Source organism: Rhodovulum euryhalinum (genome assembly GCF_004342445.1).
GTDB classification, from domain to species: domain Bacteria; phylum Pseudomonadota; class Alphaproteobacteria; order Rhodobacterales; family Rhodobacteraceae; genus Rhodovulum; species Rhodovulum euryhalinum.
In genome coordinates, this window is the sequence record NZ_SLWW01000007.1 from 57,384 (window position 1) to 168,141 (window position 110,758).

A 110,758-nucleotide genomic window follows, 5' to 3' on the forward strand; every position below is an offset into this window, starting at 1 on the left:
GCCATGGCTGGACCCGCCAGCGCCAGGATCAGCGCAGCCGCAAGCCGACTCATTTTCCGTTCATCAGCGCGGCGACGATGGCCCTGGCGCTGTCGCTGTCCCATTCGGCATCGCCTTGCATCCGGGCGATTTCCTGGCCCTCGGGGTTCAGGATCACCGTCACCGGCAGCCCCATCACCCCCATCTGCCGGGCCAGCCCCGAGTCGGGGTCGCGCCATTTCGGCAGGGTCTCGATTTCCAGTTCCGCGAACAGACGGTCGATTCCCTGGGGCGAGTTGCGCCCGGTCGCCACCGTGACCACGGCGAAATCCGGTCCGCCGAACCTGGCCTGCAACCGGTCGAGCGAGGGCATCTCGTGGCGGCAGGGCGGGCACCAGGTGGCCCAGAAGTTCAGGATGACCCACTGGCCGCGATGGTCCGACAGCCCCCTGTCCTGGCCCTTGTCGTCCACCAGCACGATGTCGGGAACGGGTTTCGGTTCGGCGTGGAAGTTCAGCTTTTTCATGCCGCCGTCGCGCAGCGCCTCGAGTGTCGCGGTATCGGCCGCGGCGGCGTTTGCACCGAGCGCGAGGGCCGTGTAGAGGACGAGCGATCTGACGAACGACATGTTTCCCTCCGAAGGGGCCTAGCCATGACCCAGGACCAGTCCAACGCGATGTGGGGCGGGCGCTTCGCCGCCGGGCCGGACGCGATCATGGAGGCGATAAACGCCTCGATCTCGTTCGACAAGCGGCTTGCCGCCCAGGACATCGCCGGTTCGCGTGCCCATGCCGCCATGCTGGCGGCGACGGGCATCCTAAGCGATACGGATTCCCGGGCGATCCGGGAAGGGCTGCTCACGGTCTTGTCAGAGATCGAGGGGGGGCGCTTCGCGTTTTCCACCGCGCTGGAAGACATCCACATGAATGTCGAGGCGCGGCTGAAGGAGGTGATCGGCGAACCGGCGGGCCGCCTGCACACGGCGCGGTCGCGCAACGACCAGGTGGCGACCGATTTTCGGCTCTGGGTGCGCGACCAGATCGACGCCGCGGTGGCGGGGCTCCGGGCGCTGATCGCCGCACTTCTGGCGCAGGCCGAGGCCGGCGCCGACTGGGTGATGCCGGGCTTCACCCATCTGCAGACCGCGCAGCCGGTGACCTGGGGCCATCACATGATGGCCTATGTCGAGATGTTCGCCCGCGACATGGGCCGGTTTGCCGACGCGCGCGTGCGGATGAACGAATGTCCCCTGGGTGCCGCGGCGCTGGCCGGCACCTCCTTTCCCATCGACCGGCACATGACCGCCGAGGCGCTGGGCTTCGACCGGCCGATGGCCAACAGCCTTGACGCCGTGTCCGACCGGGATTTCGCGCTGGAATTCCTGGGCGCGGCCTCGATCTGCGCGATGCACCTGTCGCGTTTCGCCGAGGAGCTGGTGATCTGGTCCTCGGCGCAGTTCCGGTTCGTCACGCTTTCCGACCGGTTCTCGACCGGCTCCTCGATCATGCCGCAGAAGAAGAACCCCGACGCGGCAGAACTGATCCGGGCCAAGATCGGGCGGATCATGGGGGCGAACGTCGCGCTGATGATGGTGATGAAGGGCCTGCCGCTCGCCTATTCCAAGGACATGCAGGAGGACAAGGAACAGGTTTTCGATGCCGCCGACAACCTGATGCTGGCGCTTGCCGCTATGGAGGGGATGGTGCGTGACATGACCGCGAACCGCCCGGCGCTGGCGGCGGCGGCGGCCAGCGGGTTTTCCACCGCGACCGATCTGGCCGACTGGCTGGTGCGGGCGCTGGGCCTGCCCTTCCGCGAGGCGCATCATGTCACCGGCACGCTGGTCGCGCTGGCCGAGCGCAAGGGCTGCGACCTGCCCGACCTGACGCTGGCCGACATGCGATCTGTGCATCCGGGCATCCGCGACGAGGTGTTCGGCGTGTTGGGGGTGCACAATTCGGTTGCCAGCCGTGTAAGCTATGGCGGAACCGCGCCTGACCAGGTGCGGGCGCAGGTCGCGCGCTGGAAGGAGAGGCTGGGATGAGACGGGCCGCCGCCCTGCTGCTGATGGCGCTCGCGGGCTGCGCCGCGCCCTCTGGGCAGGTGGCCGTCACGCCCGATGGAGAGGCGACTGGCGCGCTCAGCACGGGCCCCGTCACGGTCGCGGGCGGGCCGGGGGGCGCGGCGGCCTCGGTCAGGGTGGTGGACACCGCCCATACCGATCTGATTGTCGGCACGGATGGCGCGGCCGTCGCCGTGCGCCCCGGCGGGTTGCCGGTGCGGCTGGGTTTGGGCACTGGAGGGATCAGCCTTGGGTTCTAGACTGACATTGGCCGGGGCATGCGCCGCGGCGCTGATGCTGGCGGGCTGCGGCGTCGATGGCCCGCCCGAACGGCCGGCAAGCGGTGTGACGGTCAGCGGCACCGCTGAATTCGGTGTGACGGGAGGAAGCCGATGACGCCCCTGAGGATGATCTTTCTGGCGCTCGCGATCTGGGGCGCCATCCACCCGATGTATCATTTCCTGAGCTGGTATTTCGCCAACGACATGGATTTCATGGGCATGATCGACGCCTGGTACGTCAATGACAGCACCACGGGCCTGGTCTGGGATCTGACGATCACCGCCATCGCGCTGACGGTCTGGATCCTGGCCGACAGTTTCAAGCGCCGCGACTGGCTGGGCCCTGTGGCGATCCTGGCGATCGGCATCGGCGTGTCCTGCGCGCTGCCGCTCTACCTTTTCCTGCGCTCGCGCCCCGGCAAGGCCGGGCCCGCCTGATCCACCCGGAGCCCCGATGGACCATTTCCTCTACCGCGACGGCGTCCTGCACGCCGAGGACGTCCCCCTGCCCGAGATCGCGGCGCAGGTGGGCACGCCGTTCTATTGTTATTCCGTCGCCACGCTGACCCGCCACTACCGCCTGTTCGACGAGGCGCTGGCTGGCACCGATCACCTGATCTGCTACGCGATGAAGGCCAATTCCAACCTCGCGGTCGTCAAGCTGATGGGCGATCTGGGCGCCGGCGTCGATGTCGTGTCGGGCGGCGAATACCTCAAGGCGCGCGCCGCCGGCATCCCGGGCGAGTGGATCGTGTTCTCGGGCGTCGGCAAGACGCGGGACGAGATGCGGCTGGCGCTCGCAGGCGGCATCCGCCAGTTCAACGTCGAATCCGAACCCGAGATGGCGGCGCTGAACGAGGTGGCGCTGGCGATGGGCGTCGTCGCGCCGATCACCGTGCGGGTGAACCCGGACGTGGACGCCCAGACCCACGAGAAGATCGCCACCGGCAAGTCCGAGAACAAGTTCGGCATCCCGATTGCCAAGGCCCGCGCGGTCTATGCCCATGCCGCCACCCTGCCGGGGCTGCGCGTCGTCGGCATCGACGTGCATATCGGCAGCCAGCTGACCTCGCTGGAACCGTTCGAGGCGGCCTATACCAAGGTGGCGGACCTGACCCGCGCCCTGCGGGCCGACGGGCACCGGATCGACCGGCTCGACCTCGGCGGCGGGCTCGGCATCCCCTATGAACGCTCGAACGCGGCACCGCCGCTGCCGCTGGAATACGGGCAGATGATCAGGCGGGTGCTGGGCGATCTCGGTTGCGAGATCGAGATCGAGCCGGGCCGCCTGATCGCGGGCAATGCCGGCATCCTCGTCTCGCGCGTGATCTACCTCAAGGAGGGCGAGGGGCGGAATTTCCTGATCCTGGATGCCGCGATGAACGACCTTGTGCGCCCCGCGATGTATGCCGCGCATCACGACATCGTGCCCCTGATCGAGCCCGCGCCGGGTGTGGAACAAGCGCCCTTCGACGTCGTGGGCCCCGTTTGCGAAAGCGGCGACACCTTCGCGAAAAGCCGGATGCTGCCCCCGCTGGCCGAGGGCGATCTGGTCGCCTTCCGCTCGGCCGGGGCCTATGGTGCGGTGATGGCGTCGGAATACAACACCCGCCCCCTTGTGCCCGAGGTTCTGGTCAAGGGCGATCACGTCGCCGTCATTCGCGCCCGGCCATCCTTTGACGAGATGATAAACCGCGATACCATCCCTTTGTGGCTCTGACCGGCATGTCCGCCGGTCCGCCACGGGATGGGAGCATGACCGACCGGACCGAGAGCCCGAAGGCAGCCCTTCACGCATTGCGCTGGCCCCTGCGTCTGACGCGGGCGGGCATGCTGGCCGAGCGGCTGACCCGGGCTTTCTGGCCGCTTGCAAGCGTGCTGCTGATCGTGGCCGCGCTGCTGGCCTTCGGCGTTCACGAGATGGCGCCGCGGGGCTGGGTGCTGGGCGGGCTCGGCCTGTCCGCGGCCGCCGCGCTGGTTGCACTGGTGCTTGGTATCCGCGCGTTCCGCTGGCCCCGTGCCACCGAGGCGCTGGACCGGCTCGATCGCACCCTGCCGGGCAGGCCGATCGCAGCACTTGGGGACATCCAGGCGATCGGCGCAGGCGATGCCGCGTCAGAGGCTGTCTGGCGCGTCCATGTCGCTCGCATGGCCGACCGCGCCCGGGCGGCGAAGGCCGTGAAACCCGATCTGCGGGTCGCCGCGCGCGACCCCTACGCGCTGCGCTACGTGGCGCTGACGGCCTTTACCCTGGCCTTGATCTTCGGCTCGGTCTGGCGCGCGGCGACGGTGGGGGACGTGACCGCCAGCGGCGGATCGGCGCTTGCGGCGGGGCCCGCATGGGAGGGCTGGGTCGAGCCCCCCGCCTATACGGCCAAGCCCAGCCTCTACCTGAACGACATCGACGCAGGCCCCCTGACCGTACCCCATGGCAGCCGCCTGACGCTGCGCCTGTATGGCGAGGTCGGCGCGCTTGAGTTGCGCGAGACGGTTTCGGGCCGGCCGATTGCGGACACTGCCCCCGCAGGCGCCGATGCCATGGCGCAAAGCTTCGAGGTGGTCCGCCCCGGCGAACTTGCCATCGAGGGGCCGGGCGGTCGCAACTGGCAGATCGTGCTGACGCCGGACAGCCCCCCCGAGATCGCGCCTGACGGCCCGCTTGCGGTCGAGGCGAACGGGCAGATGAGCCAGCCATTTTCGGCCGAGGACGATTATGGCGTTGTCGGGGGCCGGGCGACCATCACGCTGGACGCCGGGGCGGTCGAACGGCGCCACGGCCTGGCCCCCGAGCCCGACCCGCGCGAGGCCCTGGTGCTCGACCTGCCGATGTCGATCACCGGCGACCGGCGTGCGTTCTCGGAAACGCTGATCGAGAACCTTTCGCAGCACCCATGGGCCGGGCTGCCGGTCCGGATGGTGCTGACCGCCGAGGATGCGCTGGGCCAGCAGGGCGAAAGCGCGCCCGAGGCGATGATCCTGCCCGGCCGGCGTTTTTTCGATCCGCTGGCGCGGGCGGTGATCGAACAGCGGCGTGACCTGCTGTGGGCCCGCGAGAACGGCGCCCGGGTGGCGCGGCTGCTGCGTGCGGTCAGCTTCCGCCCCGACGAGGTCTTCCGCGACGAGGGCGCCTATCTGCAACTGCGCGTCGCGATCCGCAGGCTCGAGGCCGGAGTCGAGGCCGGGCTGACGTCCGAAGCCCAGAACGAGGTCGCCGAGGCGCTGTGGAACATCGCCGTCCTGATCGAGGAGGGAGACCTGTCGGATGCCGCCGAACGGCTGCGCCGCGCGCAGGAGCGGCTGGCCGAGGCGATGAAGAACGGCGCCACCAACGAGGAAATCGCCGAGTTGATGCAGGAACTGCGCGAGGCGATGCAGGATTACATGCGCCAGCTTGCCCAGCAGCAGGGCGAGCAGGGCCAGGAACAGGCGCAGAACCAGCAGGACATGCAGGAGATCACCGGCGACCAGCTTCAGCAGATGCTCGACCGTCTGCAGCAGTTGATGGAAGAGGGCCGCATGGAAGAGGCGCAGCAACTGCTCGAAATGCTGCGCCAGATGATGGAGAACATGCAGATCACCCAAGGCCAGGGTGGCCAGCAATCGCCCGGCCAGCAGGCGATGGAAGGCCTCGCCGAGACGCTGCGCGAGCAGCAGGGCCTGAGCGACGATGCGTTCCGCGACCTTCAGGAGCAGTTCAACCCCGGCCAACAGGGCCAACAGGGCCAGCAAGGTCAACAGGGCCAGCAGCAAGGTCAGGGCCAAGGCCAGGGCCAGGGTCAAGGCGAGGGCCAGCAGCCCGGCGCCGGGGGCCGCGAGGGCGACCTGGGACAGGACCTCGCCGACCGCCAGCGCGCGCTCCGCCGTGAGCTTGACCGCCAGCAGCAGGGGCTACCGGGGCTTGGCAATTCGCCCGAGGGCGAGGCGGCGCGCGAGGCGCTGGACCGGGCCGGCCGCGCCATGGGCGAGGCCGAGCAGGCGCTGCGGGGCGACGACCTTGCCGGTGCGCTGGACAGCCAGGCCGAGGCCATGGAAGCCCTCAGGGAAGGCATGCGCAATCTCGGAAAGGCGCTGGCCCAGAACCAGCAGCAGCCGGGACAGCAGGGCGAGGGCATGGGTCAGGCCCAGGCCGGCGGCGACAGGCGTGATCCGCTGGGCCGCGACCAGGGCGCGATGGGCCGGGTCGGCACCGATGACGAGATGCTGCGGGGCGAAGACGTCTACGGGCGGGCCCGCGAATTGCTGGACGAGATACGCCGCCGGTCGGGCGAACAGGAACGGCCCGAGATCGAACTGGACTACCTGCGGCGGTTGCTCGACCGGTTCTGATCGGGCCTAGCCGTCGCCTTGCAGCGCCCGCGCCACGCCGTCGACCGCCTGCGAAACGGCCGTATTGATCCACACCCGCGCCGCGTCGATCGCGCCCACATAGGCGGTCATCGGGCCGTCAAGGGCCGGATCGAGCCCGGCGATGGTGGGGGCAAGCAGGTAGGCCGCCAGCGCGAGCACCGCGGCCAGAACCACAAGGCCGAACCCCTTGCGAAAGGCGCTGCGCTCTTCGGCCTTCTGGTCCTCGGCGGTCACGATGCTGTCGGCACCGCGGTCGGAACTGGCCTTCAGGGTAGAGTTGATCTCTTCGATATCGGGCAGCAGGTCGCGGCGCGGCTCTGCGGATGGGGCAGGCGCGGCCACGGGCCTTGCGGGGCCGGGCTCGGGCGTGGGGGCAGGGCGCTCGGCCGGGGCGTTGTCGAGGCCAAGGTCGGGCTGGCTGGAAAAGGTCTCGATCGCGGCCTCTTCCTGGCGTGCGCGCTGCTCGCGTTCGGCCTCCTCCTTCAGGATGCTCAGGACCGATGCATCCAGCGTGCGGCGCGGACCGGCGGCGGAGGCCGCCTCAGGCGCTGGCGCTTCGTCCTCCTCCGGCTCGGCCTTCGTGTCGCTGCCCGGCGCGGCGGCGGTTTCCTCGTGCCAGCCGACATCCTCGGGCTCGATGGCCGGGGCGTCCGCACCGGCCGCCTCCGTCCCGGTCGCCGCCGGTGCGCCTGAACCCGCCGGCAACTGGAACCAGGTCTGTCCGCAGTTCGAGCACTGGACGTCGCGCCCCTCGTCGGGGATGACTGCATCGTCCACCTCGTACTGGGCCTCGCAGTTCGGGCAAATCAATCGCATTCCGCATCCTGCCTCGACCCGTTTCCGGGCACGGGCCCTGCTTGTCATTTTGCGGCATGTTGTATCAGCCCCGGCGAAAATTCAAAGGCTTTGACAGCGCATGCGATTGAAACCGGGGCGGGCCTCGGGCAGAAGGAAAGCCGGTTGACCTGTGGAGCGGCCCTGTGATCGAGCTGGAAGACGTGTCCCACAGCTATGGCGGAGCCGAGCTTCTGTCCGGTATCTCCTTGCGCCTGCAACCGGGCTCATTCCACTTCCTGACCGGGCCCTCGGGCGCGGGCAAGACCACGCTGCTCAAGCTGTGCTATGCCGAACTCAGGCCCAGCCGCGGCCGGGTGCGCCTTTTTGGCGCAGAGCTTGGCCGGATGGACCGCGATGCGGTGGCCCGCACACGGCGGCGGATCGGCGTGGTGCATCAGGATTGCCAGTTCCTGGATCATCTGCCCCTGGCCGAGAATGTCAGCCTGCCCTTGCTGGCCGCCGGGCGGGATGTCGCGGCTGAGTCCGAGAACCTGCGCGAGTTGCTGGCCTGGGTCGGGCTCGAGGCGCAGACTGCCTCGCTGCCGCCGCAACTGTCGGGGGGCGAACGCCAGCGCGCGGCGCTTGCCCGGGCGGTCATCATGTCGCCCGACGTGATCCTGGCCGACGAGCCCACCGGAAACGTCGACTGGGAGATGTCGCTCCGCATCCTGCAACTGCTGATCGAACTGAACCGCATGGGCAAGGCGATCCTGGTGGCGACGCACGACCTGAACCTGATCCGCACGGCCAAGGCCCATGTCGCGGCGCGGGTGCTGCGGATCAAGGCGCGACAGGTGCTTCTGGCGGGGGCGGATCTGTGAGGCGGCTTGCCCTCCTGGCCGCGGTGCTGGCGGGTGATCCGCGCGCCGGCCGGGTGGTGCCGCCCTCGGGCTTCACCGCGCGGCTGACGCAGTTCAGCGCGGCGGCGATGGCGTTTCTTGCGGTTTTCGCGCTGGCGCTGTCGCTGGCGGCCGGGCGTCTTGCCGATCACTGGGGCGAGGCGCTGGCGCGGACCGCGACGGTGCGGATCTCGGCGCCCGAAGGCCAGATGGCCGCCCAGACCGATGCGGTGCTCGAAGTGCTGCGCACAACGCCCGGCGTGGCCACCGCCAGGACGATCCCCGAGGACGAACAGCGCGCCCTGCTGGAGCCCTGGTTCGGCCCGGGCCTGCCCCTGGATACCCTGCCGCTGCCCCGACTTGTCGAGGTCACCGAAACCGTCGAGGGCATGGATGCCGAGGCGCTGCGCCTGCGCCTGCAGGGCGAGGCGCCGGGCGCGGTGCTGGACGACCACACGCGCTGGCGCCGCCCGCTGGTCGAGGCGGCCGGGCGGCTGCGCCTGCTGGGCTGGCTGTCGATCGGGCTGATCGGGGCGGCGATGGCGGCGATGATCGCGCTGTCGGCCAGTTCCGCGCTTGCCGCCAATGCAAGGGTGATCGAGGTGCTGCGCCTTGTCGGTGCCCGCGACGCCTTCATCGCGCGCGCCTTCGTGCGCCGGTTCACCCGCCGCGCGCTGGAGGGGGCCATTCTCGGCACCGCGCTGGGGATCGCCGCGGTTGCGCTGTTGCCGCGGTCGGGCGCCGGGTCGGGCATCCTCGCCGGGCTTGGTTTCCGCGGGCTCGACTGGCTCTTGCCGCTTTGCCTTCCGCCCATCGCCGCCGCCGTGGCCTTCGCCGCCACGCGCCTGACGGCGATGCGCGTCCTCAGGGGAATCACGTAGGATGCGAAACGCCGTCCAATACCTGCGCTCGCTGGTTTTCGTCGGGCAGATGTACCTGGCGATGCCGGTCATCGGCCTGCTCTACATGGCGCCTGCCCTGGTTTCGCGCGCCTGGGCATTCCGCGCCGTGAACCACTACTGCCGCTGGGTCCGCTGGACCGCGGGCTGGATGGTGGGGCTCCGCTCCGAGGTGCGCGGTGTGCCGCCCACGGGCGAGGTGCTGATCGCCGCCAAGCACCAGTCCTTCTTCGATATCATCCTTCTGGTCAGCGCGGTGCCGCGGCCGCGCTTCATCATGAAGAAGTCGCTGAGAAGGGCGCCGATCCTCGGCTGGTATGCGATGCGGATCGGCTGCGTGCCGGTGGACCGGGGCAAGCGCGGGCAGGCCATCGCGGCGATGGTCGACGGCGTGGCGAATGGACGGAAAGAGCCCGGCCAGCTCATCATCTATCCCCAGGGGACGCGCGTCGCGCCGGGGGTCAAGCGGCCCTTCAAGGTGGGGGCGGGGATCCTCTACGAACAGTTCGCCCACGACTGCATTCCCGCCGCGACCAATGTGGGCGTGTTCTGGCCGCGCACCGGCATCTATCGCAAGCCGGGCCTTGCCGTGGTCGAATTCCTGCCCAGGATCGCGGCGGGCAAGCCCGTGCCGGCCTTCATGCAGGAACTGGAGCGGGTCGTCGAGGACGCCTCGAACCGGCTGATGCAAGAGGCGGGATTCCGGCCCGAGGGCTGAGAGGAACCCCGGCGGCGCGGATCCGGCGGGCGGCGCGCCTTGCCGCCCGCAGGGTCACTCTGCGGCGGTCGCGTGGGCCGGCATCGCGTGCAGGGTCGGCCGCAGCTTGCGCACCGTGCGCGGCGTGTCGGCGGTGCTGACCCGGCGCGGTTGGACCGTGATCTCCAGCGCATCTTCGTAAAGCGGCGCGGCGCGTTCGGCCGCGGCCATCCGGTCAAGCCGGCTTTCCCGGGCGCGGCGGAACACCAGCACGCGCCGATCCGCCAGCCGCGCAAAGGGCCAGCGCCCGACCCGGCAGGGCAGGGTCTCGGCCCCGGCGAAATCCCAGCCCGCGGCCCCCATCTCGTTCATGATGTCGGTCAGCGCCGAGGAAAATACCTCGTCCTTGCGCCCCTGTCCGACCCGGCGGACAGCGGTCGGCGCCGGAAGAACCGTGAACTCGTAATGCAGCATCTTTGAAAACCCCCAATACCCGGCGCCATAAGGGCCTGAAAGGGGCACGCTCGGCAAGGCGCCATGTGGCGCCTTGCGGGCAAAACTGTGTCCACAAAATGGCAACGCCCGGAGCGGCGGGGCGGGCCCGGCTCAGGCGGCCAGCCCGCGGGATCCCATGTCGAGGAATTTCCGCCGCCGCTCGGTGATCAGCGCCGCGCGGTCCTTGCCCGTCGTTTCCTTCAGCATGACGCGAAGGTTCCGGCCGACCGCCTCGATGGTCTGGTCACGGCCGCGCTGGGCGCCGCCCATCGGTTCGGCGATGATCCGGTCGATCACGCCCAGCTTCAGCAGGTCCTGCGCGGTCAGCCGCAGCGCCTCGGCCGCCTCGCGCATCTTCTCGGCATCTTTCCACAGGATCGAGGCGCAGCCCTCGGGCGAGATCACCGAATAGACCGAATGTTCCAGCATCGCGACCCGGTTCGCCGTTGCGAACGCCACCGCCCCGCCCGAACCGCCCTCGCCGATGATGACGGACAGCAGCGGCACACCGATCTGGAGGCATTTCTCGGTCGCCCGCGCGATCGCCTCGGCCTGTCCGCGTTCCTCGGCGCCCTTGCCGGGATAGGCGCCGGGGGTGTCGACCAGCGTGATGACCGGCAGGCCGAAGCGGTCGGCCATGTCCATCAGCCGCACCGCCTTGCGATAGCCCTCGGGGCGGGCCATGCCGAAATTGCGTTCCAGCCGCGTCTTGGTGTCGAACCCCTTTTCGTGGCCGATCACCACCACCGGCTGATCGTCGAGGCGCGCCAGCCCGCCCATCACGGCATTGTCCTCGGCAAAGTTCCGGTCGCCCGCCAGCGGCGTGTATTCCGTGAACAGCGCCTCGATATAGTCCTTGCAGTGGGGCCGGTCCGGGTGCCGGGCGACCTGGCATTTCCGCCAGGGCGTCAGGCTCTTGTAAAGCTCCTGCAGCATCGTCGCGGCCTTGCGGTCGAGCGCGGTGGCCTCCTGTTCGATATCCATCTCGGGATTGGCCCGGGCCATTGCCCGAAGTTCCTCGGCCTTGCCCTCGATCTCGGCCAGCGGCTTTTCGAATTCGAGATAGTTCATCCCCGGCTCCTTGCTGCTGGGCGCGTATATGACGCCCGGCTGCGCGATTTGCAACGGCGCCGGGAGGGGGCAGGCCTGTCTCCGCCGCCGCAGGCCCCGGCGCATTGGCCGGGGCGCATCGGGCGCGGCGCGGGGCTACGCCTGGCCCAGCCGGTAGCCCGGGGTCGAGGCCGAGATCGCGCGTTCGTCTTCGTCCATGTCCTCGGGCACGTTCTCGAAGAGCGGCGTCGAGAGATAGCGTTCCCCCGTGTCGGGCAGCATGCACAGGATCACCGCGCCGGGGGCGGCCTTCTCGGCGACCTGCACGGCCACCGCAAAGCTCGACCCGCCAGAGATGCCGGTCAGGATGCCTTCATTGCGCGCAAGCTCCTGTGCCCACCTTATGCCGTCCGGCCCGGCCACGGGGATCAGTTCGTCGTAGAACCCCTTGTCCAGCGCTTCCTGCAGCACCAGCGGGATGAAATCCGGCGTCCAGCCCTGGATCGGGTGCGGCTCGAAGGCCGGATGGCTTTCGTCGGGTTCGCCGTCTGCGTTGCGCTTCTGCGCGTGCCCCGAGGCGACGAGCCGGGCGTTGGCGGGCTCGCTCAGGATGATCTTCGTTTCGGGCCGCTCCTTGCGCAGCACCCGCCCGATCCCCGTGACCGTGCCCCCGGTGCCATAGCCGGTGACCACGTAATCCAGCCGCTGCCCCGCGAAATCGCCAAGAATTTCCCGGGCGGTCGTCGATTCATGGATGTCGGCATTCGCCCCTGTCTCGAACTGGTGGGCCAGGAACCAGCCATTCGCCGCGGCCAGTTCCTGGGCCTTCTTCACCATCCCCATCGCCTTGTCGGCACGCGGCGTCAGCACCACCCGGGCGCCCAGCATCCGCATCAGCTTGCGCCGTTCCACCGAAAAGCTTTCGGCCATGGTGATGACCAGCGGATAGCCCTTGGCCGCGCAGACCATGGCCAGCCCGATCCCGGTATTGCCCGAGGTCGCCTCGACCACCGTCTGGCCGGGTTTCAGCGCGCCCGAGCGTTCCGCCGCCTCGATGATGTTGACCGCGAGGCGGTCCTTGACCGAGGCAGCCGGGTTGAAGGCCTCGGCCTTGACGTAGATCGTCACATGATCGGGCCCCAGATTGTTGATCCGGATCGCCGGCGTGTCCCCGATCGTGTCGAGCACGCTGTCGAACAGGCGCCCGCGGCCTGCGGTCGTGCGGATGCTGCCCTGATCGGCCATGATCGTCTCCCTTTCCCTGTCGGGCCGCTGCGGCCCCCTCGCATATCGCGCGCGACCATAGCAGATCGGGCGGCGAGCGCACGGGGGCGGCGGTCATCGCCCGCGACTTAGGGACGGTATCCGGCCCGGGTTCGGTCCTGGCGAAAGAACGTCCCCGGGCAAGGGGCGGAACGAAAACGGGGCCCGCAGGGGCCCCGTTGCGAAGATCGTCGGTTTCCCCGCCGGTTACTGCGCGGCGATCATCTCGGCCTGCTTCACGATCACCTCGGCCTGCTTGATCGAGGCGATGTCGACCAGCCGGCCCTTGTAGACCGTCGCGCCCTGGCCCTCGGCCTTGGCTTTTTCCATGGCGGCCAGGATCTCGCGCGCCTCGGTCACCGCGGCCTCGGACGGCGTGAACACCTCGTTGGCCAGCGCCACCTGTTTCGGGTGGATCGCCCATTTGCCCACCATGCCCAGAGTGGCCGAGCGCCGCGCCTGCGCATAGAACCCCTCGTCATCCGAGAAGTCGCCGAACGGCCCGTCGACGGGCAGCACGCCATGGGTGCGGCAGGCGGCGACGATCGCGGCCTGCGCCCAGTGCCACGGGTCCGCCCAGTATTTCTGCCCCTCGCGGTGCATGTAGTAGTTTTCCTGCGTCCCCCCGATACCGGTGGTCTGCATCCCCATCGAGGCGGCGAAATCGGCAGCCCCCAGGGACATTGCCTGAAGCCGGGGCGAGGCGGCGGCGATCTCCTCGACATGGGAAATCCCGGCGGCCGATTCGATGATGACCTCGAACCCGATGGGTTTCGTGCGCCCCATCGCACGCTCGACCGAGGTCACCAGCGCGTCGACCGCGTAGATGTCGGCGGCGCAGCCCACCTTGGGGATCATGATCAGGTCCAGCCGCTCGGACCCGTGCTCCAGCAGGTCCACCACGTCGCGGTACCAGTAGCCCGAATCAAGCCCGTTGATCCGCACGCTGAGGGTCTTCTTGCCCCAGTCCACGCTGCCGATCGCCTCGATCACGTTCTTGCGCGCCTGCGGTTTGTCGTCGGGCGCCACGGAATCCTCGAGGTCGAGGTTGATCACATCCGCCGCGCTTGCAGCCATCTTCTCGAAGATCTGCGGGCGCGAGCCCGGGCCGAAGAGCTGGCAGCGGTTGGGGCGGGCGACAGGCGTGGGCTGGATGCGAAAGCTCATGGGTCGGGTCTCCCTGAAAGGATGTGTCCGTTGGATCACGTCCGGGGATAGAATCTTGCGCCGTGCTGGGCAAGCGATTTCGCCGCAGCGCAGCAAGGGAAATCACGACTCTCCGGTCTGCGGGCCATTCGCGCCGGATATGTCGTGCATATGGCCCTGAGGGCGTGGAATCTTCGATCATTTCGAGATTTCCTCGAATTATCTTCACACGCGGCCGGCCTTCGATGGCCGGAACGGCAGGACATCCCCGCGGCCGATGCTAGGCTCTGCCCAGCCAAAGACCGGAGTCCCGCGATGATCGAAACCCCCTACCTTCTTTTCCTCGGCGATGCGCCCGACCCCCTTGCCGCCAAGGTCGCCCAGGGCATCAAGGACTGGCGCCCCGAGAACGCCCTTGCCCAGTTCCGCATGGAGGGCTGCAAGGCCGACCTGCGCCTGCCCGACATGACGCTGGAAGAGGCGAAGGCGGCGGGCGCCAGGACGCTGGTGATCGGGGTGGCCAACCGGGGCGGCGTCATCAGCCCCGCGTGGAAGAAGGTGCTGGTGGCGGCGCTGGAAGAGGGCTTCGACCTCGCCTCGGGCCTGCACAACCTGCTGCGCGACGAGCCCGACCTGGTGGCCGTCGCCGAGGCCTGCGGGCGGGCCCTGCACGACGTGCGGGTTCCGGAAGTCGACTATCCCATCGCGGATGGCAGGCGCCGCACCGGCAAGCGCTGCCTCGCGGTCGGCACCGATTGTTCCGTCGGCAAGATGTATACCGCGCTGGCGATGGACCGCGAGATGCAGGCGCGCGGGCTCAAGGCCACCTTCCGCGCCACCGGCCAGACCGGGATCCTGATCACCGGCGACGGCGTGCCGCTGGACGCGGTGGTGGCCGATTTCATGGCCGGCGCGGTCGAATGGCTGACGCCGGACAACGACCCCGACCACTGGGATCTGATCGAGGGGCAGGGCAGCCTGTTCCATGTCTCGTTTTCCGGCGTGACCATGGCGCTGATCCATGGTGGCCAGCCCGACGCGCTGATCCTCAGCCACGAACCGACCCGGCCCCATATGCGCGGGCTGCCCGATTACGGCTTGCCCACGCTGGAGGAGTTGCGCGATCTGTCGCTGACGGTGGCGCGCATCGCGAACCCCGATGTGCAGGTGGTCGGCATCTCGATCAACACCGCCGCGATGGGCGAGGACGAGGCGATGGCCTGCCTCGCCGGGATCGAGGCGCGGATGGGCCTGCCCACCGTCGATCCATTCCGGCAGGGCGCGGGGCGTCTGGTGGATGCGCTGGCGGCGCTGTAGGCTGGCCCCATGCAGATCGTCGTCACCCAGGATACATTCCCGCTCGCCGAACCCTTCACCATCTCGCGCGGCTCGAAGACCGAGGCGCGGGTGCTGACCGTGCGCCTTGCCGCGAACGGTGCGATGGTGTGGGGCGAATGTGTGCCCTATGCCCGCTATGGCGAATCGCCGGACAGCGTGACTGCCCGGATCGAGGCCCTGCCCGAGACCTTCACCCGCGCCGAGTTGCAGGAGTTGCTGCCCGCGGGCGCCGCGCGCAACGCGGTCGACTGCGCGCTATGGGACCTCGCGGCCAAGCGCGCGGACAAGCGGGTTTGGCAACTGGCGGGCCTGCCCACACCGAAACCCGTCATCACGGCCTACACGCTCTCGCTCGACACGCCGGAAAACATGCGCGCGGCGGCGGCGAAACACGCCCGCCGCCCGCTGTTGAAGATCAAGCTGGGCACCCCCGACGACATGCCCCGGATCGAGGCCGTGCGCGACGGCGCCCCGAACGCCCGGATCATCGTCGACGCCAACGAGGGCTGGACTGCCGATATCTACGCCGATCTGGCCCCCCATCTGGTGCGCCTCGGCGTCGAACTGGTGGAACAGCCGCTGCCCGCTGACGCCGACGACATGCTGGCCGAGATTGCCCGCCCCCTGCCGGTCTGCGCGGATGAATCCTGCCATGACCGCGCCTCGCTGCCCGGGCTGAAGGGCAAGTATGATCTCGTCAACATCAAGCTCGACAAGACCGGCGGGCTGACCGAGGCGCTGGCGCTGAAGAAGGCGGCGCACGCGCAGGGCTTCGGCATCATGGTCGGCTGCATGGTGGGCACCAGCCTTGCGATGGGGCCCGCGGTGGTGCTGGCGCAGGGCGCGGCGGTGACGGATCTTGACGGGCCGCTGCTTCTGGCAGAAGACCGGCCCCATGCGCTGGTCTACGATGCCAAGGGCGTGCACCCGCCCTCGGCCTTCCTGTGGGGCTGACGCAGGAACCGCGAGAAGGAAAGGACCGCCGCGATGAGCCGGATCGTCTATGTGAATGGCGAGTATCTCCCCGAGGATCAGGCCAGGGTCTCGATCTTCGATCGCGGCTTCCTGTTCGCCGATGGCGTGTATGAGGTCACCAGCGTCCTGGATGGCAAGCTCATTGATTTCCAAGGCCACGCCGCGCGGCTGGAACGCTCGCTGGGCGAACTTGACATGGCCGCGCCGGTCACGATGGACGAACTGCTGGCGATCCACCGCGACCTGGTGAAGCTGAACAATGTCGAAGAGGGGATGGTCTATCTGCAGATCACCCGCGGCGCCGCGGCCGACCGCGACTTCGTCTTCCCCGACCCGGCGGCAACCCCCTCGACACTGGTGATGTTCACCCAGTCCAAGGGCCTGATCGACAGCGCCGCGGCAAAGACCGGCATCAAGGTGATCTCGATCGACGATATCCGCTGGGGCCGGCGCGACATCAAGACGGTGCAACTGCTCTACCCGTCGATGGGCAAGATGATGGCCAAGAAGGCCGGGGTCGACGACGCCTGGATGGTCGAGGACGGTGTCGTGACCGAGGGCACCTCGAACAACGCCTATATCGTCAAGGGCGGCAAGATCATCACCCGGCACCTGGGCACCGAGATCCTGCACGGCATCACCCGGGCGGCGGTGCTGAAGATGGCGCGCGAGTCGCAGATGGAGGTGGAAGAGCGCCCCTTCACCATCGAGGAGGCCAAGGCCGCCGACGAGGCCTTCGTCACCTCGGCCTCGACCTTTGTGACGCCCGTCGTGGCGATCGACGGGGTGGCGCTGGGGGATGGAACCCCCGGCCCGGTGGCCCGGCGCCTGCGCGAAATCTACATCGACGAAAGCCGCAAGGCGGCGCTCTAGGGGCGCGGGCCTCAGTCGTCGCGCCCCTCGTTCTCCTTGCCGGGCGGACGGGGGCGGCGTGTCGGCGGGTCGGTCTGCGGCTGCCCGGACCAGACCACGGGATATTCCAGCCAGCGCTGGATGAAGTTCCACGACTGGTTATAGCCGTCATGGGGCAGGGTGCAGGCCGAGCAGTCCTTGCGCGTCAGACCGTTCGCGTCGGTGAACACCTCGTAGGGACCGGGACATTCGTAGGCGATCAGCGGGCAATAGCAGAACAGGCAGTTGAACTCGCGCTTGATGCCCTTGTGGCAGGGCAGGAAGGGGCAGGTCGTGTTCGTGAAGCCCTTGAAGCCCTCGTTGGTGGTGGTGTCCTTCGGTTGCATCGGCCGACTTCCTTTCGCCACTTGGATGCCCGCGCCGTCCCGCGCCGCTGCACCCCTGATGCCCGGCCTCCGCGCGACAGGGCGGCGGCGCCGGATGCAGAACCCCGGGACGGAAAACAGCGGAGGGATGCGCGCCGGGCAACACCGGACCGGCCGCGTCCCGCCTCCGGGCCCGCCGCCCGAGGTCGGTTCATCGTTCCGGCAGGTCTCCTGGCTTGCGGGTCGTCACCCTGCCGCCCGCCTTCCCGGCACCGGCCGGTGGCTTTCGGGCGGGGGCTCGCCGCTTACAGTTGCGGGGGCAGCGCCGGGTTCGCACCGGCTTCCCTTTTCACTCCCGGGGGAGCACCTGAACGTCGTCCACACCTGACCTCGCCGGCGCCGTCTGTCAAGCGGGGCTGCGTTCATAACATGCATGACAGACGCCGGTGGCGCCCCGGCATCACGCCACCCGAACCGCGCCAGGGCAGCGCCTCAGGCGAAGCGCACGGATTTGGCCAGCGGCAGCTCGCGCACCCGCTGGCCGGTCGCGGCGAAGATCGCGTTGGCCAGCGCCGGGGCGGCGGGGGGCACCGGGGGCTCGCCGATGCCGCGGATGGTGTCGGTGGTTTCCAGCCCGCGAACCACGATCTCGGGGCAGGCGGGCAGCCGCATCGCCGGGTAGGTGTCGAAATTCTCCTGCTCGGGGCGGCCGTCTGCATAGGTCAGTTCCGACCAGATCGCGTGGGACAGGCCCCAGACCACGCCGCCCTGGACCTGGTTCTCGAAATTCACCGGGTCGAGCACGCGCCCCACCTCGGCCGCGACGAAGACCCGGTCGATGCGGATACCCCTGTCGGTCGCGGTCACCTCGACCACCTCTGCGCAGGGCACGCCGAAGGACAGGGTAAAGGCCAGCCCCCGGCCCCGGCCCGGCCCTAGCGCGCCGCCCCAGCCCGACATCTCGCCCACTGCCTCCAGCACCCGGGCGGAGGGCGCATGGCTGCACAGCCGCAGCCGTTCGGCCAGCGGATCGGCGCCGGCTTCGTGGATCAGCTCGTCCAGCAGGGATTCGTGGAAGAACCCGTTGGCCGATGCCCCCACCGACCGCCAGGAACTGACCGGCACGGTTTCGGCCGCGCGATAGCCGGTGACGCGATAGGCGGGAATCGCGAAGGGCTGGTCCCAGGCGCCCGCAACGATGGCGGTATCGGCCCCCAGCGCGTTGAACCCCAGCCGCCCCATCTGCGATTCCGAGACGGACGGCGCCGCGATCGACAGGTCCAGCGCCGCGACGCGACCCTCTGCCACCCGGCCGCGGCCCCGCGCGATGGCGGCGGGGCGGGGGAAATCGTGGGTCATGTCCTCTTCGCGCGACCAGGTCAGTTTCACCGGACGGCCCTCGGCCGCCCAGGCCAGCCGCACCGCCTGGTCGATGAAATCATCCTCCAGCCGCCGCCCGAAACTGCCGCCCATCGGCAGCGCCCGCAGCAGCACGCCGTCGCGTGACAGCCCCGACAGCCGCCGCGCGGTCTTGGCCGCAAAGCCCGGGATCTGGGTGCCCGCGCGCACCTCAAGCTGGCCGTTGCGGAACCAGGCCAGCGCGGTCATCGGCTCCAGCGGCGCATGCGCCAGGAAGGGCACGCGGTAGTCCGCCTCGACATCGGCGCCATCCGCCAGCGCCGCCTCGATATCGCCCTCGTCCTTCAGACGGCTGTCGCGCGCGTCCTCGTCAAGGGCGGCCGCGATCGACTCGAACAGCGCCCCGGTGGTCGCCGGATAGGGCGCGGGCCCCCAGTCGAAGCGGATCGCGCGCACCGCCTCGAAGGCCCGCCACGTGCTGTCGGCCAGCACGCCCGCGCCGCCGGGCAGCGGCACGACCCGGACCACGCCCTTCATCGCCTCGGCCGCGCTGGCGTCCATGGCCACGACCCCGCCGCCCCGCCGCGGGTTGGTGCGCACCGCGGCGAAAAGCATCCCCGGCAGTGCCTGGTCGATGCCATAGCGTTGCAGGCCGGTCGATTTCGCCACGATGTCGATCCGGCGCATCGGCCTGCCCAGCAGGCGCCACTCGGCCGGATCCTTCAGCCGGACCTCGCGGGGTTCCAGCAGGCGGCCCGCGGCGGGGGCAAGCTCGACATAGCTCAGCCGGGTGCCGTCGGGCGCGATCACCGCGCCGTCCCCGGTGGTCAGCGTGTCCTCGGCCACGCCCAGCCGCCGCGCCGCGGCGGTAACCAGTATCGCGCGGGCCGCCGCCCCGGCATGGCGCAGCCGGTCATAGGCATCGGGCACCGTCGACGACCCGCCGGTGATCTGCAAGGCCATCAGCTTGCTCGCCCATCCGCCGGCCTCGCGCGCGGCCTCGGCCATCCAGCCCTCGTCGGTCGCCGCGAAGGGCAGGCCCTCGGCCACGATCCGGGCGTTGTAATAGGCCGGGGCGGGCGGGCCCGGATCGGTGCGCACGGCGTCCAGCGCCACGTCCAGTTCCTCGGCGATCAGCGCCGCCTGAATCGAGGTGGCGCCCTGGCCCATGTCGGCGCGCGGCGTGATCAGCGTGATGCCGCCCCGGTCGATCAGCACATGGGGCGTCAGCGCCGCCATGCCGGGCGGCAGATCGTCGGCCAGCGGGCTGACATAGGGCTGGCGCAGAGAATAGATGCCGATCGCAAACCCGCCCGCCACCGTCGCCGCCCCGACCAGGAACCCCCGCCGCGCGATCTTGCCCAGACCTGCCATCGCTCAGCCCTCCCTCAGCTTGTCGGCCGCCAGCCGTACCGCCGCGCGGATCCGCGGATAGGTGCCACAGCGGCAGAGATTGCCCGCCAGCGCATCGTCGATCTGGTTCTGGCTCGGCGCGGGCACCTCGGCCAGCAGTGCGGCGGCGGCCATGATCTGGCCCGACTGGCAATAGCCGCATTGCGCGACCTGCGTCTCGATCCAGGCGGCCTGCACGGGATGCGGCGCCGCGGGCGTGCCCAGCCCCTCGATCGTGGTCACCGGCGCGTCCACATCGCCTGCCGCGACCTGGCAGGACTGCACCGCGCGGCCCCCCAGATGCACCGTGCAGGCGCCGCACTGGCCGATGCCGCAGCCGTATTTCGTGCCCGTCAGCCCGAGGATGTCGCGCAGCACCCACAAGAGCGGCATCTCGGGGTCGACATCGAGATCGTGTTCGGTTCCGTTCACGGTCAGCTTCATCTGCGCTGGGCCTCCTGCACGGCGAATCCCCTGGGGCGAACGCGGTTCGCGTGGCGCACCAATCGCCCGGTTTGGCCCCCTTTGGCAACGCCCCGGCGGACGTGTGCCCGTGAAACCCCGGCCCCGCGGGGCGCGCTTGTGGCGGACGCCCGCATCGCTATGCTGGGCAGCGCCCGCGCGCCGGGCCCACGAATTGCGGGACAGATAGCATGCAGCGACGGACCATCCAGACCCACCCGATCGAGGGGCAGAAGCCAGGCACCTCGGGGTTGCGCAAGAAGACGCGGGTCTTCATGGGGCCGCATTACCTGGAAAATTTCGTCCAGGCGATCTGGCTTGCGATCGGCGGCGTCCGCGGCAAGACGCTGGTTCTGGGCGGCGACGGGCGCTATTTCAACGACCGCGCCGCGCAGGTGATCCTGCGGATGGCGGCGGCGGGCGGCGCGGCCAAGGTGATCGTCGGGCAGAACGCGCTGCTGTCCACGCCCGCGGCCTCGAACCTGATCCGCCAGCGCCGGACCGACGGCGGAATCATCCTGTCGGCCAGCCACAATCCCGGCGGCCCGGACGAGGATTTCGGGATCAAGTTCAACTGCGCCAATGGCGGCCCCGCGCCCGAGGACCTGACCGGCCGCATGTACGAAGAGACGCGGCGGATGACCTCCTACGACATCGTCGAGGCGCAGGATGTCGACCTGTCGCGGCTGGGGGCGCTGCGGCTGGGCGACACGGTGATCGAGATCGTCGACCCCGTGGCCGACTACGCCTCGCTGATGGCGCGGCTGTTCGATTTCGAGGCGATCCGCGCGCTGTTCGCGGGGGGCTTCACGCTCCGCTTCGACGCGATGCACGCGGTCACCGGCCCCTATGCCCGGGCGATCCTCGAGGACATGCTGGGCGCGCCTTCGGGCAGCGTGGTGAACGCCGAGCCGAAACCGGATTTCGGCGGTGGCCATCCCGACCCGAACCCGATCTGGGCGAAATACCTGGTCGATCTGGTGATGGGGCCGGACGCGCCCGATTTCGCCGCCGCCTCGGACGGGGATGGCGACCGCAACATGATCCTGGGGCGCGGCATCGTGGTGACGCCGTCCGACAGCCTTGCTGTGCTGGCCGCCAACGCGCATCTGGCGCCCGGCTACGCGCGCGGGCTGACGGGGGTGGCGCGCTCGATGCCCACCTCGCGCGCGGTCGACCGGGTGGCCGCGGCGCGCGGGTTGGACCTGTATGAAACGCCGACGGGCTGGAAGTTCTTCGGCACCCTGCTGGACGCGGGCCGCGTGACGCTCTGCGGCGAGGAAAGCGCGGGCACGGGGTCCGACCATGTGCGCGAGAAGGACGGGCTCTGGGCGGTGCTGCTGTGGCTGAACATCCTTGCGGTGACGGGGCGGTCGGTGGCCGATACCATGCGCGCCCACTCGCGGGACTTCGGGCGCAACTACTACACCCGCCATGATTACGAAGGGCTGGAGTCGGACGCCGCCGCCGCGATGATGGCCGCGCTGCGCGCCCGCCTGCCGGACCTGCCGGGCCAGGATTTCGCCGGGCGGCGCGTCGAGACGGCGGACGAGTTCGCCTATGACGATCCGGTGGACGGTGCGCACAGCGCGGGGCAGGGGATCCGGGTGCATTTTGCGGGCGGGGCGCGGATTGTCTTCCGGCTGTCGGGCACCGGCACCGAGGGCGCGACGCTGCGGGTCTATCTGGAGGATTACATCTCCGACCCCGCCCGGCTGGAACTGCCGGTCGAGGAGGTGCTGGCCGACATGATCGCCGCCGCCGACGCGATCGCGGAAATCCATGCGCGCACCGGCCGCACCGCGCCCGACGTCAGGACGTAGCCCTCCCGCTCCCGGCCCGCGCGGGGCATGCGCCCCGCTTGTCCGGCGTTGGGCCGGGCGCGCCCGCTGTGCGGGCGCGTGCCTCCGGCGGGAGTATTTTGGCCAAGAAGAAGACCCGGGGCGCGCCGTTCAGGCCCCGGCGAAGGGATCGCGTCCATAGCCCACGGCGGCGAGGTAGAGCCCGTGCGGCGGGCAGACCGGCCCGCAGGCGGCGCGGTCGCGGGCGTCAAGCGCGGCGCGGACCTGTCCGGGCGACCAGGCGCCCGCGCCGACCCGTTCCAGCGTGCCGACGATGCTGCGCACCTGGTTGTGCAGGAAGCTGCGGGCGCGGAGGCGGAAGCGGAATTCCTGCCCGCCGGGAAAGCCGGTCTCCTCGATCTCCAGCGCGTCGATCGTCTTGACCGGCGATTTCGCCTGGCAGATCGAGGCCCGGAAGGTGGTGAAGTCGTGCCGGCCGACCAGATGTGCCGCGGCCGCGCGCATCGGCGCGAGGTCGAGCGGGTGGGGCACCTGCCAGACCCGGCCCAGTTCCAGCGTCATCGGCGCGCGGCGGGCGACGAGGCGGAAGAGATAGCGCCGCTCGATCGCCGAGAACCGGGCGTGGAAGTCGTCCTCCACCCGGGCGCAGTCGATCACCGCCACGGGCGCGGGTTTCAGGTGGTAGTTCAGCGCCTGCGTCAGCCGGAACGGTTCCCAGTCCTTGCGCAGCTCGCAATGCGCCACCTGGCCCAGCGCATGTACCCCCGCATCGGTCCGCCCCGCCGCCGCAATCGACGGCACGTCGGCCTCCAGCCGCGCCAGCGCCGCCTCGATGGCGCCCTGCACCGAGGGGCGGTGGGACTGGCGCTGCCAGCCGGAAAACGGCGTGCCGTCATATTCGATCTTCAGCGCATAGCGGGGCATGGGCGGGGGTTACCGCGACAATCGTTCCTTGGCAATCGCGCATGCCGGGGCTGGCGCGGGCGGCCGTGCGTGCTTAACTAGTTCCCAGCCTTGAAAGGAGCGATCTTGCGTATCGGAGATCTTGCCGACGGGGTGACGCGCGGGGTGGAGGGGTTGGCCGCCTCGGTGTCCGAGACCTTTCTCGAGCCGGTGATCCGGCTGGGCGTGACGGGGTTGTCGCGGGCCGGAAAGACCGTCTTCATCACCTCGCTGGTGGCCAACCTGATCGAGCGCGGGCGAATGCCGCAGTTGCGGGCCGCCGCCTCGGGCGCGATCTCTGCCGCCTATCTGCAACCCCAGCCCGACAACACCGTGCCGCGGTTTGACTATGAAACGCATCTGGATGCGCTGACGGGGACCAATCCGCACTGGCCCGATTCGACGCGCGCGGTGTCGGAACTGCGGCTGTCGCTCAAGGTGCGGCCGGGGGGCTTTGGCGGGCTGCTGGGGGCGGTGACGGGCCCGCGGACCATCCATCTCGACATCGTCGACTATCCGGGCGAGTGGCTTCTGGATCTGGCGCTGCTCGACAAGGGCTATGCCGACTGGTCGCGCGAGACGCTGGACCGGCTTGACCAGCGCCCCGGCGCCGGCACGTTCCGCGCGGCGCTGGCCACCGCCGATCCGGCGGCGAAACTGGACGAGCCGACGGCGCAGGCGCTGGCCGCGGCCTTCACCGCGTCGCTGCACGCCGCCCGCGAGGCCGGGTTTTCCGATTGCACGCCGGGCCGCTTCCTGTTGCCCGGCGAGATGGCCGGATCGCCGGTGCTGACCTTCGCGCCGCTGCCGGCCCCCGCAAGGGCCACCCCCCGCGGCAGTCTCTGGCGCGAGATGGAGCGGCGTTTCGAGGCCTACAAGGCCGAGGTGGTCAAGCCCTTCTTCCGCGAGCATTTCTCGCGGATCGACCGGCAGGTGGTGCTGGTCGACGCGCTGGGCGCGATCCATGCCGGCCCCCGCGCGGTCGAGGATCTGCGCCGCGCGATGACCGAGATCCTGGGGGCGTTCCGGCCGGGGCGCAATGCCTGGCTGGCCTCGCTGCTGCTGGGACGGCGGGTCGAGAAGATCCTGTTCGCCGCGACCAAGGCCGACCATCTGCACCACACCCAGCATGGCCGGCTGACCGCGATCATGCAGGCGCTGATGCGCGACGCCCGCAGGCGGGCCGATTTCGCCGGGGCCGAGACCGCGGCGATGTCGATTGCCGCCTTGCGCGCCACGGTGGAGGAAACCCGCAGCCAGGGTGGCGAGAGTTTTGACTGCGTGCGCGGCAGGCTGCTGGACACCGGGCGCGAGGCCGCGCTTTACCCTGGCGAACTGCCCGAGGATCCGGCGGTGCTGCTCGACCCCGCGCGCGAGGGCGCCGAGGACTGGCTGGACGCCGAATACGACATCATGCGATTCGCGCCCGCGCGGCTGACGCTGAAACCGGGTGACGGCCCGCCGCATATCCGGCTGGACAAGGCGGCGGATTTCCTGTTCGGGGACCGTCTCGGATGACCCGGCGGCCGGTCCTGTTCGACCTTGGCGGCGACGGCGAAACGCCCCGCAAGGACGAGTCCGGTCCCGGGCGCAGCGACCAGGAGCGGGAACAGGCCGAGCAGGCCCGGCAGGCGCGGGAACAGGCAGCGCGCGAGGCGGTCGAACGGGCGCAGGCCGAACGCGAAGAGGCCGCGCGCGAGATGGCCGAACGTGCACGGGCTGAGCGGGAGCAGGCCGAACGGGACCGGCGGGCGCGCGAGGTGGCCGAACGGGAAAAGGCCGAACGGGAACGACTGGCGCGCGAGGCGGCCGAACAGGAAAAGGCCGAGCGGGAACGGGCGGCCCGGGACGCCGCTGCCCGGGATCGGGCCGAACGGGAACGGATCGAGCGCGAGCGGGCCGAGGCGGCGCGCAGGGCACAGGAAACGGAAAAGCGGGAACGGATGGAGATGGAAAAGGCAAGGCGGGACAACGCCGAACGCCGCGCGGCAGAGCGCGCCCAGCCCGAGCGTCCGCCCGCGGATCCCCGTCCGAAACCCGCCCGTGCCCCCCGGCTGTTCGACACCGAAGCGCCCGCGCGGGCGGCCCCCCCGTCCCCCGCCGACGCCCCCCCGGTGCCCGAACCCGACACCGTCCTGCCCCCCGAGGGGCGGGCGATGCAGACGATGGCGATGCTTGCCGCCCGCCCGCCCTCGCGGCTGGCGCGGTTCTTCTGGTCCGCGCTTGCCGCGCTGATCGGTTTCGCGGTGTCGCTGGCAGCCTGGGATTTCGTCACCGGCCTGCTGGACCGCAACCCCGTGCTCGGCGGCATCGCTTTGGTGCTGCTCGGGCTTGTGCTGGCCGCGCTTTCACTGATCGCGCTGCGCGAGATGGCGGCCTTTGCGCGGCTGCGCCGTCTTGACACGCTGCACGCCGAGTCCGACGCGGCGCTGGCCGCCCATGACCTGACCGCCGCCCGCGCGGTTCTGGACCGGCTGTTCGCGCTTTACGCCCGCCGCGAGGATACAAGCTGGGGGCGCCAGCGGCTGGCCGAGCGGCGCGATGACATCCTCGATGCCGATGGCCTGCTGGGTCTGGCCGAGCGGGAACTGCTTGCCCCCCTCGATGCCGCCGCCATGCGCGAGATCGAGGCCGCCGCCCGCACCGTGGCCACGGTCACCGCGATCGTGCCGCTGGCGCTGGCCGATGTGGTGGCGGCGACGGTGGCCAACCTGCGCATGATCCGGCGGATTGCGGAAATCTATGGCGGGCGCGGCGGGTTCCTGGGCAGCGTCCGGCTGGCCCGCGCGGTGATGACCCACCTTGTCGCCACCGGCGCGGTGGCGGTGGGCGATGACATGCTGGGCTCGATCGCGGGCGGGGGCATGCTGTCCCGGCTGTCGCGCCGCTTTGGCGAGGGCATCGTGAACGGCGCGCTGACCGCGCGCGTCGGCGTTGCCGCGATGGAGGTCTGCCGCCCGCTGCCCTTCCGCGCGCTGAAGCGCCCCTCGGTCGGCGCGCTGGTCAAGCGCGCGCTTGCGGGTCTGTTTTCCAGGCCCGACACCTGATCCCGCGGCGCGCCGTCCCTTTACGCCCCCGCCCGTGCGGCCTATAAGCCCGGCCATGACGCACGGCCTTGCGATCATCCTTCGAATTACCGGCCCGGCGCTCTGATCCCAGAGCCGCCGGGACAAGGCGCTTGATCCCCCGCGCCGCCGCTTTCAGGACATCGCAAGACCCGTATTCCGAGGACTGCCCCCATGTGCGCCGACATGCCCGACTACAAAGACACGATCTTCCTGCCCGAGACCGATTTCCCGATGCGCGCGGGCCTGCCCGCCCGCGAGCCCGCCTGGCTGGACCGCTGGGCGCGGATCGGGGTCTATGACCGGCTGCGGGACAAGACGGGGCGGCCGCCCTTCATCCTGCATGACGGCCCGCCCTACGCCAACGGCCACCTGCATATCGGCCACGCGCTGAACAAGATCCTCAAGGATTTCATCGTGCGCAGCCAGCAGATGATGGGCAAGGACGCGCGCTATGTGCCCGGCTGGGACTGCCACGGCCTGCCGATCGAATGGAAGATCGAGGAACAATACCGCGCCAAGGGGCTGGACAAGGACGAGGTGCCGGTGGTGGCCTTCCGCCAGGAATGTCGCCGCTTTGCCGAGGGCTGGATCGGGGTGCAGCGCGAGGAGTTCAAGCGCCTCGGCATCACCGGCAACTGGGCCGATCCGTACCTGACGATGGATTTCCACGCCGAGGCCGTGATCGCGCAGGAATTCATGAAATTCCTGATGAACGGGGCGCTCTACCAGGGCTCGAAGCCGGTGATGTGGTCGCCGGTGGAAAAGACCGCGCTGGCCGAGGCCGAGGTCGAATACCACGACCACCAGAGCCACACGATCTGGGTGAAGTTCCCGGTGGTCGACTGGGAGCTTTATCAATTCAATCCTGATCTGGACCCAAATGGAGATTGGGCCCGAGAAGAACATGAGCGCGCCGGCGTAACGATACCCTACGACAGCCTAAAAACAGAGCTATCGAAGGCAGCCGTTGTGATTTGGACGACTACGCCTTGGACCCTCCCTCAGAACAGGGCGGTCGCTTTCAACTATGAAATCTCATACTCGCTCTACGAAGTTCTTGAGACCGGTGAGAACTCTCAGTCAGCACCTGGCGATCTTGTGATTTTGGCGGATACACGTGCGGCACCTACCTTCGAGCAAGCAAGGGTGACACGGTATTGCAAGGTGTCACCGTTGACAGATTGGATTGTCAACGGCCTGACCCTTGCCCACCCCTTCCGCGGCATCGAGGGCGGCAATGGCGAATGGGATTTCGACGTGCCGATGCTGCCGGGCGAGCATGTCACCGATGACGCGGGCACGGGCTTCGTCCATACCGCGCCCAGCCATGGCGATGACGACTACCAGATCGGCCTGAAATACGACCTGCCGATGACCTACAACGTGCTGGAAGACGGCTCGTTCCGGCCTGACCTGCCGCTCTTCGGCGGGCAGGCGATCCTGACGCCCGAGGGCAAGGAAGGCCCGGCGAATGTCTCGGTCATCAAGCAACTGGCCTATGCCGGGGCGCTGCTGGCCAAGGGCAAGCTGAAGCACAGCTATCCCCATAGCTGGCGCTCCAAGGCGCCGCTGATCTACCGCAACACGCCGCAATGGTTCGCCGCCATCGACCACAAGCTGGACGACGGGATGGGCACCTATGGCGACACGATCCGCCAGCGGGCGCTGACCTCCATCGACCAACTGGTGAAATGGACCCCGCAAACGGGCCGCAACCGCCTCTATTCCATGATCGAGGCCCGCCCCGACTGGGTGCTGTCGCGCCAGCGCGCCTGGGGCGTGCCGCTGACCTGTTTCGTCAAGCGCGGCGCGAAACCCACCGATCCCGATTTCCTGCTGCGCGACCGGGCGGTGAACGCGCGCATCGTGGCGGCGTTCGAGGCCGAAGGGGCGGATGCATGGTATGCCGAGGGCGCCAAGGAACGGTTCCTTGGCAACGACCACGACCCCGAGGCCTATGACCAGGTGATGGACGTGCTGGATGTGTGGTTCGATTCCGGCTCCACCCATGCCTTCGTGCTGCGCGACCGGGCGGACGGGGCGGCGGACGGCATCGCGGATCTGTATCTCGAAGGCACCGACCAGCACCGCGGCTGGTTCCATTCCTCGATGCTTCAGGCCTGCGGCACCATCGGCCGGGCGCCTTATCGCGGCGTGCTGACCCATGGCTTCACGCTCGACGAGAAGGGCAACAAGATGTCCAAATCGCTGGGCAACACCGTCGCCCCCGAGGAAGTGGTCAAGCAATACGGCGCCGACATCCTGCGGCTGTGGGTGGCGCAGTCGGATTACACCGTCGACCTGCGCATCGGGCCGGAAATCCTGAAAGGCGTGGCCGACAGCTATCGGCGCTTGCGCAACACCATGCGGTTCCTGCTGGGCAACCTCGCGGGCTTCTCGGAGGCCGAACGCGTCGACCCCGCCGACATGCCCGAACTGGAACGCTGGGTGCTGCACCGCCTCGCCGAACTGGACGACACCGTGCGGCAGGGCTTCGACGCCTACGACTTCCAGGGGGTGTTCCAGGCGCTGTTCAACTTCGCCACGGTGGACCTTTCGTCCTACTATTTCGACATCCGCAAGGACGTGCTTTACTGCGATGCGCCCGACAGCCCGCGCCGCCGCGCCGCGCGCACGGTGCTGGACATCCTGTTCCACCGCCTGACCACCTGGCTTGCCCCGATCCTGGTCTTCACGATGGAGGAGGTCTGGCTCGAACGCTTCCCCGGCGAGGACAGTTCCGTCCACCTGCACGACATCCCCGACACGCCCGCCGGCTGGCGCGATGACGTGCTGGCGGCGAAATGGGCGGGCGTGCGCCGGGTGCGCCGCGTGGTGACGGCGGCGCTGGAAATCCAGCGCCAGGACAAGGTGATCGGCGCCAGCCTCGAGGCCGCGCCGGTGGTGCATGTCGAGGATACCGACGTGCTGGCCGCGCTCCGGACCATCGACTTCGCCGATATCTGCATCACCTCGGCCATCGTGACGACCGCCGATCCCTCCCCGAACGAGGCGTTCCGCCTGCCCGAGGTGCCGGGCGTGGGCGTGGTGTTCGAAAAGGCCGACGGCGGGAAATGCCAGCGCTGCTGGAAGATCCTGCCCGATGTCGGCACCCATGCCCATCCGGGCACCTGCGCGCGCTGCAATGCGGCGCTGGGCGGATAGAACAGCGCCTCGCCGGGCTGGCCCCGCAGGGTCGGCCCGGCCTCAGGCCGCGCCGCGCGGCGGCACCAGTTGCTGAACGATCCCCGCGCCCAGCAGGTAAATGCTGGTCACCATCAGCACCGTGTCGATCCAGCCCGCGGCGGCGAAATCGTGCCAGGCGGCCCAGCCCCCCGCCAGCGTCCAGGCCAGCGCCACCGGCAGCGACAGCCAGCGCCAGCGCGCGGTGCGCACGGGGTGGATGAACTTCAGCGGCAGGAACATCGCCACCGCCAGCACCGCCACCACGGCCAGGATCAACCAGAACCCGGGCGCCAGCGCGAACAGCACCAGCACCACCATGTTCCAGCAGCCCGGAAAGCCGCAGAACGACTTGTCCGCGGTCTTCATCCGCGTGTCGGCGAAGTAGAGAACACTGGTGAAGGTGATGATGATGATCGCGATCCACCCGGTCCAGCCCGGCAGCAGGTCCGAATGGAACAGCGCAAAGGCCGGCACAAAGACATAGGTCAGGTAGTCGACGATCAGGTCCATCAACTCGCCGTCGATGATCGCGGCGTTGGTCTTGACGTCATAGCGGCGCGCAAAGGGGCCATCCAGCCCGTCGACGGCAAAGGCCACGATCAGCCACAGGAACATCACGTCCCAGGCCCCGTTCACCGCGGCCAGCAGCGCCAGCATGGCAAAGACGGCCCCCGTGGCGGTGAAGAAATGCACGAGATAGGCGCGAAAGGCGGGTGTCATGAAACCGTCATCAGGGATTCGCGTCCGCCGTGCAATCGCGAATACGGGACTCAGGCCTTGGGATGCGCCGCCTCGTAGACCGCCATCAGCCGCGCGGTGTCGACCGCCGTATAGGCCTGCGTGGTCGACAGCGAGGCATGGCCCAGCAATTCCTGGATCGCCCGCAGATCGCCGCCTGCTTCCAGCAGATGCGTGGCAAAGCTGTGGCGCAGCGCATGCGGCGTGGCGGTGGCGGGCAGGCCCAGCAGCGCGCGCACCCGTTCCATCGACCGGGCTACCAGCCGCGGGTTCAGCGCCCCGCCGCGGGCGCCCCGGAACAGCGGTCCGTCGGGGGCCAGATCAAAGGGACAGACCGCCAGATAGGCGTCGACCGCATCGCGCGCGGCGGGCAGCACCGGCACGACCCGCTCCTTGCCGCCCTTGCCGCGGATCACCAGCGTCGCGGGCAGCGGCGCATCGCGGCCCGTCAGCCCCAGCGCCTCGGAAATCCGTAGTCCGCAACCGTAAAGCAGCGTCACCACCGCCGTGTCGCGCGCCGCGATCCAGGGCTCCCGCGCGCTCTCGCCCACCATGTCCAGCACCGCGCGCGCGGCGTCCTCGGCCAGCGGGCGGGGCAGCTTGCGGCGGAATTTCGGTGCGCGGACCGACAGCACCGCGGTCGGCTCGAACCCCTCGCGGCGGCCATACCAGCGAAAGAACCCCTTGACCGCCGACAGTGCCCGGGCCAGCGACCGCGCCCCCAGCCCGCGCCCGCGTTCATGCGCCATCCAGGCCCGCATGTCGCGCAATTCCAGCCCCGCAAGGCGTGCGGGGCCGGCGGGCGCGCCGTCATAGGTGGCCAGAAAGGCCAGGAACCCGGTCACGTCCGCCGCATAGGCCGACAGCGTGTTGGCCGCCGCCGCGTTCAGCGCGCGTTCCTCGGCCAGCCAGTCCGCCAGCGCCGCGCGCGTGGACGGGGCCAGCGCCAGGCTCATTCCAGGAAGCGGCGCATCGCCCGTTCGAACACGCCCGCAAGGAAGGTCAGCAGGTCGGTGCCCTGGTTCGGCGCGAATTGCTGCGGATCCTCGGACCCCATCGCCAGCATCCCCGGCAGCCGTCCGGTCCCGAAATCCAGCCGCAGCAGCGCCTCGGACCGGATCGCCCCGGCCTTGTGGCCATACAGTGCGGAACTTCCCGGCACCTGCTGGCGCAGCGTCACCGTGCGCGCGGTGCGCCCGTGCACGCCACCCGCATAGGCATCGACGAATCCCGCGGGCACGACCTGCACCACCTCGCCCAGCGCGGCCAGCCCCGCGTCATCGTCCCGGTGCGATTCCAGCACCAGCCGCAGGCAGTCGATCCGCAGGATCGCCGCCACCTCGCCCGAAAGCGTCGCGACGAACCCGGCGAAATCCTCGGGTTCCAGCAACAGCAGCGCCGCGCGGTGAATCTGGTTCGTCCCCGCCAGGTTCTCGTAGGCGGCCGCGATCACCGAGCGGTGGGTTTCCTCCAGCCGGTCCAGCCGGGCTTCCAGCCGCTCCATCGCGATGCCGCGCAGATCGACGATGTTGCCGCCCATCATGCGTTCGTTGGCCGCGACCAGCGCGCGCATCACGTCGGGGTCGTCAAGGATCGTGTCGGGATGGGCAATGATCTTCGCGCGAAGATCATCCGCGACGGCGGGGGAGCTGCTCATGTCTGCCTCGTGTTTATGGTCGTTTTGCGCGACCTTACACCAAGCCTACAGAATTTTCTGCCCCGTTTTTTCCCAATCCGCCAGAAACGCGGCCAGCCCCTTCTCGGTCAGCGGGTGGGCTGCCATCTTCTTGAGCACATCGGGCGGCGCGGTCGCCACATCGGCGCCGATCTTCGCCGCCTCGGTCATGTGGTTGACCGAGCGGATCGAGGCGGCCAGTATCTCGGTTCCAAAGCCGTAGTTGTCGTAGATCGTCCTTATGTCGGCGATCAGGTCCATGCCGTCGAGATTGATGTCGTCCAGCCGCCCGACGAAGGGCGAGATGAAACTCGCCCCCGCCTTGGCGGCCAACAGCGCCTGCGCGGCCGAGAAACAGAGCGTGACATTGACCATGTGCCCCTCGCCCGTCAGCACCTTGCAAGCCTTCAGCCCGTCCCAGGTCAGCGGCACCTTGACCGCGATGTTGGGCGCGATCTGCGCCAGCTTGCGCCCCTCCTCGATCATCGCCGCCGCCTCGGTCGCCACCACTTCCGCCGAGACCGGGCCCGCGACGATGCCGCAGATTTCCTTCGTCACCTCAAGGATATCGCGCCCCGATTTCAGGATCAGCGAGGGGTTGGTGGTCACGCCATCCACCATGCCAAGCTCGTTGAGTTCGCGGATCGCATCCACATCGGCGGTATCGACGAAGAATTTCATGGGGCTGCCTTGCGTCCTGGTTCAATTTGTCGCGTCAGTGATACCGGATGGCTGGCGGCTTCGAAAGCCCGTCTTTGGACGGATCACCCATGGTTGAGGACTTTGCCGCAGGGGCCCGCGTCGGCGTGCTGACCGCCGAGCCGCTTGACCGGGTGCTCGACTACCTCGCGCCCGAGGGCGGCTGCGGCATCGGCGATTTCGTCGAGGTGCCGTTGGGGCCGCGCCGCGTCCTGGGCGTGGTCTGGGGGGCGGGCGCGGGCGATTTCGACGCCGCCCGGCTGCGCCCCGTCGCCCGCGTTCTCGACGCCGCCCCCATGAAGGCCGAGATGCGCGGCTTTCTCGAACGCGCCGCCGATTACACGCTGACGCCGCTGTCCGCGATGCTGCGGCTGGCGACCCGTGCGCCGTGGCTGGGCGACGCCCCCTCGATGCAAAGGGTCTATCGCCGCGGCCCGGGCCTGCCCGACCGGATGACCGACCCGCGCGCCCGCGTCCTCGACACGCTTGACGCCTATGGCGGGCTCTGCTTCACGCTTGGGGAACTGGCCGCCGAGGCGGGGGTCTCGACCACGGTGGTCAAGGGCCTGATCCCCTCGGGCGCGGTGCTGGAGGAGGACACGCCCCGCGACCGGCCCTATCCCCGGCTTGACCCCGCCCGCCCCGGCATGGCGCTGGCCCCCGACCAGCAACAGGCCGCCGCCCGGCTGTGTTCCGCCGTCGCCTCGGGCGGCTACGGCACCACGCTGCTCAAGGGGGTCACCGGCTCGGGCAAGACCGAGGTCTACCTGGCCGCCGTTGCCGAATGTCTGGGGCAGGGCCGGCAGGCGCTGGTCCTGCTGCCGGAAATCGCCCTGACCGCCGAGTTCCTGTCCCGGGTCGAGGCCCGCTTCGGCGCGCGGCCCGCCGAATGGCATTCCGGCGTCACCATGGTCGAACGCCGCCGGCTGTGGCGGATGGTGGGGCAGGGCGACGCGCAGCTTGTCGTCGGCGCGCGCTCGGCGCTGTTCCTGCCGTTCCGCGACCTCGGCCTGATCGTCGTCGACGAGGAACATGACAGTTCCTACAAGCAGGAGGAGGGCGCGCTCTACAACGCCCGCGACATGGCGGTGCTGCGTGCGTCGCTCTGTTCCGCACAGGTGGTGCTGGCCTCGGCCACGCCCTCGCTGGAAAGCTGGGCCAATGCCGAGGCGGGCAAATACGCGCGCCTCGACCTGACCTCGCGCTTCGGCGAGGCGGAATTGCCCGAGATGGCCACGATCGACCTGCGCGCCGAGGATCTGCCGCCGGGGCGCTGGATCTCGCCCACGCTGGCCGGTGCAGTGGCCGCGCGGCTGGCCGCCGGGCAACAGGCGCTGCTGTTTCTCAACCGCCGCGGCTATGCGCCGGTCACGGTCTGCCGGGCCTGCGGGCACATGATCGCCTGCGACCACTGCGACGCGCGGATGGTGGAACACCGCTTTCTCAAACGTCTCGTCTGCCACCAGTGCGGCGAAACCCGGCCGATCCCCGAGACCTGCCCCTCTTGCGGGGCGGCGGGCAAGCTGGCGCCGGTGGGGCCCGGCGTCGAACGGCTGGCCGAGGAAACCGCCGAGCTTTTCCCCGGGGCGCGGGTCGCGGTGCTGTCCTCCGACCTGTTCACCACGGCCCGCGCGCTCAAGACGCAGATCAAGGCGATCGCGGGTGGCGAGGCCGACATCATCATCGGCACGCAACTGGTGGCCAAGGGGCACAACTTTCCGCTGCTGACGCTGGTGGGCGTGATCGACGCCGATCTGGGGTTGCAAGGCTCGGACATGCGCGCGGCGGAACGCACCTTTCAACTGATGCGGCAGGTCGCGGGCCGGGCGGGCCGGGGCGCGGCCCGGGGCGTGGCGCTGTTGCAGACCTTCCAGCCCGACCACCCGGTGATCCGCGCGATCCTGACCGGCGACGAGGAAGGCTTCTGGCGCGCAGAGGCCGCCGAGCGGCGGGCGGCCGGCATGCCGCCCTATGGCCGGCTGGCGGGCATCATCCTGTCGGCGCCCGAGGCCAAGGCGGCCTTCGACCTCGGCACCCATCTGGCCCGCAACGACGCGGCCCTGCGCCGGATCGGCGCGCAGGTCTACGGCCCGGCCCCCGCGCCCATCGCGCGGATCCGCGGCCGGCACCGGGTGCGCCTGCTGGTCAAGGCCGCCAAGGGCGCGCCGTTGCAGGCCGCGATCCGCGACTGGCTGGCCCCCGTCAAGCTGCCCGCGCAGGTTCGCCTCGCCGTCGACATCGACCCGCAAAGCTTTCTCTGAGCGGGCAGGCCCCGCGCCCGCAGCCAGAGGCCCCGGCGCGGCGGCGGGGGCAGGGGGCGCCCGGCTGCCGTGCGGCCCGGAAAAAAAGTCCGATGGAATTCCGATTTCGGAAACGGCGCCTCAGGCCGCCTTTGCCGCGCCCCTGGGCTGGTCGATCAGGTAGTCGGTCACCATTCCGCCCACCCACATCGCGACCAGCGCAACCCACATCGTGCCAACGAAAATCGACCCGCCGGTAACGCCTGCACCGATCGAACACCCGCCCGCCAGCATGCCGCCGAACCCCATCAGCGCCGCCCCGATCATCGCCTTGCGCATGTTCACCTCGGACTCGAACCCCTGGAACTTCAGGTCGCCACAGATCCAGGCCGCCAGGAAGGATCCCAGGAACACGCCGGGCACCAGGCCGATGTCGAATTCCAGGATCGCCGGGCGTTCCAGGAAGAACATCAAGGTGTTGGCGGATGGGCCGGTGAAAGTCAGGCTTTCGATCTGCATCGGTTCGAAGCTGACCTGTGCCAGCCCGAAGGTCAGCACCCAGCCCACCGCCACGGCGAATCCGACCCCCGCCCCGAAGAACAGCGTGCGGAACGAGATGCGGTTTCGCTTGGCCATCCACAGCGCCAGCACCGCAAAGCCGAAGCCCAGCACAAGGCCCGAGATCTCGGGCAGCCGGAACGCCTCGATCAGGTTCACGTTGCGCCCCCCCGGCGTCACCCAAAGCGCCGCCAGCTTGTCGCGGAGCGGCGAAAGCCAGCCATGCAGGCTCATCTGCGCCAGAACCGCAAAGATCAGCCCCGAGATCACCGAGCGCAGGTTTCCAGTGGCCGCCAGCACCAGCAAACGGCCGGGACAGCCGCGCGCCAGCACCATGCCCGCGCCGAAGATCAGCCCGCCGATGATCGCCCCCGACCAGGATCCGGTCACCGCCATCATCCGCGCCTCGTCCGCCCGCATCAGCCCGGCGAGTTCCGCGCCCTGCACCCAGACCAGCGCCGTCGAAAAGCACAACAGCCACACCGCCACCCGTGGTCCCATCTGGCCGCGGGCGAACTCGATCGTCGCGGCCCGCAGGCAGAAGGCCGAGCGTTGCGCCGCCACGCCGAAGACCATGCCGGTGATCAGCCCGAACAGCGCCGCCGCCGGCGCCTCGCCGATACCTTCCACGACCGCCAGAATGTCCATGACGCGCGTCTCCCGTGCTCCCTCCGATGGATCTGCCCCGGATCACCCCACCCCGCCTTGATCTGGATCACCGGCGGCCCGGCGCGGCCGGGGCGCGATTCCCGCTCGCCAAGCGTGCCGCGCGGGGCTATGGGAAGGCGATGACGCTCCTGTTCCGCCTTTCGCCGATGCCGCTCGCCGACGCGGCCGCGCTGCCCTTGTGGCGGCGGCCCGTGGCGCTGTTGTTCGTCATGGCCTTTGCCATGCCGGTGGCGTTCGCCACGTGGTCGGCGCTTCTGAACAATTTCGTCATCGAGGCGGCGGGCTTTACCGGCGTCGAGATCGGCTGGCTGCACACGGTGCGGGAAATCCCCGGGTTCCTTGCGGTGGGGGTGATCGCGCTGATCATCTTCATCCGCGAACAGGTGCTGGGCATCGTGTCGCTGATCATGCTGGGGGTGGCGACCGCGGTGACCGCGTGGTTTCCGTCGCTCGGCGGGCTGCTGGCAGTGACGCTGATCAGTTCGATCGGGTTTCACTATTTCGAGACGGTGAACCAGTCGCTGCAACTGCAATGGATCGCCAAGGACCGCGCCCCGCAGACGCTGGGCTGGCTGGTCGCCGCCGGGTCGGCCGCCTCGCTCATCGCCTACGGACTGCTGGTGGTGACGTGGAAGGCGTTCGATCTGTCGTACAACCTCGTCTACCTCGCGGCGGGGGGCTTCACGGCCGCCGTGGCGCTGTTCTGCCTGCTGGCCTATCCGCAATTCGAGGCGCCGAACCCGCAGGTCAAGCGTCTGGTGCTGCGCCGCCGCTACTGGCTCTACTACGCGCTGCAGTTCATGGCCGGGGCGCGGCGGCAGATCTTCGTGGTCTTCGCGGCCTTCATGATGGTCGAGAGGTTCGGCTTTGAAGTCCATGAAGTCACGGCGCTTTTCCTGATAAACTTCCTGGCCAACATGGCCTTCGCGCCGCTGATGGGGCGGGCGGTGGCGAAATGGGGGGAACGGCGCGCGCTGGCCTTCGAATATGTCGGGCTGATCGGCGTGTTCCTCGCCTATGGCGGCATCTACTGGTTCGGCTGGGGCGTCGTGCTGGCCGCCGCGCTTTACGTCATCGACCACCTGTTCTTCGCGCTGGCCTTCGCGCTGAAGACCTATTTCCAGAAGATCGCGGACCCGGGCGACATCGCCCCCACCGCCGCGGTGGCCTTCACCATCAACCACATCGCCGCCGTGTTCCTGCCCGCGGCGCTGGGCTATCTGTGGGTCACCTCGCCGGGGGGCGTGTTCGTGCTGGCGGCCACGATGGCGGGGGTGTCACTGATGCTGGCGCTGATGATCCCGCGCCACCCCGAGCCGGGCAACGAGACGATCTTTTCGGGCCTGGTCGCCACGCCCGCCGAGTAGCGGCTATTCGCCCCGCCGACGCAGCCAGTCCATCACCGCGGGGCGGACCGATTGCGCGCCGCTGGCCCGCGCCGCGTCGATCACCGCGCGGGCCTCGGCCAGATCGCTTTTCCGCAGCATGTGCTTGACCGGACCGATGGAGGCAGGGCGCATCGACAGCGCGCGGAACCCGATCGCGGTCAGGCACAGCGCCTCGACCGGGCGGCCCGCATCCTCGCCGCAGAACGACAGCGGCGTGCCGGTATCCTCGCACCGCTTCACGATCTGTTCGAGGAAGGTCAGGAAGCTGACGTTCAGCGTGTCGTAGCGGCGGCGCACGCGTTCGTTCTCGCGGTCGGCGGCGAAGAAGAACTGTTTCAGGTCGTTGCCGCCGATCGAGATGAAATCGGCCAGTTCGTAGAACTGCCGCGGCGCGAACGCCATGCTGGGGGTCTCGACCATCGCGCCGATCTCGACCTTTTCGGGAAGGACGCGGCCCAGCCGTTCCTCGCGGTCGAGCTCGTTCAGCAGATGCTCGCGGGCGGCGCGGAACTCGTCGAGCTGGGCGATCAGCGGGAACATCACCGTCAGTGGCCGCCCGTTCGCCGCCCGGATCAGCGCCTGCAACTGCATCCGCATCATGCCGGGCCGGTCCAGCCCCACCCGGATCGCCCGCCAGCCGAGCGCGGGGTTCGGTTCCTCCTGCGGCTTCATGTAGGACAGAACCTTGTCGGACCCGATATCGAGCGTGCGGAAGGCCACGCGCCTGCCCTTGGCGGCGTCGATCACGCGGGCATAAAGCGCGGCCAGTTTGCTGCGGCGGGGCACCTTTGAGCGGACGAGGAACTGCAACTCGGTGCGGAAAAGCCCCACCCCCTCGGCGCCCGAGCTTTCCAGCGAGGGCAGGTCGGCCATCAGGCCCGCATTCATGGTCAGCGTGATCCGCTGGCCGCACAGCGTCACCGCGGGTTCCTTGCGGATCGCGGCATAGCGCTTCTGCGCCTTGGCCTGCATCGCGATCTTGTCTTCGAAGGCGGCGCGCACGGTCTCTTCGGGGCGCAGGTGGACGATGCCCTGCTCGCCATCCAGAAGGATCAGGTTGCCGTTCAGCGCCTCGGTGGTGACGCGGCCCGCCTGGATCACCAGGGGGATCGCCAGGGCGCGCGCCACGATCGCCGCGTGGCTGCCGACCGACCCCTCTTCCAGCACGATGCCGCGCAAGCTGCGGCCATAGTCCAGCAACTCGCCCGGCCCGATATTGCGCGCGATCAGGATCGGGTCGGCCGGGCGTTCGGCGCCGGTGCGCTCGCCCTGACCGGTCAGGATGCGCAGCAGGCGGTTCGACAGGTCGTCCAGATCGTGCAGGCGTTCCCGCAGATAGGGGTCGGGCACGGTCTGCATCCGGGCGCGGGCGGCGGACTGTTCCTTTTCCACCGCCGCCTCGGCCGACAGGCCGCGGGCGATGTCCTCTTCCATCCGCCGCTTCCAGCCGCGGGAATTGGCGAACATCCGATAGGCTTCCAGAACCTGCAACTGGTCCTTGTCGCCCGTGGTTGCCGAGTTCAGCATCTCGTCGACGGTGACGCGCAGCCGGTCCACGGCCTCTTTCAGCCGCTTCAGTTCGGTCTCGGGGTCGTCGGCGATCGGGTTCGTCACCACCACCCGCGGCTCGTGCAACCAGGCATGGCCCACCGCCACGCCCTCTTGCGCGACGGTGCCGCGGATCATCACGGGGCGCTGGTGCAACGCCGCCAGCGCCTCGCCCTCGCCGACGAAGGCGCCAAGCTCGGTCATCTCGGCCAGCACCATGGCGACGACTTCCAGGGCATAGACCTCGTCGTCGGAATATTGCCGGGCATGTTTCGACTGGACGACGACCACGCCCAGCCGTTCGCCCAGCCGCTGGATCGGCACGCCCAGGAACGACGAGAAGATCTCCTCGCCGGTCTCGGGCATGTAGCGGAAACCGCGTTCCTGCGGCGCGTTGCCGGTGTTGATCGGCCGTGCGGTCTTGGCCACCCGGCCCACCAGGCCCTCGCCCACCCGCAGCCGTGTCTGGTGCACCGACTCGGGTTTCAGCCCCTCGGTCGCGCACAATTCCAGCGTGTCGGCGTCGCGAAACAGGTAGATCGAGCACACGTCGGTGCCCATCTGCTCGGCGATGATCGTGGTGATGCGGTCAAGCCGCTCCTGACCGGCGCCGGGCTCGGCAAGGGTGTCGCGCAGGCGGCGAAGCAGCCTGCGGCTTGCGCTTTCGGTCTGTTCGGGCATCTGCCCCCGCGTCAGGCTGCTTTGTCGAGTCCGAACGCATCATGGAGAGCTTGCACCGCAAGTTCCATATATTTCCGGTCGATCAGCACGGAAATCTTGATCTCAGAGGTTGTGATGACCTTGATGTTTATTCCTTCGGCGGCAAGCGCGTCGAACATGCGCGCGGCGACGCCGGCATGGCTGCGCATGCCGATTCCGACGACCGACACCTTGGCCACGTCGGTATCGGCGACAAGCCCGTGGAAATTGATCTCTCCGGCCGCCTTGGCCTTCTCCATCGCGTCCGCGGCCCGGGCCACCTGGTTGACCGGGCAGGAAAAGGTCATGTCGGTGCGCCCTTCCTCGGAGATGTTCTGCACGATCATGTCCACGTTCACGCCCGCCCGCGACAATGGTCCGAAGATCGCGGCGGCGATGCCGGGGCGGTCGGCCACCGAGATCAGGGTCATCTTGGCTTCGTCGCGGGAATAGGCGACGCCGGAAACCACGTTCTGTTCCACAATATCCTCCTCGGCGCAGACGAGCGTGCCGGAATTGTCGTCGGTATCCTCGAAGCTGGACAGCACCCTCAGCTTGACCTTGTAGCGCATCGCCAGTTCGACCGAGCGGGTCTGCAGCACCTTGGCGCCCAGGCTTGCCAGTTCAAGCATTTCCTCGAAGGCGATGCGGTCCAGCTTGCGGGCCTTGTCCTCGATCCGCGGGTCGGTGGTATAGACCCCGTCCACGTCGGTATAGATGTCGCAGCGCACCGCGTCGAAGGCGGCGGCAAAGGCCACCGCGGTCGTGTCCGACCCACCCCGTCCCAGCGTGGTGATCCGCCCCTCGGGACTGATCCCCTGGAACCCCGCGACCACGGCCACGCGCATGCCTTCGGCGAACTTCTGGTCGATATTGGCGCGCGGGATCTCCTCGATACGCGCGGCGGAATGGGCGCTGGTCGTCTTCAGCGGCACCTGCCAGCCCTGCCAACTGCGGGCGGGCACGTCCATTTCCTGAAGCGTAAGCGCCATCAGCCCGGCGGTCACGTTCTCGCCCGAGCTGACCACCGCGTCGTATTCGCGGGCGTCGAACAGCGGCGAGGTCTGCTCGACCCAGCCGACCAGTTCGTTCGTCTTGCCCGACATGGCCGAGACCACGACGATCACGTCGTGGCCGCGTTCGACCTCGCGTCTGACCTTCTCGGCGGCGTTCCGGATGCGGTCGAGATCGCCGACCGACGTGCCCCCGAATTTCATCACCAAAACCGGCATGTGGCGCCCTTCGCCCCGCGGATATCCGCGCGTTTCATAAGGGCGCTTCCTGCAAAGGGCAAGCGGCCTCGAAGTGATGCGCGCCGCCGCCCGGAACCGGGGCGCCGGGCAGCGCCGGTCCCGGTCGTCAGAGCGGGTAGGGGCGGCCGTCCCAGGTTTCGAAACAGCCGGTGGTGTCGAGGGTCAGTGCGGCGAAGCGGGTGCGCAGCCCCGCGCTCGCCTCCTCGACGTCGATATGGGCGCCCTCGCCGCCCATGTCGGTGCGCACCCAGCCCGGATGATAGATGCCGACCGCAATCCCCATCGGCCGCAGGTCGACCGCAAGGTTCCGCCCCAGATTGATCGCCGCCGCCTTGGAGGCGCGATAGATGTAGGACCCGCCCGGCGCACGGTCCTGCGAGCCCATGGTCGAGGCGATGATCGCCACCCTCGGCGCGCTGGACAGCCCGAGATTGGGCAACAGCGCCTGGATCGTCAGGAACACGCCGGTGACGTTGGCTGCGAACATCTGCGCCCACATCGCGGGCGGATAGCCGGTTTCAAGCTGCTGGTGCTTGTCGAGATACTGGCCCGCGTTGCAGATCAGCAGGTCAACCGGCTGGCCCGCCAGCTTGCCGGCCAATGCCTTCTGCTGTTTCAGGTCGGTGACATCCAGCGCCTGCCAGCGGGCGCCCGCGACAGGCGGCGCGTCATCTGCGCGCGTGGTGCCGATGGGGGAAAGGCCTTCGGCGGCGTAGTCCTGCAACAGCCTGAGGCCGATGCCGCGATTGGCGCCGGTGATGAGAGGGGTCATGGGCTGCGGTCCTTCAGTTGGTCTTGCGTCCGGGCGTGAAGGGCAGCGGCGCGATCGGCACGCCGTCCTCGATCAGTTGCTTCGCCTCGTCGAGCCGGGCCTCGCCATGGATCGTGCGGTGGGGCGTCAGGCCCGCGTGCATGTCGCGCGCCTCCTGGGCGAAGCGGGGGCCCACATAGTCGGACTCCGCCTCGATCCGGCGCCGGAGGTCGGCCAAGGCCTGTTCGGCGGGGCTGGCCGGGCGCGACAGCGGACGGGTTGACTGCGCCCCTGGGGCGTCGCGCTCGGTGGCGACGGAGGGGGCCATCAGGCCCTTGCCCACCTTCGTGCAACCGCAGACCGCGCAACTGACCATTCCCGCGGCCAGCAGCGTGTCGAAGGCGTCGGCCGACTGGAACCAGCTTTCGAAGCGGTGACCCTCGGCGCAGTCGAGCGAATAGCGGATCATCTGTCGATCATCATGGCAGACCCTTGCCGAACAGATAACCGCTGCGCCGTCGATTGCAACGTCCGGCCGCGTCGCGGTGCGCTTGACGGGGCCGGGCGGCGGCATATCTGCCAAGAGGTCCACCATGCCAAGAGGCATCGTCCCCATGCGCCTTCTCGCTCCCTTTCTGTCGCTTGCCCTGACCGTGTCGGTCCCCAGCGCCGCGGCCGCGCAGGGGTTCAGCTTTGCCTCGATCGACGGCGGCGAGATCGCGCTTGACGCGTTCCGCGGGCGGCCGGTGCTGGTGGTCAACACCGCGTCGCAATGCGGCTTTACCGGCCAGTACGAAGGCTTGCAGGCATTGCACGAAAAGTACGGGCCCAAGGGGCTTGTCGTGCTGGCCGTGCCGTCCGACGATTTCAACCAGGAACTGGCGAGCGCCGAGAAGGTCAAGGAATTCTGCGACGTCAATTTCGGCCTGACGCTTCCGATGACCGAGATCACCCATGTGAAGGGGGCCGCGGCGCACCCGTTCTATCGCTGGGTCAAGGCCGAGACGGGCTTTGTGCCGGGCTGGAACTTCAACAAGGTGCTGCTGGGCCCCGACGGCCGCGTCGTGGCCACCTGGGGGTCGTTCACCAAGCCCACCTCGCCCAAGCTGACCGGTCGGATCAAGGCGCTTCTGCCCCGGTGACTCCCGGGACTGTGCGCGTGAGGCGGAACGTCGGGCCGGCCATGGCGACCGTCGCCCGGCCCGTTGCACGGTCCTGTCCCGGGTGTGCCGCCCGGGGATCAAGTACCGGCGTCCTGTCGGTCGGGCGACATGTCTGTCGGAGACCTGACAATCGCACGACAGAGGCCAGGTGCGTTTCTGCCGGAACCGTGGCAATTCCTTGGAAAGGCGCCGTTTCATCCCAACCCGCGCGACATGGCACGCTCCATGCTTCCACGTTCGTAGCAACGCGGAGCACGTCCCATGTCCGACGCCCTCAAGACGACCGTCCAGGAGGCCTTCAGCGAGCCTGCCTGCGCCGCCAACCGCGCCAAAACCGCGGCCGACCGCAAGAAGGGCTGTTCGAAACCCCTGACCCCCGGGGCTGCTGCGGGGGGCTGCGCCTTTGACGGGGCCAAGATCACCCTGCAACCGATCGTCGACGTGGCGCATCTGGTCCATGCCCCGCTCGCCTGCGAGGGCAATGCCTGGGACAACCGCGGCTCGGCCTCGTCGGGGCCGATGCTCTACAAGACCGGCTTCACCACCGACCTGACGGAACTCGACATCGTCATGGGCAAGGGTGAGAAGAAGCTCTATGCCGCGATCCGCGAGATCGTGGAACGGCACCATCCCCCGGCCGTCTTCGTCTATGCCACCTGCGTGACCGCGATGATCGGCGACGACATCGAGGCGGTGTGCAAGGCCGCGACCGCCGCTTTCGGCACGCCCGCGATCCCGGTGACGGTGCCGGGCTATGCCGGGTCCAAGAACCTCGGCTGCAAGCTGGCGGGCGAGATGATGTTCCGCCACGTGATCGGAACGATGGAGCCGGAGCGGACCACCGACTGCGACATCAACATCATCGGCGACTACAACCTGTCGGGCGAGCTGTGGCAGATCAAGCCGCTGCTAGACCGGCTGGGCATCCGCATCCTTGGCTCGCTGGCCGCAGATGCGCGCTACAAGCAGGTGGCGGTGATGCACCGGGCGCGGGTCAGCATGCTGGTCTGTGCGCATGCGCTGATCGGGCTGGCGCGCAAGCTGGAAGAGGATCACGGCATCCCGTTCTTCGAAGGCTCGTTCTACGGCATCGCCGACACCTCCGAGGCGTTGCGGACGATGTGCCGGATGCTGGTCGAACGGGGTGCGGCGCCGGACCTTCTCGACCGCTGCGAGGCGCTGATCGCCGAGGAGGAGGCGAAGGTCAGGGCGGAACTCGAACCCTATCGCGCGCGCGTGCAGGGCAAGCGGGTGCTGCTTTACACCGGCGGGCACAAGAGCTGGTCGGTGGTCTCGGCGTTGCAGGAACTGGGCGTCGAGGTGGTCGGCACCAGCGTGCGCAAGGCCACCGACAACGACAAGGCAAAGGTGGTCGAGATCATGGGCACCGACGCCCACATGTACGAGAACATGGCCCCGCGCGAGATGTACGCCACGTTGCGCGCCTCTGGCGCCGACATCCTGATGTCGGGCGCGCGCAGCCAGTTCGTGGCGCTCAAGGCGCGGGTGCCTTGGATCGACGTCAACCAGGAAAAGCACGAACCCTATGCCGGCTACATGGGCATGGTGGATCTGGTGCGCGCCATCGACCGGTCGGTGAACAACCCGATGTGGGCCGATGTCCGCCGCCCTGCCCCCTGGGACGAACCCCGCGCCTTCGCGGGCATCCGCCCCGCGCCAAAGGGCCGCTGCCCGGTTTCGGGCCTGTCGAACGACCCCAAGGATTTCGAGGATTGCTGACATGGCCGAACTGATCCGTCCCCGCCGGGCGCTGTCCACCAATCCCCTGAAATCCAGCGCGCCGCTGGGCGCCGCGATGGCGTTTCTGGGCATCGAGCGGGGCATCCCGCTGTTTCACGGCGCGCAGGGCTGCGCCGCCTTCGCCATGGTGCACATGGTGCGCCATTTCCGCGAGGCGATCCCGTTGCAGACGACGGCGATGAACGAGGTGACCACGATCCTCGGCGGCGCCGACCAGATCGAAGAGGCGATCGGCAACCTGATGAAACGGGCAAGCCCCCGGTTCATCGGCATCGCCTCGACCGCGCTGACCGAGACGCGGGGCGAGGACATCGCGGGGGAACTGGCCGACATCATGGCCCGCCGCCCCGATTTCGCGGGGCTCAAGGTCGTCTATGCCTCGACCCCCGATTTCGAGGGTGCGCTGGAGGATGGCTGGTCAAGGGCGGTGACCGCCATCATCGACGCGCTGGTGCCCGATGTCGACCCGATGTTCTGCGACCGTGACCTGCGCCAGGTCAACATCCTGCCCGCCGCCTACCTCACCCCTGCCGAGATCGACGAGATCGTGCGGATGATCCGCGCCTTCGGGCTGAAACCCATCGTGCTGCCGGATCTGTCCGCGTCGCTGGACGGGCACCTGGCCGAGGACTGGTCGGGCGCCTCGCTGGGCGGTACGGCGCTGGACGAGATCCCCGCCATGGCGCGGTCCGCCGTCACCTTCGCCATCGGCGAAAGCATGCGGGCGCCGGCGAACCTGCTGGCCGAACGTGGCCACATGGCTGTCCAGGTCTTTCCCGCGCTGACCGGCCTCAAGGCGGTGGACGCCTTCGTTTCGGCGCTGATGCGGGTGGCGGGCACCGACGATGCGCCCCCCGCGATCAGGCGCGACCGCGCCCGGGCGCAGGACGCCATGCTGGATGCGCATTTCCAGATCGGCGGGCTGAAATACGCGATCGCCGCCGATCCCGACCTTGCCTATGCGCTGTCTTCGGCCCTGGCGGGCATGGGGGCCGAGGCGGTTTCGGCCGTGACCACCTCGGCCGCCAATCCCATCGTCGGGGCGATCCCCTGCACGCAGGTTCTCCTCGGCGATCTCGGCGATCTCGAAGAGGGTGCGCGGGCGGGCGGCGCACGGCTTCTGATCAGCCATGCCCATGGCCGCCACGCGGCCCACGCCCTCGGCCTGCCGCTGCTCCGCGCGGGCTTTCCGGTCAACGACCGGCTGGGCCCGCAGGATGTCTGCCGCGTCGGCTACCGCGGCACGCGCGCGTTTTTCTTCGAGGTCGCGAATGTCGTCCTCGCCCATCCCCATCACCCGGCGCCCGAGGATTTCGGCGCCGCCCCCATCGAGAGGGAGTTCGAGCATGACCGCCCGCAGACTGCGCCTCATTGAATCCGAGGGTGCCGTGACCACCGACACCCCGCTGAAGATCGCCATCGCCACCAACGACATGGAGCATCTGGACGCCCATTTCGGCTCGGCCCGGAAATTCGCGGTCTACGAGGTGACCCCCGGCACCGCGCGGCTGATCGAGGTGCTGGATTTCGGCACCGTGACCGACCAGAGCGGGCGCCACGATCCCGCCGACGACCGCATCGCCCCCAAGGTCGAGGCCCTGACGGGCTGTGCGCTGCTCTTCGTTCTGGCGATCGGCGGGCCCTCGGCGGCCAAGGTGGTGCGCGCGGGGATCCATCCGATCACGCGCAAGGACCCCGAGCCGATCGCCGGCATCCTCGTGCAGGTCCAGGGGATGCTGGCCGGCAGCCCGCCGCCCTTCCTGCGCAAGGTGCTGGGCCTGCCCCGCGCCGATTTCGCCGACGACTATGCCGAGGATCAGGGCGAATGACGACAATGGCCGACATGCTGCCCCGCGGCGGCGAGATGCCCGCGAGCGATTTCCTCAAGCTCCTGATCTCGGTGATCCGTGCCGAGGACAGCTATGGCAACTGGGAGGGCAAGGCCGATTCCGACCTGCTGGCCGAGTTCATCGTCACCCCCGAGGAACGCCGCGCGATCCCGATCATCGGCGATCCCGATCCCGACCTGCTCTGGCGCGTCGAGAAGTTCTACGAGGCGATTGCCCTGCTGCTGGAACGGCGCACCGGTGCCATGGCGGCGCAGATGTCCAGGATCCACCACGAAGGCTTCGGCCGGATCGTGCTGATCTCGGGCCGGCTTGTGGTGCTGTCCAAGCATGTCCGCGACATCCACCGCTTCGGCTTCGAAAGCTTCGCAGCCCTTGCCGAGGCCGGCGAGGCACTGGCGCGCGACGCCGCCGACACGGTCGCCCGCTTTCCCGACGCCGCCCGGGCCTGACCCGATGTGCCGCGCGGCCCGGCCCCGCGCAAGGACACCCCACCCCAGCCAACCGTCATGAGCGAGGAAAGAGACCGTGATGAGCCTGGAAGAGCTTGAAGCGCACGTGAAGAAGCTGTCGATGCGCGCCACCAACGCCAAGATGAACCTGCACGACCTGGCCGAGGAACTGCCCACGGACTGGCAGAAAATCCCCGCCGTCGCCGCCGAAACCTACGAGGTTTTCAGGGAACTGATTGCTGCGCGCAACGACCTGAAGGCCGCGAAACAAGCCGCAGAGGAGGCCTGAGCCATGCCCATCACCGGCCTGACCCGCGGCGGTGCAACCTACACGCCCGAATTCCTCGTCGCCATCGACATGGCCAAGTGCATCGGCTGCGGCCGCTGCTACAAGGTCTGCGCGCGCAACGTCCTGACCCTCAAGGGCCTGAACGAGGACCATGAGCTGGTCGATCTCGACGCCGATGACGACGACGATGATGACGAGATCGAGCGCAAGATCATGGTGATCGCTGACGCCGGCGACTGCATCGGCTGCGGCGCCTGCGCCCGCGTCTGTCCGTCGGGCTGCCAGACCCACGCCCCCGTCGACGCGCTCTGAGTCGCGCCCGCACCGCCCGTGGGCGCCGCGTGCCCCGGGCTTCTTCTGGCCCCAAATATCCCCGCCGGAGGCCCCGCGCGCATCAGCGCGCGGCCCGGCCCAACGCCGGGCAAGCGGGGCGCAAGCCCCGCGCGGGCCGGGGGCGGGAGCGCGCGGTGCCATCCGCATCCCTGTCGCAAACCCGCCAAACGCCGCCCGGACAAATCCGACACCGGACCCCGGCCGCCTTGAAAAACAGGGCGTGGCGGAAGATGGCACGCTTCTTGCTTCCTGTCTTGACGGGAAACACGCGACCGACAGGAGACACCCGATGATCCAGATCACCGAAGCCGCCCGGGATGCCATCGCCAACGCCATTGCGGGCGCCGGACAGCCCGTCGCGGGGCTGCGCCTCATGGTCCAGTCCGGCGGTTGTGCCGGGCTGCAATACGCCATGGCCCTGGAACTCACCCGCGAGGCGGACGATGCCGTGGTCGAGGCCGAGGGCGTCACCGTGCTGATCGACCCCGACAGCCAGGGCTACCTCCTGGGCACGACGATCGATTTCGTCAGCGGGCTCGAAGGGTCGGGTTTCGTCTTCGACAACCCCAACGCCTCGGCCGGGTGCGGCTGCGGCAAGTCCTTCTGCTGAGGGGGCGCCGATGCTCGACTATTCCCCCACGCTGACCGAACATTTCCTGAACCCCAGGAACCGCGGCGCGCTCGACGATGCGAACGCGCTGGGCGAGGCGGGCTCTGTCCGCACCGGCGACGCGTTCCGGCTGATGCTCCGGATCGAGCGGGGCAGCATCGTGGCCGCCCGGTTCCAGACCACCGGCGGCGGCCCCGAGGTCGCGGCGGGTTCGGCGCTGACCGAATGTCTGATCGGCAAGTCGCTGGCCGAGGCGCGCACGATCACCGCGGATCATGTTGAAACCGTTCTCGGCGGGCTGCCCGACGAAGACCGTTCCGCCGCCCGTGTCGCCGCCGGGGCGCTGGATGCCGCCCTGCGCGACCATGCCCAGCCGCCGGCGTTCCGCGCCGCGCAGGGGGCCCGCACTGCCGGGCCGCTGGCGATCCAGCCGCTGCGCCCCAGTGTGCCGCGCACCCACGGCGCCGTGCCGGCCCCCGCCGACGAGACCGCCACCGTCGCCCGCGTGATCGACGAGATGCGCCCCCGCTTTCTGGCCGATGGCGGCGATGTGGAACTGGTCGACATCGTCGGGCCCCGCGTGCGCGTGGCGCTCAAGGGTGCCTGCGCGGGCTGCCAGATTGCCGGGCTGACGCTGGGCGGACTTCAGCAGCGGATCGCCGACGCGCTGGGCCGCGCGGTGCTGGTCGTGCCTGCCGCCTCGCCCGCGGGGGCGGCGCGATGACCATCGCGCCCGTCCCCGGAAGCTTTCGGCCCGACCCCGCGCCGCTGATCTGCGACACCACGCTGCGCGACGGGGAACAGGCGGCGGGCGTCGCCTTTTCGGCCGCCGAGAAGATCGCGATCGCCGCCGCGCTCGACGCTGTCGGCGTGGCCGAGATCGAGCTTGGCGTGCCCGCCATGGGCGGGACCGAGATTGCCGCGATGCGCGAGGCGGCGGCGCGGCTGACATCCGCGGCGGGCGTTGCCTGGTGCCGCCTGCGCGAGGGCGACCTGGAACTGGCTGCGCTGACCGGGCTTGCCCGCCTGCACCTGACCGTGCCCGCCTCGGACCGCCAGCTGATGGGCAAGCTGGGGCGCGACCGCGACTGGGCGCTGGCCGAGCTTGACCGGCTGGTGCGGCTTGCCGCGGGCGCGGGCTTTGCCGTTTCGGTCGGGGCCGAGGATGCCTCGCGCGCCGATGTGGGATTTCTCGCGCAGATCGCCGCGACCGCGGCCGCGGCGGGTGCGATCCGGCTCCGGCTTGCCGACACGCTCGGGCTGATGGACCCGTTCGCGGCCCACACCCTGGTCTCGATCCTGGCGCAGGGCCCGCTGCCGCTGGAATTTCACGCCCATGACGATCTGGGGCTTGCCACCGCCAACACGCTGGCGGCCGCACGCGGCGGGGCCACGCATCTGTCGGTGACGGTCAACGGGCTGGGCGAGCGTGCGGGCAATGCCGCCCTTGAACAGGTCGTTGCGGCGCTTGCGGTGCAGGGGAGGCCAAGCGCGGTCGCGCTTGACCGGCTCTGCGCGCTGTCCGAGCTTGTCGCGCGGGCGTCGAACCGTCCGCTGCCGCCCACGCGCCCGATCGTCGGCGCGCATGTCTTCAGCCATGAATCCGGCATCCATGTCGACGGCCTGATGAAGGACCCCGCGACCTACGAGGCGCCGGACCTTGCACCGGCCCGCTTTGGCCGCGCCCGCGAGATCGTGGTGGGCAAACATTCGGGCCTTGCCGCGCTGGCCGGTGCGCTGGCCGCCGCCGGTCTGCCCGCGGACGACGCCACCGCGCGGGCAGTGCTGCCACTGCTGCGTGACTGGGCCACCGCCGAGAAACGCGCGGCCACGCCCGCCGATCTGGTTCTTCTCACCGCCCGGGCCCAGGCGCAAAGCCCGCGGCCCGCGGCCGCCGATCTTGCGGAAAGGAGTCTGCCATGACCTGCAACCCCGACCAGGGCGTGCTTGCACAGATGCACGCGCTGTCCTCTGCCGAGGAGATCTTTGCCTTCCTGTCGGTTCCCTACGACCAGGCGGTGCTGAACCGCACCCGGTTGCACATCATGAAGCGGATGGGCGACTACCTTGCGAGGGTCGATCTGTCGGGGCTTGACGATGACGGGATCCTGGGCGAGGCGCGCAAGGCGCTGACGCAGGCCCATGCCGATTTCGAGAATTCCACGCCACGTGCGCAGAAGGCGTTGAAGGTCTTCGCCCAACCCCGCGGCAACGTGGTTCCGGTGGAAGGGATCCGGCTGGCGACCCGGTGATCGGTCTGCCGTGCCGGGCGCCCGGCGGGGGGACCGAAGCTCCGGGCATCGAACCCGGAGCTTCGGTGTCGGAGCCGCCGGGGGCGGCCCTCCGCGGCGGACCCGGACGGCGGAAAGGACGATATGCCGCCGTGGCGCATGGCGCGCGCGCGGGCGGGCGACTCGTGTTAGGCTGATGCCATGGAGATGAACTTCGTCCAGCGTCAGACCCAGGGTCTGGCGATGACTGCCAAGATGCAGGCCTCGCTGCGAATCCTGCAGATGAGCCATATCGACCTGACGGCGCACCTGGCCGAACAGGCGCTGGAGAACCCGTGCCTCGAAGTGACCCTGCCCGAGGCGTTGCCGCCGCTGCCCAAGGGCCTTGGCGGCGGTGCGCGCGATCCCGACTGGGATCCGGTCGCCGCGCTGGAGGGCGAGAAGCCCAGTCTTTACGCCCATGTCGGCCGCCAGATCGCGCTGGCCTTTCCGCATCCGGCGGCGCAGCGCGTGGCGCTGGCCTTCGCCGAGGCGCTGGAGCCAACGGGCTGGCTGGGGGCGTCCGTCGAGACCGTGGCGCGCGCGGCGGGCGTGCCGGTGCCGGTGGCCGAGTCGGTGCTGGCGCGGCTGCAGCAGTTCGAGCCCGCCGGGCTTTTTGCCCGGAACCTGGCGGAATGTCTGCGGTTGCAGGCGGCCGACAAGGGGCTTCTGACCTGGGAATTGTCGGTCATTCTCGACAACCTCGCGCTGCTGGCCGAGGGCCGGATCGACGACCTGGCCGAGCTGTGCGACGGCACGCCGGCGGATGTGCGCGCGGCGCTTGTCGCGATCCGGGGGCTTGATCCCAAGCCGGGGCTGGCCTTCGCGGCCCCGGACATGGCCATCCTGCCGCCCGACCTGCGCCTTGCACGGGGCAAGGATGGCTGGCAGGTCGAACTGAACCGCTCGGTCCTGCCTGCGCTGCGCGTGACCGCGGGGCCGGGGACGGCGGGCGATGCCGCGGCGCGGGCCTGGGTTTCGTCGGCGCGGTCGCGGGCGCGCTGGCTGGTGCGCGCCGTCGAACGGCGGCAGGCGACGCTGCTGCTGACGGCCGAGTTCCTGGTGCGTCACCAGACGGCGTTCCTCGAGGCCGGGCCCGCGGCGCTGCGCCCGCTCTCGACCGAAGAGGCGGCGGCGGAACTGGGCCTGCACCCCTCGACCGTCAGCCGTGCGGTCGCGCATCGGATGATCGAGACGCCGCGCGGCACGCTGCCGCTTAAGGCGTTCTTCAGCCGCGCGTTCACGCCCGGTTCGGGCGCGGACGGGCCGTCGCAGGACGCGTTGATCGCGCTGGTGGGCCGGATCGTCGCCGCCGAGGATCCGGTGCGCCCGCTGAGCGATGCCGACATCGTCCGCCGGGCCGAGGCCGAAGGCGCGCGGCTGGCCCGGCGCACGGTCGCCAAGTATAGGGACTTGCTGGGAATTCCGTCGTCCTACGACCGCCGCGGGCGGGCGGCCTAGCCTGCGGCCGCCCGGGCGGTGAACGCGGCATCCCCGGCGGCGAAGGCATCGGCGCGGGCCTGCAAGGCGGCGTGGTGGGGCGAGCGGATGCAGGTCGGATCGGTCGCCGCGGCATCGCCCACCAGCGCCATGGCCTGGCAGCGGCAGCCGCCGAAGTCGACGTTCTTGCGCTCGCAGGACGCGCAGGGCTCGGGCATCCAGTCGGTGCCGCGATAGGCGTTGAAGGCGCTTCCCTCGTACCAGATCGCGCGCAAGGGCTTGTCCTGCACCCGGTCGAAGACGAGCCCCGGAATGGTCTGCGCCGCGTGGCAGGGCAGCACCAGCCCGTCGGGCGCCACGTTGAGGCCGGTCGAGCCCCAGCCGCCCATGCATTTCTTGGGGTAATCCGAGTGGTAATCGGCGGGCACGTAGTCGATCACCAGCGTTCCCTTCAGCCGGGCGCGGGCCTCGGCCACGATGGCGTCCGCCTCGCGGGCCTGTTCGCGCGTGGGCATCAGCGCGTCGCGGCTGAGCAGCGCCCAGCCGTGGAACTGCACGGTCGCGACCTCGATCCGGCGCGCGCCCATCTCGACGGCCATCTCGATCGCGCGGGGCAACTGGTGCAGGTTCTGACGGTGCAGGACCGCGTTCAGGGTCAGTGGAAAGCCGATCTCACCGATCCAGCGGGCCACGTCCATCTTGCGCGCGAAACCGCCGCGATAGCCGCCGATCCGGTCGGCCATCTCGGCATCGGTGCCCTGGAGGCTCAGCTGGATATGGTCCAGCCCCGCCGCATCTAGGTCGTGCAACCGCTTTTCGGTCAGCCCGATCCCCGAGGTGATGAGGTTGGTGTAAAGCCCCGCCTCGCGCGCCGCCACGACAAGGTCGACAAGGTCGCGCCGGGTCACGGGTTCGCCCCCCGACAGGTGCAGTTGCAAAACCCCCAGGTCGGCCGCCTGCCGGAACAGGTCGGCCCAGGTGGCGGTGTCGAGTTCCGAGTCCTTGCGGGCAAGCTCCACCGGGTTCGAGCAATAGGGGCAGGAGAGCGGGCAGCGGTGGGTCAGTTCCGCCAGCATCGCGATGGGGGGCTGGATGGTCATTGGCGGACCTCGAGGAACCGGCGGTCGATCAGCGCGCCGAGAAAACCGCGGCTGTCCGCGGCGATCTCCTCTGGCGGTGCGGCGTATTTCGCGGCGAGGCCTTCCGTGATCTGGCCGAAACTCCGCTGCCCGTCGATCTCGGACAGGATCGCCACGCCGATCTCGTCCAGCGCCACGGTGCGCTCGGGCGCCAGCAGCACCCAGCGCTCGCGCACCCGGTCGAACTGCATCCGCACGCCGCGGGGGATCACGGGAATGTCGTCCGCGCCGATCATGATGCCTTCGCCAGCGCAAGCCCCGTGCCCGGCACCCAGGCGCCCGGCGGGATGCGGGCGGGCTCGACATAGGCGGAATAGAGCGCGTCGAGCTGCGCCCACAGGACATTTGTCTTGAAGATCAGCGCGTTCGCGGCGGCGTCCTGTTTCTCTGCCGTATCTGCATGGTCCAGCACCCAGGCCAGGCCGAAGGCCACGTCCTTGGGCGCCTCGCTCAGGCGCTTGCGGAAATAGGACATGCTGACATCGTTGGCGAAATCGTAATTCGCCAACAGCCCCTCGATCCGCTCGGCGTGGATCTTGGGCGCGAACAACTCGGTCAGCGACGACGCCACCGCCTCCAGCAGGGTCTTGTCGCGGACGAAGCGCACATAGGCATCCACCGCGAATCTCGTCGCCGGCAGGATGCCCGCCTCGGACGCCACGTAATCGGGGTCCAGCCCCACGGCTTCCGCCAGTTTTAGCCAGCGCGCGATGCCGCCCTCGTTCTCGGCGGTGCCGTCATGGTCCTCGATGCGCGAGCGCCAGGCGCGGCGCAGTTTCGGGTCCTCGACGCGGGACATGAAGGCCGCGTCCTTCATCGGGATGCGCGACTGGTAGTAATAGCGGTTGATGACCCAGGCCCGGACCTGGTCGGGCGTGCAGCGCCCGCCGTGCAGCAGGTGGTGGAACGGGTGCTTGTCGTGGTAGCGCTCGTCGCCGATCCGGCGCAGGCGCGCCTCGAACTCGTCGCGGGTCTGGGTCATGGCGTGATCTCCATTCCGTCCTGTCCGATGATCCACCCGGCCGCCTCGGCCTCGGCCCGTTCGGGGCTTGCCGGGTTCAGCACCGGGTTGGTGTTGTTCATGTGCACATAGACCTTGCGGCCAACGTTCAGGCCCGCGAAGGCCGCGATCGACCCATCCGGCCCGCTCATCGAGATATGGCCCATGCGCTTGCCGGTCTTTTCCCCCAACCCCGCGCGCACCATCTCGTCGTCCTGCCAGAGCGTGCCGTCGAAGAACACCAGCGGCGCACCGTCAAGCCGCGCGCGGAGGTCGTCGTTCAGCATCGCGCAGCCGGGGATATAGAACGCCGACCCGCCCCCGCCCGAGAGGTGGACGCCCACGGTCTGTTCGCCGACCAGATCGGTCTCGACCGTGTCGCCCTCCAGGTACAGCGGCACCTTGCCGGGGACGGGGAACAGGTCCGCCCAGAGGCCGGGGGCCAGTCTGAAGGGAACGCCCAGGGCCACCGTCTGGCGCGTCACGACCTGCGGGTTGAGGGCCGCGAAGATCGGGTTCTGCGCCAGAACCTCGTGGATGCCGGCGGTGGCGAACAGGGTAAAGGACTGCATCTCGCGCAGCGTGAGCAGGCCCGCCACATGGTCGATGTCGCCGTTGGTCACAAGGACGGACCGCAGCGGCACCTCGCGCAGGCCGGTGGGGTGTAGCGCCGCGCAGTCGTTCAGCTGGTGCCGTATGTCGGGCGAGGCGTTCAAAATCGCCCAATCCTGACCGTTCGCGGTGACCGCGAGCGAGGATTGTGTCTGCGACGGGATCCGGCCGGCGCGGGCGAGGGTGCAATTCTCGCAGCCGCAGTTCCATTGCGGAAGGCCGCCGCCGGCGCCAGCGCCCAGGATGTGCGCGCGGAATCCCATTCTGGCCTCCGCGCGCCCGGCGATCAGAACAGGACGCCGTGATCGTCGCTGTCGGGGCCGTACATGTTGATTTCCATGCCGCACTCGATTTCGCGGACGATCGGTTTCTTCCAAGCCATGGTCTTTTCTCCCTAAGGTTCCCGAAGGATGCGGGAAGGATCGGCAACGCGGGTCCGCGAGTCAAAAGAATTGTTCTAAGAAATTCTAAAAAACGCTATTGGGCAAAGGTTTAGCCTTCGTCCGAAACGAGGGGCTCCAGCACGAAGCCGCGGTTTCGCAGCGTTCTCAGTTCGAATCCGAACTCTCGGGTGGGCGCGAGCTTGCGCCGCAGATAGCCGATATAGACGTCGACCACGTTCTCGGAACTGGTGCCCTCGCGGGCCCACAGCCGCTCGAACAGGTCGGCGCGCGACAGCACCTCGCCGCGATGGGTCCACAACAATTCGAACAGCGCGAATTCGCGCTCGGTCAGCGTGACGCTGCCGGCCGGGCCAAGCACGGTGCGGGTGGCGGGCTCCAGCCGCGGGGCGGGGGCCGGGTCGGGCCGTCGGGCGCGGCGTTCCTGGACCTTGAGCCGCGTCACCAGTTCGTCGAAGGCAAAGGGCTTGGCGATGTAGTCGTCCGCGCCCGCGTCCAGCCCGCCCGCGCGATCCTCGACCTCGGACAGCGCGCTCAGCATCAGGATCGGGGTGCGGTTGCCCTCGGCGCGGATCTCGCGGACCAGGTCGATGCCGCTGTCGGGGCCGATCATCACGTCGACTATGGCGGCGCACAGCCGTTCCTTGTGGAAAAGCGCTCGCGCCTCGGCGGCGCGGTGCGCGCGGATCGTGCGATAGCCGTGCAGCGCCAGCCCGCGGGCCAGTGCCGCGGTGATCTCGGGGTCGTCGTCGACGATCAGGACGGTGTCTCCGGCCTCGGTCATCTCGGGGCGTCACTCCTCCATCAGGGGCAGGCGCAGCGCAACAAGCGTGCCCTGGGCGTCGCCAAGCCGCGCCGCCCAGGGCACCGGGCTTTCCAGCGCGATCGCGCCGCCCATCTGTTCCACCAGCCATTTCGCCAGCGCAAGCCCGATGCCGAATCCCGCCGGGCGCGGACCCGCCGCCCCGCGGTGGAACCGGGCAAAGACGCGGCCGACCTCGTCCGGCGGCACGCCGGGGCCGTTGTCGATCACGCGCACGACGCCCAGTTCCCCCTCGGCGGCGACGCTGACCGCCAGCCGCTCCCCCGCCGCGGCATGGCGTACCGCGTTCTGCACCAGCCCCGCGATCACCTGCCGCAGCCAGTCGGAATCGCCCCAGACCCGCAGGCCGGGGGCGGCGTCGACCGCGATCGCCAGTCCGGCGGTGTCGATCTCGGGCCGGATGTCGGCCACCGCCTCGGCGGCCAGGCGGCCCAGATCGCAGGGTTCGCGCGCCAGTTCGATCCGCCCGCTTTCGGACCGCGCCACGCGCAGCATGTCGTCGATCCGCCGGTTCAGGCGCTGGGCGCGGGCGCGGATCGTCTCGAAGCCTGCGCGTGGATCGCCCGCGCCCTTCATCCCCAGTTCGGACTCGAGCATGATAACCGTCAGCGGCGTGCGCAACTCATGCCCGATATCTGCGAAGAATCGGCGCCGTTCCTCGTCGGTGCGGGCCAGCGCGGCGTTTGCCGCGCGCAGCGCCTCGGTGCGTTCGGCGATGGTGTCGTTCAACCGCGCCCATTCGCGTTCCACCTCGGCGCGTCGCTCCGCCAGTGCCCGGGCGGCCCGGTTCGTCTCGGCGAACAGCCGGCCGATCTCGTCGTCATGTCCTTCGGGCAGCACCACATCGAACTCTTCGCGCCCGATCCGTTGCGCGGCCTGGCGGGCCAGGTCAAGCCGGCCAAGCTGTGGGCGCACCAGGCCGAAATGGAACGCCCCGAACATCCCCGCCGCCAGCGCCGAGACGCCCAGCGCCATCAGCGTCAGCCGGCGGCGCAACTCTACGATGCTGGCGAGGATGCCGTCGCGGATGCGCATCTCGTCGCCAAGGGCGGTGTTCAGCAGGGAATCCACCGTCTGCGAGAAACCCGCGAGATAGGCGCGCGCCTCGTCCTCGCCGGTCCGCCCCGACAGCAGCCCGTCGCGCGCCGAGGTGAACAGCGCCTCCATCCGGGCAATGGCGATGCTTTGCGTGGCGCGGCGCGACTGTTCGTCCAGATCCTCGGCACGGGCCTGGGCCACCGCCGCCTCGAGGTCGGCGCGCATCGCTGCAAAGGTGCGTTCCAGCCCGCGTGTCGCCGGCTCCATCCGCGCTGCGCGATCGGCTGGGGTGCGGCCGGTCCGGACCGCCTCGGCCGAGATCACGATAAAGGCCGAGATCTGGGTGGACAGCACCGAATACCGCGCGATGCGGCGTTCCGCGTTCAGCGACTCCTCGATATGTTCCGAAACCTGCCACATGCCGGAAAGCGTCAGCGCGCCGGACAGGATCGCGACAAGCCCGATCAGCCCCGCGCCGAGCGCGAGCCGCGCCTTCAGCGTGGCGAAGACGGGCCCCGAGGGCCCGGCGGCGCTTGCATCGTTCCGGTCCAAGACCTTTCCTCCCCAAGGGCGATCTTAAGGGGCAAAGCGGGCAGCGGCTGCAAGACCAAAGGCGCGATTGACAGTCCGGGCCCGGCGCTGGCGGGCGCCTGTCGCAGCGCGCCGCGATCCTGTGACAGTCCGTCGGGCGCCCGGGCGGGCCGCGTCGTGAAAACGTCACGTCAGGCGCTTAAGCGATTGATCCCGCAGCTCGTCGCCCGCTACTCTGTCGGCGACACGGAAACGGTCCAACAAGAATTCGGAGGATTGATCATGAAATCGGGAATCTCGCCGGCCGCACTGTTGTGCGGACTCGTTGCCGCCGGCCCGGTCGCGGCCCAGACCGAGATCGAGTTCTGGCACGCCTTCACCGGGCGGCTGGGCGAACTGGTCGATGCGCAGGTGGCGGAGTTCAACGCCAGCCAGTCCGACTACATCGTGACCGCCAGCCACAAGGGCAACTATTCCGAGACGCTGAACGCCGGGATCGCGGCCTTCCGCGCGGGCGAACAGCCCGACATCCTGATGGTGTTCGAGGTCGGCACCGCGACGATGATGGCCGCCAAGGGCGCGATCAGGCCGGTTCACGAAGTGATGGCCGAGGCGGGCGCCGACTTCGACCCGGATGCCTTCATCGGTTCGGTCAAGGGGTACTACACGACGACCGACGGGCAGATGCTGTCGCTGCCGTTCAACTCGTCCACCCCGGTGCTCTGGGTCAACCGCGACGCGCTGAGTGCCGCGGGCATCGACCCGGACACCGATCTTTCCACCTGGCAGCAGGTGGGTGCCGTGCTCGACCAGCTCAAGGCGGCCGGCAGCACCTGCCCGCTGACCACCGCTTGGCAGAGCTGGATCCACCTGGAAAACCTCTCGGCCTATCACGACGTGCCCTTCGCCACGCAGGAGAACGGCTTTGCCGGGCTCGACACCGAACTGGCATTCAATGCGCCCTTGCAGGTCCAGCACATCCAGGCGATGGGCGACTGGGCCCGCGACGGCAAGTTCATCTATGCCGGCCGCCGCAACGAGGGCGGCGCCAACTTCCGCGCCGGGGAATGTGCGCTCTTCACCGAAAGCTCGGCGGGCTACGCGGGCATCAAGTCCGAGGCGCAGTTCGCCTTCGAGGTGCGCCCGCTGCCCTACTGGGAGGGCGTCGAGGGCGCGCCGCAGAACACCATCATCGGCGGCGCCTCGTTGTGGGTCATGGCGGGCCAGACGGCCAAGGAATACAAGGGCGTCGCGTCCTTCCTGAACTTCCTGTCCAGCCCCGAGATCCAGGCCAGGTGGCACCAGGACACGGGCTATCTGCCGATCACCTCGGCCGCAGGCGACCTGACCCGCGAACAGGGTTTCTATGACGCCAACCCCGGCACCGACATCGCGGTCAGGCAGATGACCGCGAAAGAGCCCACGGCCAATTCCAAGGGGCTGCGCCTCGGGTCGTTCGACCAGATCCGCACCATCATCGACGAGGAACTGGAGGGGGTCTGGACCGGTGACAAGACGGCCGAGGCGGCGCTGAACAGCGCGGTGGAGCGGGGCAACCAGTTGCTGCGCCGCTTCGAACAGGCCAACCGGTAAGCTTTTCGCGCCCCGGCTCGGTGCCGGGGCGCATCCCCGCCATGGAAAAGCGCGTCCGCTTCAAGGGTATCTGGCTGCCGCTGCTGCTGGTCTTGCCGCAGATCGTCATTACCGCCGTGTTCTTCTTCTACCCGGCGGGGCAGGCGATCTGGCAGTCGCTGTTCATCCCCGACCCTTTCGGGCTGTCGAAACAGTTCGTTGGGCTGGGTAATTTCGAGTTCCTGCTGTCCGACCGCTATTACCGCGCCTCGTTCATCACGACCGCGGTCTTTTCCACGCTGGTCACCGTGGTCTCGATGGGCGTGGCGCTATGGCTTGCCGTCCTGGCCGACCGGTTGATCAAGGGCTCGGGCACCTACCGCACCCTTCTGATCTGGCCCTACGCCGTCGCGCCTGCCGTCGCGGGCGTTCTGTGGCTCTTCATGTTCAACACCCGCGTGGGCGTGGTGACGTGGTACCTGGGTCTTCTGGGCTATGACTGGAATCACGTCCTGAACGGGGAAGAGGCGATGGGCCTTGTCGTCATTGCCTCGGCCTGGGGGCGGATCAGCTACAACTTCCTGTTCTTCCTCGCCGGGCTGCAAGCCATCCCGCGCAGCGTCATCGAGGCCGCCGCCATCGACGGCGCGGCGTTCTGGACGCGCTTTCGCACCATCGTCTTTCCGCTGCTGTCGCCCACGACCTTCTTCCTGCTGGTCGTCAACATCGTCTATGCCTTCTTCGAGACCTTCGGCGTGATCCACACGATCACCTCGGGCGGGCCGCAGCAGGCGACCACGATCTTGGTCTACAAGGTCTATGCCGACGGCTTCGTGGGGCAGGATCTGGGGTCCTCGGCGGCGCAATCGGTGATCCTGCTGGTCGTCGTGTCGATCCTGACCATCGTCCAGTTCAGGTATATCGAACGGCGGGTGCATTACTGATGGCGGACCGGGGCGGCATGGTCGAACGGCGCGGCGCGGGGCTGTGGCTGACCCATCTGGGCCTGATAGCGGGCGTTCTCTTCATCTTCTTCCCGATCTGGCTGGCCTTCGTCGCCTCGACCGTCACCCAGCCTGAAATCGTCCGCCCGCCCATGCCGCTGCTGCCCGGCGACCAGTTCTTCGCGAACTACCGCAAGGCGCTGGTCTCGGGTGTCAACGCCCCCGTCGCGCTGATGCTGCTCAATTCGGGCGTGATGGCGATCGGCATCGCTGTGGGCAAGATCGTCATCTCGCTGCTGTCGGCCTTTGCCATCGTCTATTTCCGTTTCCCGGGGCGACAGATTTTCTTCTGGCTGATCTTCCTCACCCTGATGCTGCCGGTCGAGGTGCGCATCGTGCCCACCTACGAGGTGGTGGCGGGCTTCGGCATGCTCAACAGCTATTCCGGCCTGATCCTGCCGCTGATCGCGTCGGCCACCGCCACCTTCCTGTTCCGCCAGTTCTTCATGACGGTGCCCGATGAACTCGCCGAGGCCGCCCGCGTCGACGGCGCCCGCCCGATGCAATTCTTCCGGGACATCCTCCTGCCGATGAGCCGCACGAACATTGCGGCGCTGTTCGTGATTCTCTTCATCTATGGCTGGAACCAGTATCTCTGGCCGCTGCTGATCACGACCGACCCCTCGATGAATACCATCGTGATGGGCATCAAGCAGATGTTCCCCAGTGGCGACGACGTGGCCGACTGGCCGGTGATCATGGCAACCTCGATCCTGGCGATGCTGCCGCCCGTGGTGGTGGTGATCGCCATGCAGCGGCTGTTCATCCGCGGGCTAGTGGAAAGCGAGAAATAGATGGCGACGGTCAGCCTGGACGGCGTGCGGAAGAGTTTCGGCAAGACCCCGGTGATCCACGGTGTGGACATCGACATCGCGGACGGCGAGTTCATCGTGATCGTCGGGCCCTCGGGCTGCGGGAAATCCACGCTTCTGCGCATGGTGGCGGGGCTGGAAACCGTGACCGACGGAGAGGTGCGGATCGACGGTGAACGGGTGAACGACAAGGAACCCATGGACCGCGACATCGCCATGGTGTTCCAGAACTACGCGCTTTACCCGCACATGTCGGTCTTCGACAACATGGCTTACGGGCTGAAGATCGCGAAGACGCCGAAACCCGAGATCGAGGAGCGGGTCCGGACCGCCGCGACAATGCTGCAACTCGACCCCTACCTGGCGCGCAAGCCGCGCGAGCTGTCGGGCGGTCAGCGCCAGCGCGTCGCCATGGGCCGCGCCATCGTGCGCAAACCGGCGGTGTTCCTGTTCGACGAGCCGCTCTCGAACCTCGACGCCAAGCTGCGCGTCCAGATGCGGCTGGAGATCAAGCAGTTGCAGCGGCAGCTCGGCATCACGGCGCTTTACGTCACCCATGACCAGGTCGAGGCGATGACGCTGGCCGACCGGATGGTGGTGATGAACGCAGGACGCGCCGACCAGATCGGCGCGCCGCTGCAGGTCTATGCCGATCCGCGGACCGAGTTCGTGGCGGGCTTCATCGGCTCGCCGCCCACGAATTTCATCGACCCCGCCGCATTGGGCGGGCAGGGCGCGCGGATGGGGATAAGGCCCGAACACCTGGCGCTGTGCCCGCTGCCCGAGGCGCGCGTCGCCGCTAGGGTTCTGGACGCCGAACCCCTGGGCGCCGAGACGCTGATCCACACCCGCCTGCCCTCGGGCTGCCTGGTCACCGTCCGGCAGGACGGCGCGGCGCCGATCCCCGATGCGGGGGCCGAGGTGGGGCTGTCCTGGCGGGCGGGTGACGAGATGCGGTTCGACGCCGGGGGCCGGCGGCTTTGACCTGACGCACCGGAACGGGTTTTCTTTGCCGCGCCGATGGGGTTCATTAAGGCGCCAGAGAGGATCCCGATGACGCCAGAGGCGCGCCCAACGACCCACGATGCCGAGGACGACCCGCGCAACCGGGACATCCTGATCTACGTGAACGGCGCACTGGTGCCGCGCGACCGGGCCGTGGTGTCGGTCTACGATTCGGGCTTTCTGCTGGGCGACGGCATGTGGGAGGGGATGCGCCTGCACAACGGCAAGTGGGCCTTCTTCGACGCGCACATGGACCGGCTGTTCGACAGCTGCCGCGCGGTCAGCCTCGATATCGGGATGGACCGGCAGGGGATCCTCGACGCGCTGACCATGACGGCCCGCGCCAACGGCATGACCGACGACGTCCATTGCCGGCTGATGGTGACGCGCGGTGTGAAGGTGCGGCCCTTCCAGCACCCGTCGCTGTCGCGCTCGGGGCCGACGCTGGTCATCATCATGGAACATTCGAAACCGGCCGACGCGCTGGCCGTCCGCGGCATCCGGCTGGCCACCGTGCCCCAGGTGCGCGGCCTGCCGATGAGCCAGGACGCGAAATACAACAGCCATTCCAAGCTGAACTGCGTGATCGCCTGCCTGCAGGCCGAACAGGCCGGTGCCGACGAGGCGCTGATGCTGGACCCGCATGGCTTCGTGAACACCACCAACGCCTGCAACTTCTTCATCGTGCGCCGGGGCGAGGTGTGGACCTCGACCGGCGACTATTGCATGAACGGGGTGACCCGGGCCAAGGTGATCGAGATCTGCCGCCGCGAGGGGATCCCGGTGTTCGAGCGGAACTTCACTCTTGTCGACGCCTATGCCGCCGACGAGGCCTTTCTGACGGGCACCTTCGGCGCGCAGACGCCTGTCGCGCAGATCGACGGCAAACCCATCGGCGACAATGGCGGGCGTGGTCCCGTGATGGACCGGATCGCCGCCCGCTACCGCGACCTCGTGCGGGAGAACACCGCATGAGCGCGCCCGAGCCAATTCCGGGCCCCACGCGTCGGGGCGCCGCACCGGGCCGAGGCCCGGTCCCAACCACAAGACGCGACCGAGGCCGCGAGCGGCCAAGAACAGGCACCCCCATCAAGATCCAAAGGGAGATCACGATGAAACTGAGAAATCTGATGGCCACGGCCGGCGTGCTGGCGCTGGTGGGCACCGGCGCGGCAATGGCGCAGACCCTCGTCTATTGCTCCGAGGGCTCGCCCGAGGGCTTTGACCCGGCGCTCTACACGGCCGGTACCACCTTCGATGCGTCCTCGCACCCGGTCTACAACCGGTTGATGGAATTCGAGACCGGCACCACCAATGTCGTTCCCGGCCTTGCCGAAAGCGTCGAGGTGTCCGAGGACGGGCTGGAATACACCTTCAAGCTGCGCGAGGGGGTCAAGTTCCACGCGAATGACAGCTTCACGCCCACGCGCGACTTCAACGCCGACGACGTGATCTTCACGTTCGAGCGGCAGTGGAAGGCGGACAACCCCTACAACCAGGTTTCGGGCGGCACCTGGGAATACTTCAACGGCATGTCGATGCCCGATCTGATCAAGTCGATCGAGAAGGTCGACGACACCACGGTGAAATTCGTGCTGAACCGCCCCGAGGCGCCCTTCATCGCCAACATGGCGATGGATTTCGCCTCGATCCAGTCGAAGGAATATGCCGACGCGATGCTTGAGGCCGGCACGCCCGAGATGCTGAACCAGAAGCCCGTCGGCACAGGCCCCTTCACGTTCGTTGCCTACCAGAAGGACGCGGTGATCCGCTATGCGAAGAACCCCGACTACTGGAAGGAAGGGCTGCCCAAGGTCGACAATCTGGTCTTCGCGATCACGCCCGACGCAAGCGTGCGCTATCAGAAGCTGAAGGCCGGCGAATGTCACGTCATGCCTTATCCGAACCCCGCCGACGTCCAGGCGATGAAGGACGATCCCGAGATCAACGTCCTGCAGCAGGAAGGGCTGAACGTGGGCTATCTGGCCTATAACAGCCAGATGCCGCCCTTCGACAATCCGAAGGTGCGCAAGGCCCTGAACATGGCGATCGACAAGCAGGCGATCATCGACGTGGTGTTCCAGGGCTCGGGCCAGATCGCCAAGAACCCGATCCCGCCGACCATGTGGTCCTATAACGAGGCCGTCGAGGACGATGCCTACGATCCCGAGGCGGCCAAGGCCATGCTGGCCGAGGAAGGCGTCACCGACCTGTCGATGAAGGTCTGGGCGATGCCGGTGCAACGGCCCTACAACCCCAACGCGCGGCGGATGGCGGAACTGATCCAGGCGGATTTCGCCGAAATCGGTGTCGGTGTCGAGATCGTGTCCTATGAATGGGGCGAGTATCTGGAACGCTCGTCGGCGGTGGACCGCGACGGCGCGGTGCTGCTGGGCTGGACCGGCGACAACGGCGACCCGGACAACTTCCTCGCCGTGCTGCTGGGCTGCGACGGGGTGGGCGGATCGAACCGCGCGCAATGGTGCCACCAGCCCTTCGAGGACGTGATCCAGAAGGCCAAGGTCACCGCCGACGTGGCCGAGCGTACCGCGCTTTACGAAGAGGCGCAGGTCATCTTCAAGGACCAGGCGCCTTGGGCAACGATCGCCCATTCGGTCGTGTTCATGCCGGTGCGCCCCGAGGTCGAGGGCTACAAGGTGCACCCGCTGGGCGGACACATCTTCACCGAGGTCGGCCTGGCCGAGTGACGGCCTGACACAAGTCCGGGCGGGGCCAGTCGCTGGCCCCGCCCAAGTTTCTGGGGATTTCAAGGACATGGCGTCTAGACTGTCGGACTATGCCGGGCTGGCGGCCCGGCTTGGGGTGGATGCGGTCGCGATCGTGCCCGGTCCGAACTTTGCCCGCATGACGGGCCACAACTTTCACAGCAACGAGCGCCCGCTTGTCCTGGTGATCCCCGCCGAGGGGGCGCCCGCGGCGGTTGTGCCGAACCTCGAACTGGGCTCCTTCGCCCATCTGGATTTTCCCGGCGCGGTCTTCGACTGGCGCGACCAGGACGGCTATCAGCGCGCCTTCGACGCGCTGGCCCGCCACATGGCGCTGCAAAGCCTGGCCGTCGAGGGGCAGGTGATGCGCGTTTTCGTGCATCACGCGCTGGCCGCCGCCTGGCCGGGCCTGCGCATCCTCGATGCCGAGCGCGACATCTCGGGCCTGCGCCTGTGCAAGTCGCCGGACGAGATCGCCGCGCTGGAACAGGCCATCGCCATTTCCGAACGTGCGCTGGCCCGGGTGCTGGACGGGGTACGCCCGGGCCAGACCGAGAAACAGGTGGAACAGGCGCTGGTGATTGCGCTGTTCGCCGAGGGGGCCGAGGACCAGTCCTTCGCGCCCATCGTGGCCGCGGCCGACAATTCCGCGCTGCCCCATGCCCATGCCCGGCCCGATTACGCGATCCGCCCGGGCGATGCACTGCTGCTGGATTTCGGCGCGCGCTGGGGCGGGTTCTGCGCCGACATCACCCGTACCGTCTTTGTCGGCCACGCGACCGACGAGGCGGCCGAGGTCTACGACACCGTGCTGCGCGCCAATCTGGCGGGCCATGCGGTCACGCGCCCGGGCGTCACCGCGCATCAGGTGGACGACGCGGTGATCTCGGTGCTGGAAGCCTCGCCCTTCGCCGACCGCATCCGCACCAAGACCGGCCACGGGCTGGGCCGCGAGGTGCACGAGGCGCCCTATATCATGCGCGGCAACCATCAGGTTCTGGAACCGGGCATGGTCTTCACCAACGAGCCGGGCCTCTACCGCATCGGCGGCTTCGGCGTGCGGATCGAGGACGACATTCTGGTGACGGAAACGGGCTGCCGGTCATTGACCAGTTGCCCCCGCGAGTTGATAGTGACGGCCGCATGATCCGGTATCTTCTCGCCCGCCTGCTGACCTTCCTGCCCACCTTCCTGGGGGTCACGCTGATTTCCTTTGCCTTCATCCGCGTGCTGCCGGGCGATCCGATCATCGTGATGGCGGGCGAACGGGGGATGACCGAGGAACGCTATGCCGAACTTTACCGCCAGTTCGGTTTCGACCAGCCCCTGGTGGTGCAATTCTGGACCTACCTGACGGGCGTGCTTCAGGGCGATCTGGGCACCTCCTACGTCACCAAGCGGCCGGTCTGGGACGAGTTCTTCGCGCTGTTCCCCGCCACGCTGGAACTGTCGCTTTGCGCGATCATCTTCGCCATCGCGGTCGGCTTGCCCGCAGGTGTGATCGCCGCCGTCAACCGGGGCAAGTTCTTCGACAGGGCGCTGATGTCCACCGCATTGGTGGGGTATTCCATGCCGATCTTCTGGTGGGCGCTGCTGCTGATCATCATCTTCTCGGGCAACCTGGGCTGGACGCCGGTCTCTGGGCGGATCGACCTTCTGTACTACTTCCCGCAGGTGACGGGCTTCATGCTGATCGATTCCGCGCTTTCGGGGCAGAATGGCGCCTTTGCCTCGGCGGTGCGCCACCTGATCCTGCCGACCATCGTGCTGGGCACCATCCCGCTGGCGGTGATCGCACGTCAGACCCGGTCGGCCATGCTTGAGGTGCTGTCCGAGGACTATATCCGGACGGCGCGCGCCAAGGGTCTGTCGCCGCTTCGGGTCAACGGGCTGCACGCGCTGAGAAATGCCATGATCCCGGTGATTACCGTGATCGGCCTGTCGGTGGGCACGCTGCTGGCCGGCGCGATCCTGACCGAAACGATCTTCAGTTGGCCGGGCATCGGCAAGTGGATGGTCGATTCCATCTTCCGCCGCGACTACCCGGTGGTGCAGGGCGGCCTTCTGCTGATCGCGTCGATGGTGATGATCGTGAACCTGACGGTCGACATCCTTTACGGGTTCATCAACCCCAAGATCAGGGCGCGGAAATGAGCGTGGCGGCGGCGCGGCAAAGCCCCCTGGGCGAATTCTGGTACTATTTCCGCGAGAACCGGGGCGCGGTGATCGGGCTGTACATCTTCGCGGTCTTCGTCTTTGTGGCGCTCTTCGCCCCGCTGCTGGCGCCCTACGACCCGACCCAGCAGTTCCGCCAGAGCACCCTTCTGCCCCCCGCCTGGGCCGTGGGCGGGGACTGGGCCTTTCCGCTGGGCACCGATCCCTTGGGCCGAGACATGCTTTCGCGGCTGATCCACGGCGCGCGGTACTCGTTCTTCGTGGGTATCGTGGTGGTGGTGGTGGCCGCCTCGGGCGGCATCCTGATCGGGCTGATCGCGGGCTTTGCGCCGAAATGGCTGGACACGCTCATCATGCGGCTGATGGACGTGATCCTGGCCTTTCCCTCGCTCTTGCTGGCGCTGGTGCTGGTGGCGATCCTGGGGCCGTCGCTGACCAATGCGATGATCGCCATCGCGCTGGTCCTGCAACCCCATTACGTCCGCCTGACCCGGGCCTCGGTGATGTCGGAACGCACGCGCGATTACGTCGTCTCGTCCCGCGTGGCGGGGGCCAAGTTGCCGCGGCTGATGTTCATCACCGTGCTGCCCAACTGCCTTGCGCCGATCATCGTGCAGGCGGCGCTGTCATTTTCCACGGCGATCCTGGACGCGGCCGCGCTGGGCTTTCTCGGCATGGGCGCGCAGCCGCCGACGCCCGAATGGGGTACGATGCTGGCCGAGGCGCGCGAGTTCATCCTGCGCGCCTGGTGGGTCGTCACCTTCCCCGGCGTGGCGATCCTGGTGACGGTGCTGGCGATCAACCTGATGGGTGACGGCCTGCGCGACGCGCTTGACCCCAAGCTGAAGCGGAGCTGAGGCATGGCGCTTCTGTCGATCCGCAACCTTTCGGTCGATTTCGCCACCGCCGCGGGCAGTTTCCGGGCCGTGGACGCGATGGACGTGACCGTGGACCCCGGCGAGATCCTCGCCATCGTCGGCGAAAGCGGGTCGGGCAAGTCGGTGGCGATGCTGGCGCTGATGGGCCTTCTGCCCTGGACGGCGACGGTCACCGCGGACGAGATGAGCTTTGACGGGCAGGACCTGCGCGCGATCAGCCCCCGCACCCGCCGGCGGATCGTCGGCAAGGACATCGCGATGATCTTTCAGGAACCGATGTCGTCGCTGAACCCCTGCTTCACCGTGGGGTTCCAGATCAAGGAGGGGCTGAAGAAGCATCTCGGCCTCGACGCCCGCGCCCGTCAGGCCCGCGCGCTGGAACTGATGGAGATGGTGGGCATCCCCGACCCCGCGCGGCGCCTGAACGCCTATCCGCACCAGATGTCGGGGGGGATGAGCCAGCGGGTGATGATCGCCATGGCGATCGCCTGCCGCCCGCGCCTGCTGATCGCGGACGAACCCACCACCGCGCTGGACGTGACGATCCAGGCCCAGATCCTGGACCTGCTGACCGATCTTCAGGCCGAAACCGGCATGGCGCTGATCCTGATCACCCACGACATGGGCGTGGTGGCCGAGACCGCGCGCCGGGTCAGCGTGCAATATGCCGGCCAGAAGGTCGAGGAACAGCAGGTGGGCCCGCTGTTCGCCAGGCCCCACCACCCCTACACCTCGGCCTTGCTGGCCGCGCTGCCGGAACGCGCCACGACGCGCATCCTGCCCACGATTCCGGGCGTCGTTCCGGGCCAGTTCGACCGACCCAGGGGCTGCCTGTTCGCGCCGCGCTGCGCCTTTGCCGACGAGACTTGCCGAACCACGCCGCCGCCCGTGCAGCCGCCCGAGATCGGGCGCGCGCGCTGTCATTATCCGTTGATGCAGGAGGGCAGGGGATGAGCGCGCCCGTCGTTCAGGCCAGCGGGCTGTCGCGTGTCTACGAGGTGGGCGGCGGGCTGTTCGGCAAGCCGCAGGAAATCCGTGCGCTGTCCGAGGTGAGCTTTGCGATCCCCAGGGGCAAGACGCTGGCGGTGGTGGGCGAATCCGGTTGCGGCAAGTCCACGCTTGCCCGCGTCGTGACGATGATCGAACCGCCCAGCGCGGGCAGTTTCGCCATCGACGGCACCGAGGTGACGCCCGACCGCTGGGACGGGTTGCGCGACGCGGTGCAGATCGTGTTCCAGGATCCGTACGGGTCACTGAACCCGCGCCAGCGGATCAGCGCGATCCTCGGCGAGCCGCTCAAGATCAACCGCAAGGGCATGTCGCGCGCCGACCGCGAGGCGAAGGTGCGCGAGGTGATGGGGCTGGTGGGCCTGCGTCCCGAATTCTATGACCGCTACCCGCACATGTTCTCGGGCGGGCAGCGCCAGCGCATCGCTGTCGCCCGCGCGCTGATGCTGGAACCCAAGGTGCTGGTGCTGGACGAACCCGTCTCGGCGCTGGACCTGTCGGTGCAGAGCCAGATCCTGAACCTGTTGCTGGAACTTCAGGACAGGCTGGGGCTGACCTATCTCTTCATCTCGCACGACCTGTCGGTGGTGCGCCATGTCTGCGACGAGATCATGGTGATGTATCTGGGCCGCGCGGTCGAGACCGGCACCAAGGACCAGGTCTTCGACAGCCCGCGCCACCCCTACACCCTTGCGCTGCTGTCCGCGACGCCGGTGGCCGACCCCGCCCGCCGCAAGGAGCGGATCAAGCTGACCGGCGAATTGCCGTCGCCCCTGAACATTCCGTCCGGCTGCGCCTTTGCCGCGCGCTGCTGGAAGGCCCGGGACCGCTGCCGGGCCGAACGCCCGGAACTGGAGGGCGACGGGCACAAGGCGGCCTGCTTCTTCCCCGAGGGGGGCTGAGGTCCGGAAACGCGGACTTGGCCAAACTGCCCGCAACGCGTTAGCCTGTAAAAGGGGAGACAGCGCGGACGGGACCAATGCGGTTCTTCATGGGGATTCTGATCCTTGTCCTGACGGCCCTGCCGGGGCTGGCCGACCGGCGCGTGGCGCTGGTGATCGGCAATGGCGCCTACGAAACGGCGCCCGGACTGCCGAACCCCGCCAACGACGCGCGCGCCATCGCCGCGGCGTTGGAGGCGATCGGCTTCGAGGTCGAGCGCGGCCTTGATCTGGACGGCGAGGGGATGCGCGCGCGCATCCGCGCCTTTGGCCGCCGCGCCGAGGGGGCCGATCTTGCGCTTTTCTTCTACGCTGGTCATGGCATCCAGATGGCGGGGCGGAACTTCCTGATCCCGACCGACGCGGCGCTGGAACGCGAGGGCGATCTGGACCTCTACGCCATGCCCCTGGACCTTGTGATCGCCGAGATGGAGCGTAGCGCCAAGACCAACGTGGTGTTGCTGGACGCCTGCCGGGACAACCCGTTCGAGACGCAGCTTGCGCGCGCCATGGGCCGGGCGCGGTCCTCGGCCATGCTGGGCCGCGGGCTTGCCCCGGTCGAGACGGCGGGCGGGCTGTTCGTGGGCTTTGCGACCGATCCGGGGCGCGTCGCCTATGATGGCGTGGGGGCGCACAGCCCCTTTACCGACGCGGTCCTGGACCATGTCGCGACCGCGGGGCTGGAGATCAACGCGATGATGACGCGGGTGCGCGCGGACGTGTTCGAGACGACCGAGGGGCGTCAGCGGCCCTGGTCGACCTCGTCGCTGTTGCGCGAGCTTTTCCTTGCCCCGGTCGAGGCCCCGCCGCCGGACGATACGGACCGCGACATCGCGATGTGGCAAGCGCTGGGCGAGGATGCGGGCCCGGCGGGCTACCGCGCCTATCTTGATGCCTTTCCGCGCGGGCTGTTCGCCGAGGTGGCGCGCGCGCGGCTGGACACGGTCGAGCAGGCGGCGCTGGTGCAGCGCGGGACGGACTCCGCGCCCGCGCCGATCGACCCCGCACCCGCCGCGCCTGAACCGCGCGCGGACAAGGCGCCCGAACCTCCTGCCCGCGACTGCGATACCTGCCCGAGCCTTGTTCTTGTGCCGGGCGGCGAGACGGTGCTGGGCACGGCCGACGCGCAGGCGCCCGCGACCGAGAAACCCGCGACCCCCCAGACGCTCGCGCCCTTCCAGATGGCCGAGCACGAGGTGTCGGTCGGGCTTGTCCGCCGCTACGAATCCGCGACCGGCCGGGCCATCCCGCGCGGCTGTTATGTCTGGACGGCGGACGGGCGGATGCGGATGGACCGCGCGGCCTATTGGGGGGCACCGGGCTATGCCGTGACCGACGAGTCCCCCGCCGCCTGCCTGAGCTGGGAAGACGCGGTGCGCCTTGCCGCCTGGCTGAACGAAGAGGTTCCGGGCGCGGGCTACCGGCTGCCGTCCGAGGGCGAGTTCGAATTCGCACTGAAGGCGGACGGCGAAGGGCCCTATCCCTGGGAGGGCGGCGCCGGGGCCGCCTGTGCACATGCAAACGCCGCCGATGCCGCCTCGCGGTTCCGCTGGCGCAACGACGCCTGCGAGGACGGCGCACCCGACATCGCCGCGCGCGGGGCATTCCCGGCCAATGCCTACGGGGTGCATGACCTGACGGGCAACCTTTGGGAATGGACGGCGGATTGCTGGAACGACAGCCACCGCGGCGCCCCCGCCGATGGCCGGGCGCGGACCGACGGGCTCTGTTCCAGCCGGGTTCTGCGGGGCGGGTCATGGGACGATCCGCTGGCCAATCTGCGCGTCACCTACCGGGTCGGAATTCCCGCCAGCCAGCGTCAGGCCAATGTCGGCATGCGTGTGGTCCGGCCCGCGCCCTGAGCCGCTACTCGGCGGGTACCGCGTGCGGCGCGGTCCCCTCGCGCCCCTGGACGCGCCTTGGCCCGCGCCGCGCCGCCTCGGCCAGTGTCGCGGCGGCCAGCATCGCGGCAATGCCCAGCGGCGGAAGGCCCCAGCGCAGCCAGACCGTATCGGGCCAGGCGGCAAAGGCCACCTGGAAGACAAGCGCGACCAGCGTGCCCGTCGCGAAGGTGAGCAGCCCGTTGCGCCCCATCAGCCGCAGCGGCGCGGCCGCGGCGCTGGCCGCCATCCGGGTGACCGCGGGCAGGCACGAGATCACGTAGACCATTGCCAGAACGTGCAGCAGACGCGGCAGCGACAGGAAGGTCTTGTCATGCGCGATCAGGTGGAACGGCGCTCCCGCCTTGCCGAGATGCCAGAGTTGCTGGTTCAGCCAGTGGCCCAGCGGCTCGACCTTCATCCAGGCGATCACCAGCACCAGGTAGCCCGCCGCCAGCCAGAACAGCGGCCGCGACACCGGCAAGAGCCGCGCGCCCGCGCGCAGCCTGAGGCCGATCAAGAGGCCGGTGACGAAGATTGCCTGCCACGCGACCGGGTTGAAGAACCAGCCGCCCGGATTGGGATAGTTCGGCAGGTTGAGCCGCCACAGCCCCGCCGCAAACCACAGCCCCGCCGCCAGCAGCGCCAGCACCAGCGGGCTGCGCAACCCAATGACGATGGCAACCGGCGTGCAGAGCAGCAGCACCGAATAGGCAGGCAGGATGTTCACGTATCCCAACTGGTGGGTCAATGCCGGCAGGCCGATCAGCGCCGCCTCGGTGTTCTCGAAGACCTGCCGCAGGTTGATCGTGGTCAGCAGTTTCGGCAGGTCGAAGGTTGCGGCCCCCCAGGCGAAGATGGCGATCGCCCAGGCGGTCAGGAACAGATGCGACAGATAGAGCGTCCACGCCCGGCCCCAGACCGGCCGGACGGCCGCCCAGAGCCCGTCGCGGGCCACCGCCCCGGGCAGGAAGCGGCCGGAATAGGCCAGCCCGGCCGCGATCCCCGACATCACGAAGAACGACTCGGCGGCGTCCGAAAACCCGAAATTGCGCATCGTGAACCGTTCGTACGGGTTCCCGGGCACGTGGTCGACGAAGATCATGATGAGCGCGAGGCCCCGGAACGCGTCGATCCGTGGATCGCGCGGGCGTTTCGCCTGAACCAAGGGATCACGCGACCGCATCGAACGTCTCTGTCGAGGAGGTGGTCCAGCGTGCGTGCCAGCGGTGGAAGGCGCGGATCACCGGGCTTGGGTCGGTTTCCTCGGGGACGGTGAACAGGGTTTGGGCCAGTGGATGTGACGTCGCCCAGATCAGCAGCGGTGCTGCCATCATCGGCAGGCAGATCGGCAAAAGCCAGACGGTCAGTTCCGGTGCGATCATCCGGACCACCGCCAGCGACAGCACCCCGGCGGCAAGGATCCAGAACCCCGCGACAAGCCCCTGGCCGGGGCTCAGCCGTCCCTCGCCGCGCTGGTTTGCGGGCCAGCCGCCGTCGCGCCCGGACAGCACCTGCAGCACCGCGCGGGACTGGTACATCAGCATCAGGGGCGCCAGCAGCGATGACAGCACGATTTCGGTCAGCACCGATCCCGTGGCCCGCGCCCGCCCGCCAAAGCCCTGCGCCCGGCCCGAGCGCCCGGCGCTCCAAAGGATCGCCAGCTTGGGCAGCAACAACAGGCCCACGATGCCGATCGCAAGCGTGATGATTTCCTTGGTCCGGTCCGACGGGAAGACCGGGAAAAGCTGGTAGGGCTCGGGGAAATAGTCGGGCGGCGGCGCGGTCACCGTGGCCGCGATCGAGGCGACGAGGAACGCCCCCCAGAACAGCGGGGCGACATAGGCGAAGATGCCCTGGACAAAGACGAACCGGCTCCACGGTGCCAGGCCCGGTGTGCTCAGCAGGCGTGCGTGCTGAAGGTTGCCCTGGCACCAGCGCCGGTCGCGGCGGGCATGGGCAAGGATGTTGTCGGGGCCTTCCTCGAACGATCCCCCGATGGTCTCGTCAAGCTCGACCTTCCAGCCCGCGCGCGCCAGCAGCGCCGCCTCGACATAATCATGGCTATAGATATGCCCGCCAAATGGCGGCGGCCCTGACAGCGCAGGCAGGCCGCAGCTTTCGGCGAACGCGTTGACCCGGACGATCGCGTTGTGCCCCCAGAACGGCCCCGTCGCGCCCTGCATCCGGGCCAGCCCGCGGGCGAAGACGGGCGCATGGAACGCGGCCGAGAACTGCATCGCGCGGCCGAACAGGGAATGTGCGCCGATGATCTTGGGCAGCGTCTGCAACAGCCCCAGTTTCGGGTCGGCCTGCATCCGCGCGATCAACTGGCGGATCGTCTCGCCCTCCATCAGGCTGTCGGCGTCGAGGATCACCGCGAACCGGTAGGCCGCGCCCGATGTGCGGATGAACTCTTCGATGTTTCCGGCCTTGCGTCCGCGGTTGTCGTTGCGGCGGCGGTAGAAGAGACGGCCCGCGCCCCCGGTCTCGGCCAGCAGCCGCGCGAAGGCGTCGCGCTCGCGCGCGGCCGCGATATCGTCGCGGGTGTCCGACAGGACCGCGATGTCCACGGTCAGCCCCGCGGCCCGGATCGATCCGTCCATCGCGGCGATGCGGGCGAAGGTCGTGACCGGATCCTCGTTGCAGACCGGCACCAGAACGACGGTCGGCGGTTGCGGCAGCAGCAGGGGGGGGCGTTCGGCGCGGCGGCGCCGCGGCGGCAGGCCGACGAAGGCCCCGGCCGCCCCCCAGGCAAGCCAGGCTGTGGTGATGAAGATCAGCGCCGTGCGCACCACGTCCCAGCCATGCAGGCCGTCCTGCGTCGAGGCCTCGGCCAGCAGCGCCGCGGCCGACGACGCGGCAAGCGCGGCAAAGCCCAGCGCGGCGGCTCGCAGCGCGAGGGTGCGGATATCGGGGAAGGGGACGCGGGCCATGGCGCTGCCTCAGCCGTGCTGGAGCGGGCGCAGAAGCCGCACAAGCCACGCCAGCACGCCCTCGCGGCGTGGGGCCTCGAGCATCTGGCGCGGCATCTCCAGCGGCGCGACGGGCGGCGCCCAGTGCATGGCCTCGACCGCGTGTGCGGTCTCGGGGTCGATGATGCGCTCTGCACTCATTCCTTGATCCATTGATAAAGCCAGGTTTCGCTCAGCGTGCGGCCATAGCCCGCAATCTCGGCGCGCAGTTCGACCAGCGCATCGCCCGGGGCCCGGGCCTCGATCACCAGCCGCCAGGTGTCGGTGCCCGAAATGCGCGAGAGCACCGATTCGACGATCTCGCCGCCGCTCGCGTAGAGCTTTGGCGCGATCTCGGCATCGGCGGGCAGGGCGGACAGCGCGCCGCCCGCGAAGTCGATGACGAATTTGCGCCGGTCGTGGCCGCCCTGGACGCCTGAGACGCCGCCCTTGCCGACACGGGTCCGGACGATGCGTGCGCGTTCGGAACAGGCGGTGCCGGGGGGCGCCATGCCCCAGTGCAGCCGATAGGCGACCTCCAGCGCGTCGCCCCTGCGCATCGGCGCGTCGGGCACCCAGAAGGCCACGATGTTGTCGTTGCCCTCGAGGTCCGAGGGGATCTCGACCAGCCGCACGGTGCCCTTGCCCCAGGGGCCCAGGGGTTCGACCATCAGCGAGGGGCGCAGTTCGTAATGGGCGCCCGCGTCGAGATAGCTGTCGAAGCCGCGGTCGCGTTGCACCAGCCCGAAGGAAACCGGATCAACCGTGCCGAGATAGGCACTCGCCAGCCGCGGCGGGTTGTTCAGCGGCCGCACGAAGGTCTCGCCGCCCCTGGTGTTCAGGACCAGCACCTCGCTGTCGTGCACGCGCGGGCGGAAATCGTCGAATTCGCCCCGGTCGTTGTCCCCCAGAAGGTACATCGAGGTCAGTGGCGCGATGCCCAGATGCGCGATGTCCTCGCGTGCGAAAAGCCGGGCGGTGACATCGACCACGGTGGTTTCGCCCGGCGCGACATCGAACCGGAAGGCGCCGGTGACCGAGGGGCTTTCAAGCGCGGCGTAAAGCGTGATGCGGGCCGCGCCCGGGACCGGGCGCTCGATCCAGAATTCGCTGAAGCGCGGGAATTCCTCGCCCTTGCCGGTTGCCGTGTTGATCGCCAGCCCGCGGGCGCTGAGCCCGTAGACATTACCCCGCCCGAGCGCACGGAAATAGCTGGCGCCGAGGAAGACGATCACCTCGTCGAAGATGTCGGCGCGGTTCAGCGGTGCATGCAGGCGAAAGCCTGCGATTGTCGGCATCTGGGCGCCCGTGGGAACGCGGCTTGCCAGATCGCCCTCGTACTCGAAATCCTCGACCGAGAAGCCCAGCGGCAGTTCGGTGCCGTCCACGACCTCGTGCACCGCCACGGGCGTCTTGTACAGCCAGCCCGGATGGAAGGCGTGCAACTGGAAGAACGAGCCGTCTTCCTGCCAGCGCGCCCGGCCGGGGCGGAACCGGATTCGGCGATAGGCATCGTAGTCGAGCCCGGCGATCGCGCCTTCGTGCTCTTCTGGCGCAACGTAGGGCGCGGCGGCAAGCGCGCGCATCCGCTCGGCCAACAACTCAAACGAGAACGGTACGGGGGTGGGCTCGGCCATGGGTGCCACCGGCATCTCGGCCTGCTGCGCTGCGGCAAAGGGGGCCAGCAATGCGGTCGCCGCTGCCGAGCCGGCAAGCCCGCCCAGTGCCTGACGGCGTGTGATGGTCGCCTTGCCGGACCGTGGTCCGGCGATGAATTCGCCTTGAATCATTAAGCGCCCCCTGCGCAGCAGCTCGTCTTCATTGGGTGCCATGAGAAAACCGTCTTGTCCCGGCCTGTCGTGGTGCCGTCATGCTGCGCGGCAGAATCACGCCGTTCCGGGCCAATACGTTGGCGGAATTTGGTACATCCAGCGGCGGCTGCAATCGTTGTTTCATGCAATGTGCGCGCTTTGGCCGCTAAACCTGCGGCTGATAGGCGGAAATTTGCTCACGCAGCCACTGCCGTGCCGGATTCCCGGGCGGTGCGGAAAGGCGGCCCGCGCCCTTTCCTTGCGGCGATCCCTGGTGCAGAACGGACAGGCGCCGCAGCACAACGGACAGGGAGGACGGGGATGACCGGGCAGACGCTGGCGATCGGGCCATATGGGGACCAAGAAAGGGCGGCGCTGATGTCCGAACTGGGCGCCGTGCATCTGCCGGGGCCCGAGGGACTTGACCGGCTGGCGCCCGAGAACCGCGCGGCGCTGAGGGCGGTCGCCTACAAGGGGCACGCACCCTTCGGCGCGGCCGAGATGGACAGGCTGCCGGGGCTGGGGTTGATCGCGAATTACGGCGTCGGCTATGACGCGATCGACGTGCACGCTGCACGCGCCCGGGGCATCCGCGTGACCAACACGCCGGATGTGCTGAACGACGACGTGGCGGACCTGGCGGTGGGGATGCTGCTGGCGCAGGCGCGCGGGCTGGTGGCGGCGGACCGCTTCGTGCGGTCGGGCGACTGGGCCGCGGGGCGGGATTTCCCGCTGCAGAGAAAGGCAAGCGGGGCCAGGGCGGGCATCCTGGGACTGGGCCGGATCGGGCGCGAGATCGCGGACCGGCTGGCGGCCTTCAAGATGGAGATCCACTACCATTCGCGCAGCGAGAAGGAGACGCCGGGCTGGATCTTTCACGCCGAGCCTGTATCGCTGGCGCGCGCCGTGGATTTCCTGGTGGTCGCGCTGGTGGGCGGGCCGGAAACCGCCGGCTATGTCTCGGCCGAGGTGATCGAGGCGCTGGGCCCAGACGGCGTGCTGGTCAACATCTCGCGCGGCAGTTGCGTGGACGAGGCCGCCCTTCTGGATGCGCTCGAGACAGGGCGGATCGGGGGCGCGGCGCTTGACGTTTTCGTGAACGAGCCGCGGATCGACGGGCGGTTCCTGGGGCTTGGCACTGTGGTGCTGCAGCCGCACCAGGGCTCTGCCACCCATGCCACGCGGGCGGCGATGGCGCGGCTGCAGCGCGACAACATCGTGGCGTTTCTCGCGGGCCGGGATCCCTTGACCCCGGTTGCCTGACGCGGGCGTCAGCCCCGCGCCGCTTGGCCGAAGATGCCCGGCACCAAGGCGCCGGGCGCCTGGATGACCTGAGCGGCAAGGCGGATGCCGGCGCGTGCGGCCGTGTCCACGGCCATTCCGCAGGCCAGCCCCGCGATCAGCCCCGCGGCAAAGCTGTCCCCGGCTGCGGTGGTGTCCAGCACGCGGGCGACCGGCTTGGGCGTGAATTCGGCGCGGCCGGCGTCGCGGTCCCAGATCATCACCGGGCCTGCCCCCTGCTTGACCACGACAAGCCCCGCCCCGAGCGCGCGGTAGCGGGCCAGCGTCTCGTCCGGGTTCGTGTCGCCGAACAATGCCGCTTCCTCGTCGAACGAGGGCAGCACGATATCGGCCACCGCGGCGCCCAGCGTCAGCCCCGCGCGCATGGCCGCCTCGCCCTCCCAGAGCCGGGGCCGAAGGTTGGTGTCGAACACGACCCGCGCCCCCGCGGCCCGCGCTTGGGCGATCGCGGCGCAAAGACGATCCCGCGCAGATGGCGTGAGGATCGCCAGGGAAATGCCCGAAAAGTGGATGAAATCCCGGTTCCGCAGGGCTGCCTCCAGCGCGTCCGGATCGTCCGCCAGCGCGCGCGCCGCAGACTGTCCGCGCCAGTAGGAAAAGCTGCGCTCGCCCGCGGTCAGCGAGATCATGTAAAGTCCCACGGTCCGGTCCGGCAGCCGCCGGACGGCAGCCGTGTCGATGCCTTCCCCGGCCATGAAGGCCAGCATCTGGTCCGAGAGCGCATCGGTTCCGACGCAGGTGCCATAGGCCACCGTCCAGTCCGGGGGCAGCAGGCGGCGCGCATACCAGGCGGTGTTGAACGTGTCGCCCGCAAATCCGCGCCGGTAAAGCCCCTCGCCCGCCGGGGACAGTTCCACCATGCATTCCCCAAGCGCGATCAGCGAGCCCATGCCTCAGCCCTCCGGCGGCAGCATCTTGCCGGGGTTCAGGATGCCCAGGGGGTCGAAGGCCGCCTTGACCGCCCGCATCCATGCCAGCGCCGGTCCATGTTCGGCCGCCATGTATTTCCGCTTGCCCAGCCCGACCCCGTGCTCGCCCGTCACCGTGCCGCCAAGCCGCAGTGCGGTTTCGGCCAGCCGCCCCGAAAAGTCCATGACGCGGGCCATCTCCTCGGCGTCGTCGGGGTTCACCCGCACCCCGCAATGGAAATTCCCGTCGCCCACATGGCCCACGATGGCGCTGGTCAGCCCCATCGCCGCCGCATCCTGCTGCGCCTGCACCACCGCCTCGGCCAGTTTCGAGATCGGCACGCAGACATCTGTGGCCAGCGTCCGCTTGCCAGGTTCCAGCGCGCCGGTCGCGTAATGGGCGTTGTGGCGCATCGCCCAAAGTGCGCTGCGCGCCTCGGTCGTGGTGGCATCCTGCCAGCCGTCCGCGCCGAACTCGCCCGCGATTTCGCGAAAGGCGGCGGCCTGCTCGCCGACGCCTGTGGGTGAGCCATGGAATTCCAGGAAAAGGTGAGGTTTTTCTGGTAGATCGGTGCCGGAGTGAAGGTTGAATCCGCGGACCATCATCTCGTCCACCAACTCGATCCGCGCCATCGGGATTGCAGACTGGATCACCGCGATCACGCAGGTGACCGCGTCCTCCACGGTCGCGAACCGGCAGGTTGCCGCGGCCACCGCCTCTGGCAGGGGGTGCAGGCGCACCGTGAGTTCCGTGATGATCCCCAGCGTCCCCTCCGATCCCACCAGCAAGTGCGTGAGGTCGTAGCCCGCGGAGGACTTGCGCGCCTGGCTGCCGGTGCGGATGATGCTGCCATCCGCCATCACCGCCTGCAACGCCAGCACATTCTCGCGCATCGTGCCGTAGCGGACGGCGGTTGTCCCGCTCGCCCGCGTCGCCGCCATGCCGCCCAGCGACGCATCCGCGCCGGGATCGACCGGGAAGAACAGGCCGGTGCCGCGCAGGTCCGCGTTCAGGCGCGTGCGGGTCACACCCGGTTGCACCACGGCGTTCAGATCCTCGGTATTGATTGCCAGCACCCGGTCCATGCGCGACAGGTCCAGGCTGATCCCGCCGCGGACGGGCAGGTGCTGGCCCTCCAGCGAGGTGCCAGTGCCAAAGGCGGTCAGCGGTGTGCCGTGGGCAGCGCAGGCCCGGACGATCGCCGCGACCTCGTCGGCCGTCTCGGGAAAGGCGACCGCGTCGGGGGGGGCTGGCGGGTAATGTGCCTCGTTCCGGCCGTGCTGGTCGCGCACCGAGGCCCCGGTCGAAAGCCGCGGCCCGAGGAGACCGGCGATATCGGCAATGGTGCTCATCCTCTTCCCCTTGTCGCTGTGACGGGTTCCTTGAACATCGGGGCGAGGGGGAAAGGCAAGGGGTGCATGTCGCACGACGCCTTCCGGTCCGGAATCCGGCCGCGCGGGCCCCGGCATTTGCATCGGCACCGAAATGGTATACCAGTTTCCAGGGGCGATCCAGCCCCGCGGGAGGGCACGCCATGGGGCTTTTCGATCTGACCGGGCGGACCGCGCTGGTGACGGGATCCTCGATGGGGATCGGCCTGGCGCTGGCGCGCGGTCTGGGGCAGGCAGGTGCCCGGGTCGTGCTGAACGCCCGCGACCCTGGCCGCTTGCAGGCGGCAGCCGGGACGCTTCGGGCCGAGGGGCTGGTTGTCGACGCGCTGCCCTTCGACGTGACCGACCCGGACGCGGTGCGCGCCGCCGTCGATGGTTACGAGGCCGCGCACCCGATCGACATCCTCGTGAACAACGCGGGCATGCAGCACCGCACCCCGCTGGAAGACTTTCCGGTCGAGGCGTTCGACCGGCTGATGCGGACCAATGTCAATTCCGCATTCTATGTCGGCCAGGCCGTGGCGCGGCACATGATCGGGCGGGGTCAGGGAAGGATCGTCAACATCGCCAGCGTCCAGGCGGCGCTGGCCCGCCCGGGGATCGCGCCCTACACGGCGTCCAAGGGGGCGATCGTCAATCTCACCAAGGGCATGGCGACCGACTGGGCGCGGTACGGTTTGAATTGCAACGCCATTGCGCCCGGCTATTTCGACACGCCGTTGAACGCCGCGCTGGTGGCCGATCCCGAATTCTGCGTCTGGCTGGAACGGCGCACGCCTGCGGGCCGCTGGGGCCGGGTCGAGGAACTGGTGGGCGCCTGCGTCTTCCTGGCCTCCGATGCGGCAAGTTTCGTCAACGGGCACGTTCTTTACGTCGACGGGGGGATCACCGCGAGCCTGTAGGGCCCGCCGCGATCCTAGCCATAGCGTCCCAGCAGCGCCTTCAGATCGTCCAGCGTGTTGGCCTCGGCCACGGGCTTGTCCTTGCGCCAGCGTGCCATGCGGGGAAAGCGCAGCGCGATGCCCGACTTGTGGCGCGGGCTTTTCTGGATGCCCTCGAAGGCGATCTCGAACACATGTTCGGGCCGCACCTGCCGGACGGGGCCAAAGCGTTGCAGGGTATTGTGCCGGACCCATCGGGTGATCTCGCGGAACTCGGCATCGGTCAGCCCCGAATAGGCCTTGGTGAAGGGCACCAGCGCCGCGCCATCCCAGACCGCGAAGGTGAAATCGGTGTAAAGCGTCGCGCGCCGGCCATGGCCCGCCTGCGCATAGACCATCACCGCGTCGACCGTCAGCGGGTCGAGCTTCCATTTCCACCAGTCGCCCTTCTTGCGGCCCGCGAGATAGGGGGCGGCCGCGCGTTTCAGCATCACCCCCTCGGCGCCTGCCCCGCGCGCGGTCTTGCGCGTCTCGGCCAGCGCCGCCCAGTCGTCGAAGGGCAGCAAGGGCGACAGGCGCAGGGGGGCGTCCGCAGGCAGCGCGGCAAGCAGCGCCTCAAGCCGGGCGCGGCGCGCGGCCAGGGGCGCCTGGCGGATGTCGCGGCCCGCATCCTCCAGCAGGTCATAGGCGCACAGCACCACCGGAGCCTCGGCCAGCAGCCTTTTTGGGACGGTCTTGCGCGTGATCCGTTTCTGTAGCGCGGCAAAGGGCAGGGGGGCGTCCCCGGCCCAGCCGAGGATCTCGCCGTCGATCACCGTGCCCTCGGGCAGGAAATCGCGGGCCTGCGCCAGTTCGGGGAAGCGGTCGGTCATCAGTTCTTCGCCGCGGGACCAGACGAAGTGTTCGCCGCCCCGCACGATCACCTGCCCGCGGATGCCATCCCACTTGTATTCCGCGTGCCAGCCGGAGGGGTCGCCCAACGCCTCGGGGCCGTCCTCGATCTGGTAGGCCAGGTAGAACGGGTAGGGGCGCGACAGCGCGGCCGCCGGGTCGGGCGCCACGATCAGGGCGCGCCATGTGGTGGTCGCGGGCGTCCAGTCGCCCATCAGCCGGTGCGCCAGTTCCGCCTCGCCGATGCCGGTGGCCCGGGCCAGGGCGCGCGTCATCAGTTTCTGGCTGACGCCGACGCGAAAGCCGCCGGTGATGAGCTTGTTGAACAGGAACCGCTCGGTGCCATCCAGCGCGTCCCAAGCGGCGAGGATGCGGGCCTTGCGCGCGGGCTCGCCGGCCTGTGCAAGCGCCGCGATCTCGGCCATCCAGTTCGACAGGCTGGCCGCGCTGGTGCCGGTCGCGGGGGGCAGGACCAGGGCGATGGTCTCGGCCAGATCGCCCACCACCGGATAACATTCCTCGAACAGCCAGAGCGGCAGGCCCGCGCGTTCGGCCGCCCATTCCCGCAGGCGCATCGTCGTCACCGCCCGCCGCGGACGGCGGCCCGACAGAAGGGCGACGGTCCAGAGCCGGTCGGCCTCGGGCGCGTCGGCGAAATACGCGGCGAGCGCGTCCACCTTCGCGGTGGTCTTCGTCGTCCGGTCGAGCGCGGTGAAGAGGGCGGCGAAACGCTTCATGCCTCGTCCTCGGCGCGGTCTAGGCTTTCGCCCTCGAACGCGGTCTGGACGATTTCCGCGTCATGGCCCTGCTCGGCCAGCCAGCGGCGGAACACGGCGGTATAGCCATGGGTAACAAAGACGCGGTTTGCCCCGGTATTGCGGATCGCGGCGTTCAGCCCGGCCCAGTCGGCATGGTCGGACAGCACGAAGCCCCGGTCGGCCGCCCGCCTGCGGCGCACGCCCCGCAGTGCCATCCAGCCCGACGCGAATCCCGTCGCCGCCGCCCCGAAGCGCCGCGCCCAGGGGGCGCCCAGTGCCGAGGGCGGCGCCAGTACCAGCGCGCCGGGATAGGCCTTGAGGTCGGTCTCGGGCGTGACCGGCACCGTCGCGGGCAGGGCGATGCCCTGCGCGCGCATCACCGCGCAGGTGGCCTCGACTGCGCCATGGGTCAGGATCGGGCCGATCGAGCGATCCACCCCGGCCAGCAGCCGTTGCGCCTTGCCCAGGGAGTAGGCGCCCAGCAGCGTGACGCGCCCCGCGGCGGCATTGGCGGCCCACCAAGCGTTGATCTCGGCGAATACCTCGGCCTGCGGGCGCCAGGCAAAGACCGGCAACCCGAAGGTACATTCGCTGACGAAGGCATGCGCCCTGACCGGTTCGAACGGTTCGGACAGCCCGTCATCCTCCAGCTTGTAGTCGCCCGAGACGACCCAGACCTCGCCCCCAACCTCGACCCGGATCTGCGCCGAGCCGGGCACGTGACCTGCGGGATGGAAGGACACGGCGGCATCGCCGATCCGCCGCGTCTCGCCATAGCGGACAGTCTCCAGCGTGATCCCGCCCAGCCGATGGCGGATCACCGGGGCGGCGGTCGCGGTGGCCAGATAGCGGCGGTGGCCGGGGCGGGCGTGATCGGAATGGCCATGGGTGACCAGGGCCCGGTCGACGGGGGCCCAGGGGTCGATGAAGAAATCCCCCGCGGGGCAATGGATGCCGCGCTCGGTAAAGGTCAGGACGGACATGGGGCGCAGTATAGGGCGCTGCGGGCCGGGCGCCATGGTGGCGTGGTCAGGCGTGAAGCGTGTCCGTGATCCGCTTGCGGTGCGGCAGATGGGGCGTGGCGTGGCGGGTGAAATGCTCGGCCACCTCGTCAAAGACGCGGGCGCGGGTGGCCGTTCCCTCCATCATCACCTCGTGACGCGCCCCTTCGATCTCGCGCAGCGTGCCCGCGGCCCAAGAGCCCTTGACCGTGCGGATCGCGTTGGCGCAGACGATCCGCTCGTCGGTGCCCAGATAGGTCAGCGCGGGGATGGCGGGCGGGGCCATGCGCACCAGCGCGCGCATCTCGCACAGCGCCTCGTGCAGCCAGCTGAGGCTGGGCCCGCCGATCGCCATCTCGGGGCGGGCGGCAAGCTGGCGGCGCATGTAGCCGAACATCTCGGGGTCGCCCGTCAGTTCGTTCTCGTCGAAGCTGCTGGCCAGGATGTAGGCGTCGCCGCCGCGGCCGGGCGTCATCCGGCGATCGAAGCCCAGCGGCCGGCTGGCCGCGCTCAGCGCCCAGGCCGCCGGGCGCATCAGCGGCGAGAAGCGGATGCCCCACATCGGCGCGGTGAAGGCCACGGACGCCACGTCCAGCCCTTGGTGCAGCGCCCGAAGCCCGATGCACCCGCCCATCGAATGGGCAAGCAGGTGATAGGGCCGCGGCAGGCCCAGCGCTTCGGCCGCCCGGGCCACCGCCGTGACATCGCGCTGGTAGGCCTCGAACCGGTCGACATGGCCCAGGACGGGGTCGTCATGCAGCCGGTCTGCCAGCCCCTGTCCGCGCCAGTCGACAACCACGGTGGCAAAGCCGCGCGCCGCAAGGTCGGCTGCTGACCGGCCGTACTTCTCGGCATATTCGGTGCGCCCAGGGAACAGCAGCACCGTGGCCCGCGCCCGCGCAGCCCCCCAGACGGCTATCCGGATCCGAACCCCGTCCCCGGCCGTGACCCAGTAGGCGGCAGCGTCCTCGGGGCCTTCGGCGATATCGTTGTAAAGCGGGGCAGTGTCCATGATCCCTTAGGTAGGGTCAGGTGAATATCTGGGCAAGCTGCATGGCCTTGCCCATGTCGCCCTCGATGCGCAGCTTGCCGGTCATGAAGGCGGCGGTCGGGTTCAGATCGCCCTCCATCATGCCGCGGAACGTGTCGAGCGAGGCGGTCAGCGTCACCTCGGCCTCGGCGTCGCCCGCATGGGCGCCCTCGGAGTCGACCATGATCGCGCCTTCATCCTCGATCACGAACTTGGCGACGCCGTCGAACCCCCCGTCGATCTTGCCGTTCAGGGTTTCGACTGCCTTTTCGATCACGTCGCTCATGGGTATCCTCCGATTGTGAACGCGGGGCCTGTCGCTTTTCCCGCGCATTGCGCTATCCTCGGGCCTGTTATGGCCATGCTGCGAAAACTTCTCAATCCTGTCGTGACGGCATTTTGTGCCGCATTTGCGCTGTCCGGGCCGACACTTGCCGACGGGGACCGGGCCGCCGAGCTTCTGCAAGAGTTGCGCGAACCCGAATTGCCGAACTGGAAGCAGGTCGAGCAGGCGATCCGCGCGGAATGGGCGAAATCGGGCTCGGCCTCGATGGACCTTCTGCTGCGGCGCGGGCGCGACGCGGTCGAGGCGGGCGATTTCGAGGCCGCCATCGCGCATCTGACCGCGCTGGTCGATCACGCGCCGGACTTCGCCGAGGGCTACAACACGCGGGCGATGGCCTATTTCCGGGCCGGGCTGTTCGGCCCCGCGATTGGCGATCTGGCCCGGACGCTGGAGCTGAACCCCGGAAATTTCGTCGCGCTGACAGGACTTGCCACGATCCTCGAGGAAACGGCGCGCTACGAGGCTGCGCTTCGGGCGGTGCGCGCGGCACGTGCTATACATCCCCATGAACCTGACCTAGAAGAGGCCGAGAAGCGGCTTGAGATCCTGACCTCCGGCCGCACGCTCTGAGGGCGGGCGAAAGGGCAGAAAATGGCAGATCAGGCGAGGATCACCGCGGTCCTCGGGCCGACCAATACCGGCAAGACCCATTACGCGATCGAACGGATGCTGGCCCACCGGACGGGCGTGATCGGCCTGCCTCTGCGCCTGCTCGCGCGCGAGGTCTATGACCGGATCGTTGCCCTGCGCGGGCCGTCCTGCGTTGCGCTGGTGACCGGCGAGGAACGGATCGTGCCGGACCGCGCGCAATACTGGGTCTGCACCGCCGAGGCGATGCCCCCGGGGACGGGGGCCGATTTCCTGGCGGTGGACGAGATCCAGCTTTGCGCCGACCCGGAACGCGGCCATGTCTTCACCGACCGGCTGCTGAACGCCCGCGGCCAGCACGAGACCCTGTTCCTGGGCGCCGACACCATGCGGGGCGCGATCGCTGCGCTGGTGCCCCGGGCGCAGTTCATGCGGCGCGAACGGTTCTCGGACCTGACCTACACCGGCTCGAAAAAGATCAGCCGGATGCCGCCCCGGTCGGCCATCGTCGGGTTTTCGGTAGAGAACGTCTATGCCATCGCGGAACTGATCCGTCGGCAGAAGGGCGGCTGCGCGGTGGTGATGGGCGCGCTGTCGCCCCGCACGCGGAACGCCCAGGTGGAGCTTTACCAGAACGGCGACGTCGATTACCTCGTCGCGACCGATGCGATCGGGATGGGGCTGAACCTCGACATCAAGCATGTCGCCTTTTCCAGCCTGTCCAAGTTCGACGGCCGCCGGATGCGGCCCCTGCAACCCAACGAACTGGCCCAGATCGCGGGCCGCGCGGGGCGGCACACCCAGGCCGGAACCTTCGGCGTCACCGGCGAGGCGCGTCCATTGGACCCCGAGACCGCCGAGGCCATCGTCGAGAACCGATTCACGCCCTTGCGCAAGCTGCAATGGCGCAATTCGAGGCTGGATTTCGGCACCCCCGAGCGGCTGATTGCCGCGCTGGAAACCCAGCCCGGCGGCGACTGGCTGACCCGCGCGCGCGAGGCCGACGATCTGGGGGCGTTCAAGACGCTGTCGGCCATCCCGGAGTTGCGTGGCAGGATCGGCGATGCGCGCGATGTGAAACTGCTGTGGGATGTCTGCCGGATACCGGATTTTCGGGGGATTTCCTCGGGCGAACACGCGGGCCTTCTCGAACGGATCTTCGGATTCCTGCACGAGGCGGGACGCGTGCCCGACGACTGGCTGGCGCGGCAGGTGGCGCGCATCGACCGGACAGATGGCGACATTGACACGCTCTCGAAACGTCTGGCGTATATCCGCACCTGGACCTACGTCGCCCAACGTTCGGGCTGGGTCGCGGATGAAGGCCATTGGCGCGGCCTCACCCGCGCTGTAGAAGACCGCCTGTCCGACGCGCTGCACGGTGTGCTGACGCAGAGATTTGTTGACCGGCGGACATCCGTTCTGCTCCGCCGGTTGAAGCAGAAGGAGAGCCTTGTGGCCGAGGTGAACGACAAGGGTGAGGTGACGGTCGAGGGGCAGTTCGTCGGCCGACTGGAAGGCTTCCGCTTCCGCCAGGACGCCTCGGCCAGTCCGGACGAGGCGCGCACGCTGCGCCAGGCGGCGCTGGCTGCGCTGGGCCCCGAGTTCCATCTGCGCGCCGACCGGTTCTACAACGCGCCGGACACCGAACTCGACTTCACCGAGCAGGGCGGGCTGATGTGGGGCTCGCATGCGGTGGGCAAGCTCGTGGCCGGATCCGATCCGCTGAAGCCGCAGATCGAGCCCTTCGTCGACGAAGAGGCGGGCGCCGAAGTCACCGAGAAGGTGCGCCGCCGCCTTCAGCATTTCATCGACCGGCGTGTGGCCACGCTGTTCGAACCGCTTCTGAACCTTCAGCGCGACGAGGCGCTGACCGGCCTGACCCGCGGTTTTGCCTTCCGCATGGTCGAGGCGATGGGCATCCTGCCGCGCGATGGCGTGACGGCCGAGGTCAAGCAGCTTGACCAGGACGCGCGCGGCGCGCTGCGCAAGCACGGCATCCGCTTTGGCCAGTTCACGATCTTCATGCCGCTCTTGCTGAAGCCCGCGCCGACGCGGCTGCGCCTTGTGCTGTGGTCGCTGCACAAGGGCCTGGACGAGTTTCCCGAAAGCCCGCCGCCGGGGCTGGTGACGATCGCGGTGGCCGAGGGGATGCCCCAGGAATACCACACGCTGTCGGGCTATCGCGCGGCCGGCGCCCGCGCCATCCGGATCGACATGCTGGAACGGCTTGCGGACATGCTGCGCTCCGAGGACACGCGCGGGGGATTCGAGGCGAAGCCCGAGATGCTGTCGATCACCGGCACCACGCTGGAACAGTTCGCCCATCTCATGCAGGGGCTTGGCTACACGGCCGAGCGGGGCGAACGGCCCAAGGTGAAACCGGCACCGGCGCCCGCGGTGGACGAGACCGCTCCGCCCGGGACGGCCGCCGACGAGGCAGCCGCCGACGCGGCAACTGCCGGCGAAACCACGGTGGACGAAACCACGGCCGCGGCCGAGGCAGAAACCACACCCGAGGCAACGCCCGCACCGGAGCCGGAGGCAGGGGCGGAAACGCCCGCCGCCGACGCCCCGCCGCCGTCCGCGGCCGAGATCGAGGTCTTCTATACCTTCACCTGGGCGCCCCGGCGTTCGGGCGGCCACAAGCCCCGTGGCGGCGACAGGCCGCAGGGCAAGGGCAAGCCGCGCGGCAAGCCCAAGGGCAAGCCGGGCGGTGCCCCGCGCGGGGAAAAGCCGCACAGCTTCGAGGCCCGCCCGCCCCGCAAGGAAAAGCCGATCGATCCCGACAACCCCTTCGCCGCCGCGCTGATGGGCTTGAAGAACAAGACCTAGGTGTTCATACTTCCGGCACGTTCGACCACCGATTAGGAGGACTATATCCCGATGCAGAAGACCGCCGAACGCAAGCTTTCTCCCAAGGAAGCCGTAGATGCGGCGTTCACTTTCTTCAGGGATTTGTATTCGGAACGAAACTTGCACCACCTGCTTCTGGAAGGCGTTCGCTATGACGAGCAAGATAATTGTTGGGTGGTTACGATCGGTTTCGACATTGGTCGGGAGAAGACTGCGGGCGGTGAGTTGTACTTCCTTCAGAAATCGCGCGAGCCGATCAGGGAGTTCCGTGTGGTCCGCCTGAAGGCCGATGACGGCACTTTTCTGGCTCTTGAAAACGTGTGAAGCGGCTTCTGCTCGACACCAACCTTCTGGTCTTCTGGATTGTCGGTAACCTTGACGGTTCGCGTATTGGAGGCCGCAGGCTGGAAGCATTTGAGCCGCAACACCTTGGTCGGCTTAACGAAATCGTCCGTCAGTTTCATAGGCATGTCTCCACGCCCAACATTTTGACGGAAGCATCGAATCTTATCGGTTCCGGTAAACAGCAACTTTGTCCCGGAGGTGCCGAGGCGCTTGGCGCGTACATCCGAAGTCTCGATGAGGTCTTTGTGCCCAGCGTAGAGACGCTAAGCGAGCCTTTCTATGCGCACCTTGGCTTGGCTGATGCTGGCGTCATATGCCTCGGCCGACGGGGAGACTTTGTTTTGACGGGGGATGGTCCGCTCTACGGCATGATGGTTGGCCATGGTGTACCTGTTCAGAACTTCTGGCACGGGGTTAACTTCGAGGAGTGACCGAAACCGGCCCCCGTCCGACGATCCGGCTGGACAAGTGGCTCTGGCAGGCGCGTTTCTTCAAGACGCGGACGCTGGCGGCCAAGGTCGTCACGGGGGGCCATGTCCGTGTCAACGCCGCCAGGACCGACAAGCCGGGCGCGCGCGTCGGGCCGGGCGACACGCTGACCTTTCCCCAGGGCGACGACATCCGGGTCGTGCGCATCCTCGCCCCCGGTGCGCGCCGGGGGCCTGCGACCGAGGCGCGCACCCTCTACGACGACTTGACCCCGATCAAGGCGCGACAACCCGAAAATCCGCGATACGAGGGGGGTGGGCGCCCCACCAAGAAAGACCGCCGGCAGATCGACAACAGGTCCAAACCCCCGCTTGAATGATCCGCCCCGGTGGTCTAGTTCCTGCCCCACAAGAAAACCGAGAGCCTGCACATGACCTATGTCGTCACCGACAACTGCATCGCCTGCAAGTATACCGATTGCGTAGAGGTCTGCCCCGTGGACTGCTTCTACGAGGGCGAGAACATGCTGGTGATCCACCCCGACGAGTGCATCGATTGCGGCGTGTGCGAGCCCGAATGCCCCGCCGATGCGATCCGGCCCGACACCGAGCCCGACATGGACGCCTGGGTGGAGTTCAACCGCCAATACGCCCTGGTCTGGCCGGTCATCATCACCCGCAAGGACCCGCTGCCCGAGGCCACGGAGCGCGACGGCGAGACCGGCAAGCGCGAGAAATACTTCTCCGAGGCGCCCGGCCAGGGCGGCTGACGCCCGATTCGCGGCCGCTGCCCGATATCTGGGCGGGAAATGGCATTATGTGCCAAGCCGTTGACGCTGCGTCGCGGCGGCGGCGCTTTTCTTGGCCTGCATTTTGTGTTACGGTTTTTTCATAGATGGCCGACCGAATCCTGCCCACCACACGCAGATACAACCGTCTGCGGGGTGGTTTTTCAGCGTCAGACGACCCACGTGCCTGGGAAATCTGTTTCCCGGCATGAGTTTCGATGCTGTTCAGGGGTCCATGCGAGGAAGAACTGAATGTCGAAGACCAAGAAAGCCGAGTTCCGCCCCAACGACTACGTGGTCTACCCCGCCCACGGCGTGGGAAAGATCGTGTCGATCGAGGAGCAGGAGATCGCCGGTATTCCGCTCGAACTCTTCGTGATCTCGTTCGAGAAGGACAAGATGACCCTGCGCGTTCCGACCAACAAGGCCACCGAGATCGGCATGCGGTCGCTCTCGACCCCTGATATCGTGTCCAAGGCGATGGCGACGCTGAAGGGCAAGGCCAAGGTCAAGCGGGCGATGTGGTCGCGCCGGGCGCAGGAATACGAACAGAAGATCAACTCGGGCGACCTGATCTCGATCGCCGAGGTGGTTCGCGACCTGCACCGCACCGACGACCAGCGCGAGCAATCCTATTCCGAACGCCAGCTTTACGAGGCCGCGCTGGAGCGGCTGACACGCGAAGTGGCCGCCGTGTCCGGCGTGGACGAGGCCGGCGCGCAAAAGCAGGTGGACGAGGTTCTGGTCTCGCGCGCCGCCTGACGCGATCGCAGCAAGCCTTTTTCTGGCCGCGGCCTTTGTGCCGCGGCCTTTTTCGTGCTCGCGCCGGGAGTATCAGTCCAGATCAGCCGCCCGGCAGGTCGAGGACGATGTTCCGTCCGTTCTTGACGTAGCGCAACTGGCTTTCGCCGATCGCGGCGACGCTGCCACCGTCGAGGCGGTCCCCGACCTTCAGTTTCTCGTAGCGCCCGCTCGGCAGACGTACCAGCGCGCGGCGGTCCCCGGACGAGCCGTAGACCCCGATCAGGTTGAGCTTGCCCAGATTGATCGCGTTCTCGACCGTCGCCTGGCGGGCGACATTGGCGCTGGTCGGAATACGTGGCGCCCTGGCTGCGGCGGCGGGGGGCACGGCAGGCGCCGCAGCGGGCGCCGTCGCGGCCAGTCGGTCATCGAGATCCGAGGGCCGTGCAGCGGGGCGGATCGAGCGCGCCAGGTTGGGCTCGGGTTCCTCGGCTTCCGGCTCGGCCGACGCCTCTGCCTGCTCCTCGGGGGAAAGCGCTGCCTGAAGCGCCGCCTCGATATCGGCCCCCAGTTCGGGGGCCCGGGCGGCCAAGGCGGCGGCCATGGCCTCGGGACGCGCGCGCGGGCGCAGCCCGGGGTCGGGGGCCTCTGCGGCGGGGGGCGCCGCTGCCGGCATCGCTGCGGGGACCAGCCCCTCGGGACGCAGCTGCGGGCGGAAGGGGGCAAGCCGCATCGCGGTCGCGGCGTCGGCCACCAGGACCGCGGTCTCGGGCAGATCGGTGGCCTCCGGTTGCGCTTCGGGGGCTGCGGCGGCCGTTTCGGTCGCCTGAACAGGTGACGTGGCGGCCGCGTCCCCGGCCTCTGTCTCGGTTGCGGGGGCGGGCTCGGGGTCCGCGGCCTCGGGCGCGGCGGGCTCTTGCGGGACCGCAGCTTCGGGGCCGGGCCGGGCGGGCGGCGTGACCGGGGGGCGCCCAAGCGTCACCGGCACCACAAGTTCCGGCCGCCGCGGCGGTACGATCGAGGGCCGGCCCTCGACGACCACAACGCCCGTCTCGGGGGCCGCTACGGGTGCCGGATCCGCAACGGCGGGCGGTTCCGGATCGGCCGCCGGTTCCGGATTGGCGGGCGGTTCCGCCGCCACCTCGGACGTGGCGGGGCTTTCCTCGGGCGCGGCCTCGGGGATCGCGGCCACCTCGACGCCATCGGCCACGATCATCCCCTCGGGCATGGCGGGCTCGGTCGCGCGCGCCTGCGAATCCTCGGGGTCATCGACCTCGGCGGGGCGTCTTCCGCGCGGCAGCAGGGGCGGCTGACCGGCGAAGACCATCACCCCCTCGGGCGTCAGGGCCCCTTCGGGCGTTGCAGCGATGAATCCGCGCTCGTCCAGCACGAAGGTTTCGTCCGGTCCCGGCGGATCCGCCTGCAGCGGCAGCGGCTGGTCATTGGCCTCGGTCCTTCGGGGATCGGGCAGATCGACCGCATCGGGCGGCCGGATCGCCGGGTCGAGCGCGGCGACGTAAAGGTTCTCGATCCGGTCCTGCGGCGGGGCGGCAGGCGGTTCGGGCGCGACCTGCCAGAGCCCGGTGCTGGCATAGGCTTCGGCGGCGTCGGTTTCGCTGAACGGCGCGGCCGGCGAGGGCGGTTCGGGTGCCGTGGGTTCGACCGGCGCAGGCTCTGGCGGGGCGAGGTCGGGGGTGGCGGCGGGGGCATCCTCGGCCACCGAGGGCGTGCCGGGCGTCCGAAGTGCGGGCGGCGCGGTCACCGGTTCGTCGGGCAGCGCCGCAAGCGCGTCGCCCACCTCGGGCGCGGCTGCGGGCGTCTCTGCCCGCTCGCCGCCCTCGGGCAGCAGCGACCAGATCGACACTGCCGCCATCGCCAGGACCAGCGCGCCGGTCAGCGCGATCCCAAGCCGCAGATTGCCCCGGCCCGGCCGCGCCTTTGCCTGACCGAGCGCAATTTCGGCAAGTGTCTGCGCTGCCGCCCGGCGCGGCGGCGCGGCGAGCGGAGGGGACGGCGCCTTTGACGGCGCACCGGCGGGGGCGACGGACGGTCTGGGCCGATCGGTCTGGACCGTGCCGGAGGATGGCCGGGCCGGGACATCGACGGCAAGGGGCTTGCCCGCCGCCGGGGACGGTTCCCTGGAATCGGCCGCTGGGGCAAGGCTGGCGGGCGTGTTGCCGCCATGCGGCACGTCCGGCCGGGGCGTGGCAAGGGTCAGCCGCGACGGGGCGGGCGGGGCGTCATCAAGCGGCCGTTCCGCCGGCGCCCGGGTTTCCTCGCCCTCGCCGCGGCGGCGCGTCGCGAACGGGACGGCAGGATCGGCCGGGGTGCTTGTCGCGGGCGCGTCCGGGATGGCGGGGGAGGCGGCAGGCGCGGCCCGGGGTTTGCCTTTGGACGGCGGCCTGGGCGCGGATTTCGGCGCCGCCGGTGCGTCGTCGCCCGCCGCGTAATCCGCCATCCCGCCCGGACGCACGGCGCGGCCATCGCGCTGGGGCGTCTGGCCCTTGCCCAACAGCCCCGGCGCCAGCGCGGTCGGGCCGAAGAACGCTTCGCCGTCGAATTTCCCGGCGGGCGGTGCGGCCACGCAGCAGACCGGGTTGAAGTGGTGCTGCGCGGCAAAGCCTTCGGCCTCGTCCAGCGTCTCGCGCGCCACGACCGCCAGCCGCGCGGTGCCGTCGCCCAGATCTTGCCAGTCGAACACAAGCTCGTCGACAGCATAGGGTGTCAGCCCGTCGAGCCCGCGCCGGAGGCTCGCGCGTTTCTCGGCCTGGCTTTCGCCGCTGAAGGGCAGCGTCGTGTAGAGGATCTGGCTATCGGGGATGACCAGCTTGGTCAGAAGCGTGCCGGTCGCCAGTCCCTCGGCCGTATTGCGCATCAGCCGCAGTGTCTCGCCCAGCCCGGGGTCGTCCAGCGACACGTCGCCCAACCGCTGCCACCCGCCTTTCGAGCGGTGCAGCAGGCCGATCCCGTCCTCCGAGAGAGTCAGCGCGAAACCTGGTTTCATTACCGCTATCTAAACCGGTCCCCCACCGGTGCCCAACCAGAGTCTGCGGACTATAGCAGGAAAATGCCGACGCTTAGAAGGGGCCGGGGGGAATTCCCTTGTCGCAGCAAGGCTGGCGCGCGGGGCGCATGGGCCGGGGCGCGCCGCCGCACCCCGGCCCATGCGGCGTTTCAGACCCGGGCCAGCGCCTGGTCGAGATCGGCGATGATGTCGGCCGCGTCCTCGATGCCGATCGACACCCGCAGCGTGTCGGGCGCCGCCCCGGCCGCGACCTGCTGGGCTTCGCTCAGTTGCCGGTGGGTGGTCGAGGCCGGGTGGATGATCAGCGACCGCGTGTCGCCCAGGTTCGCCACATGGCTGAACAGGTTCACCGAATCGACGAATTTCACGCAGGCCTCGTAGCCGTCCTTCAGCGCAAAGGTGAACAGAGCCCCGGCCCCCTTGGGGCAGATCCGTGCCACCCGGTCGTTATAGGGCGAGGAGGGCAGCCCGGCATAGGTCACGCGCGCCACCTTGGGGTGCTGTTCCAGCCATTCCGCCACCCGTACGGCGTTCTCGACATGGCGCTGCATGCGCAGGCTCAGCGTCTCGATTCCCATCAGCGTGTAATGGGCGGCCTGCGGGTTCATCGTCATGCCGAGATCGCGCAGCCCGATGGCGATGCCGTGGAAGGTGAAGGCCAGCGGCCCGAAGGTCTCGTGGAACTTCAGCCCGTGATAGGCGGGCTCGGGGTCGGAAAGCGAGGGGAACTTGCCCGAGGCCGACCAGTCGAAGCGGCCCGAATCCACGATGGCGCCGCCCGTGACGGTGCCGTTGCCAGTGAGGTATTTGGTGGTCGAATGGACGACCAGCGTCGCGCCGTGTTCGATCGGGCGGCACAGGTATGGCGTGGCCGAGGTGTTGTCGACGATCAGCGGCAGGCCCGCCGCGTCCGCCACGCCCGCGATCGCGTCCAGATCGGTGATGTAGCCGCCCGGATTCGCGATCGCCTCGCAAAAGATCGCGCGGGTGTCCTCGTCGATGGCGGCCTTTACCGCGTCCAGATCGTCGAAATCGACGAACTTCGCCGACCAGCCGAACCGGCGGATCGTCTGGCTGAACTGGGTGATCGTGCCGCCGTAAAGCCGCGTCGAGGCGACCACGTTCCGCCCCGGCCCCATCAGCGGGAACAGCGCCATGATCTGCGCCGCATGCCCCGAGGAACAGCAAACCCCGCCAACGCCCCCTTCCAGCGTGGCGATGCGTTCGGCCAGCACTGCAACGGTGGGGTTGGTCAACCGCGAATAGATATAGCCGACCTCTTGCAGGTTGAAGAGCGCTGCCGCGTGGTCGGCATCGCGGAACACATAGGCCGTGGTCTGGTAGATCGGCGTCTGTCGCGCGCCGGTGGCCGGATCGGGCCGTGCGCCCGCATGCACCTGCAACGTGTCGAAACCGTAGCTGGGACCCTCGCTCATCGGATCAGAACTCCCTTTTTCCCGTTTGGCGCCAGCATTAGGGCATCTGGCCCAACCCGGCAACACGGGGGCGCTCGGAAAGAAACCGGATGCGTGGCGCTTCCGTTTCGGGGAACGGCTTTCCGGACTAGCAGGACAAACGGGGAAGATGTGCGCGGCACCGGGGCGGGCCGCCAGAGGCACAGGGCAGAGCAGCGCCAGAAGGGCCCCCTGCATCCCCGTTCCGGCCCGGCAAGGCCAGTCCATGCGCGACCGCCCGTCCGGGCACGCCCGGGCAAAACCGACACCCCGGCGCCCGCACGGACACGGTCCTCACAGGGCGCCGAGCGCCTCCAGCATCGTGCGCAATTCGCCGGTCTGTGCATCGGAAAGCGGCGCCTGCGGTGCGATCGGCGGGCCGACATCGAAGCCCTGCAACGTCAGCCCCGCCTTGATCGCCGCGGCCAGGTTGAACCTGGCAAAGGCCTCGTTCACCGCCCAGAGCCGCCGCTGCAACACCATCGCCGCGTCCCACTCCCCGGCCCGGCACAGCCGGTAAAGTTCGGCGCTCTGGCGCGGCACGATGCAGGACGGTCCCGACATCCACCCAAGGCCCCCGATCATCATCACCGCAACGGTGATGTGCGACGAGGCCGCGAAAATGCCGATCCGCCCCTCGGTCCGGTTCAGGATCGACAAGAGCCGCCCGGTATTGGTCGAGGCGTCCTTCAGATAGGCGATGCGCGGGTGATGGCTCAGCGTCTCGATGGCGCCGGGCGACAGGTCCGAGCGCTGGAAATTGGGGTTGGTGTAGATCGTGACGGGCAGGTTGGCCGCGTCTGCCACGGCGGTGAAATAGTCCACGACGCCCGAGTCCGGGATCGGGAAATAGGCTTCCATCACCGCCAGGATCCCGTCTGCGCCCAGCGCCGCCCAATCCCGCGCCTGGGACACCGCATCCGCCGTGGCGGTCGACGCCACGCCCGCGATCACCGGCACCCGGCCCGCCGCGGCCTTGACCACCGTTTCCACCACGTCGGCCTTCTGATCGCGCGTCAGATAGGCGAATTCGCCAGTGGACCCCAGTGGACAAAGGCCATGCACGCCCGCGCCGATCAGGTGCTCGCAGAGCCGGGTCAGCACCGGGCGGTTCACCCGCCCGTCGTCGTGCAGGGGCGTTGCGATATAGGGGATCACCCCGTGCAGGGCCGCGGTCATGCCACCTCCTCAGCGCATCCAGAGATTGTTCTTCTTCAGAAGGTTGCGGATCACCTGCTCGCGCCGGGGCAGGGCGGCCCGGTCGAACAGCGCCCGCGCCCTGGCCCCCTTGCCCTGGTAGACGAAGCGGCGGATCGGTTCGTGGGCCTTCAGCACCTTCTTGACCTTGTTCGGGGCAGTGACCGCCTCCAGCACCTCGACCACAAGGTCGCTTTCGCGCGCATAAAGCAGCGGCAGGGTGCGCCAGTGGCAGGTCACCGCGCCGTCGAGCCCGGCAAGTTCCGGCCCCGGCCGCCCGCCGCCAAAGGAATGGACGACCAGCGGCAGGGCCACCTGGTCAAGCCAGGGGTCGAGCGACTGGCAGACCAGTTCCGGCGGGGGATCGTCGCGGATCTGCATGGCGTAGTCGAGAAACCGCCGGCCGAAGTCCCGCGGGCAGCGGTGAAAGAACCAGCCCGCGTTGAAATAGAGGTAACGCTGCCAGTATTCGTCCGGCTGGCCAAGGTCGAGCGAGCTTGCGAAGTCCAGCCCGAAACGGTCGTAAAGCGACGTCCAGATGGCGGTATGGCCGGGGCCGTAAAGCTCGATCTGCGGCCAGGTGCCCTCGCGCCGCATCGAGGCGGACGGGCGGTCGAAATCGAACGCGACCTGCGACAGCGCCCCGGTCACCAGCGAATCGGTGTCGAAGAACACGAACGGTTCCCCCTCGGGCAGGGCAAGCAGGGCCTCGATCTTGTTGCCTTGCGGGTAGGAGGCGCCGAAGGCACGGTTTTCGAACGGCACGATCTCGGCGTCCAGGTCCCGAAGCAGGTCGTGCACGCCTGGATCGGACATCCGCGGGTCGCGATCCCACATCGGGCCGGGTTGCGGCTCGGCCACGAATAGCCGCCCCTTGAACCCGGTATCAGAGGCGCGCAGCGAGGCCGCGAAAAGCAACGCCTCGTATTGCAGCCGGCCGTCCTGCCCGACGATGACCACGTTGAAGGGGGCCGTTGCCGCCCCGCCCCTGGCCGTCGCCGGTGTCGCCGTCCTGGTCATTCCCGCCGGTCCTGCCCCGCCCCTCGGCGGTCACTATAGGCAGGGCGCGCGGGCTTCGAAAGCCGGTTGCCCGGTCTGGTGCCGGTCTAGCGGCGCCGCGCCTTGCGCAGGTTGCGCGTCGGGGCCGGGTCGCGCCAGTCCAGCCGCGCCTTGAGCCGTTCCCGCCCACGTTCCTCGATCGCGGCCTGCCCACGCATGATCAGCCCCCGCGCCGCGGCACCGGGCAGCGCCAGCGTGCGCGACACCATCAGGTGCAACATTCTCGCCATCGAAATTCCCCCTCGTGCCGTATTCCAGACGACATTTGGACAGAAATGTGGCGAAATTATGGCGGTAATCGAAGGCGCTGCGGTTCGCCTGCAGGTTCTGAAAGGGGGATGGTGGGCGACCCTGGAATCGAACCAGGCATGGGTCTCCCCGGCGGATTTACAGTCCGCTGCCGCACCTTGCAGCGCGTCGCCCTAAGTGGCGGCTGGATACGCGCAGGCCCTGGACGCGTCAACAGGAAAATCCCTTGCGCGGGCGCGGTCTAATCCCCATGGTCCGCGGGTTGTCGAAAAGGGGCCTGACGTGGCGAAGAAACCCACATGGGTGATCGAGAAGGAACGCGCGCGGCGTGCGGCGGCGACCGAGACGGTGTGGCTGTTCGGGCTGCACGCGGTGCGCGATGCGCTGGTGAATCCCAGGCGCGAAAAGCTGCGGCTGGTGGTGACGAAGAATGCCGCCGACCGGCTGGCGGACGCGATCGGGGCGGCGGGCATCGCGCCCGAGATCTGCGACCCGCGCCGCTTCGAGGCGCCGATCGACCCGGGCTCGGTGCACCAGGGCGCGGCCCTCGAGGTCCGGCCGCTGGACTGGGGGCGGCTGGCTGATCTCTGCGCCGCGGGGCCGCGCGCAAGGGTCGTGCTGCTTGACCGGGTGACCGATCCGCACAATGTGGGTGCGATCCTGCGCTCGGCCGAGGTGTTCGGCGCGGCGGCGGTGATCGCGCCCCATCGCCATTCCGCGCCCGAGACCGGGGCGCTGGCCAAGACCGCGTCGGGCGCGCTGGAGCGCCAGCCCTATCTGCGCGTGCCGAATCTTGCCCGGGCGATGGAGGACCTGAAGGACCTGGGCTTTCATCTGATCGGCCTTGACGGCGGGGCGGGGGTGACACTGGGCCAGGCGCTGACGGGGCTGGCCGATACGCCTGTCGGCCTTGTGCTGGGGGCCGAGGGGCCGGGGTTGCGGCAGCTTACCCGCGACAGTTGCGACGCGCTGGCACGCATCCCGGCGGCGGGCGGGTTCGGCTCGCTCAACGTCTCGAACGCGGCCGCCGTTGCCCTATATGCGGCCGTGGAAGGACACAACGGCTAGGCGATGCCCCAGGACATCAAGATCGCGACCTGCTGCTATTGCGGCAGCCGGGCGGCGCTGGCGATGCGCGGAACCGGCCGGCACGAGCTGGCCTGCGCCTCTTGCGGGGCGCCGCTGCGGCACATGAAACGGTTGCGTGCCGATCACGCTGCGGCGACCCCTGCGCGCCCGCCGGACCCCGGCAGGGGCGCACGAACAGGCGCCCGCCCGGTGCGAAAGGGCCGGCCTAAGCACCTGAAAAAGGGCCGGAAAAGCCTCTGGCGTGCGGCGCTGGAAGAGGCGATCGACGCGGTCGAGGATCTGTTCGATTGACCCGGATGGGCGGACATCGGTCCCGATGGCCCGATCACAGTTCGATGATCGCACTGGAAGGCCGCCCGCCACGATCCTACCTCTTGCCCAGAGGGCGGGGCCTTCGGAACGGCCCTGTCCTACTTCACTGTCCCTCGTTCCGCGACTGGCGCCCGGTGCATCTCGCCCGGGCGTTTTTTTGCTGCTAGGGTGCGCGCCATGACCGGCTATTCCGACGAATTCCTGAAAGACACCCTGATCCGCGCGCGCGTGATCGCCGTTGTCGGCGTCTCGCCCGACCCGGTGCGGCCCAGCCATTACGTGGCGCGCTACCTGTCGCTGCGGGGCAAGCGGGTGATCCCGGTGAACCCGGGGCACGCGGGCAAGCGGTTGTTCGGCGAAGAGGTCTTTGCCGACCTTTCCGCGATCCCGGCCTCGATCCCGGTGGACATGGTCGACATCTTCCGCCGGTCGGACCACGTCCCGCCCGTCGTGGACGCTGCGCTGGCGCATCTGCCGGCTCTTGAAACGGTCTGGATGCAGATCGGGGTCGAGAACGCCGAGGCCGCCGCCCGCGCCGCAGCGGCGGGCAAGCGGGTGATCCAGAACCGCTGTCCCAAGATCGAGTACCAGCGGCTGTTCGGAGAACTCCGGATGGGCGGCTTTGCGACCGGAATCGTCTCGTCGCGGCTCTGAGGGCCGCGCATCGGCCTCAGGGGCGTGCCGCCTTCTCGTCAAGGCCGCTTGTCCCCTCTCGGCGTTCCAGTTCCGCCAGCACATCCGCCAGCGTCACGTCACGCGCCGCCAGCATCACCAGCAGGTGATAGAGCACGTCCGCCGCCTCGGCGGTCAGCCGGGCCCGGTCGCCCTTGACCGCCTCGATCAGCGCCTCGATCGCCTCTTCGCCGAACTTCTCGGCGCATTTCTCGGGCCCTTTGCCCAGCAGTCGCGCCGTCCACGACGTCTCGGGGTCCGCCCCCTTGCGCGCCGCAACGGTGGCGGCCAGCCGGTCCAGCGCGCTCATGCCGGCCTCACGGGCACGCCGGCGGCGGCCATGTGCGCCTTGGCCTCGCCGATCGTGTAGGTGCCGAAGTGGAAGATCGAGGCCGCCAGCACCGCGCTTGCGCCGCCCTTGGTGACCCCCTCGACCAGGTGATCCAGCGTACCCACCCCTCCCGAGGCGATCACCGGCACGTCGACGGCCCCGACGATCGCGCGCGTCAATTCCAGATCGAAGCCCGACTTGGTGCCGTCCCGGTCCATGCTGGTCAGCAGGATTTCCCCCGCACCCTTCGCAACCACGGTCCTCGCGAACTCCACCGCGTCGATCCCCGTCGCCTTACGCCCGCCATGGGTGAAGATCTCCCACTTTCCGGGCGCCACGCGCTTGGCGTCGATGGCCACCACGATGCACTGGCTGCCGAACTGCTCGGCTGCTTCGTGCACCACGTCGGGGTTGGCCACGGCCGCCGAGTTGAAGCTGACCTTGTCCGCCCCCGCCAGCAGCAGCGCGCGCACATCCTCGACCGTGCGCACCCCGCCCCCCACGGTCAGCGGCATGAAGCACTGTTCCGCCGTGCGCCGGACCACGTCGAACATCGTGCCGCGGTTCTCGTGCGTGGCGTGGATGTCGAGAAAGCACAGCTCGTCCGCCCCCGCCGCGTCATAGGCCTTGGCGGCCTCGACCGGATCGCCCGCGTCCACCAAGTTGACGAAGTTCACGCCCTTGACCACGCGGCCGTCGGCCACGTCGAGACAGGGGATGATGCGGGTCTTGAGCATGCGCGTGCAATCCTTTGCCGATCACGGAGTGTTTTATGGGCAATCGCCCGGGGACGCCAGACACTGAAGGCCGGAAACGCCAATGACAGGAGGCCCCATGCGCCGCTTCGCCCTTGCGCTCGCCGCTGCCCTCGTCCTGCCTGCGCTGCCCGCCGCGGCCAATGCCGATGGCGTCGTGCGGATCACCTCGGCCTTCAGCGTCGCCCGGACGGTGGATGCTCTCGAAGCCGTGATCGGCAAGGCGGGCGCCACCGTCTTCGCGCGGATCAACCACGGGGGTGGCGCGGCTGCCGCCGGGATCGAGATGGCCGATTCGGAGCTTGTCGTCTTCGGCAACCCGCGCCTCGGCACGCCCGCGATGCAGGCCGATCCGCTGGCGGGGCTTTTCCTGCCGCTGCGCGTGCTGGTCTACGGCGACGGGCAGGGCCAGACCTGGATTGCCTACGAAGACCCCGGGGCGATGCTGGACGATCTGAACATCCCGGACGACGCCCCCTATCTCGCGCAGATGCGCGGCGCGTTGCAGAACCTGACCATGGCCGCGGCGGCGGGGGGCTGAGGCCCGCTTCGCCCGGCCGTCACGCCGAAAGCGCCGTGAGCGCTGCGCCCAGATCCAGCGCCCCGTCGTAAAGCGCCCGTCCCGAGATCGCCCCCGCGATCACGCCGGTGTCGCGCAGCGCGATCAGGTCGGCCAGCGACGAGACCCCCCCCGAGGCGATCACCGGGATCGTCACCGCGCGCGCCAGTGCTTCCGTCGCGGCGACGTTGGGGCCGGCCATCGCGCCGTCGCGGTCGATATCGGTATAGATGATCGCCGCCACGCCCGCGTCCTCGAACGCCCGGGCAAGGTCGGTTGCCATCACGTCGGTCTCCTCGGCCCAGCCGCGGGTCGCGACGCGGCCCTTGCGGGCGTCGATGCCGACCGCGACACGGCCCGGAAAGGCACGGGCGGCCTGGCGCACAAGGCCCGGGTTCTCGACGGCCACGGTGCCCAGGATCACCCGGGCCAGCCCCTTCGACAGCCAGCCCTCGATCGTCGCCATGTCGCGGATGCCACCACCAAGCTGGGCAGGGACATCGACCGCCGCCAGAATCGACTCGACCGCCGCCGCGTTGACCGGGTGGCCCGCGAAGGCACCGTTGAGATCGACCAGGTGCAGCCACGAACAGCCCGCCTCCGCGAATGCCCGCGCCTGGGCGGCGGGGTTGTCGCCGAACACCGTCGCCCGGTCCATCTCGCCGCGCAAAAGCCGCACGCACTGGCCGTCCTTCAGGTCGATTGCGGGATAAAGGATCATGGCGCGGCACTCCTGTCTCGGGCTGGCCCGGCTTATGCAGCATTGGCCGCCAATTGCAACGCACCCCATGCCGGGGAAGGGGTGCGGCCCTCTGCCCTGCGCGTCTGCCCCGCCCCGGTGGCCTGATCCTGCGCCGGGTGCTTCTTCTTGGCGCAAGTACTCCGGGGGGTACGGGGGGCAGCGCCCCCCGCGCGGGTCGCCCCGGCCTCAGCCGGGGCAAAACCCGAAGGCCCGCATCCGCAGGCACGCTGATATCCGCCGACAGGCAGGCGACCTCGCCCAGGCGCGCGGCGGGTCCGGACGCGGGAACCGTGCGTCGTACGGCTCACCAGAAAGCCTTGGCCGAAAAAGTCCGCATCCCGCATGCGACGGGACTCTGCGGCATGCGGGCGCGATTGCAGGGCCTTGCCGGGCGGCGGTGCATCCTCTAGCGTCCGCGCCATCCGTCCCCGGGAGAATCCGGCCCAAAAGGCCGGTGCCGAAGGAGCAACCGCCCCGGCAAACTCTCAGGCATCAGGACCGGGGATGGTCAGACACTCTGGAGAGAGGCGCGGGGCCACCTGCGTCCGCCGAAGGGATAGCGTTCTCAGGCGAAGGGACAGAGGGGGCATCGGATCGGGCGGCCATCGGGGGCGTTCGGGAACGGTGCCGGGCTGCGTGGCGCATCCGGTGCGGGAAAGGGGCCAGATGTCGGAACTCAAGCGCACCGCGCTGCACGATCTTCACATCGAACTGGGCGCCCGGATGGTGCCCTTCTCGGGCTACGAGATGCCCGTTCAATACGCGCCGGGCGTGCTGAAGGAGCACCTGCAGTGCCGCGCCGCAGCGGGGCTGTTCGATGTCGGCCACATGGGGCAGGTGATCCTGCGGCCCCGGTCGGGCGATGTCGCCGATGCCGCCCGCGCGCTGGAGTCGCTGGTGCCGGTCGATGTGCTGGGCCTTGCGCCCGGCCGCCAGCGCTATGCGATGTTCACCGATGACGCGGGCGGCATCCTCGACGACCTGATGGTCGCCAACCGGGACGATCACCTGTTCCTGGTGGTCAACGCCGCCTGCAAGGCCGACGATCTCGCCCACCTGCGCGCGCATCTTGGCGACACCTGCGCGGTGGACGAGATCACGGACCGCGGCCTTCTGGCGCTGCAGGGTCCGGCGGCCGAGGCGGTGCTGGAGGGGCTCGCCCCCGGTGCCGCTGGCCTGCGCTTCATGGACGTGGCGACGCTCGCCAGCGATTTCGGCCCGCTCTGGGTGTCGCGCTCGGGCTATACCGGCGAGGACGGGTTCGAGATCTCGGTCGAGGCGGGGCAGGCCGAGCCGCTGGCCCGCGCACTGCTGGCCGACGGGGCGGTCGAGCCGATCGGCCTTGGCGCCCGCGACAGCCTGCGGCTGGAGGCCGGGCTGTGCCTTTACGGCCAGGATATCGACCGCTCGACCTCGCCGGTCGAGGCGGGGCTGTCCTGGGCGATCCAGAAGGTGCGCCGGACGGGCGGCGCCCGGGCGGGCGGGTTCCCGGGGGCGGTGCGCATCCTGGACGAGCTTGACACGGGGCCGGGCCGCCTGCGTGTCGGTCTGCGCCCCCAGACCCGCGCCCCGATGCGCGAGGGGACACGGCTGTTCGCCGCCGAAACCGGCGGCGACCCGGTCGGTGCCGTCACCTCGGGCGCCTTCGGCCCCTCGGTCGAGGCGCCGATCTCGATGGGCTACGTGCCCGTTGATCTGGCCGGCGAAGGGCGCAATCTGTGGGGCGAGGTGCGGGGCAAGCGGCTGCCGGTCAGGGTCGCCGCGCTGCCCTTCACTGCTGCGAAATACAAGCGTTGAGGGACGATCCATGAAATACACTGAAGAACACGAATGGCTGCGCGTCGAGGACGACCTGGTGGTCGTCGGCATCACCGAACACGCCGCCGAACAGCTGGGCGACATCGTCTTCGTCGACCTGCCCGAAGAGGGAACGACCGTGTCCAAGGACGACGAGGTGGTTGTGATCGAAAGCGTCAAGGCCGCGTCCGACATCCTGGCGCCGCTGGATGGCGAGATCGTCGAGGTCAACGAGGCGCTGACCGACAATCCCGGGCTGGTGAACGACGACCCGCTGGGCGAGGCCTGGTTCTTCAAGATGAAGATCGAGGATCTGTCGGCGCTGGACGACTACATGGACGAAGGCGACTACAAGAAGTTCATCGGCTGACCGGACGCAGACATGCCCTATACCCCCAGCACCTACCTGCCCTACGACTTTGCCAACCGCCGCCATATCGGCCCCTCGCCCGAGGAGATGGTCGAGATGCTGGAGGTGCTGGGGCTGACGACCCTTGAGGGGCTGATCGACGAGACGGTGCCCGCCAGCATCCGCCAGGCCGAGCCGCTCGATTTCGGCAAGCCGAAATCGGAACGCGAGATGCTGTGGTTCATGCGCCAGATCGCCAAGAAGAACCGCCCCTTCACCACGATGATCGGGCAGGGCTTTTACGGTACCGTCACGCCGCCCGCGATCCAGCGCAACATCCTGGAAAACCCCGCCTGGTATACCGCCTACACCCCCTACCAGCCGGAAATCAGCCAGGGCCGGCTCGAGGCGCTGCTGAACTACCAGACCATGGTCAGCGACCTGACGGGGCTGGAGATCGCCAACGCCTCGCTGCTGGACGAGGCGACGGCCTGCGCCGAGGCGATGACCATGGCGCAGCGGGTGGCCAGATCGAAGGCGGGGGCGATCTTCGTCGACCACCACTGCCACCCGCAGAACATCGCGGTGATCCGCACCCGCGCCGAACCCCTGGGGATCGAGGTGATCGTCGGCGACCCCTTCGCCGATCTGGACCCCGCCTGCGTCTTCGCCGGCCTCTTCCAGTATCCCGGCACCTACGGGCATCTCAACGACTTCACCGCCCCCATCGCGGCGCTGCACGAGACCGGCGCGCTGGGCATCGTCGTGGCCGACCCTATGGCGCTGGTGATCCTCAAGGAGCCGGGCGCGATGGGCGCCGACATCGCCGTGGGTTCGACCCAGCGGTTCGGCGTGCCGATGGGGTGCGGCGGCCCGCACGCCGCCTACATGGCCTGCCGCGAGGAGTACAAGCGCGCCATGCCCGGCCGCATCGTCGGCGTGTCGGTCGACGCCCACGGGCACAAGGCCTATCGGCTGGCGCTGCAAACCCGCGAACAGCATATCCGCCGGGAAAAGGCGACGTCCAACGTCTGCACCGCGCAGGCCCTCTTGGCCGTGATCGCCGGGTTCTACGCCGTGTTCCACGGGCCCAAGGGCCTGCGCGCCATCGCCCAGCGCATCCATCGCAAGGCCGTGCGCACGGCGCGCGGACTGGAGGAGGCCGGGTTCAAGGTGGACCCGGCCGAGTTCTTCGACACCTTCACGGTCGAGGTCGGCCCGATGCAGGGCGTGATCCTCAAGGCCGCCCAGGCCGAGCGCATCAACATCCGCAAGGTGGGCGCGACGAAGCTGGGGATTTCGCTGGACGAGACGACGCGGCCCGCCAGCATCGAGGCGCTGTGGCGTGCCTTCGGAATCGTGCGCAAGGACGAGGGCGGCGACGGGCAGTACCGCTTCCCCGACACGATGGTGCGGCGCTCCGACTACCTGACCCACCCGGTGTTCCAGATGAACCGGGCCGAGACGGAAATGATGCGCTACATGCGCCGGCTGGCCGACCGGGATCTGGCGCTGGACCGGGCGATGATCCCGCTGGGCAGTTGCACGATGAAACTGAACGCCGCGGTCGAGATGATGCCGATCACCTGGCCGGAATTCGCCAACATTCACCCGCTGGCCCCCGCCGAACAGGTGAAGGGCTATGCCGAGATGCTGGCCGATCTGGCCGGAAAGCTCTGCCTGATCACCGGCTATGACGCGATGTCGATGCAGCCCAATTCCGGCGCGCAAGGCGAATATGCGGGGCTTCTGACCATCGCCGCGTATCATCGGGCGAACGGGCAGGGGCACCGGAATGTCTGCCTGATCCCGACCTCGGCGCACGGCACCAACCCCGCCTCGGCGCAGATGGCGGGGATGAAGGTGGTGGCGGTCAAGGCCGCGCCGAACGGCGATATCGACCTTGCCGATTTCCGCGCCAAGGCCGAGGCAGCGGGCGATGCGCTGGCCGCCTGCATGATCACCTATCCCTCGACCCATGGCGTGTTCGAGGAAACCGTGCGCGAGGTCTGCGAGATCACCCACCGTTTCGGCGGGCAGGTCTACCTGGACGGCGCGAACCTGAACGCGCTGGTGGGGCTGGTGAAACCCGGCGAGATCGGGGCGGACGTGAGCCACCTGAACCTGCACAAGACCTTCTGCATCCCCCATGGCGGCGGGGGCCCCGGGATGGGTCCGATCGGGGTCAAGGCGCACCTTGCCCCCCACCTGCCGGGCGATCCGCTGCGGGGGGGGCAGGGGGCGGTCAGCGGCGCGCTGCACGGCTCGGCCTCGATCCTGCCGATCAGCTATGCCTATATCCTGCTGATGGGGGGGGCGGGGCTGACCCAGGCCACCAAGGTCGCGATCCTGAACGCCAATTACATCGCCAAGCGGCTGGAAGGCGCCTATGACGTGCTCTTCAAGGGCGCGAAGGGCCGGGTGGCGCATGAATGCATCATCGACACCCGCCCCTTCGCCGAGAGCGCGGGCGTCACGGTCGATGACATCGCCAAGCGGCTGGTCGATTGCGGCTTTCACGCGCCGACGATGAGCTGGCCGGTCGCCGGAACCCTGATGATCGAGCCCACCGAGTCCGAGACCAAGGCCGAGCTTGACCGGTTCATCACCGCGATGCTGGCGATCCGCGACGAGATCCGCGAGATCGAGGAGGGCCGCGCCGACCGCGAGAACAACCCGCTGAAACGCGCGCCCCACACGGTCGAGGATCTGGTGAACGACTGGGACCGGCCCTATACCCGCGAACAGGCCTGCTTCCCGCCCGGCGCCTTCCGGGTCGACAAGTACTGGCCGCCGGTCAACCGGGTGGACAACGTCTATGGCGACCGCCACCTGGTGTGCACCTGCCCGCCGGTCGAGGAGGTGGCCGAGGCCGCCGAATAGTCCACGCGGATTGCAGAGCCGCCCGGATGTCCCGTTGGCCCAACCGGACATCCGGGCGCCTTGCCCTTCCCGCTCGGCGGCTTAGCCCGGCGCCGCCGCTCCGCTGCGGGGCTGATCCCGCTGCCCGGCCAGCGTCTTCAGCCCGGCCTTGTCGTCGTCAAGCACAAGTGCGCGTTCGGCATGGGCCAGCGCGCGCGCCGTCATCCGCTCGGCGGCATGGGCAAGCCCCGCGTCCCCGCCCGTGCGCAGCGTGTTCAGCGCCTTGACCAGACGCCGCATCACCTCGATCATGCCCGCCCCGTCGCGCGCGATGGCGTCGAAGGCATCCCCCACCAGGTCGTTGGCGTTGACCGTCGGGGCGAAGAGATTGGGATAGCGCACCTCGTCATTGACCGGATCACATTCGGCCAGCAACCGTTCCAGCCGGCCGATCACGTCGATCGCCGTGCCTGGATCGTTCAGGCCGGGCGACAGCGCGCGGGAGGCGATCTCGGACAGCACCACCAGCGCAAAGCGCGCATCCTGGTCAAAGCTGCGGACAGCGTCGATCTCGAAGGCGGGCTGGAACGCTGCCGCCGGCGCGCTTCCGGCGGGGTGCAGCCAGGCCAGCGGTGCGCCCGCGACGAGAAACTCGCCCGGCGTGGCGGCAAGGTAGATCTCGGCCCCCGCTTCGGCGGCCCGTGCCGACAGCCCCGCCATGTCGACGAATTGCACATGGCCGCCCCGCGGGGCAAGGATCGGGTCTGCGCCCGCGGGGATCGACGCTGTGCCGGGCAGGGGGCGCGCCCCGAGGCTGGGTGCCGCGCGATGTTTTCGCAGCGTGGCACGGGCGCGGGTTTCGACCTGGGCGATGGTCTCGTCCATGCTGCCGAGCCGCGACAGGTGATCGATCCAGCGCAGGATCGCCAGAACAACCAGCGCAACCACCAGCACCGTGAACAGGAAGACGACGACCGGGGCGGAACCGGCGTGGAACCCCGCCCGGAACAGGATGATCGAGACCAGCGCAAAGACGAAGGCGCCGAGGAAGGTCGCCAGCACCGTCTGCGTCGTCGTGTCCTCGAGCAGCAGGCGGTGCGAGCGCGGCGTCACCTGGCTGGACGCCGCGTGATGGGCCGAGACCATGACCGACAGCGAGAAGGTGGTGACCGCCAGCATCGACGAGGCCAGCACGTTCAGGATCGGCATCACCGCATCCTCGCCGATCCGATCGGCAAGCCCCCGCGGTATGACCGGATCGACAACCGCCGCGGTCACCGCCGCCAAGATGCCCAGCAGCGCGATCAGGGTCGTCCGAACCCAGAGCTTGCGCGACAGGTTGATAAGCTGCCAGAGCCGTTTCGAAAGCATTGGGGACTCCTCGGGACCTGCGCCGAGCCTAGCAGGTCAGGCGCCCCGGTCCAGCCGCCGCGCGGCGTGAAGGTCGTCAACCGAAAAGGCGATTCCGCGCTCGGCCAGCCATGCGGCGAAATGCCGGGTCTTGGCCTCGAGCGAGCAGGTGCCGGTCAGGCAGGCCCGATCTGCGGCATAGGTCGCGCGCAAGCCCATCTGCCGCGCCGGGTCCAGCGCGGACCAAGGGGTCAGGTGATCGGCCGTCGAGTCATCCATGATACGAGTTTGACCTTGAAAGTGGCCGGGTTCAACGCGATATATTCAAGAACGCGAATATTTCTGGAGGGCGATCCATGGGCGCCGGACTGAAGCTGACCTGCACCGATTGCGGCACGGTGAACCGCGTGCCCGCCGACAAGCTGGGCGCGGGACCGAAATGCGGAACCTGCGGGGCCCGGCTCGTGCCCGGCAAACCCGCCGAGATCGACTTCCAGACCCTGCAGAAATGCGTCAAGGGCGATGACCTGCCGATCGTCGTGGACTTCTGGGCCGCCTGGTGCGGGCCCTGCCGGATGATGGGCCCGCAATTCGCCGAGGCCGCGCAGGCGATGGCGCCGGGGGTCCGCTTTGCCAAGGTCGACACCCAGTCAAACCCCGATGCGACGGTGCGCTACGACATCCGCGGCATCCCGCTGTTGATCCTGTTTCACAAGGGGCGCGAGGTGGCACGGCTGACCGGGGCGCGGCCCGCGGCGGATATCATCGCCTTCGTACGCAATCATGTGGGCGAGACCGCTTGACAACCCCCGCGCCATGGGTCACATGAGCGCCCACCGGGGCCGTAGCTCAGCTGGGAGAGCGCGTCGTTCGCAATGACGAGGTCAGGGGTTCGATCCCCCTCGGCTCCACCAAATTCGCCTTTCCAGGGTGAACTTGCCGATAGCGCCTTGAGAGAAAAGGCGTTTTCGGGGTTTTCCGAACCCGATCCAGCGCCATGGCGTCATAGACGCCTTCGCGACCGTTGGCGGCTTATGCTTCGGTGGCCACGGACCGATGGAAGCGGCCGCGGCATATCAGGGCCCGGACGATCCGCGCCATCCTGTTTGCCCGCGCCACCCGCATCGGCATCTGCGGCTTGCGCGTCAGCGTCCCGCCCCACAATCCGCCTGGCCGAACTCGGCGGCATCCGCCGCCACCGCCGCCAGCATGTCCGCCATCAGCGCCGGGTCGGCGGCGTGGACGCGGTTCCAGGTCGGGATGAAGGGCGTTTCGGCCGGACTATCCAGATAGGCGGCTCCCGCCTCGATGATGTTGCGCGCGAACAGTTCTATGATGTTCTCCTCGGCGTGGCGGTCCAGCCGCAGCCCGTTCATCCGCGCGTCGTTGTGATAACACTCCAGCAGGTCCAGCGCCGAGCGGTAATAGGTGGCCTTGAGCGTGCGGAACACCTCTTCGGAAAACACCGTGCCATCGGCGGCCAGCTTGCGGAAGATCGACTTGCAGATGTCGATCGACATCCGCGACAGGCCCGCGCTCGCGTCCTCCTCGGACACCGGCTGGTGCTTGTGGTCATAGGCGTCCGCGATTTCCACCTGGCAGACCGATTGCGGCGCGAGGTTGCGCCAGGCCTCGGACAGCACGCCGATTTCCAGCCCCCAGTCCGACGGGATGCGCAGATCGGGCAGGGGGGCCGTGCGCATCGCGAATTCGCCCGACAGCGGGTAGCGGAACGAGCGCAGGTAATCCAGATAGTCGCGGTCGCCGATGGTCTTCTTTAGCGCGATCAGGATCGGGCTGACCAGCAGGCGGCTGACCCGCCCGTTCAGCTTGTCCTCGCCGATGCGGGGATAGAAGCCCTTGGCCAACTGGTAAGGAAAATTGGGATTTGCCACCGGATAGACCAGCCGGGCCAGCATCTCGCGGCTGTAGGTCAGGATATCGCAGTCATGCAGCGCCATCACCGCGCTGTCCTTGCAGGCCATCAGATAGCCCATGCAGAACCACACGTTGCGCCCCTTGCCCGGCTCGCCGGGGTTCAGGTTCAGGGCGTCCAGCCGGGCGTGGATCGCCTGCATCCGCGGGCTGTCCTGCCAGATCACCACATGGCTCTGCGGCAGCCGGCCGAAAAACGCCAGCGCATGGGCGAACTGGCCGACGTCGGCCTGGTCCAGCCCGATCACGATGCGGTGCAGATAGGGCACCTCGGCCAGTTCGTCGAGGATCGCGGGCAGCGCCTCGCCCTCAAGCTCGGAAAACAGCGAGGGCAGGATCAGGCTGATCCTGCGGGTCTGGGCAAAGCTCGTCAACTCGTGGGTCAGCAGATCGACCGAGGCCGATCGCAGGTTGTGAAGCGTGGCCACGTTGCCGTT

Annotated in this window: 106 protein-coding genes, 2 tRNA genes and 2 riboswitches (2 of these 110 only partly in view); of the genes, 59 read left to right on the forward strand and 49 right to left on the reverse strand. The window is 68.9% G+C overall.

What is annotated here, in order from left to right; all coding sequences use genetic code 11:
* Positions 1-53, reverse strand: partial view of a CIA30 family protein gene (locus EV655_RS09750; RefSeq protein ID WP_132544279.1) — the beginning only. It extends 487 nt beyond the left edge of the window; 53 of the gene's 540 nt are visible here — the first part of the coding sequence; it begins with the start codon at positions 51-53; its stop codon lies beyond the left edge, outside the window.
* Positions 50-607, reverse strand: a complete 558-nt coding sequence (locus EV655_RS09755; protein ID WP_132544281.1) for a TlpA family protein disulfide reductase — start codon at positions 605-607, stop codon at positions 50-52. Before EV655_RS09755 ends, EV655_RS09750 begins: the two co-directional genes overlap by 4 nt.
* A gap of 24 nt (positions 608-631) precedes the next feature.
* Between EV655_RS09755 and argH the strand changes: the two genes are divergently transcribed.
* The 5 genes from argH (at position 632) to EV655_RS09780 (ending at position 6,648) form a co-directional block, all read left to right on the forward strand.
* Positions 632-2,023, forward strand: coding sequence for an argininosuccinate lyase (argH, locus tag EV655_RS09760; protein ID WP_132544283.1), 1,392 nt, complete (start codon positions 632-634; stop codon positions 2,021-2,023).
* Complete coding sequence (locus EV655_RS09765) at positions 2,020-2,301, forward strand: hypothetical protein (RefSeq protein WP_132544285.1); 282 nt, start codon at positions 2,020-2,022, stop codon at positions 2,299-2,301. The genes argH and EV655_RS09765 overlap by 4 nt, the downstream gene beginning before the upstream one ends.
* Before the next feature lie 132 nt (positions 2,302-2,433).
* Positions 2,434-2,760 carry a DUF2834 domain-containing protein gene (locus EV655_RS09770; RefSeq protein ID WP_132544287.1) on the forward strand — a complete coding sequence of 109 codons (327 nt, stop codon included), beginning with the start codon at positions 2,434-2,436 and terminating at the stop codon, positions 2,758-2,760.
* A gap of 16 nt (positions 2,761-2,776) precedes the next feature.
* Positions 2,777-4,042, forward strand: a complete 1,266-nt coding sequence (gene lysA, locus EV655_RS09775) for a diaminopimelate decarboxylase (RefSeq protein WP_132544289.1) — start codon at positions 2,777-2,779, stop codon at positions 4,040-4,042.
* A 35-nt stretch (positions 4,043-4,077) separates the two neighbouring features.
* Complete coding sequence (locus EV655_RS09780) at positions 4,078-6,648, forward strand: TIGR02302 family protein (protein ID WP_132544291.1); 2,571 nt, start codon at positions 4,078-4,080, stop codon at positions 6,646-6,648.
* 6 nt (positions 6,649-6,654) lie between these two features.
* Here the strand turns inward: EV655_RS09780 and EV655_RS09785 are convergent, their stop codons facing one another.
* The gene (locus EV655_RS09785) at positions 6,655-7,485 is read right to left on the reverse strand and encodes a zinc-ribbon domain-containing protein (RefSeq protein WP_132544293.1); all 831 of its coding nucleotides are present in this window, start codon (positions 7,483-7,485) and stop codon (positions 6,655-6,657) included.
* 164 nt (positions 7,486-7,649) lie between these two features.
* On the opposite strand from EV655_RS09785, the gene EV655_RS09790 reads away from it, so the two are divergent.
* Genes EV655_RS09790 through EV655_RS09800 form a run of 3 tightly spaced genes read left to right on the forward strand, consistent with a single transcriptional unit; the run spans position 7,650 to position 9,962 of the window.
* On the forward strand, positions 7,650-8,327 hold the full coding sequence (locus EV655_RS09790; protein ID WP_132544295.1) for a cell division ATP-binding protein FtsE: 678 nt from the start codon (positions 7,650-7,652) through the stop codon (positions 8,325-8,327).
* On the forward strand, positions 8,324-9,226 hold the full coding sequence (locus tag EV655_RS09795; protein ID WP_132544297.1) for a cell division protein FtsX: 903 nt from the start codon (positions 8,324-8,326) through the stop codon (positions 9,224-9,226). The genes EV655_RS09790 and EV655_RS09795 overlap by 4 nt, the downstream gene beginning before the upstream one ends.
* A gap of 1 nt (position 9,227) precedes the next feature.
* Positions 9,228-9,962, forward strand: coding sequence for a lysophospholipid acyltransferase family protein (locus EV655_RS09800; protein ID WP_132544299.1), 735 nt, complete (start codon positions 9,228-9,230; stop codon positions 9,960-9,962).
* A 54-nt stretch (positions 9,963-10,016) separates the two neighbouring features.
* On the opposite strand, the gene EV655_RS09805 is transcribed toward EV655_RS09800, so the two are convergent.
* The 4 genes from EV655_RS09805 to EV655_RS09820 form a co-directional block, all read right to left on the reverse strand.
* Positions 10,017-10,415 carry a hypothetical protein gene (locus tag EV655_RS09805; RefSeq protein WP_132544300.1) on the reverse strand — a complete coding sequence of 133 codons (399 nt, stop codon included), beginning with the start codon at positions 10,413-10,415 and terminating at the stop codon, positions 10,017-10,019.
* 132 nt (positions 10,416-10,547) lie between these two features.
* Complete coding sequence (locus EV655_RS09810; protein WP_132544302.1) at positions 10,548-11,507, reverse strand: acetyl-CoA carboxylase carboxyltransferase subunit alpha; 960 nt, start codon at positions 11,505-11,507, stop codon at positions 10,548-10,550.
* A gap of 135 nt (positions 11,508-11,642) precedes the next feature.
* A complete protein-coding gene (cysK, locus tag EV655_RS09815; RefSeq protein WP_132544304.1) occupies positions 11,643-12,731 on the reverse strand; it encodes a cysteine synthase A in 1,089 nt (362 codons plus the stop codon).
* A 225-nt stretch (positions 12,732-12,956) separates the two neighbouring features.
* Complete coding sequence (locus EV655_RS09820) at positions 12,957-13,916, reverse strand: L-malyl-CoA/beta-methylmalyl-CoA lyase (protein ID WP_132544306.1); 960 nt, start codon at positions 13,914-13,916, stop codon at positions 12,957-12,959.
* A gap of 294 nt (positions 13,917-14,210) precedes the next feature.
* Between EV655_RS09820 and dgcN the strand changes: the two genes are divergently transcribed.
* The 3 genes from dgcN to EV655_RS09835 are packed head-to-tail and all read left to right on the forward strand — an operon-like array spanning position 14,211 to position 17,081.
* Positions 14,211-15,212, forward strand: a complete 1,002-nt coding sequence (gene dgcN / locus EV655_RS09825; protein ID WP_132544308.1) for an N-acetyltransferase DgcN — start codon at positions 14,211-14,213, stop codon at positions 15,210-15,212.
* Between the two features lie 9 nt (positions 15,213-15,221).
* Positions 15,222-16,187, forward strand: a complete 966-nt coding sequence (dgcA, locus tag EV655_RS09830; protein ID WP_132544310.1) for an N-acetyl-D-Glu racemase DgcA — start codon at positions 15,222-15,224, stop codon at positions 16,185-16,187.
* 33 nt (positions 16,188-16,220) lie between these two features.
* The gene (locus EV655_RS09835) at positions 16,221-17,081 is read left to right on the forward strand and encodes a D-amino-acid transaminase (RefSeq protein ID WP_132544312.1); all 861 of its coding nucleotides are present in this window, start codon (positions 16,221-16,223) and stop codon (positions 17,079-17,081) included.
* A gap of 11 nt (positions 17,082-17,092) precedes the next feature.
* Here the strand turns inward: EV655_RS09835 and EV655_RS09840 are convergent, their stop codons facing one another.
* The 3 genes from EV655_RS09840 to EV655_RS09850 all read right to left on the reverse strand — a co-directional run bounded on the left by EV655_RS09840 (position 17,093) and on the right by EV655_RS09850 (position 20,620).
* A complete protein-coding gene (locus tag EV655_RS09840; protein ID WP_132544314.1) occupies positions 17,093-17,446 on the reverse strand; it encodes a cysteine-rich small domain-containing protein in 354 nt (117 codons plus the stop codon).
* Positions 17,447-17,629: 183 nt separating this feature from the next.
* A riboswitch (cobalamin riboswitch) is annotated at positions 17,630-17,811 on the reverse strand.
* Positions 17,812-17,917: 106 nt separating this feature from the next.
* A complete protein-coding gene (locus tag EV655_RS09845) occupies positions 17,918-20,158 on the reverse strand; it encodes a xanthine dehydrogenase family protein molybdopterin-binding subunit (protein ID WP_132544316.1) in 2,241 nt (746 codons plus the stop codon).
* Positions 20,159-20,161: 3 nt separating this feature from the next.
* Positions 20,162-20,620 (reverse strand): (2Fe-2S)-binding protein, encoded by a 459-nt coding sequence (locus EV655_RS09850; RefSeq protein ID WP_132544318.1) that lies wholly within the window; start codon positions 20,618-20,620, stop codon positions 20,162-20,164.
* Between the two features lie 209 nt (positions 20,621-20,829).
* Between EV655_RS09850 and EV655_RS09855 the strand changes: the two genes are divergently transcribed.
* Positions 20,830-22,461 carry an alpha-D-glucose phosphate-specific phosphoglucomutase gene (locus tag EV655_RS09855; protein ID WP_132544320.1) on the forward strand — a complete coding sequence of 544 codons (1,632 nt, stop codon included), beginning with the start codon at positions 20,830-20,832 and terminating at the stop codon, positions 22,459-22,461.
* A 129-nt stretch (positions 22,462-22,590) separates the two neighbouring features.
* Here the strand turns inward: EV655_RS09855 and truA are convergent, their stop codons facing one another.
* Complete coding sequence (truA, locus tag EV655_RS09860) at positions 22,591-23,364, reverse strand: tRNA pseudouridine(38-40) synthase TruA (RefSeq protein ID WP_132544322.1); 774 nt, start codon at positions 23,362-23,364, stop codon at positions 22,591-22,593.
* 105 nt (positions 23,365-23,469) lie between these two features.
* Between truA and EV655_RS09865 the strand changes: the two genes are divergently transcribed.
* The 3 genes from EV655_RS09865 (at position 23,470) to ileS (ending at position 29,615) form a co-directional block, all read left to right on the forward strand.
* The gene (locus tag EV655_RS09865; protein ID WP_132544324.1) at positions 23,470-24,900 is read left to right on the forward strand and encodes a YcjX family GTP-binding protein; all 1,431 of its coding nucleotides are present in this window, start codon (positions 23,470-23,472) and stop codon (positions 24,898-24,900) included.
* 431 nt (positions 24,901-25,331) lie between these two features.
* Positions 25,332-26,429: a YcjF family protein gene (locus EV655_RS09870; RefSeq protein ID WP_132544603.1), complete on the forward strand. Its 1,098-nt coding sequence runs from the start codon at positions 25,332-25,334 to the stop codon at positions 26,427-26,429.
* 192 nt (positions 26,430-26,621) lie between these two features.
* Positions 26,622-29,615, forward strand: a complete 2,994-nt coding sequence (gene ileS / locus EV655_RS09875) for an isoleucine--tRNA ligase (protein WP_132544326.1) — start codon at positions 26,622-26,624, stop codon at positions 29,613-29,615.
* A 42-nt stretch (positions 29,616-29,657) separates the two neighbouring features.
* On the opposite strand, the gene EV655_RS09880 is transcribed toward ileS, so the two are convergent.
* Genes EV655_RS09880 through fsa form a run of 4 tightly spaced genes read right to left on the reverse strand, consistent with a single transcriptional unit; the run spans position 29,658 to position 32,730 of the window.
* Positions 29,658-30,356 (reverse strand): CDP-alcohol phosphatidyltransferase family protein, encoded by a 699-nt coding sequence (locus tag EV655_RS09880; RefSeq protein ID WP_132544328.1) that lies wholly within the window; start codon positions 30,354-30,356, stop codon positions 29,658-29,660.
* 50 nt (positions 30,357-30,406) lie between these two features.
* Positions 30,407-31,330 (reverse strand): tyrosine recombinase XerC, encoded by a 924-nt coding sequence (locus tag EV655_RS09885; RefSeq protein ID WP_132544330.1) that lies wholly within the window; start codon positions 31,328-31,330, stop codon positions 30,407-30,409.
* Positions 31,327-32,031, reverse strand: coding sequence for a DUF484 family protein (locus EV655_RS09890; protein WP_132544332.1), 705 nt, complete (start codon positions 32,029-32,031; stop codon positions 31,327-31,329). The genes EV655_RS09885 and EV655_RS09890 overlap by 4 nt, the downstream gene beginning before the upstream one ends.
* A 45-nt stretch (positions 32,032-32,076) precedes the next feature.
* Entirely contained in the window at positions 32,077-32,730 is a 654-nt protein-coding gene (gene fsa / locus EV655_RS09895) for a fructose-6-phosphate aldolase (protein ID WP_132544334.1), read from the reverse strand.
* Between the two features lie 89 nt (positions 32,731-32,819).
* On the opposite strand from fsa, the gene EV655_RS09900 reads away from it, so the two are divergent.
* Positions 32,820-35,009, forward strand: a complete 2,190-nt coding sequence (locus EV655_RS09900) for a primosomal protein N' (RefSeq protein ID WP_132544336.1) — start codon at positions 32,820-32,822, stop codon at positions 35,007-35,009.
* A gap of 120 nt (positions 35,010-35,129) precedes the next feature.
* Here EV655_RS09900 and EV655_RS09905 read toward each other — a convergent pair whose 3' ends face one another.
* Positions 35,130-36,194: a YeeE/YedE family protein gene (locus tag EV655_RS09905; protein WP_132544338.1), complete on the reverse strand. Its 1,065-nt coding sequence runs from the start codon at positions 36,192-36,194 to the stop codon at positions 35,130-35,132.
* A 167-nt stretch (positions 36,195-36,361) separates the two neighbouring features.
* Between EV655_RS09905 and EV655_RS09910 the strand changes: the two genes are divergently transcribed.
* Entirely contained in the window at positions 36,362-37,582 is a 1,221-nt protein-coding gene (locus tag EV655_RS09910) for an MFS transporter (RefSeq protein WP_207901950.1), read from the forward strand.
* Positions 37,583-37,585: 3 nt separating this feature from the next.
* Here EV655_RS09910 and ptsP read toward each other — a convergent pair whose 3' ends face one another.
* The 4 genes from ptsP to EV655_RS09930 all read right to left on the reverse strand — a co-directional run bounded on the left by ptsP (position 37,586) and on the right by EV655_RS09930 (position 42,323).
* Positions 37,586-39,832, reverse strand: a complete 2,247-nt coding sequence (gene ptsP / locus EV655_RS09915; RefSeq protein ID WP_132544341.1) for a phosphoenolpyruvate--protein phosphotransferase — start codon at positions 39,830-39,832, stop codon at positions 37,586-37,588.
* An 11-nt stretch (positions 39,833-39,843) separates the two neighbouring features.
* On the reverse strand, positions 39,844-41,082 hold the full coding sequence (locus EV655_RS09920; protein WP_132544344.1) for an aspartate kinase: 1,239 nt from the start codon (positions 41,080-41,082) through the stop codon (positions 39,844-39,846).
* Between the two features lie 127 nt (positions 41,083-41,209).
* Positions 41,210-41,875 (reverse strand): SDR family NAD(P)-dependent oxidoreductase, encoded by a 666-nt coding sequence (locus EV655_RS09925; protein WP_132544346.1) that lies wholly within the window; start codon positions 41,873-41,875, stop codon positions 41,210-41,212.
* Positions 41,876-41,888: 13 nt separating this feature from the next.
* Entirely contained in the window at positions 41,889-42,323 is a 435-nt protein-coding gene (locus tag EV655_RS09930) for a DUF1178 family protein (RefSeq protein WP_132544348.1), read from the reverse strand.
* Positions 42,324-42,468: 145 nt separating this feature from the next.
* Between EV655_RS09930 and EV655_RS09935 the strand changes: the two genes are divergently transcribed.
* The 12 genes from EV655_RS09935 (at position 42,469) to rpoN (ending at position 52,040) form a co-directional block, all read left to right on the forward strand.
* Positions 42,469-42,996, forward strand: coding sequence for a glutathione peroxidase (locus EV655_RS09935; RefSeq protein WP_132544351.1), 528 nt, complete (start codon positions 42,469-42,471; stop codon positions 42,994-42,996).
* A 282-nt stretch (positions 42,997-43,278) separates the two neighbouring features.
* On the forward strand, positions 43,279-44,757 hold the full coding sequence (gene nifE, locus EV655_RS09940; RefSeq protein WP_132544353.1) for a nitrogenase iron-molybdenum cofactor biosynthesis protein NifE: 1,479 nt from the start codon (positions 43,279-43,281) through the stop codon (positions 44,755-44,757).
* A 1-nt stretch (position 44,758) separates the two neighbouring features.
* A complete protein-coding gene (gene nifN, locus EV655_RS09945) occupies positions 44,759-46,153 on the forward strand; it encodes a nitrogenase iron-molybdenum cofactor biosynthesis protein NifN (protein ID WP_132544356.1) in 1,395 nt (464 codons plus the stop codon).
* Positions 46,125-46,607, forward strand: coding sequence for a nitrogen fixation protein NifX (gene nifX / locus EV655_RS09950; protein WP_132544358.1), 483 nt, complete (start codon positions 46,125-46,127; stop codon positions 46,605-46,607). Before nifN ends, nifX begins: the two co-directional genes overlap by 29 nt.
* On the forward strand, positions 46,604-47,077 hold the full coding sequence (locus EV655_RS09955) for a NifX-associated nitrogen fixation protein (RefSeq protein ID WP_165905317.1): 474 nt from the start codon (positions 46,604-46,606) through the stop codon (positions 47,075-47,077). The genes nifX and EV655_RS09955 overlap by 4 nt, the downstream gene beginning before the upstream one ends.
* A 79-nt stretch (positions 47,078-47,156) precedes the next feature.
* Entirely contained in the window at positions 47,157-47,366 is a 210-nt protein-coding gene (locus EV655_RS09960) for a CCE_0567 family metalloprotein (RefSeq protein ID WP_207901946.1), read from the forward strand.
* Between the two features lie 3 nt (positions 47,367-47,369).
* Positions 47,370-47,678 carry a ferredoxin III, nif-specific gene (fdxB, locus tag EV655_RS09965; RefSeq protein WP_132544363.1) on the forward strand — a complete coding sequence of 103 codons (309 nt, stop codon included), beginning with the start codon at positions 47,370-47,372 and terminating at the stop codon, positions 47,676-47,678.
* Positions 47,679-47,988: 310 nt separating this feature from the next.
* Positions 47,989-48,309 (forward strand): HesB/IscA family protein, encoded by a 321-nt coding sequence (locus EV655_RS09970; RefSeq protein WP_132544365.1) that lies wholly within the window; start codon positions 47,989-47,991, stop codon positions 48,307-48,309.
* 10 nt (positions 48,310-48,319) lie between these two features.
* Positions 48,320-49,033, forward strand: a complete 714-nt coding sequence (locus tag EV655_RS09975) for an iron-sulfur cluster assembly scaffold protein (protein ID WP_132544368.1) — start codon at positions 48,320-48,322, stop codon at positions 49,031-49,033.
* The gene (nifV, locus tag EV655_RS09980) at positions 49,030-50,232 is read left to right on the forward strand and encodes a homocitrate synthase (protein WP_132544370.1); all 1,203 of its coding nucleotides are present in this window, start codon (positions 49,030-49,032) and stop codon (positions 50,230-50,232) included. Before EV655_RS09975 ends, nifV begins: the two co-directional genes overlap by 4 nt.
* On the forward strand, positions 50,229-50,561 hold the full coding sequence (nifW, locus tag EV655_RS09985) for a nitrogenase-stabilizing/protective protein NifW (protein ID WP_132544372.1): 333 nt from the start codon (positions 50,229-50,231) through the stop codon (positions 50,559-50,561). The genes nifV and nifW overlap by 4 nt, the downstream gene beginning before the upstream one ends.
* A gap of 186 nt (positions 50,562-50,747) precedes the next feature.
* On the forward strand, positions 50,748-52,040 hold the full coding sequence (gene rpoN / locus EV655_RS09990) for an RNA polymerase factor sigma-54 (protein WP_243645047.1): 1,293 nt from the start codon (positions 50,748-50,750) through the stop codon (positions 52,038-52,040).
* Here the strand turns inward: rpoN and pqqE are convergent.
* The 7 genes from pqqE to EV655_RS10025 all read right to left on the reverse strand — a co-directional run bounded on the left by pqqE (position 52,037) and on the right by EV655_RS10025 (position 57,584).
* Positions 52,037-53,119: a pyrroloquinoline quinone biosynthesis protein PqqE gene (gene pqqE, locus EV655_RS09995; protein WP_132544376.1), complete on the reverse strand. Its 1,083-nt coding sequence runs from the start codon at positions 53,117-53,119 to the stop codon at positions 52,037-52,039. The two genes, rpoN and pqqE, sit on opposite strands and share 4 nt — an antisense overlap.
* On the reverse strand, positions 53,116-53,394 hold the full coding sequence (pqqD, locus tag EV655_RS10000) for a pyrroloquinoline quinone biosynthesis peptide chaperone PqqD (protein ID WP_132544378.1): 279 nt from the start codon (positions 53,392-53,394) through the stop codon (positions 53,116-53,118). The genes pqqE and pqqD overlap by 4 nt, the downstream gene beginning before the upstream one ends.
* Positions 53,391-54,140 (reverse strand): pyrroloquinoline-quinone synthase PqqC, encoded by a 750-nt coding sequence (pqqC, locus tag EV655_RS10005; RefSeq protein WP_132544380.1) that lies wholly within the window; start codon positions 54,138-54,140, stop codon positions 53,391-53,393. The genes pqqD and pqqC overlap by 4 nt, the downstream gene beginning before the upstream one ends.
* The gene (pqqB, locus tag EV655_RS10010; RefSeq protein ID WP_132544382.1) at positions 54,137-55,033 is read right to left on the reverse strand and encodes a pyrroloquinoline quinone biosynthesis protein PqqB; all 897 of its coding nucleotides are present in this window, start codon (positions 55,031-55,033) and stop codon (positions 54,137-54,139) included. The genes pqqC and pqqB overlap by 4 nt, the downstream gene beginning before the upstream one ends.
* A gap of 23 nt (positions 55,034-55,056) precedes the next feature.
* On the reverse strand, positions 55,057-55,152 hold the full coding sequence (pqqA, locus tag EV655_RS10015; RefSeq protein ID WP_132461154.1) for a pyrroloquinoline quinone precursor peptide PqqA: 96 nt from the start codon (positions 55,150-55,152) through the stop codon (positions 55,057-55,059).
* A gap of 110 nt (positions 55,153-55,262) precedes the next feature.
* The gene (locus tag EV655_RS10020) at positions 55,263-55,955 is read right to left on the reverse strand and encodes a response regulator transcription factor (RefSeq protein WP_132544384.1); all 693 of its coding nucleotides are present in this window, start codon (positions 55,953-55,955) and stop codon (positions 55,263-55,265) included.
* Positions 55,956-55,964: 9 nt separating this feature from the next.
* Entirely contained in the window at positions 55,965-57,584 is a 1,620-nt protein-coding gene (locus EV655_RS10025; protein WP_132544386.1) for a sensor histidine kinase, read from the reverse strand.
* 261 nt (positions 57,585-57,845) lie between these two features.
* Here EV655_RS10025 and ugpB point away from each other — a divergent pair, with 261 nt between their 5' ends.
* From ugpB to EV655_RS10085, 12 genes are all read left to right on the forward strand, one after another.
* The gene (gene ugpB, locus EV655_RS10030; RefSeq protein ID WP_132544389.1) at positions 57,846-59,156 is read left to right on the forward strand and encodes a sn-glycerol-3-phosphate ABC transporter substrate-binding protein UgpB; all 1,311 of its coding nucleotides are present in this window, start codon (positions 57,846-57,848) and stop codon (positions 59,154-59,156) included.
* Positions 59,157-59,197: 41 nt separating this feature from the next.
* A complete protein-coding gene (ugpA, locus tag EV655_RS10035; RefSeq protein WP_132544392.1) occupies positions 59,198-60,079 on the forward strand; it encodes a sn-glycerol-3-phosphate ABC transporter permease UgpA in 882 nt (293 codons plus the stop codon).
* A 17-nt stretch (positions 60,080-60,096) separates the two neighbouring features.
* Complete coding sequence (ugpE, locus tag EV655_RS10040) at positions 60,097-60,933, forward strand: sn-glycerol-3-phosphate ABC transporter permease UgpE (protein ID WP_132544609.1); 837 nt, start codon at positions 60,097-60,099, stop codon at positions 60,931-60,933.
* On the forward strand, positions 60,934-61,935 hold the full coding sequence (locus EV655_RS10045) for an ABC transporter ATP-binding protein (protein ID WP_132544394.1): 1,002 nt from the start codon (positions 60,934-60,936) through the stop codon (positions 61,933-61,935).
* A 69-nt stretch (positions 61,936-62,004) separates the two neighbouring features.
* Positions 62,005-62,931 (forward strand): aminotransferase class IV, encoded by a 927-nt coding sequence (locus tag EV655_RS10050; RefSeq protein WP_132544397.1) that lies wholly within the window; start codon positions 62,005-62,007, stop codon positions 62,929-62,931.
* Positions 62,932-63,068: 137 nt separating this feature from the next.
* The gene (locus tag EV655_RS10055) at positions 63,069-64,664 is read left to right on the forward strand and encodes an ABC transporter substrate-binding protein (protein WP_132544399.1); all 1,596 of its coding nucleotides are present in this window, start codon (positions 63,069-63,071) and stop codon (positions 64,662-64,664) included.
* Between the two features lie 67 nt (positions 64,665-64,731).
* Positions 64,732-65,829: a M24 family metallopeptidase gene (locus tag EV655_RS10060; RefSeq protein WP_132544401.1), complete on the forward strand. Its 1,098-nt coding sequence runs from the start codon at positions 64,732-64,734 to the stop codon at positions 65,827-65,829.
* Positions 65,826-66,836 carry an ABC transporter permease subunit gene (locus EV655_RS10065; protein WP_132544403.1) on the forward strand — a complete coding sequence of 337 codons (1,011 nt, stop codon included), beginning with the start codon at positions 65,826-65,828 and terminating at the stop codon, positions 66,834-66,836. The genes EV655_RS10060 and EV655_RS10065 overlap by 4 nt, the downstream gene beginning before the upstream one ends.
* The gene (locus EV655_RS10070) at positions 66,833-67,714 is read left to right on the forward strand and encodes an ABC transporter permease subunit (protein WP_132544405.1); all 882 of its coding nucleotides are present in this window, start codon (positions 66,833-66,835) and stop codon (positions 67,712-67,714) included. Before EV655_RS10065 ends, EV655_RS10070 begins: the two co-directional genes overlap by 4 nt.
* A 3-nt stretch (positions 67,715-67,717) precedes the next feature.
* Positions 67,718-68,689, forward strand: a complete 972-nt coding sequence (locus EV655_RS10075) for an ABC transporter ATP-binding protein (RefSeq protein WP_132544409.1) — start codon at positions 67,718-67,720, stop codon at positions 68,687-68,689.
* Entirely contained in the window at positions 68,686-69,645 is a 960-nt protein-coding gene (locus EV655_RS10080; protein ID WP_132544411.1) for an ABC transporter ATP-binding protein, read from the forward strand. Before EV655_RS10075 ends, EV655_RS10080 begins: the two co-directional genes overlap by 4 nt.
* Before the next feature lie 89 nt (positions 69,646-69,734).
* Complete coding sequence (locus EV655_RS10085; RefSeq protein ID WP_165905318.1) at positions 69,735-71,546, forward strand: SUMF1/EgtB/PvdO family nonheme iron enzyme; 1,812 nt, start codon at positions 69,735-69,737, stop codon at positions 71,544-71,546.
* 4 nt (positions 71,547-71,550) lie between these two features.
* Here EV655_RS10085 and EV655_RS10090 read toward each other — a convergent pair whose 3' ends face one another.
* The 4 genes from EV655_RS10090 to EV655_RS10100 are packed head-to-tail and all read right to left on the reverse strand — an operon-like array spanning position 71,551 to position 76,308.
* Positions 71,551-72,750 carry an OpgC family protein gene (locus tag EV655_RS10090; RefSeq protein ID WP_132544415.1) on the reverse strand — a complete coding sequence of 400 codons (1,200 nt, stop codon included), beginning with the start codon at positions 72,748-72,750 and terminating at the stop codon, positions 71,551-71,553.
* The gene (gene mdoH / locus EV655_RS10095; RefSeq protein WP_132544417.1) at positions 72,737-74,500 is read right to left on the reverse strand and encodes a glucans biosynthesis glucosyltransferase MdoH; all 1,764 of its coding nucleotides are present in this window, start codon (positions 74,498-74,500) and stop codon (positions 72,737-72,739) included. Before mdoH ends, EV655_RS10090 begins: the two co-directional genes overlap by 14 nt.
* Positions 74,501-74,509: 9 nt before the next feature.
* Entirely contained in the window at positions 74,510-74,680 is a 171-nt protein-coding gene (locus EV655_RS18640; RefSeq protein WP_165905319.1) for a hypothetical protein, read from the reverse strand.
* On the reverse strand, positions 74,677-76,308 hold the full coding sequence (locus tag EV655_RS10100; RefSeq protein WP_132544419.1) for an OpgD/OpgG family glucan biosynthesis protein: 1,632 nt from the start codon (positions 76,306-76,308) through the stop codon (positions 74,677-74,679). The genes EV655_RS18640 and EV655_RS10100 overlap by 4 nt, the downstream gene beginning before the upstream one ends.
* 399 nt (positions 76,309-76,707) lie before the next feature.
* Here EV655_RS10100 and EV655_RS10105 point away from each other — a divergent pair, with 399 nt between their 5' ends.
* The gene (locus EV655_RS10105; protein WP_424511313.1) at positions 76,708-77,592 is read left to right on the forward strand and encodes a 2-hydroxyacid dehydrogenase; all 885 of its coding nucleotides are present in this window, start codon (positions 76,708-76,710) and stop codon (positions 77,590-77,592) included.
* Between the two features lie 8 nt (positions 77,593-77,600).
* Here the strand turns inward: EV655_RS10105 and EV655_RS10110 are convergent, their stop codons facing one another.
* Together EV655_RS10110 and EV655_RS10115 are read right to left on the reverse strand one after the other, a co-directional pair.
* Positions 77,601-78,521: a sugar kinase gene (locus EV655_RS10110; protein ID WP_132544423.1), complete on the reverse strand. Its 921-nt coding sequence runs from the start codon at positions 78,519-78,521 to the stop codon at positions 77,601-77,603.
* A 3-nt stretch (positions 78,522-78,524) separates the two neighbouring features.
* The gene (locus EV655_RS10115) at positions 78,525-79,892 is read right to left on the reverse strand and encodes an FAD-binding oxidoreductase (RefSeq protein ID WP_132544425.1); all 1,368 of its coding nucleotides are present in this window, start codon (positions 79,890-79,892) and stop codon (positions 78,525-78,527) included.
* 182 nt (positions 79,893-80,074) lie between these two features.
* Here EV655_RS10115 and EV655_RS10120 point away from each other — a divergent pair, with 182 nt between their 5' ends.
* Positions 80,075-80,833 (forward strand): SDR family oxidoreductase, encoded by a 759-nt coding sequence (locus EV655_RS10120; protein ID WP_132544427.1) that lies wholly within the window; start codon positions 80,075-80,077, stop codon positions 80,831-80,833.
* Positions 80,834-80,847: 14 nt separating this feature from the next.
* Here the strand turns inward: EV655_RS10120 and EV655_RS10125 are convergent, their stop codons facing one another.
* The 4 genes from EV655_RS10125 to EV655_RS10140 are packed head-to-tail and all read right to left on the reverse strand — an operon-like array spanning position 80,848 to position 84,778.
* Complete coding sequence (locus EV655_RS10125) at positions 80,848-82,440, reverse strand: ATP-dependent DNA ligase (RefSeq protein WP_132544429.1); 1,593 nt, start codon at positions 82,438-82,440, stop codon at positions 80,848-80,850.
* A complete protein-coding gene (locus EV655_RS10130) occupies positions 82,437-83,444 on the reverse strand; it encodes a ligase-associated DNA damage response exonuclease (protein ID WP_132544431.1) in 1,008 nt (335 codons plus the stop codon). The genes EV655_RS10125 and EV655_RS10130 overlap by 4 nt, the downstream gene beginning before the upstream one ends.
* A gap of 46 nt (positions 83,445-83,490) precedes the next feature.
* Positions 83,491-84,474, reverse strand: coding sequence for an alpha/beta fold hydrolase (locus EV655_RS10135; RefSeq protein WP_132544432.1), 984 nt, complete (start codon positions 84,472-84,474; stop codon positions 83,491-83,493).
* Between the two features lie 16 nt (positions 84,475-84,490).
* Entirely contained in the window at positions 84,491-84,778 is a 288-nt protein-coding gene (locus tag EV655_RS10140; RefSeq protein WP_132544434.1) for an SCP2 sterol-binding domain-containing protein, read from the reverse strand.
* 75 nt (positions 84,779-84,853) lie between these two features.
* Here EV655_RS10140 and EV655_RS10145 point away from each other — a divergent pair, with 75 nt between their 5' ends.
* The 7 genes from EV655_RS10145 to EV655_RS10175 all read left to right on the forward strand — a co-directional run bounded on the left by EV655_RS10145 (position 84,854) and on the right by EV655_RS10175 (position 90,605).
* Positions 84,854-85,408, forward strand: coding sequence for a tetratricopeptide repeat protein (locus EV655_RS10145; RefSeq protein ID WP_132544436.1), 555 nt, complete (start codon positions 84,854-84,856; stop codon positions 85,406-85,408).
* Between the two features lie 21 nt (positions 85,409-85,429).
* The gene (locus EV655_RS10150) at positions 85,430-88,261 is read left to right on the forward strand and encodes a helicase-related protein (protein WP_132544438.1); all 2,832 of its coding nucleotides are present in this window, start codon (positions 85,430-85,432) and stop codon (positions 88,259-88,261) included.
* Between the two features lie 51 nt (positions 88,262-88,312).
* Positions 88,313-88,606: a hypothetical protein gene (locus EV655_RS10155; RefSeq protein WP_132544440.1), complete on the forward strand. Its 294-nt coding sequence runs from the start codon at positions 88,313-88,315 to the stop codon at positions 88,604-88,606.
* The gene (locus EV655_RS10160) at positions 88,603-89,058 is read left to right on the forward strand and encodes a PIN domain-containing protein (protein WP_132544443.1); all 456 of its coding nucleotides are present in this window, start codon (positions 88,603-88,605) and stop codon (positions 89,056-89,058) included. The genes EV655_RS10155 and EV655_RS10160 overlap by 4 nt, the downstream gene beginning before the upstream one ends.
* Positions 89,055-89,435, forward strand: coding sequence for an RNA-binding S4 domain-containing protein (locus EV655_RS10165; RefSeq protein ID WP_207901947.1), 381 nt, complete (start codon positions 89,055-89,057; stop codon positions 89,433-89,435). The genes EV655_RS10160 and EV655_RS10165 overlap by 4 nt, the downstream gene beginning before the upstream one ends.
* 51 nt (positions 89,436-89,486) lie before the next feature.
* Entirely contained in the window at positions 89,487-89,825 is a 339-nt protein-coding gene (fdxA, locus tag EV655_RS10170) for a ferredoxin FdxA (RefSeq protein ID WP_132544445.1), read from the forward strand.
* A gap of 270 nt (positions 89,826-90,095) precedes the next feature.
* On the forward strand, positions 90,096-90,605 hold the full coding sequence (locus tag EV655_RS10175) for a CarD family transcriptional regulator (protein ID WP_132544446.1): 510 nt from the start codon (positions 90,096-90,098) through the stop codon (positions 90,603-90,605).
* A gap of 82 nt (positions 90,606-90,687) precedes the next feature.
* Here the strand turns inward: EV655_RS10175 and EV655_RS10180 are convergent, their stop codons facing one another.
* The 6 genes from EV655_RS10180 to EV655_RS18645 form a co-directional block, all read right to left on the reverse strand.
* The gene (locus EV655_RS10180; protein ID WP_132544448.1) at positions 90,688-93,588 is read right to left on the reverse strand and encodes a hypothetical protein; all 2,901 of its coding nucleotides are present in this window, start codon (positions 93,586-93,588) and stop codon (positions 90,688-90,690) included.
* 170 nt (positions 93,589-93,758) lie between these two features.
* On the reverse strand, positions 93,759-95,045 hold the full coding sequence (locus tag EV655_RS10185; protein ID WP_132544450.1) for an O-acetylhomoserine aminocarboxypropyltransferase/cysteine synthase family protein: 1,287 nt from the start codon (positions 95,043-95,045) through the stop codon (positions 93,759-93,761).
* 312 nt (positions 95,046-95,357) lie between these two features.
* On the reverse strand, positions 95,358-96,242 hold the full coding sequence (locus tag EV655_RS10190; protein WP_132544452.1) for a dihydrodipicolinate synthase family protein: 885 nt from the start codon (positions 96,240-96,242) through the stop codon (positions 95,358-95,360).
* 9 nt (positions 96,243-96,251) lie between these two features.
* On the reverse strand, positions 96,252-97,280 hold the full coding sequence (locus tag EV655_RS10195; protein ID WP_132544453.1) for a hypothetical protein: 1,029 nt from the start codon (positions 97,278-97,280) through the stop codon (positions 96,252-96,254).
* An 86-nt stretch (positions 97,281-97,366) separates the two neighbouring features.
* Positions 97,367-97,549, reverse strand: a complete 183-nt coding sequence (locus EV655_RS10200; RefSeq protein WP_132544454.1) for a hypothetical protein — start codon at positions 97,547-97,549, stop codon at positions 97,367-97,369.
* 109 nt (positions 97,550-97,658) lie between these two features.
* Positions 97,659-97,742 (reverse strand) — tRNA-Tyr (locus tag EV655_RS18645).
* Positions 97,743-97,850: 108 nt separating this feature from the next.
* On the opposite strand from EV655_RS18645, the gene rlmB reads away from it, so the two are divergent.
* From rlmB to EV655_RS10215, 3 genes are all read left to right on the forward strand, one after another.
* Positions 97,851-98,636 (forward strand): 23S rRNA (guanosine(2251)-2'-O)-methyltransferase RlmB, encoded by a 786-nt coding sequence (gene rlmB, locus EV655_RS10205; protein WP_132544455.1) that lies wholly within the window; start codon positions 97,851-97,853, stop codon positions 98,634-98,636.
* Between the two features lie 3 nt (positions 98,637-98,639).
* Positions 98,640-98,948 carry a hypothetical protein gene (locus EV655_RS10210; protein ID WP_132544456.1) on the forward strand — a complete coding sequence of 103 codons (309 nt, stop codon included), beginning with the start codon at positions 98,640-98,642 and terminating at the stop codon, positions 98,946-98,948.
* 198 nt (positions 98,949-99,146) lie between these two features.
* The gene (locus EV655_RS10215; protein WP_132544458.1) at positions 99,147-99,623 is read left to right on the forward strand and encodes a CoA-binding protein; all 477 of its coding nucleotides are present in this window, start codon (positions 99,147-99,149) and stop codon (positions 99,621-99,623) included.
* A gap of 16 nt (positions 99,624-99,639) precedes the next feature.
* On the opposite strand, the gene EV655_RS10220 is transcribed toward EV655_RS10215, so the two are convergent.
* Positions 99,640-99,951: a phosphoribosyl-ATP diphosphatase gene (locus tag EV655_RS10220; protein WP_132544460.1), complete on the reverse strand. Its 312-nt coding sequence runs from the start codon at positions 99,949-99,951 to the stop codon at positions 99,640-99,642.
* Positions 99,948-100,709, reverse strand: coding sequence for an imidazole glycerol phosphate synthase subunit HisF (gene hisF, locus EV655_RS10225; protein WP_132544462.1), 762 nt, complete (start codon positions 100,707-100,709; stop codon positions 99,948-99,950). Before hisF ends, EV655_RS10220 begins: the two co-directional genes overlap by 4 nt.
* Before the next feature lie 97 nt (positions 100,710-100,806).
* Here hisF and EV655_RS10230 point away from each other — a divergent pair, with 97 nt between their 5' ends.
* Positions 100,807-101,268 (forward strand): DUF302 domain-containing protein, encoded by a 462-nt coding sequence (locus tag EV655_RS10230; protein ID WP_132544464.1) that lies wholly within the window; start codon positions 100,807-100,809, stop codon positions 101,266-101,268.
* 19 nt (positions 101,269-101,287) lie between these two features.
* Here the strand turns inward: EV655_RS10230 and hisA are convergent, their stop codons facing one another.
* Positions 101,288-102,007, reverse strand: a complete 720-nt coding sequence (hisA, locus tag EV655_RS10235; protein WP_132544466.1) for a 1-(5-phosphoribosyl)-5-[(5-phosphoribosylamino)methylideneamino]imidazole-4-carboxamide isomerase — start codon at positions 102,005-102,007, stop codon at positions 101,288-101,290.
* Between the two features lie 440 nt (positions 102,008-102,447).
* A riboswitch (glycine riboswitch) is annotated at positions 102,448-102,539 on the forward strand.
* 155 nt (positions 102,540-102,694) lie between these two features.
* On the opposite strand from hisA, the gene gcvT reads away from it, so the two are divergent.
* Genes gcvT through gcvP form a run of 3 tightly spaced genes read left to right on the forward strand, consistent with a single transcriptional unit; the run spans position 102,695 to position 107,057 of the window.
* Complete coding sequence (gene gcvT / locus EV655_RS10240; RefSeq protein ID WP_132544468.1) at positions 102,695-103,825, forward strand: glycine cleavage system aminomethyltransferase GcvT; 1,131 nt, start codon at positions 102,695-102,697, stop codon at positions 103,823-103,825.
* 10 nt (positions 103,826-103,835) lie between these two features.
* Complete coding sequence (gene gcvH, locus EV655_RS10245) at positions 103,836-104,195, forward strand: glycine cleavage system protein GcvH (protein ID WP_132544470.1); 360 nt, start codon at positions 103,836-103,838, stop codon at positions 104,193-104,195.
* A 12-nt stretch (positions 104,196-104,207) separates the two neighbouring features.
* Complete coding sequence (gene gcvP / locus EV655_RS10250) at positions 104,208-107,057, forward strand: aminomethyl-transferring glycine dehydrogenase (protein ID WP_132544472.1); 2,850 nt, start codon at positions 104,208-104,210, stop codon at positions 107,055-107,057.
* An 81-nt stretch (positions 107,058-107,138) separates the two neighbouring features.
* Here gcvP and EV655_RS10255 read toward each other — a convergent pair whose 3' ends face one another.
* Complete coding sequence (locus EV655_RS10255; protein WP_132544474.1) at positions 107,139-108,407, reverse strand: DUF2254 domain-containing protein; 1,269 nt, start codon at positions 108,405-108,407, stop codon at positions 107,139-107,141.
* A 36-nt stretch (positions 108,408-108,443) separates the two neighbouring features.
* Positions 108,444-108,665, reverse strand: coding sequence for a hypothetical protein (locus EV655_RS10260; RefSeq protein WP_132544476.1), 222 nt, complete (start codon positions 108,663-108,665; stop codon positions 108,444-108,446).
* Positions 108,666-108,742: 77 nt separating this feature from the next.
* Between EV655_RS10260 and trxC the strand changes: the two genes are divergently transcribed.
* Positions 108,743-109,189: a thioredoxin TrxC gene (gene trxC / locus EV655_RS10265; protein ID WP_132544478.1), complete on the forward strand. Its 447-nt coding sequence runs from the start codon at positions 108,743-108,745 to the stop codon at positions 109,187-109,189.
* Positions 109,190-109,224: 35 nt separating this feature from the next.
* Positions 109,225-109,300, forward strand: a tRNA-Ala gene (locus EV655_RS10270).
* A gap of 231 nt (positions 109,301-109,531) precedes the next feature.
* Here the strand turns inward: EV655_RS10270 and EV655_RS10275 are convergent.
* Positions 109,532-110,758, reverse strand: partial view of a glycosyltransferase family protein gene (locus EV655_RS10275; RefSeq protein ID WP_132544480.1) — the 3' portion only. It continues 18 nt past the right edge of the window; only the last 1,227 of its 1,245 coding nucleotides appear in the window; its start codon lies off the right edge, out of view; it ends in the stop codon at positions 109,532-109,534.

Excerpts from the sequence above, each read along its gene's own strand:
- EV655_RS09755 (WP_132544281.1), bottom strand. The coding sequence starts at position 607 with ATGTCGTTCGTCAGATCGCTCGTCCTCTACACGGCCCTCGCGCTCGGT.
- argH (WP_132544283.1), top strand. The coding sequence starts at position 632 with ATGACCCAGGACCAGTCCAACGCGATGTGGGGCGGGCGCTTCGCCGCC.
- EV655_RS09765 (WP_132544285.1), top strand. The coding sequence starts at position 2,020 with ATGAGACGGGCCGCCGCCCTGCTGCTGATGGCGCTCGCGGGCTGCGCC.
- EV655_RS09770 (WP_132544287.1), top strand. The coding sequence starts at position 2,434 with ATGACGCCCCTGAGGATGATCTTTCTGGCGCTCGCGATCTGGGGCGCC.
- lysA (WP_132544289.1), top strand. The coding sequence starts at position 2,777 with ATGGACCATTTCCTCTACCGCGACGGCGTCCTGCACGCCGAGGACGTC.
- EV655_RS09780 (WP_132544291.1), top strand. The coding sequence starts at position 4,078 with ATGACCGACCGGACCGAGAGCCCGAAGGCAGCCCTTCACGCATTGCGC.
- EV655_RS09785 (WP_132544293.1), bottom strand. The coding sequence starts at position 7,485 with ATGCGATTGATTTGCCCGAACTGCGAGGCCCAGTACGAGGTGGACGAT.
- EV655_RS09800 (WP_132544299.1), top strand. The coding sequence starts at position 9,228 with ATGCGAAACGCCGTCCAATACCTGCGCTCGCTGGTTTTCGTCGGGCAG.
- EV655_RS09805 (WP_132544300.1), bottom strand. The coding sequence starts at position 10,415 with ATGCTGCATTACGAGTTCACGGTTCTTCCGGCGCCGACCGCTGTCCGC.
- EV655_RS09810 (WP_132544302.1), bottom strand. The coding sequence starts at position 11,507 with ATGAACTATCTCGAATTCGAAAAGCCGCTGGCCGAGATCGAGGGCAAG.
- cysK (WP_132544304.1), bottom strand. The coding sequence starts at position 12,731 with ATGGCCGATCAGGGCAGCATCCGCACGACCGCAGGCCGCGGGCGCCTG.
- EV655_RS09820 (WP_132544306.1), bottom strand. The coding sequence starts at position 13,916 with ATGAGCTTTCGCATCCAGCCCACGCCTGTCGCCCGCCCCAACCGCTGC.
- dgcN (WP_132544308.1), top strand. The coding sequence starts at position 14,211 with ATGATCGAAACCCCCTACCTTCTTTTCCTCGGCGATGCGCCCGACCCC.
- dgcA (WP_132544310.1), top strand. The coding sequence starts at position 15,222 with ATGCAGATCGTCGTCACCCAGGATACATTCCCGCTCGCCGAACCCTTC.
- EV655_RS09835 (WP_132544312.1), top strand. The coding sequence starts at position 16,221 with ATGAGCCGGATCGTCTATGTGAATGGCGAGTATCTCCCCGAGGATCAG.
- EV655_RS09840 (WP_132544314.1), bottom strand. The coding sequence starts at position 17,446 with ATGCAACCGAAGGACACCACCACCAACGAGGGCTTCAAGGGCTTCACG.
- EV655_RS09845 (WP_132544316.1), bottom strand. The coding sequence starts at position 20,158 with ATGGCAGGTCTGGGCAAGATCGCGCGGCGGGGGTTCCTGGTCGGGGCG.
- EV655_RS09850 (WP_132544318.1), bottom strand. The coding sequence starts at position 20,620 with ATGAAGCTGACCGTGAACGGAACCGAACACGATCTCGATGTCGACCCC.
- EV655_RS09855 (WP_132544320.1), top strand. The coding sequence starts at position 20,830 with ATGCAGCGACGGACCATCCAGACCCACCCGATCGAGGGGCAGAAGCCA.
- truA (WP_132544322.1), bottom strand. The coding sequence starts at position 23,364 with ATGCCCCGCTATGCGCTGAAGATCGAATATGACGGCACGCCGTTTTCC.
- EV655_RS09870 (WP_132544603.1), top strand. The coding sequence starts at position 25,332 with ATGGAAAAGGCAAGGCGGGACAACGCCGAACGCCGCGCGGCAGAGCGC.
- ileS (WP_132544326.1), top strand. The coding sequence starts at position 26,622 with ATGTGCGCCGACATGCCCGACTACAAAGACACGATCTTCCTGCCCGAG.
- EV655_RS09880 (WP_132544328.1), bottom strand. The coding sequence starts at position 30,356 with ATGACACCCGCCTTTCGCGCCTATCTCGTGCATTTCTTCACCGCCACG.
- EV655_RS09885 (WP_132544330.1), bottom strand. The coding sequence starts at position 31,330 with ATGAGCCTGGCGCTGGCCCCGTCCACGCGCGCGGCGCTGGCGGACTGG.
- EV655_RS09890 (WP_132544332.1), bottom strand. The coding sequence starts at position 32,031 with ATGAGCAGCTCCCCCGCCGTCGCGGATGATCTTCGCGCGAAGATCATT.
- fsa (WP_132544334.1), bottom strand. The coding sequence starts at position 32,730 with ATGAAATTCTTCGTCGATACCGCCGATGTGGATGCGATCCGCGAACTC.
- EV655_RS09900 (WP_132544336.1), top strand. The coding sequence starts at position 32,820 with ATGGTTGAGGACTTTGCCGCAGGGGCCCGCGTCGGCGTGCTGACCGCC.
- EV655_RS09905 (WP_132544338.1), bottom strand. The coding sequence starts at position 36,194 with ATGGACATTCTGGCGGTCGTGGAAGGTATCGGCGAGGCGCCGGCGGCG.
- EV655_RS09910 (WP_207901950.1), top strand. The coding sequence starts at position 36,362 with ATGCCGCTCGCCGACGCGGCCGCGCTGCCCTTGTGGCGGCGGCCCGTG.
- ptsP (WP_132544341.1), bottom strand. The coding sequence starts at position 39,832 with ATGCCCGAACAGACCGAAAGCGCAAGCCGCAGGCTGCTTCGCCGCCTG.
- EV655_RS09920 (WP_132544344.1), bottom strand. The coding sequence starts at position 41,082 with ATGCCGGTTTTGGTGATGAAATTCGGGGGCACGTCGGTCGGCGATCTC.
- EV655_RS09925 (WP_132544346.1), bottom strand. The coding sequence starts at position 41,875 with ATGACCCCTCTCATCACCGGCGCCAATCGCGGCATCGGCCTCAGGCTG.
- EV655_RS09930 (WP_132544348.1), bottom strand. The coding sequence starts at position 42,323 with ATGATCCGCTATTCGCTCGACTGCGCCGAGGGTCACCGCTTCGAAAGC.
- EV655_RS09935 (WP_132544351.1), top strand. The coding sequence starts at position 42,469 with ATGCGCCTTCTCGCTCCCTTTCTGTCGCTTGCCCTGACCGTGTCGGTC.
- nifE (WP_132544353.1), top strand. The coding sequence starts at position 43,279 with ATGTCCGACGCCCTCAAGACGACCGTCCAGGAGGCCTTCAGCGAGCCT.
- nifN (WP_132544356.1), top strand. The coding sequence starts at position 44,759 with ATGGCCGAACTGATCCGTCCCCGCCGGGCGCTGTCCACCAATCCCCTG.
- nifX (WP_132544358.1), top strand. The coding sequence starts at position 46,125 with ATGACCGCCCGCAGACTGCGCCTCATTGAATCCGAGGGTGCCGTGACC.
- EV655_RS09955 (WP_165905317.1), top strand. The coding sequence starts at position 46,604 with ATGACGACAATGGCCGACATGCTGCCCCGCGGCGGCGAGATGCCCGCG.
- EV655_RS09960 (WP_207901946.1), top strand. The coding sequence starts at position 47,157 with ATGAGCCTGGAAGAGCTTGAAGCGCACGTGAAGAAGCTGTCGATGCGC.
- fdxB (WP_132544363.1), top strand. The coding sequence starts at position 47,370 with ATGCCCATCACCGGCCTGACCCGCGGCGGTGCAACCTACACGCCCGAA.
- EV655_RS09970 (WP_132544365.1), top strand. The coding sequence starts at position 47,989 with ATGATCCAGATCACCGAAGCCGCCCGGGATGCCATCGCCAACGCCATT.
- EV655_RS09975 (WP_132544368.1), top strand. The coding sequence starts at position 48,320 with ATGCTCGACTATTCCCCCACGCTGACCGAACATTTCCTGAACCCCAGG.
- nifV (WP_132544370.1), top strand. The coding sequence starts at position 49,030 with ATGACCATCGCGCCCGTCCCCGGAAGCTTTCGGCCCGACCCCGCGCCG.
- nifW (WP_132544372.1), top strand. The coding sequence starts at position 50,229 with ATGACCTGCAACCCCGACCAGGGCGTGCTTGCACAGATGCACGCGCTG.
- rpoN (WP_243645047.1), top strand. The coding sequence starts at position 50,748 with ATGAACTTCGTCCAGCGTCAGACCCAGGGTCTGGCGATGACTGCCAAG.
- pqqE (WP_132544376.1), bottom strand. The coding sequence starts at position 53,119 with ATGACCATCCAGCCCCCCATCGCGATGCTGGCGGAACTGACCCACCGC.
- pqqD (WP_132544378.1), bottom strand. The coding sequence starts at position 53,394 with ATGATCGGCGCGGACGACATTCCCGTGATCCCCCGCGGCGTGCGGATG.
- pqqC (WP_132544380.1), bottom strand. The coding sequence starts at position 54,140 with ATGACCCAGACCCGCGACGAGTTCGAGGCGCGCCTGCGCCGGATCGGC.
- pqqB (WP_132544382.1), bottom strand. The coding sequence starts at position 55,033 with ATGGGATTCCGCGCGCACATCCTGGGCGCTGGCGCCGGCGGCGGCCTT.
- pqqA (WP_132461154.1), bottom strand. The coding sequence starts at position 55,152 with ATGGCTTGGAAGAAACCGATCGTCCGCGAAATCGAGTGCGGCATGGAA.
- EV655_RS10020 (WP_132544384.1), bottom strand. The coding sequence starts at position 55,955 with ATGACCGAGGCCGGAGACACCGTCCTGATCGTCGACGACGACCCCGAG.
- ugpB (WP_132544389.1), top strand. The coding sequence starts at position 57,846 with ATGAAATCGGGAATCTCGCCGGCCGCACTGTTGTGCGGACTCGTTGCC.
- ugpA (WP_132544392.1), top strand. The coding sequence starts at position 59,198 with ATGGAAAAGCGCGTCCGCTTCAAGGGTATCTGGCTGCCGCTGCTGCTG.
- ugpE (WP_132544609.1), top strand. The coding sequence starts at position 60,097 with ATGGTCGAACGGCGCGGCGCGGGGCTGTGGCTGACCCATCTGGGCCTG.
- EV655_RS10045 (WP_132544394.1), top strand. The coding sequence starts at position 60,934 with ATGGCGACGGTCAGCCTGGACGGCGTGCGGAAGAGTTTCGGCAAGACC.
- EV655_RS10050 (WP_132544397.1), top strand. The coding sequence starts at position 62,005 with ATGACGCCAGAGGCGCGCCCAACGACCCACGATGCCGAGGACGACCCG.
- EV655_RS10055 (WP_132544399.1), top strand. The coding sequence starts at position 63,069 with ATGAAACTGAGAAATCTGATGGCCACGGCCGGCGTGCTGGCGCTGGTG.
- EV655_RS10060 (WP_132544401.1), top strand. The coding sequence starts at position 64,732 with ATGGCGTCTAGACTGTCGGACTATGCCGGGCTGGCGGCCCGGCTTGGG.
- EV655_RS10065 (WP_132544403.1), top strand. The coding sequence starts at position 65,826 with ATGATCCGGTATCTTCTCGCCCGCCTGCTGACCTTCCTGCCCACCTTC.
- EV655_RS10070 (WP_132544405.1), top strand. The coding sequence starts at position 66,833 with ATGAGCGTGGCGGCGGCGCGGCAAAGCCCCCTGGGCGAATTCTGGTAC.
- EV655_RS10075 (WP_132544409.1), top strand. The coding sequence starts at position 67,718 with ATGGCGCTTCTGTCGATCCGCAACCTTTCGGTCGATTTCGCCACCGCC.
- EV655_RS10080 (WP_132544411.1), top strand. The coding sequence starts at position 68,686 with ATGAGCGCGCCCGTCGTTCAGGCCAGCGGGCTGTCGCGTGTCTACGAG.
- EV655_RS10085 (WP_165905318.1), top strand. The coding sequence starts at position 69,735 with ATGGGGATTCTGATCCTTGTCCTGACGGCCCTGCCGGGGCTGGCCGAC.
- EV655_RS10090 (WP_132544415.1), bottom strand. The coding sequence starts at position 72,750 with ATGCGGTCGCGTGATCCCTTGGTTCAGGCGAAACGCCCGCGCGATCCA.
- mdoH (WP_132544417.1), bottom strand. The coding sequence starts at position 74,500 with ATGGCCCGCGTCCCCTTCCCCGATATCCGCACCCTCGCGCTGCGAGCC.
- EV655_RS18640 (WP_165905319.1), bottom strand. The coding sequence starts at position 74,680 with ATGAGTGCAGAGCGCATCATCGACCCCGAGACCGCACACGCGGTCGAG.
- EV655_RS10100 (WP_132544419.1), bottom strand. The coding sequence starts at position 76,308 with ATGATTCAAGGCGAATTCATCGCCGGACCACGGTCCGGCAAGGCGACC.
- EV655_RS10105 (WP_424511313.1), top strand. The coding sequence starts at position 76,708 with ATGTCCGAACTGGGCGCCGTGCATCTGCCGGGGCCCGAGGGACTTGAC.
- EV655_RS10110 (WP_132544423.1), bottom strand. The coding sequence starts at position 78,521 with ATGGGCTCGCTGATCGCGCTTGGGGAATGCATGGTGGAACTGTCCCCG.
- EV655_RS10115 (WP_132544425.1), bottom strand. The coding sequence starts at position 79,892 with ATGAGCACCATTGCCGATATCGCCGGTCTCCTCGGGCCGCGGCTTTCG.
- EV655_RS10120 (WP_132544427.1), top strand. The coding sequence starts at position 80,075 with ATGGGGCTTTTCGATCTGACCGGGCGGACCGCGCTGGTGACGGGATCC.
- EV655_RS10125 (WP_132544429.1), bottom strand. The coding sequence starts at position 82,440 with ATGAAGCGTTTCGCCGCCCTCTTCACCGCGCTCGACCGGACGACGAAG.
- EV655_RS10130 (WP_132544431.1), bottom strand. The coding sequence starts at position 83,444 with ATGTCCGTCCTGACCTTTACCGAGCGCGGCATCCATTGCCCCGCGGGG.
- EV655_RS10135 (WP_132544432.1), bottom strand. The coding sequence starts at position 84,474 with ATGGACACTGCCCCGCTTTACAACGATATCGCCGAAGGCCCCGAGGAC.
- EV655_RS10140 (WP_132544434.1), bottom strand. The coding sequence starts at position 84,778 with ATGAGCGACGTGATCGAAAAGGCAGTCGAAACCCTGAACGGCAAGATC.
- EV655_RS10145 (WP_132544436.1), top strand. The coding sequence starts at position 84,854 with ATGCTGCGAAAACTTCTCAATCCTGTCGTGACGGCATTTTGTGCCGCA.
- EV655_RS10150 (WP_132544438.1), top strand. The coding sequence starts at position 85,430 with ATGGCAGATCAGGCGAGGATCACCGCGGTCCTCGGGCCGACCAATACC.
- EV655_RS10155 (WP_132544440.1), top strand. The coding sequence starts at position 88,313 with ATGCAGAAGACCGCCGAACGCAAGCTTTCTCCCAAGGAAGCCGTAGAT.
- fdxA (WP_132544445.1), top strand. The coding sequence starts at position 89,487 with ATGACCTATGTCGTCACCGACAACTGCATCGCCTGCAAGTATACCGAT.
- EV655_RS10175 (WP_132544446.1), top strand. The coding sequence starts at position 90,096 with ATGTCGAAGACCAAGAAAGCCGAGTTCCGCCCCAACGACTACGTGGTC.
- EV655_RS10180 (WP_132544448.1), bottom strand. The coding sequence starts at position 93,588 with ATGAAACCAGGTTTCGCGCTGACTCTCTCGGAGGACGGGATCGGCCTG.
- EV655_RS10185 (WP_132544450.1), bottom strand. The coding sequence starts at position 95,045 with ATGAGCGAGGGTCCCAGCTACGGTTTCGACACGTTGCAGGTGCATGCG.
- EV655_RS10190 (WP_132544452.1), bottom strand. The coding sequence starts at position 96,242 with ATGACCGCGGCCCTGCACGGGGTGATCCCCTATATCGCAACGCCCCTG.
- EV655_RS10195 (WP_132544453.1), bottom strand. The coding sequence starts at position 97,280 with ATGACCAGGACGGCGACACCGGCGACGGCCAGGGGCGGGGCGGCAACG.
- EV655_RS10200 (WP_132544454.1), bottom strand. The coding sequence starts at position 97,549 with ATGGCGAGAATGTTGCACCTGATGGTGTCGCGCACGCTGGCGCTGCCC.
- EV655_RS10210 (WP_132544456.1), top strand. The coding sequence starts at position 98,640 with ATGCCCCAGGACATCAAGATCGCGACCTGCTGCTATTGCGGCAGCCGG.
- EV655_RS10215 (WP_132544458.1), top strand. The coding sequence starts at position 99,147 with ATGACCGGCTATTCCGACGAATTCCTGAAAGACACCCTGATCCGCGCG.
- EV655_RS10220 (WP_132544460.1), bottom strand. The coding sequence starts at position 99,951 with ATGAGCGCGCTGGACCGGCTGGCCGCCACCGTTGCGGCGCGCAAGGGG.
- hisF (WP_132544462.1), bottom strand. The coding sequence starts at position 100,709 with ATGCTCAAGACCCGCATCATCCCCTGTCTCGACGTGGCCGACGGCCGC.
- EV655_RS10230 (WP_132544464.1), top strand. The coding sequence starts at position 100,807 with ATGCGCCGCTTCGCCCTTGCGCTCGCCGCTGCCCTCGTCCTGCCTGCG.
- hisA (WP_132544466.1), bottom strand. The coding sequence starts at position 102,007 with ATGATCCTTTATCCCGCAATCGACCTGAAGGACGGCCAGTGCGTGCGG.
- gcvT (WP_132544468.1), top strand. The coding sequence starts at position 102,695 with ATGTCGGAACTCAAGCGCACCGCGCTGCACGATCTTCACATCGAACTG.
- gcvH (WP_132544470.1), top strand. The coding sequence starts at position 103,836 with ATGAAATACACTGAAGAACACGAATGGCTGCGCGTCGAGGACGACCTG.
- gcvP (WP_132544472.1), top strand. The coding sequence starts at position 104,208 with ATGCCCTATACCCCCAGCACCTACCTGCCCTACGACTTTGCCAACCGC.
- EV655_RS10255 (WP_132544474.1), bottom strand. The coding sequence starts at position 108,407 with ATGCTTTCGAAACGGCTCTGGCAGCTTATCAACCTGTCGCGCAAGCTC.
- EV655_RS10260 (WP_132544476.1), bottom strand. The coding sequence starts at position 108,665 with ATGGATGACTCGACGGCCGATCACCTGACCCCTTGGTCCGCGCTGGAC.
- trxC (WP_132544478.1), top strand. The coding sequence starts at position 108,743 with ATGGGCGCCGGACTGAAGCTGACCTGCACCGATTGCGGCACGGTGAAC.